Source organism: Rhodococcus sp. P-2, from assembly GCF_016598535.1.
Lineage (GTDB): Bacteria > Actinomycetota > Actinomycetes > Mycobacteriales > Mycobacteriaceae > Rhodococcus_F > Rhodococcus_F baikonurensis.
Window position 1 is genome coordinate 173,014 of record NZ_CP066779.1, and the last position, 115,343, is coordinate 288,356.

Genomic DNA, 115,343 nt, shown 5'->3' on the forward strand with positions numbered 1-115,343 from the left:
TACCACCTTCCGCACGTTGCGACGGTTTCTCGGAGCGTTGACGGGATCGACGCCGAGGAGCGCCGTACTCTTCACGAGCATTCTCGCCGTGGTCACCGTCGTCGAAGCTCATGACTGAACTCAGAAGTCGGCGGGAGCTTCGTCGGTTGCAGTGACGTCAGCACCGATACCGAGCTTTTCCTTGATCTTCTTCTCGATCTCGTCGCGGATATCGGTGTTCTCCAGCAAGAACTTACGAGCATTTTCCTTGCCCTGACCCAACTGGTCACCTTCGTAGGTGTACCAGGAGCCGGACTTGCGGATGAACCCGTGCTCGACACCCATGTCGATGAGCGAGCCTTCCTTACTGATGCCCTGGCCGTAGAGAATATCGAACTCGGCCTGCTTGAACGGCGGAGCGACCTTGTTCTTGACGACCTTGACGCGAGTGCGGTTACCGACTGCGTCGGTACCGTCCTTGAGGGTCTCGATGCGACGGATGTCGAGGCGGACCGAAGCGTAGAACTTCAGTGCCTTACCACCGGTGGTGGTTTCGGGAGAACCGAACATCACGCCGATCTTCTCGCGAAGCTGGTTGATGAAGATGACGGTGGTGCCCGAGTTGTTCATGGCACCGGTGATCTTGCGCAGCGCCTGGCTCATCAGTCGAGCCTGCAGGCCGACGTGGCTGTCACCCATTTCGCCTTCGATCTCGGCGCGAGGAACAAGAGCGGCCACGGAGTCGATCACGACGATGTCGAGGGCGCCCGAACGGATCAGCATGTCTGTGATCTCGAGAGCCTGCTCACCCGTATCGGGCTGCGAGACCAGAAGCGCGTCGGTATCGACACCCAGCTTGGCTGCGTAGTCGGGATCGAGTGCGTGCTCCGCGTCGATGAACGCCGCGATGCCGCCGTTGGCCTGAGCATTGGCAACTGCGTGCAGTGCCACGGTGGTCTTACCCGAGGACTCCGGGCCGTAGATCTCGATGACGCGGCCACGCGGCAGTCCGCCGATACCCAGCGCGACGTCAAGCGCGATGGAACCGGTGGGAATGACGGCGATGGGCTGGCGGACACCCTCACCCAGGCGCATCACCGAACCCTTGCCGAAGTTCTTGTCGATCTGCGCCAACGCGAGGTCGAGTGCCTTGTCCCGATCAGGTGCCTGTGGTGCCATCGTGATCCCCATCCTTGTTTCAGTCTTCAGTGCCTGCCTGAGCAGACTCCGTCTCTTCAGCGCCTGCCTGAGCCGACCCTGTTGGTGTGTTGCGATCAGAGTAGATCCGGCCACCGACAGACTTTTCGATCTTGCTTTCGCGCTTGCCGATCACCGCGTTCGTGAAACACCGCATTCGTGAAACACCGCATTTGTAGAACACCGCATTTGTAGAACACCGAAAGTTCGCAGTTACGAAAAGAGCGTCACCACCGAACAGGTTCAGCATAGACGAACACGTGTTCGAACAGAAGACGAGAGACGTTCGACACGCCGAAGAATCAGCGGCGGGCGGGGGGTACGTCGAACTCCACGCAGAGTGCGCGCCACACTTCGCGAGGCTCCCAGCCTGCTTCGACAGCCTCCGCGGCAGTCATTCCGTCGAGACTCTGGAGTACATGGTCGATCAGCATCGAGTCGCCTCGTACCTGCCCGAACTCTTCGCGCACCATTTCATGAAATTCGGTCAACCGCACAGCCGCCACCGTAGTCCACAGAGCGGTGCACCTGCATTCAGGCGCACCATGCTCACGCCGTCACACCACCGTTGACCACCTGTCGGCACACCGCCACCGGATCGGTGACCTGCGACGCAGTCGCGGCAGCAGACTTCGCAGCTTCCGCGAATCGTCTGTCGGAGAGCACCTGCAGTACGGCATCGCGAATCGACTGGGCATCTGCGGGCCGCACGATCACCGACGTCCCTGCCCGGGCAGCGCGATTGGCCAACTCCCACTGGTCCCCGCCCCCGGGAACGACGACCGTCGGCACGCCGGCCAGCAAGGCTTTCGCCAACATGCCGTGCCCGCCGCCGCACACCAATACCGACGCGTCGCGCAGCATCGCGTCCTGGCGTCCGAGACCTGCACGAACCCAATCGGGATGCTCGCCTTCTGCTCCGTCGAGCATCGACGCGATCAGCCTGACACCGGCGCCGCCGAGTCCTTCGACCGTGCCCTCGAACATTCCCACTGCCCCGGTGTGCGCCGTGGACGGCGCCACCATGACCAGCGGCTCGTCACCTGGCGGTGGATCCAGAATGACCTCGGTCGGCTCCCAGAGAAGCGGGCCGACGACGTGTGCGTGCTCCGGCCAGTCGGGGCGAGGCACTTCCAGTGCCGGAAGTGTTGCGATCAGCCGGGCTTGCGGACCGGGATCGAGAGCGGGCAACCCGACACCGACGCGAGCCTGGGAGCGCTGGGCCAACCCTTGCTTGATCGAACGTCCGGTCGCTGCGCGCATCAGGGTATCGCGGAGTCGACCACGAATTCCGACGCCTGGCGCGAGCCCGCTGCCGATCGGCGGCAGACCGCGCGAGGGTGAGTACAGCGGGTGAGGCGAGAGTTCCACCCACGGGATGCCGAGTCGTTCGGCGGCCAATCCGCCTCCGGCAGTGAGGATGTCGGAGACGACGAGATCCGGGGAGACGGATTTCAGGTCGGGAAGCAGTTCGGTGGAAATATAGGCGGCGCGCGAATGAATCCGAGCGCCTGCATCAAGATCGTCGTCTCCCGGCCGCGGAGCCAAGCCCTTGAGCGGCTCGGCTTCCACGCCGGCAGCTCGCGCTGCCTCGACCCACCGGGTCCCTGTGTACAGGATCGGTTCGTCGCCGGCCTGGATCAACGCCAGCGACAACGCTATTGCGGGAAAAGCATGACCCGGGTCCGGCCCGGCAACAACGGCTACACGCACCGGATCAGAGTGTCACACCGAGTGAAAGGCCTGTTCCGCCGCACCCAGTGCGCGTTCGCGATCCGAAGCCACCAATCCGATCCTCGTCCTGCGATCAAGGACGTCGTCGACATCGAGGGCGCCTTCATGCGATACCGCGAAATCGAACTCTGCACCGCAGATCTCCAAGTCCGCAACCGACCGGAGTCGATCGCTGCTCGCCGCGGCCACGACCTCAGCCTCGGTGCCGTATCGCGCCACCAATGACGCGGGTGCCTTGATCTTTTTCAATTCAGCCGGTGATGCAGCGCCTACCAGCGGCAACGCGCGTGTCCGACACGCTCCGGCGCTCAGCGACCCGACCTCGACCGCGGCGTCGACGGCGTCTTCGGCCATCTTGCGGTACGTCGTGAGTTTTCCGCCCACTACCGTGACCAAGCCCGAGTCCGAACGGACTACAGCGTGATTGCGAGAGAGGTCGGCCGTCGAGCTTTCACCGGTGTCCAACAGCGGACGCAGACCCGCAAAGGTCCCCAGGACGTCCTCACGGGTCAGAGGAACTTCCAACGCCGTGTTCACGGTGTCGAGAAGGAAGTCGATCTCGTCCTCGGACGCCGTCGGCACGTCTGGCACCGGTCCCGGCGCTGCTTCGTCGGTCAACCCGAGGTAGATCCGGCCGAGCTGCGCGGGCAGGGCGAAGACGAAGCGGTTGGTCTCGCCGGGAATCGGCACGGTCAGTGCTGCCGTGGGGTTCCCCAATCGCGCGGCATCGAGCACCAGGTGCGTCCCGCGGCTGGGGCGCAGGGTGATGCTGGAGTCGACCTGATCAGCCCAGACACCGGTCGCATTGACCACGACGCGGGCACGCATCAAGAACTCGGACCCGGTCAACTCGTCGCGCAAGGTGGCCGACGTTCCGGATACGTCGTATGCACCGACGCGGGTCAGGATTCGCGCGCCGTATGACGCTGCGGTTCGGGCGATGCCGACGACGAGGCGGGCGTCGTCGATGAGCTGCCCGTCGAACGCGGTCAAGGCGCCACGTAAGTTCTCCCGCTTGACCGCGGGAGCTAATTCGCGCGCTCGAGCAGCGCTGACCGTCCGTGATCGGGGTAGAACCGACGCTGGGGTTCGCGCCGACATGCGCAGAGCGTCACCAGCCAGGAAACCGGTACGCACCAGGGCCTTCCCGAAAAACGATGTTTCGGGCAACAGCGGTACGAGTTGAGGCATGGCGCGAACGAGATGCGGCGCGGTGCGCGTCATGAGAATGCCGCGCTCGACCGCACTTTCACGCGCTATACCGACATTGCCGGAGGCGAGGTACCGAAGGCCGCCGTGTGCCAGTTTCGAACTCCAGCGGCTGGTGCCGAATGCGAGGTCGTGCTTTTCGACCAGCGCAACACTGAGCCCTCGAGTCACGGCGTCGAGAGCGACACCGACACCGGTGATTCCGCCGCCGATAACCAGGACGTCAACCGAATCGCCGTTCGCGAACTGCTCGAGTTCACGAGTACGCCGCTGTGCGTTGAGAGCTGAATCGCCGCCTGCCGAATCCCGAAGGTCCACAGCTATTCTCCCGAATTCTTTGCAGGTGCCAGATACGCAGCGACCGCATGTCGAAGTTGCTCGACCGACGCGTCGGCCGAAAGTTCCGGCTCGAGAGTCGGTGCGGAGATGACGACGGACTGAGCCATCAGTAGAACCATCGCCGCAATCTCGTTGACGCTTCCCTCGCGAATCGAACCGTCTTGTTGACCGGCAGCCACGACGGAAGTGATCAGTTCGAGAATCGACTTCTGGCTCGCGCCGAGTCGGTCCACGATGTAGGTGGTGAGCAACTCTTGATCGGCGTGGCGAATCTTCACGAAGAGCGGATGATCGCGAATCTGGCCGACGACGTCACCGATAGCTTCCACGAGCAATGTGCCCGCAGACCCGGTGAACGCCACCTCTGGCAGCACTGATCGAATCTCCCGGGTGAGCAGATCCGCGACGACGGCTCGTGTGTCCGGCCATCGCCGGTAGACCGTCGGTCGGCTCACGCCGGCTCGACGGGAGATCTCCGCAAGTGTGGTTCGTTGCATTCCGAAATCGAGGACACACGACCTTGCTGCGTCGAGAATCACGTCGTCGATCTCGCGGCTGGGGATGCGCTGACCATCTGCCTTGCGAGGGGCAAGTGAGTCATCTGCGTTACGGATTACCATCGTGTGTAACACAATACCGGACAAGTCACCGGTAATCCCGTCGGGACTTGCGAGTTCTCTCGCTCAGCGATCATCAGAAATAGTACAACTCGAAACCAACTGCGCGCTCTGCGTCGAAACCGGGCTTCGGTCCGCTGACCATGTCGATCTGTGCGCGCGCCTGTTCCCGGATCGGCGTGGAACTCAACGCCGCCAGATATCGCGCATGTTCTGCGAGCGAATCCACGGCGCGATCGACCGTCGACGTCACGTCGACGCAGTGTGTGGGAGTCATCGTGTTGACCGCAACCCACCGCACACCGGACCACGGCGCCAGTCCCTGAGCCGTCAATGACGGAAAGATCCATTCGTTCGCCGCATCAGCGGTCGCGTCCAGGACGCCGATCCCGAGTGCTCGGTGATCCGCGCTGTTGAGGTAGCCAGGTCCCCAGGTGTGGGAGAAGTTCATCGTCACCACCAATTCCGGGCGGTGGCGACGAATTGCCGCGGCGAGAGTCGAGCGCAACTCCAAGCCTTCCACGAGACGACCGTCGGGTAGATCGAGGAACTCCACCTCACTGACACCGACGATCGCGGCCGAGCGACGCTCTTCTTCCTCGCGGACCGGGCCGGACTCCTCGGGCGACAGACCGGCGATTCCGGCCTCACCGCGCGTGGCCAGGACGTATCGCACGTCTTTACCGCGATCGGTCCACTGCGCCACTGCTGCGGCTGCGCCGTATTCGATGTCGTCGGGATGCGCCACGATGACAATCGCGCGCTGCCAGTCCTCGGGGAAGTTTTCCATAGGGCAGATCTTGCCCGTCAGAACCGCGAAGCGTGGGAATTGTCGTCACTTCCCGACATCGCCTTCACCAGGAAGTAGATTCCGAAACCGACAGCGCCGACCACCAGGACCCAGAAAAGCCCCTTGATCAGCGCACCGACCACCGCAAGTGCGACCCACACCAGTACGACGGCCAAAACGATCTTCCAAAACATGCTTACCTCCAACGTGCCGTTGAATAATCAGTCGAATCGGACAGGTGCTGCGTCGTCCGTAGAACCAGCCTGACAGGTCTGGCGTGACAAAGCAGCAGCTCAGCGGCAAGTTCAGGTAAAGATCAGGGTTCACCCCGAGACCGGCCCTCACGCAGGTCAGGTGTCCAACCCATCGGAGCTTGCTCCTGGCGTAAACTCGCGAAGTTCCATCCCGTACGCCGAAGGAGCACGTCCGCAGTGTCTACGACCCGTTTCCCCGCTCGCGATCTCGCGCATGTAGCCGTCTTCGCCGCACTCATCATCGCGCTGGGCCTTCCCGGGTCGATCAACATCGGTATCTCCGGTGTACCCATCACGCTTCAGTCCATGGGCGTCATGATGGCCGGCGCTCTGCTCGGACCGCGCAAGGGTGTTCTCGCAGTCTTGACGGTCATCGCCCTGGGATTGGTCGGATTGCCCGTCCTTGCCGGCGGTCGCACCGCACTCGTGTCTCTCTCGAGCCCGACGGCCGGATTCCTCATCGGTTGGATCCCGACGGCGTTCGTCATCGGATGGCTGACTGCCAAGATGCTGCCCAAGTACCGGATCATCGCAGGCATCGGCATCAACCTTCTCGGCGGCGTCGTCGTTCTCTACGCGTTCGGCATCGTCGGAATGATGGTCCGCGGACACATGAGCTTCGTCGCCGCCTGGTCTGCCAACGCCGCCTTCATCCCGCTCGACGCCGCCAAAGCGGTCGTCACTGCGTTGGTCGCGTCCCAGGTTCATCGGGCATACCCGGCACTACTGCGCGACTCGGTGATCTCGTCGAACAAGACCGTGGTGGCGAACTAATCTCCGATGAGTGAGATCGTCTTCGAGAACGTCGGACACCGCTTCGGTGAGCGAACGGTCCTGCAGCAGATAAATCTGCGTCTGAGCGAGCAGCGAATCGGGATCGTGGGTGCAAACGGAAGCGGCAAGTCGACCCTCGCTCGCATGATCAACGGACTGGTCGTTCCGACGGAAGGACACGTCCACGTCAACGGCTTGGACACGGCGAAGAAGGGCCGCGACGTACGCAAGCAGGTCGGATTCGTCTTCACCGATCCCAACCACCAGATCGTGATGCCGACGGTTGCCGAGGACATCGAATTCTCGCTCCGCCGTAGCGGATCGGGCAAAACCGAGCGCGCCGCAAAGGTGGCCTCGGTGCTCGAACGCTACGGCCTCGCCGGGCACGCCGACCATCCCACCCACCAGCTTTCGGGCGGGCAGAAACAGCTTCTCGCGCTCGCGGCCGTCATGGTGACGGAACCGACCGTACTGGTCGCCGACGAACCCACCACGCTCCTCGACCTTCGCAACTCTCGGCTGATCAGCTCGGTATTCGAGTCTCTCGATCAGCAACTGATCGTCGTGACCCACCAACTCGATCTCCTCGAATCCTTCGAACGGGTGTTGGTTGTCGACCAAGGCCGCATCGTCGCGGACGGCTCCCCCGCCGACTCCATCGATCACTACCGGTCGTTGGTCTCGTGACCACCCTCGGCGTCTACCGCCCGGGCACGTCACTGCTGCACCGGATGCCGACGGGGATCAAGCTCGTCGCCTTGATCGCGGCGATCCTCGCAGTCTCGATCTTCGTGCGTGAGCCCTGGCAGCTGGCAGCTCCTGCGATCGTCGTTGTTGCGCTGTACGTGATTGCGCGCATTCCTCCGATGACGGCACTCCGGCAACTGCGTCCGGCACTGTGGATGTTGCTCTTCATCGGGGCATTCCAGCTGGTGGTCGCGGGATGGCAGCGAGCGGCCGTCGTTTGCGGCGTTCTGATCATTTCGATCGCCTTCGCGGCGATCATGGGTCTGACCACACGGATCTCCGAGATGCTCGACGCGATCACCAGATTCCTGACGCCCTTGCGACGCTTCGGCGTCAATCCCGAACGGATCGCCCTGCTCCTCGCAATGACGATCCGGTGCATCCCGCTCATGTTCGAAGTCATCACGCAGGTGTCCGAGGCACGCAAGGCGCGTGGACTCGGCTTCTCGCTACGTTCTTTCGCCGTGCCGGTCATCGTCGGCACGCTGATGACCGCGGATGCGATGGGTGAGGCGTTGGCAGCCCGCGGCGCCGACGACTGAGCGCCGATCAGACCGAGAACTGTCAGTTGTACTTGCGGGTGATGTCGTCCACCTCGCCGATGGCGTCGGCAAGCGCCGAGAGTCGCTCGGCGGCTGCGTGCAACGCCGAGAGTTCTCGATTGAACCCCACCAGTGCCGAAGGGCTGTGGGGCGCGGTCAATGCGGCGGCCGAGGTCACCAGATCCTCGTACTGATCCAACCCCGACTGCAATTCACGTACGGCGCTGTCGATAGTGGGATCGAGAGGTTCGGTCACCTTGGGTGTTGCGGCAACCGCGCGTTCCATCGCGACCACGTCCGCGGACACCGCGAACATCGCTCTCAATGCCGAATCAGCGGTGACGGTGATTTCGTCCAACTCGCCGGGGTCGATGGTGTCGGCACGCCTGAGCACACTCAAGATCTCGAACAGCGAAGTCTCGGCGCCGATCAGGCGAGACATCGGGATGAACGCGCGAGACGACGACGGTGGCAACCGCCGGCGAATCGGCGCGGACGGCGGTGGGCCGGAACTCATCGAACGGTAACGGCCGACCGCGATGACGGCGGGAACCGCGAACAGTGCCGCTCCCCCGCCTGCCACGACCACCGACCACTCTGGAGCGGACGCTACTGCGAGGCCGGCAGTGCCGACCACGGATCCGCCTGACATGAAACCCCAACGCTGCGCTCGTCGACGCGCTCGGGCACGCTTGCGCTCGAATTTGGCGCGCGGGTCCTGCCACCGCCGTGCTGCATCCGCCGCAGACAGACCGACCTCGCGCAATGTGTCCGCGGTGCGTCCCAATGCTCCGAAAGCGCCGGATACGGAAACGGGAACGGCCGACCGGGGCTCACGCCCAGATCGACCGTCTCGTGAAGAAAACATCAGAGCATCACTGCCGACATCGAGGATTCGGCTACTGCCCGGTCTGACCGGCAGCCGGGGGCTGCTTCTCGACGGACGGAGTCGCGGGAGTGGCCGCTGCGCCGCCGGACGGCAGTGCCTCGCCCTTCATGGATGCACGAATCTGTTCGAGGCGACTGTGCCCTGCCATCTGGACCGAGGCCTGCTGGACCTCCATCATGCGGCCTTGAACGGAGTTCTGGGCGAGCTCGGCAGAGCCGAGTGCGTCGGCATAGCGACGTTCGATCTTGTCGCGCACAGCATCGAGGCTGGGTGTGTTGCCCGGAGCCGACAGCGTGCTGTCCATGGAACGAAGCGACTCGCTCACGCGCTCCTGCATCTTGGCCTGCTCGAGCTGGCTGAGCAGCTTGGTGCGCTCGGCAACCTTTGCCTGCAGAGTCATCGCGTTCTGCTCGACGGCCTTCTTGGCCTGAGCGGCCGCCTGCAAGGACTGGTCGTGCAGTGCCTTCAGGTCCTCGACGCCCTGCTCGGCCGTCACCAGCTGAGCCGCGAAAGCCTCAGCGGCGTTGGTGTACTGGATCGCCTTGTCGTTGTCGCCGGCAGCAGCGGCCTGATCGGCGAGGTTGACGGCCTGGCGCGCGTTGGCGTTGAGCTTCTCGACCTCGTCGAGCTGACGGCTGAGCTTCATCTCGAGTTGACGCTGATTACCGATCACCGACGCAGCCTGCTGGGACAACGCCTGATGCTGGCGTTGCGCGTCCTCGATCGCCTGCTGAATCTGAACCTTTGGATCTGCCTTCTCATCGATCTTCGAATTGAAGAGCGCCATCAGGTACTTCCAGCCCTTGACGAAAGGATTAGCCATTGGTTTGATCCTGCCTCCATCTGATGCGCCGCGCCGAACGCGACCCGGAGCGCGACCGTCGCGCACCGAAACAAGGGCTGCGCCCTATCTGCTCTGACCCCACCTGCTGGAAACCGGCGGTTACGTACAAAATCTATCGGTTACGGCCGGTAGTGGCTACGCCGCCGCCAACCTTCGAGCGTTCGGTGCCGGAATCACGACGCGGGTATCGCGTGCGATAGTCGGCGAACCGGATGCCGACACGGCAGGTTCGGTGACCTGTCGACTCGCTACCGGAGCGCTCTTCTTCGTGGCCAGGGTCTCGCTCACGTCGACCAGCACGTCGGACAGTGGGACTGCGAGCGCATCACAGATCGCTGCCAACAGTTCGCTCGATGCTTCCTTACGTCCACGTTCCACTTCGGACAGATAGCCCAAGCTCACACGCGCGCTGTTCGACACCTCACGTAGCGTGCGGCTCTGCGAAACGCGCGTACGCCGGAGACTGTCACCGATTGCCTCACGCAATAGCAGCGCCATCTCGCTCCTCCTTCATCCGTGACCTCATCGTGCATGGTCGTACGTCTTCACAATCGTCAACGTCCGAACACATCCGATTGGTTCCCGAGCCTATCGTGCCGCGCGCTCTGCGACACGATCACGTAACCGCGACACGGCAGTCGCGACTGCGGTTGTTCGAATCTCCCACCGTTCGCCGCCGAGCGCGAGCGGTACGCATTCGGTTCCGTCCGGGCCGGCGATACCGAGAAACACCGTTCCGACCGGGTGTCCGTCCTGCTCACTCGGACCGGCGACCCCCGTCAGACCGACACCCCAGTCGGCGCCGCACCTCGAGCGGGCACCGAGTGCCAAAGCCACCGCGGTGCTCTCGGACACGGGACCGTCTGTTGCCAGGCGATCGGGGTCCACGCCAGCCAGCGTCGCCTTCAGGTCGGTCGCGTACACGACCAGCCCTCCGCGCAGCACAGCGCTCGATCCCGGCACCGACGCAACCGCTGCAGTGAACAATCCGGCCGTCAGAGATTCGGCGGCGGCGACAGTCTGCCCCGCGGCACCGAGGACCTCGACCAGTTCGGCCACTCCGAGTCCGAGCAGCGGATCGGTCATGACTCGACTGCGCGAACTCCGGCGCGAAGCCTGATCGCCTGCACGATGTATTCGATTCCGGTCGCCACCGTCAGCACGACGGCAGCAGCCATCAGCAACCCGCTGACGATGTCCCAACTGCTCGGCAGTGGGCACAGGAAGAAGCCGATCGCGACGGCCTGCACGAGGGTCTTGAGCTTGCCGCCCTTGCCCGCCGGGATGACCGCGTGCCGCAGAACCGCGAACCGCAGCAGCGTGATTCCGAGTTCTCGGGCGATGATCACTCCGGTCACCCACCATGACAAATCACCCAGAACCGAGAGCCCGATGAGCGCGGCTCCGATCAGCGCCTTGTCCGCGATCGGGTCCATGAGTTTCCCGAAATCCGTGACCAGACCGTATTTCCGAGCCAATTGGCCGTCGATCCGATCCGTGATCGCGGCCACGATGAACACGCCCATCGCCCCGAGACGCCACCACGTCGAGTGTCCGCCGTCGACGAAGAGAACAACGAGAAACACGGGAACGAGAACCATTCGAACCATCGTGAGAATGTTCGCGATGTTCAGCAATGGAACCGGGTTGTCCGCGACAGGTGTGCCGTCGGACGGGCCGACGGCAGCGCGATGGGCGTCGGTCTGATCGCGCGGGGTACTCATCGGATCACCGCACGAGCGGTGAGCCGAACCCGGGATACAGCCGAGCGGCGCGGGAATTGCGTGGGGCGGACAGGCACGCGACTTAGAATATCGGTAGGGGCATTGACTAATGTGCACCACATGACTTCGACCGCGCCGACCTATACCGAGAGCCAGTTGATCGTGCGTCGCGCGCGAACGTCGGACATCCCCGAAATCAAGCGCCTCATCGACATCTACGCCGGCAAGATCCTGCTCGAGAAGAATCTCGTGACGCTGTACGAGGCCGTCCAGGAGTTCTGGGTCGCCGAGCGCGGTAATCAGGTAATCGCCTGCGGCGCTTTGCATGTGTTGTGGGCAGACCTGGGTGAGATCCGCACCGTCGCAGTCGATCCGACAGCCAAGGGGCAAGGTGCAGGTTTCCATGTCGTCGACAAACTCATCGAGGTCGCCAAGGAATTGGAGTTGGAACGGTTGTTCGTTCTGACGTTCGAGACCGAGTTCTTCCACCGTCACGGATTCGCGGAGATCGACGGCACTCCCGTCACCGCCGAGGTCTACGCCGAGATGTGTCGTTCGTACGACGCCGGTGTCGCCGAGTTCCTCGACCTGAGCTATGTGAAACCCAACACACTCGGCAACACTCGCATGCTCCTGACTCTCTGAACCGTTCAGACTCTTCTCACACCCTGCTCTTCACACACACCTGTCTCGATCACCAGTCCCCGAAAGCGGTCACGATGTCGTTGTTTCTCGTCGAATACACCTACGCTCCCGAGAAGAACCCTCAGCGCGACGAAGTCCGTGGCGATCACCGCGCGTGGCTCGCGGATCTGGTCTCCCGCTCGATCGTTCTGTCATCCGGCCCGTTTGCAGATGGAAACGGCGCGCTGATCATCGTCGACGCCGCGGACGCCGACACCGTTTCGCTCCTCTTCACCCACGATCCGTTCGCGATCGCCGATTTGATCGAGAACGTCCGCATCACCGAGTGGGTCCCGGTATTGGGTCAGTTCAGCGCCTGAGAGCCTCGGCCCCGGCTTACTCCCCCGCCCGGTCGCGAGTCTTCAACAGGCTCGCGACCGTCGTCACCGCCAGTACTCCGATGATCACTCCGAGTGAGAGTGCCGTGGAGATTTCCGGCACGGAGACGTGTTCACCTCCGTTGACGAACGAGAGAGTGTTCTCGTGCAACGCGTGCAGTACCAATTTCACGCCGATGAACGCCAGGATTATCGAGAGCCCGTACGAGAGATAGACCAGCCGTTCGAGCAATCCGCCGATCAGGAAGTACAGCTGCCGTAGGCCCATCAGCGCGAAGGCGTTGGCGGTGAACACCAGATACGGTTCCTGGGTCAGACCGTAGATCGCCGGAATCGAATCGAGCGCGAAGAGCACGTCGGCAAACCCGATTGCAATGAGCGCCAACAACAACGGCGTCACGACGCGCTTGCCGTCGATCCGGGTGATCAGTTTGTCCCCGTCGTATTCCTCGGTTGTCGGCAGCACCCGTTTCACGAGCGAGATAATGCGACTGTCGCGCTTCTCCTCTGCCTCCTTCTCATGCCCGTGATCGCGGATCAGGGTGTACGCGGTGTAGATCAGGAACGCACCGAAGAGGTAGAACACCCAGCTGTACGCGTTGATGGCGGCGGCACCGACACCGATGAAGATTCCGCGCATCACCAACGCGAGGACGATACCGATCAGCAGGACTTTCTGCTGGAACTCTCGTGGTACCGCGAAGGTCGACATGATGATCACGAAGACGAACAGATTGTCGACCGAGAGCGCCTTTTCCGTGACGTAGCCGGCGAAGTACTCACCGCCGTACGTGGTGCCCCAGATCCACATCACGACGAGACCGAAGACGACGGCGATCGAGATGTAGACCGTCGACCAGAATGCGGACTCCCGGAACGTCGGCGCGTGCGGAGTGCGGACGTGAGCGAAGAAGTCGAAGACGAACAGACCGAGGATCACCACGATCGTGATTCCCCAAGCCAACGGCGTCACATGCACGGGTTCCTCCGGTCGTCTGTCGACGGTTTGTCCGCCGAGGTGTCCCTACTCGTCTGCGGGTGCCTCGTCCGGGTCGCCGCCGCGAATCGACCACAGCAGACCGTCGAGTTCCTCGGGCTTCATGAGTACCTCGCGAGCCTTCGAGCCCTCGCTGGGTCCGACGACGCCGCGGTTTTCCATGAGGTCCATGAGTCGACCGGCCTTGGCGAACCCGACGCGCAGTTTGCGCTGCAGCATCGACGTCGAGCCGAACTGGCTGGTGATCACCAATTCCACGGCCTGCAGGAGGACGTCCATGTCGTCCCCGATGTCAGGATCGACGTCTTTCTTCTCCCCGGCCTTCTGCGCGGTGACACCTTCGGTGTACTCGGGTTCCGCCTGGTTCTTCGCGAAGTCGACAACCGCCGAGATTTCTTCGTCGGTGATGAACGCGCCCTGCATACGGGTCGGCTTACCCGCACCCATGGGCAGGAAGAGGCCGTCACCCATACCGATGAGCTTCTCGGCGCCGGGCTGATCGAGGATGACTCGCGAGTCCGTCAGTGAAGACGTCGCGAACGCCAGACGCGAAGGCACGTTGGTCTTGATCAGGCCGGTGACGACGTCGACGGACGGGCGCTGTGTTGCCAGCACCAGGTGGATACCGGCAGCACGGGCTTTCTGGGTGATGCGGACGATTGCTTCTTCGACGTCGCGCGGCGCGGTCATCATGAGGTCTGCGAGCTCGTCCACGATTGCCAGGATGTAGGGGTACGGACGGTAGACGCGCTCGCTGCCCAGCGGGGCGGTGATTTCGCCGGACTTGACCTTGGAGTTGAAGTCGTCGATATGACGCACCCGGTTGGCCTGCATGTCCTGGTAGCGCTGTTCCATCTCCTCTACCAGCCAAGCCAGCGCTGCCGCTGCCTTCTTCGGCTGAGTGATGATCGGCGTGATCAGGTGCGGGATACCTTCGTACGGCGTGAGCTCGACCATTTTCGGGTCGATGAGGATCATCCGTACTTCTTCCGGCGTTGCTCGGGTGAGCAACGAGACGAGCATCGAGTTCACGAAGCTCGACTTACCCGAGCCGGTCGAACCTGCCACCAGAAGGTGGGGCATCTTCGCGAGGTTGGCACTGACGAAGTCGCCTTCGATGTCCTTGCCCAGACCGATCACCAGCGGATGGTGATCGCGTCGGGTGCTCGGCGCGTTCAGCACGTCGGCGAGGCGAACCATTTCACGATCGGAGTTCGGTACCTCGATGCCCACCGCGGACTTGCCCGGAATGGGGGCGAGGAGGCGAACGTTGTCGGTTGCCACCGCATAGGCGATGTTGCGAGCGAGCGCGGTGATTTTCTCGACCTTCACGCCTGGGCCGAGTTCGACCTCGTAACGCGTCACTGTCGGGCCGCGGGTGAATCCGGTAACGGCGGCATCGATCTTGAACTGTTCGAGGACCTCGCTGATCGCCTCGATCATCGCGTCGTTCGCAGAACTGCGGAGCTTGGGCGGGTCGCCCTCGATCAGCAACGTCGTCGGTGGGAGGTTGTAGTCGCCGTCGGTGACCCGATCGGTGACGAAGTGTTCCTTCTCCTCCGGCTCGGGTTCGGGTTTCGGCACCGGCTTCGCGATGGGGACCGAGCGAGCCGGCACCTTGGGACGCGGCGCCGGAGTCTCCACGACGGGCGCTGCCGCAGCCACGACGGGCTCGTCGGGTACCGCGGTTTCGTCGGCGTTCCACAGACCGAGTACTTCGGTCTTCTTGTCGCCGGATTCGAACTCGTCCGTCGGGTAGTTGTCGATCGGTGCGCGTCGGCTGGTCCGCTTGGCGGGCTTGAGCGGTGGCTCGGCGTAGGTGTCGACCGGGTAGCCGTCGGCATCGAACAGTGAAGGATCGTAAGCAGATTCGCCGTAGTGGTGCTCGCCGTCCTCGTCGAATTCGGATCCGTAGTCGCCGTATTCGTCCGAGCGATACGAGGCACCGAAGAAGGACTGGAACTTGCTCGGCACCTCACGCAGAGTAGTTCCGGTCAGAAGGAGGATTCCGAATCCGGCAGCGATGACCAGCAGCGGCGCAGACAGCCAGACGGTGAGCCCGTTGGTGAGCGGGCCGCCCACGACGTACCCGACGAACCCTGCGCCGTTGGAGCGACCGGTGGAGTCTGTCGGTGAACCCGAGATGATGTGCCAGAGGCCGAGCGCCGGCAGACCGACCAGCAATGATCCCATGATCAGTCGGGGCCGGATCTCAGGTTTCGGTTCGGTGCGCATGAGCAGAATCGCAAGGCCGACGCCGACGATGGGGAGCACGGCCGAGGCCGCGCCGAAGATCGCGCGCACGAGGGTGTCGATGCCGCCGCCGATCGGACCACCGGCCTTGAACCAGACGCCGCCGGCGATGACGACGCTGAATGCGATCAGGCCGAGCGCTATTCCGTCGCGGCGGTGGCCGGCTTCGATCTCGCCGACCTTACTGACGGTGCGTGTGGTGGCGCCGACGCCGCGGGCAGCCAGGGACCACCCGGCTCCGATTCCCTTCCCGACAGCCGCCAACGGACTGGCCCGCTGAGACGTTTTCGATACCGGGCGACGCGCGGCCGACGACGTACCGGACGCCTTCTTGGGCGTTGGCTTGGAGCCCTTGCCCGAGGCCGGACGCCCACCAGCCCTGGCCGAAGTCGTGACGTTCCGAGGAGTCGACACGGTCCGTGTGGTGCGCGACGTACGAGGTTTTGCGGTCGCTCGGGCGCTCGGAGTAGAGGCTGACGACCTGGTCGATGCCCTGGACGTGGACGTGCTTGTACTGGATCCCCGGGCGCTCGACTTACCTGCCATGGAGTTCAGGCTAGTCTGTGCGACCCCATCTGGACCATCCGCAACACCAGCAACACTGGTCGCGAGTGCGAAACGTGATCTTCACAACCCGTCGGTCGAGCTCCACTCAGGTGGAAAAAGGCAATCAGAAACTGCGATCGAGCGCCATCACAGATTGAACGTCGGCCAGTTCACCTTTGGCTTCGATCTGCACTTCGTTGCGACCGAAAGCGTGCAGTAGCAACTCGGCGGGTTCACCTTGTAGAACAACACTGCGAGAGCCGGATTTGTGGACGACCGCACTCTCGCCGGAGGGAAGTTCGAAAATTACCTCGACAGCGGCCTTGCGGTAGCCCATCTTGCCGACCTGTCGTGCGTACTTCCACAGCTGAGCCTGCCGACCCTCCGACAACGGACGCGGCGCCCAGTTCAGGTGTGCGCGTCGTACATCTTCGTGGTGGACGAACATCTCCGTGGTGTTCACCTGCGCGTCGAGCCAGTACATCGGCGACCACCGCGGCGGCCCACTCCGAACGTCGTCGAGGATTTCCTCCCACGGACGCGCCGCTGCGGACTTTCGCACGCTCTCGGTGTGTCCGGCAAGAGGGCTCAACATGATTCCGGGAGCGGCGTCGAGACGCCGCTCCCGGACGATCAAGTGTGCTGCCAGGTCGCGATTGGTCCACTCCCCACACAGTGTCGGAGCATCGGGGCCGAATTCGACCATGCTGTCCACCAGGGCGAGTCGTTCGTCATGAGCGAAGGTCACCTTCGCCAAAGTACTCGAACCGGACCGGGTTCGAGCGTAAGCGACCTGCTGTGCCGAATCTACGGAACCGCGATGACCGTCGGGATGATCATCGGACGGCGACGGTACTTGTCCGCAACCCAACGTCCGACGACGCGGCGCACGGACTGAGCGATGCGATGAGCGTCGATGACGCCTTCGCTCGCCAGGCGTGCCAGGTCCGATTCCACGAGATCCGCGGCGTCCTTGAGTGCCGTCGGATCGTCGGAGAACCCGCGACCGGACACCTCGGGCGTACTGACCGCGCGGCCCGTCGACTCGTTGATGACGATGGTGATGGCGATGAAGCCGCCCTCACCGAGCACGAGGCGATCGGACAGCGTCGGCTCACCGACGTCACCGACGGAGAGACCGTCGACGTAGACGTGTCCGACCGGTACGCGTCCGACGATCTCGGCGAGGCCGTCGACCATGTCGACCACCACGCCGTCCTCGGCCAGCACGATGCGCTCTTCCGGAACGCCGGTTGCCTTGGCGAGCGCTGCGTTCGCACGCAGGTGACGCCATTCGCCGTGAACAGGCATGGCGTTGGTGGGCCGAACCGCGTTGTAGAGGTACAGCAGCTCACCGGCGGACGCGTGGCCCGAGACGTGAACCTTGGCGCTCTGCTGAGTCACGACGGTGGCACCACGCTTGGCCAGACCGTTGACCACGGCGAAAACGGAGTTCTCGTTGCCCGGGATCAGCGACGACGCGAGAACGACCAGGTCGTTGGCGCGGATGTTGATCTGGCGATGTTCGCCGCGAGCCATCCGCGAGAGCGCTGCCAACGGCTCACCCTGCGAACCCGTGGAGATGAGAACGAGGCGATCGTCGGGAAGGGTGGCGGCGGTGTCGATGTCGACGACCAGGCCGTCGGGCACCGTGAGGTAGCCGAGATCCTGTGCGATCTGCATGTTGCGGACCATCGAGCGGCCGACGAAGACGATGCGGCGGTTGTACCGAGCAGCAACGTCGACGACCTGCTGGATGCGGTGCACGTGGCTGGCGAACGACGCCACGATGACACGCTGCTTCGCCTTGCCGATGACGTTGTCGAGCACTCCCCCGATTTCGCGCTCGGGGGTGACGAATCCCGGAACCTCGGCGTTGGTCGAGTCGACGAGGAACAGGTCGACGCCCTCGTCGCCCAGGCGGGAGAATCCGGCGAGGTCGGTCAGGCGGCCGTCGAGAGGCAGCTGATCGAGCTTGATGTCACCGGTGTGAAGGACAACGCCGGCGTCGGTGCGAATCGCGATCGCGAGAGCGTCGGGAATCGAGTGGTTGACCGCGAAGTACTCGCAGTCGAACGGGCCGTGGGTGGTCGTGTTTCCCTCGACGACCTCGACGAGGTTCGGACGCAGGCGATGCTCGCGGCACTTGGCGGCAACCAGGGCGAGAGTGAACTTCGCGCCGATGACCGGAATGTCCGCACGCAGGCGCAGCAAGAACGGCAGAGCACCGATGTGGTCCTCGTGTCCGTGAGTCAAGATGACGGCTTCGACGTCGTCCATACGGTCTTCGATGTAGCGGAAGTCCGGGAGGATCAGGTCGACGCCGGGCTGCTGGTCCTCGGGGAACAGCACACCGCAGTCGACGATCAGCAGCTTGCCGCGGTGCTCGAACACCGTCATGTTGCGACCGATTTCGCCGATGCCACCCAGAGCGACGATGCGCAGACCCGATGCCGGTGCCTTCGGGGGTGTTCCGAGGCGACCCGTCGGATCGACGGCCGGACGGTTCTCGGGGCGCTTGTTTCCGCGTCCGTTGCCCGTCTTCGACGCTGCCGGACGGTTACCGCCGGAAGATTTGCGGGGCGACCTGTCTTCGGCCGACTTCTTCGGCGCAGCAGATTTGGAGGCTGCGGACTTGGCTGGTGCAGACTTGCTTGCTGCGGCCTTCTTGGGCGGGGCGGCTGCGGCGGGGGCCGCTTCTGCCGCCGGCGCAGATGGTGCCTCTACCGGCGCGGCCTTCGCGGCCGTTTCGGGAGCCGGAGGCGAAGGCGGACCGGCTTGACGACTGGCACTACGACGTCGGGGGGGACGGGTCATTTACAAAACTCCTGCCGCATGCAGATCGGCGGCAAGACCGTCGATCTGCTCTTTAGTGGGTGCAACCTGCGGAAGGCGTGGTTCTCCGACATCGATTCCGATGAGTCGCAGACCCGCCTTCGAAGCGCTGACACCGCCGAGGCGGGCAACGGAACGAATCACAGGGATCAAACTGAGGTTTATCTCGCGTGCGCGGGCGATGTCGCCGGACACGAACGCGGTGTGAAGGTCACGGAGGCGACCCGGAACAAGGTGGCCGATGACACTGACGAAGCCGGTAGCACCGACAGCGAGCCACGGCAGGTTCAGGGGGTCGTCACCGGAGAAGAACTGAAGCTCGGTGGTGCCGATCAACTCTGCGCCGGCGTTGAGGTCTCCCTTGGCATCCTTGACGGCCTTGATTCGCGGGTGCTCGGCGAGTCGGCGGATCGTCTCGGTCTCGATGGGAACGACGGAGCGGGGCGGAATGTCGTACAACATGACGGGCAGGTCGGTCGCGTTGGCGACGGCAGTGAAGTGCGCAAAGAGTCCGGCTTGGGGCGGACGCGAGTAGTACGGGGTGACGACGAGCAGACCGTGCGCTCCGGCGCGGGCCGCATCCCGGGCGAGTTCGACGCTGTGCGCGGTGTCGTTACTGCCGGCGCCTGCAACGATCTTGGCGCGGTTGCCGACGGCGTCGATCACAGCGCGGAGCAGGTCGAGCTTCTCGGACTCGGTGGTGGTGGGAGACTCACCGGTGGTACCGGCAAGAACGAGGCCGTCGCAGCCGTTGTCGACGAGATGGGCTGCGAGGCGCACTCCCGCGTCGACGTCCAACTTCCCGTCGGCAGTGAACGGGGTCACCATCGCAACGGAAATGGTGCCGAACGGACGCTCGACAAGAGAAGCGGAATCACCGTAGGTCATGGTCAGAAGGTTACCCGGTTCAGCTCTTACTTCTGCACACGAGTCACGACTCGGCCGCAAATGCGCTGACGGCGATTTCCGATCCGTCGCTTCCGCGGAGAATCTCGTAGTCCCCGAACACATTTGGCGCGACGTCGCGAAGCTGACGTAGGCACTCGACCGCGACTCGCCGGATCTCGACGTCGGCATGTTCGGTGGCGCGCATCTCGACGAAGTGCCGCCATGCCCGATAGTTCCCCGTCACGACCAAGCGCGTCTCGGTTGCGTTGGGCAGCACCGAGCGCGCGGCTTGCCTGGCTTGCTTCCCCCGCATCGGGGCACCGGGCACTGATTGCAATTTCCCCTCGAGGGCGGTCAGCAGCTCGCCGTACGCTCGACGGCTCTCGTCGGTGGCAGACAGAAACAGTGCTTCGAGCTCGGGATCACCTTCGACGGCGGGAGGCACAACGACGTTCGCATCATTCTCGCGGACGAATCGCTGCGAGAGTTGCGAGTACGAGAAGTGCCGGTGACGAATCAATTCGTGAGTGCACGAGCGCGAGATACCGGTGATGTAGAAGCTCACGGTTGCATGCTCGAGCACCGAGACGTGCCCGACCTCGAGCAGATGCCGTAAGTATCCGGCGTTCGTTGCCGTTCGCGGATTCGGTTTGGACCAACTCTGGTAGCAGGCTCGGCCGGAGAACTCGACGAGTGCTTCGCCGCCATCCGCGTCCGTCTCCCACGGAATGTCCTCGGGCGGGAAGAACTCGGACTTCGCTACCAACTGCACTTTCAGCGACACCGTGTTCGGCACAACCCACTCCTCGCAAGCACAAACCGACAAGCACAAAACCTGGGCGCCGTTCGCCTCAGGTGCTGGGCAACTCTATAGCGGTCGCCCACCCCCGAGATCGAGTGACGTCACCACGTCCTTGACTGACGTCACTTTTGACGTCAATCTGGTGTCATGGACATTTCGGAGTACACCGCAAAGCTGCAGAATGACCTCGTCACCGCAGCCGAACTCGGCGACGACCACACGCGCCGGATTGCGGCGTCGTTGTCCGCCGCCATCGAACCCTCGGTCCGCCTGGTCTTGTTGGCCGCAGCGACGGAGTTGGCCAAGGAGATCGGGACCAAACTCGACGGCCGCGAGGTCAGAGTCAATCTCGACGGCAACGAGATCGTGACCGACGTCGTCCGCCCGACGAATCCGATCGACGGCGAGGGCGCAGACGAAAAAGCAGGCGACGAGAAGAAGGACTCCCCCTACTCGTTCGACGACGTCAGCGGAGATATCAGCCGAGTGACGTTGAGGATGATGGAGCAGATCAAAGCCCGCGCCGAGGAGGCAGCCAACCAGAACGGAGTTTCCCTCAACTCGTGGGTTTCACAAGCCGTTCAGGGTGCGTTGCGGGACCAGATGCGCAAGAACGGCATGGACTAGTTCGACGCCACCCCGATCGCCGAATGATCTAATTGCGCAACTGCAGTAATCACGAACCGTTGCCGCAAGGCGAGAAGGAGCACGTTCATGGCCGTTTCGGGCGTCAAGGAATTCGAGATCAAGGCCGATCCGGCGACGGTGATGCAGGCCGTCGCCGCGGTCGATCGACTGCCGGAGTGGTCGTCTGCGCACAAGAAGATCACCATCGAGAGCACCCACGACGACGGACGCCCGCATCGCGTTCGCATGGCCGTGTCCATTCTCGGAATCAACGACGAGCAGGTAGTCGACTACACCTTCGAGGGCGACGAGAAGGTGACCTGGACCCTTGTCGAGAGCGGCCAGCAGAACCAGCAGGACGGCTCGTACGTCTTGACGCCCACCGACAGTGGAACCAAGGTCACCTTCGAACTGACCATCGATCCCAAGATTCCGCTGCCCGGTTTCCTGGTGAAGAAAGCGCAGAAGACGGCCCTGGAAACGGCAAGCAAGGGTCTGACGAAGTTCGTCGAAAACTTCTGAGCACACACGTAATTCAGGCGGCCCTTACTTCGGCGTTCATCGCCGGGTAGGGGCCGTTCGCTGTGAAGCCGAGCTGCGATTTCTCGGAAGTTCTTGCCGATGTCGAACATTCGCCGGTAGCCGGTGACCGCCCGGAGTAACGTCGGCCGCGTGTCCGCCGAGACCGCAGAGCCCAACTCCATGGCACCCGTGCGCATCCTCGTCTACAGCGACGACGCACACACGCGCGAGCAAGTTCGGCTCGCTCTCGGAGAGCGCCCACATCCTTCGATGCCCACCATCGACTACGTCGAGGTCGCGACGGCGCCGATCGTCGTCGACAAGCTTGATGCCGGCGGAATCGATCTCGCCATCCTCGACGGTGAGGCGAGTCCGGCGGGCGGCATGGGCGTCGCGAAACAACTCAAGGACGAGATCGTCGACTGTCCACCGATCCTCGTACTGACCGGTCGACCCGACGACGCGTGGCTGGCGTCGTGGTCCAGAGCGGAAGCCTCAGTGCCGCAGCCGATAGATCCGATTGAACTCTCTTCCGCCGTCATCGCGCTTCTGCGTCGGCAACTGAGCCGGTGAGCACCCGTTGCAGCGGTGATTCGTTGCGGCGCCGACTACTTCGGGCTTTCGCGAGCGAAACTCGGCACCTCGAAAATCAACCCAATGCCGGAGGCCTCCCCTAGTGTGGGTGTCGCAGGTCACATAAGTGGTGAATTGCTGGCAGTATCGAATTCGAACGGCACCTTCGGGTTAACGGCACCTTCGGGTTAACGGCACCTTCGGGCTAGGCGGACATCCGCACAGCGGAGAGGAGTTCGGGTGACATGAACGCTTACATCCCCATTCTCGTTCTCGGGGTCATCGCGATGGCCTTCGCCGTGGTGTCGGTTGTTCTCGCGTCCGTGGTCGGCCCGAAGCGGTACAACAGGGCAAAGCTCGAAGCGTACGAATGCGGAATCGAACCGGCACCCCGCACCGCTGGTGGCGGACGGTTTCCCGTCAAGTTCTATCTGACGGCGATGCTGTTCATCATTTTCGACATCGAGATCGTCTTCCTCTATCCGTGGGCCGTGCATTTCGATTCGCTCGGCTTGTTCGGTCTAGCGGCCATGGGCCTTTTCATAGTCAACGTTTCGGTCGCATACGCATACGAATGGCGACGAGGCGGTCTCGGTTGGGACTAGCTGGACGAGTAGACGATCAACACAAAGAAGTCAGACAAAACCGGTCACACCGAAGCTGTTACGACTGAAAAGAGTCGGATATGGGTCTCGAAGAAAAGCTCCCCAGCGGATTTCTACTGACCACGGTCGAGGGCCTTGCAGGTTACGTCCGCAAAGGTTCACTGTGGCCTGCCACCTTCGGGCTCGCGTGCTGCGCCATCGAGATGATGGCAACCACATCCGGCCGCTTCGACCTGGCGCGGTTCGGCATGGAGGCCTTCCGCGCGTCGCCGCGACAGGCAGATCTTCTGATCGTGGCCGGGCGGGTCAGTCAAAAGATGGGCCCGGTACTTCGTCAGGTCTACGACCAGATGGCCGAGCCGAAATGGGTTCTGGCCATGGGTGTGTGCGCGTCGTCCGGCGGAATGTTCAACAACTATGCAGTGGTCCAGGGCGTCGATCACATCGTGCCGGTCGACATCTACCTGCCCGGCTGTCCGCCGCGGCCGGAGATGCTCCTGAACGCGATCATCGAACTGCACCGAAAGATCCAGGAGATGCCCCTCGGCGTGAACCGGGAAGAGGCACGTGCGGCAGCCGAGCGCGCCGCACTGGCATCCACCCCCACCATCGATATGAAGGGGCTTCTGCGATGACCTCGGGTAACACCGGCGCGAGAGGGATGTTCGGAGTCCGCGGAACTGGCGACACCTCGGGCTACAGCAGGCTCGCCCCTCCGATCTCTCTGGAGGACAAGGCTTCTCGACCTTTCGGCGGATATTTCGATGCAGTCGCGGATTCCTTGGACGCGGCATTGAGCAACGCGGGTGGCACTTTCACCGATGCAGTCGAGCGAGTAGTGATCTTTCGAGACGAGATGACGCTGCACGTCGAACGCTCCCACCTGCCGCAGGTTGCGCGCAGACTGCGCGACGAACCGGATCTTCGCTTCGAGCTCTGCCTGGGTGTCGACGGAGTGCACTACCCGCAGGACACCGGTCGTGAACTGCACGCCGTGTATCCACTTGCCTCTATTACACACAACCGCCGAATCAGGCTGGAAGTATCTGTGCCGGATTCCGATCCGCATATTCCGTCGATCGTCGGGATCTACCCGACCAATGACTGGCATGAACGCGAGACGTACGACTTCTTCGGGATCGTCTTCGACGGTCATCCGGCCCTGACCCGCATCGAGATGCCAGACGACTGGAAGGGGCACCCACAGAGGAAGGATTATCCGCTCGGCGGTATCCCGGTCGAGTACAAGGGCGCCCAGACTCCGCCACCCGACGAGCGTAGGTCGTACAACTGATGAACGAGACGACAGGAACCAACTCCGGTGCCGCGACGGAAACCGTCGTCACAGCATCGGGACAGGACTGGGACGACATAGTCACCGCGGCCGCCCGCCAGCGAACCGGCGAGGCCGAACGGATCGTGGTCAACATGGGTCCGCAGCATCCGTCCACTCACGGGGTCTTGCGCCTCATTCTCGAAATCGAGGGTGAGACGGTCGTGGAAGCTCGATGTGGAATCGGATACCTGCACACCGGAATCGAGAAGAATCTCGAATTCCGGAACTGGACGCAGGGCGTCACTTTCGTTACTCGAATGGACTACCTGTCACCGTTCTTCAACGAAACCGCGTACTGCCTCGGGGTCGAGAAACTTCTCGATATCACCGACGACATTCCGGAGCGAGCCACCGTCATTCGCGTGATGATGATGGAACTCAATCGAATCTCGTCACATCTTGTCGCCCTGGCGACCGGCGGGATGGAACTGGGCGCCGTGACGGCGATGCTGTTCGGATTCCGCGAACGCGAATTGATTCTGGACGTGTTCGAGACGATAACCGGACTGCGGATGAATCACGCCTACATCAGGCCGGGCGGTCTCGCTCAAGATCTACCCGACGGGTCTGTCGCGAAGATACGACACCTGTTGAAAGTCCTACCGAAGCGGTTGCGTGACGTCGAACTGATGCTCAGCGACAACTCCATCTGGAAGGCCCGCACTCAGGGAATCGGATATCTCGATCTCACCGGGTGCATGGCCCTCGGAGTGACAGGACCGGTCCTGCGCGCCACGGGGCTCCCCCACGATCAGCGTCGAGCGCAGCCCTACTGCGGCTACGAGAACTACGAGTTCGACGTCGTGACGCACGACGGATCGGATTGTTACGGAAGATACGTCATCCGCGTCGAGGAGATGAAGGAGTCCCTCAAGATCGTCGAGCAGTGCCTCGACAAGCTGCAACCCGGGCCGGTCATGGTGGAAGACAGGAAGATCGCCTGGCCTGCCGATCTCGCCGTCGGACCGGATGGCCTCGGCAACTCGCAGAAGCACATCGCCAAGATCATGGAATCCTCCATGGAAGGTCTCATTCACCATTTCAAACTGGTCACCGAGGGTATCCGTGTGCCGCCCGGTCAGGTGTACGTCGCCGTCGAGTCTCCACGTGGCGAGCTGGGGGTGCACATGGTCAGCGACGGGGGAACCCGGCCGTACCGCGTCCATTTCCGGGACCCGTCATTCACCAACCTTCAAGCGGTGGCGGCGATGTGTGAGGGAGGCATGGTGTCCGACGTGATCGCCTCGGTTGCCAGTATCGATCCCGTCATGGGCGGAGTGGACCGATGACCGGCCCGAACGGCTCGTCACGGGTGTTCATCGAACTCGGGCCGCGTCCGGAGGAGCCCACGCAACTGGTACGTCCTGGCGCACGATCGAGCTATCCACCCGACGTCCTCGCCCGACTCGACGCCGACGCCGAAACCCTGGTCGCTCGTTACCGTGAGCCTGACGCCGCCGCGACCACCAGTCGATCCGCCCTCCTGCCACTCCTTCATCTCGTGCAGTCCGAGGACGGTTACATCACCCCGGCCGGGATCGATTTCTGCAGTGCCAAGCTGGGTTTGACGGGCGCCGAGGTCGCCGCCGTTTCCACCTTCTACTCCATGTATCGCCGGGGGCCGACGGGTGAGTATCTGGTCGGAGTCTGCACCAACACGCTGTGCGCGATCATGGGCGGAGACGACATCCTCGCGGCACTCGAAGAGCACCTGGGCTCGACAGGTTCCAGAGACGAAGGCGGACACTCCATCTCGACGTCCGACGGCAAGATCACCCTCGAACACATCGAGTGCAATGCGGCGTGCGACTACGCCCCCGTCGTGATGATCAACTGGGAGTTCTTCGACAACCAGACTCCGGAATCGGCGCGCTCACTTGTCGATGCGCTCCGCGCCGGAGAACGCGTGACTCCCAGTCGCGGTGCCACACTGTGTTCGTTCCGACAGACCGCGCGCACCTTGGCCGGTTTCCCGGATACGAGAATCGAAGCAGCCGAAGCACAAACCATCGGCGGGGCAACTCTTGCCGGACTACGTATCAGCCGATCTCACGACGACAACCCACCCGGCTCGGCCTCCGCGGCCGACACTCCCGGCGAAGGGAAGTGACATGACACTCGCCCCCGTCCTGAGTCGCTATTGGGATCAACCGAATTCATGGACCCTCGACAGCTACCTTCGCCGCGACGGCTACCAGGCGCTGCGCAAAGCGCTGGCCACGCCCCCCGACGCCGTGATCGAAACCGTCAAGGACGCGGGCCTGCGCGGACGTGGCGGCGCGGGCTTCCCGACAGGCCTCAAGTGGAGCTTCATCCCCCAGGTCTCCGAAGACAAGCCAGGAGACGGCAAGCCTCACTACCTCGTCGTCAATGCCGACGAGTCCGAACCGGGCACATGCAAGGACATGCCGTTGATGATGGCGACCCCACACACGTTGGTGGAGGGAGTGATCATCGCGGCGCACGCAATTCGAGCAGCGAAGGCGTTCATCTACGTCAGAGGCGAGGTTGTCCCGGTTCTGCGACGCCTGCAGACCGCCGTCGCCGAGGCTTACGCGGCCGGATATCTGGGCCGCAACATTCTCGGTTCGGGTTTCGATCTGGATCTCGTCGTCCATGCCGGAGCCGGCGCCTATATCTGTGGGGAAGAGACGGCCCTTCTCGATTCGTTGGAGGGACGACGCGGTCAGCCTCGACTGCGGCCGCCGTTCCCCGCTGTCGCCGGTCTCTATGCCTGCCCGACCGTGGTCAACAACGTCGAGTCCATCGCGAGTGTTCCGTCGATCGTCCTGGGCGGCCCGGAGTGGTTCCGGTCGATGGGATCTGAGAAGTCACCGGGATTCACGCTGTATTCGCTCTCGGGTCATGTCACCACGCCCGGCCAGTACGAGGCTGAACTCGGGATCACTCTGCGCGAGCTGCTCGAATACGCAGGCGGGGTTCGCGCTGGACACACACTCAAATTCTGGACTCCCGGAGGATCGTCGACGCCGATCTTCACCGAGGAACATCTCGACGTACCACTCGACTACGAGGGCGTCGGCGCCGCGGGATCGATGCTGGGCACCAAGGCACTGCAGATATTCGACGACACAACCTGCATCGTGCGCGCAGTGTTGCGATGGACCGAGTTCTACGCCCACGAATCCTGCGGCAAGTGCACGCCGTGCCGCGAAGGTACGTACTGGCTGGTGCAGATCCTGCGGCGACTCGAAGGTGGAACAGGAACCGAAGCCGATCTCACCAAACTTCTCGACATCTCCGACACGATCCTCGGAAAGTCCTTCTGTGCGTTGGGTGACGGAGCGACCAGCCCGATCATGTCTTCCCTGAAGTACTTCCGTGAGGAATACGTAGCGCATTTCGACGGCAACGGATGCCCGTTCGATCCTCGCCGGTCCGTACTCGCGACAGGAGCGTTCGTCTCATGACTGCAGCCGACGCCACCACGAATGCCACCACCGGAGCCGATGCGGCACCGCCGACCGATCTCGTCACTCTCACCGTCGACGGCCGCGAACTCCAGGTACCCAAGGGCACGTTGATCATTCGCGCTGCGGAAATGATCGGCACCCAGATTCCGCGGTTCTGCGATCATCCCCTTCTGGATCCGGTCGGTGCTTGCCGTCAGTGCATCGTGGAAGTCGAAGGTCAGCGCAAGCCGGTGGCGTCCTGCACGACACCGGTTGCGGACGGAATGGTGGTCACCACACAGCTCACGTCGCCTGTGGCCGAGAAGGCCCAACGCGGGGTGATGGAACTCCTGCTCATCAACCACCCTCTGGACTGCCCCGTGTGCGACAAGGGCGGCGAGTGTCCGCTCCAGAACCAGGCGATGTCGACCGGTCGCACCGAATCCCGGTTCGGCGAGGAGAAAAGAACCTACCCCAAGCCCATCCCCCTCTCGTCCGAGATCCTCCTCGACCGCGAGCGTTGTGTCCTGTGCGCCAGATGCACGCGATTCTCGAGTCAGATCGCCGGCGACCCGTTCATCGAGCTCCTCGAGCGCGGCGCGCTTCAACAGGTCGGGATCTACGCCAACGAGCCCTTCGAGTCCTACTTCTCGGGCAACACCATCCAGGTTTGCCCGGTCGGTGCGCTCACCAGTACGGCATACCGATTCCGGGCGCGACCGTTCGATCTGGTGTCCAGCCCCAGCGTGTGTGAACACTGCGCCGACGGATGTGCCCAGCGCACCGACCACCGTCGCGGCAAGGTTCTTCGTCGCCTCGCCGGCGACGACCCCGACGTCAACGAGGAGTGGAACTGCGACAAGGGCCGTTTCGCTTTCACGTACACGACCCAAGGTGACCGGATCACCACTCCCCTCATCCGCAACGCTGACGGCGAATTGATTCCGGCGTCGTGGCCCATGGCACTCGACCTCGTTGCGCGATCCTTCGCGCAGGCCCGCGGTGACGCAGGCGTACTCGTCGGTGGGCGCTCGACCCGGGAGGACGCCTACGCCTACAGCAAGTTCGCGCGAGTTGCTCTCACTACCAACAACATCGACTTCCGAATCCGTTCTCATTCGGCCGAAGAGAGCGGTTTCCTCTCAGCTCACCTCGCGGGCCGCACGCTCGAAGAGTCGGTGACGTACCAGGATCTCGAATCTGCCCCGACTGCATTGCTGGTAGCTCTCGAGCCCGAGGAGGAGTCACCGATCATCTTTCTGCGGCTACGCAAAGCCGCTCGTTTCGGCAAGACAACCGTGCTCTCCTGCGCGCCATTCGCTACTCGGGGCCTGCAGAAGATGGGCGGCACTTTGCTTCGGACCGTTCCCGGAAGTGAAGCAGCTCTGATGGATTCGTTGGCCCGCCTGGAAAGTGCGGAGGGTCAGCTTCTCCGACGGCCCGGTGCGGTGATCCTGTTGGGCGAACGACTCAGTGAGGTGGCGGGCGGCTTCTCGGCCGCGGTCCGTCTCGCCGAAGCGACGGGAGCTTCTCTTGCTTGGGTCCCACGCCGCGCTGGTGATCGCGGCGCCGTCGAGGCCGGCGCCCTACCGGGACTGCTTCCCGGTGGACGCCTCGTTGCGGACGCGATGGCACGTCGAGAGGTGGAATCGGTGTGGGACGCCCCCATCCCGACGTCCGACGGTCGCGATACCACGAGCCTCCTGGATTCGGGGCCGACGACTGCTGCGCTACTGATCGGCGGCGTCGAGTTGAGTGACCTACCGAACCCCGCGAAGGCACGCGCCGCGATCGAAGCCGCCGGATTCGTGGTGAGCTTGGAAATCCGTCACAGCGAAGTCACCGAACTCGCCGACGTCGTCTTCCCGGTGGCACCGGTCGCCGAGAAGCCCGGAACCTTCCTCGACTGGGAAGGCCGCGAGCGTGTGTTCGACACCGCATTGAGAACCACAGGCGTAATGCCCGATCAGCGCGTTCTCCACGCGATCGCAGCCGAGATGGGTATCGATCTTGGCCTGCCCGACGCAGCTTCCGCGCGCGCGGAGATACACCGCCTCGGAGCATGGTCCGGATCGCGCCCCACCCCACCCCAGGTACTGGCAGCAACCGTGCCGTCACCGGCGCAAGGCGAAGCGGTGTTGTCGAGTTGGCGGATGTTGCTCGACAATGGTCGTTTGCAGGACGGCGAACCCAACCTGGCCGGTACTGCTCGATCCCCCGTCGTGCGTTTGTCGGCCGAGACCGCCGCCGAGATCGAAGCCGATAACGGTGATCAGGTTGCCGTGTCGACTGACTCCGGCACCGTCACTTTGCCGTTGGAAATCACCGAACTACCACCTCGAACTGTCTGGTTGCCGCTCAATTCACCGCGTAGCACCGTCTACGAAACACTCTGCGCCACCGCGGGATCTGTCGTGAAGATCGCGAAGGCGGGAACGCAATGACCGCCCACGAGTACGAGAGCGTCGCTGCTCCGGTCGACCTGTCGGCGTTCGGGCACGACCCATGGTGGTTGGTGATCGGCAAGGCGCTCGCCATCTTCGTGTTCCTCGTACTCACCCCGCTGGTGGCGATTTACGCGGAACGAAAAGTGATGGCGCGCATGCAGATGCGTGTCGGACCGAACCGCGTCGGCCCCCGCGGAATGCTCCAGAGTCTCGCTGACGGAATCAAGCTCGCCCTCAAGGAAGGCATCACGCCGACCGGCGCCGACAAGCCGATTTATCTGCTCGCGCCCGTGATCGCGGTCGTCCCGGCGTTCATGGCGTTTGCCGTCATTCCGTTCGGTCCGCAGGTGTCGATCTTCGGAACCCGGTCACCTCTGCAACTGACCGATCTGCCGGTCGGCGTTCTCTACATCCTGGCCGTGACCTCGATCGGTGTGTACGGCATCGTGCTTGCCGGCTGGTCTTCGGGATCGACGTATCCACTACTGGGCGCACTTCGATCGACCGCGCAGGTCATCTCCTACGAGGTGGCGATGGGGTTGTCCTTTGCCGCCGTCTTCCTCTACGCCGGAACGATGTCCACGTCCGGCATCGTCAGCGCCCAACAGGGTGCCTGGTACATCTTTCTTCTGCTGCCCTCATTCCTGATCTACGTGACAGCGATGGTCGGCGAAACCAACCGAGCCCCTTTCGACCTTCCCGAGGCCGAAGGTGAGCTGGTTGGCGGCTTCCACACCGAGTACTCCTCACTCAAATTCGCGATGTTCATGCTGGCCGAGTACGTGAACATGGTGACGGTGTCCGCTCTGGCCACGACGCTGTTTCTGGGCGGGTGGCACGCACCGTTCCCGTTCAACCTGTGGGACGGCGCAAATTCCGGTTGGTGGCCCGTGCTGTGGTTCGTCGCCAAAGTGTGGGGCTTCCTCTTCGTCTTCATCTGGTTGCGCAGCACCCTTCCGCGGTTGCGCTACGACCAGTTCATGAATCTCGGCTGGAAGATTCTGATCCCCGCAGCCTTGGTGTGGGTGATGGTGATCGCGACCGTTCGTGCGTTCCGCAACGAGGGCTACAACACGTGGCTCGTACTCCTCTGCGTCGCACTGGTTCTCGGAGCTGGACTTTTGGCGGTGTTGGCCGGGACTTACCGCGGCCGACGCCGAACTGCCTCGTCGGTGCCCGATTCGGAGCTCCTGCCTTTCGATGGTCTGTCGGGTGGCTTCCCGGTTCCACCGCTCCCAGGTCAATCACTGCCGGCCCGAAAACTGCCGGGTCAGAACGTGCCACCGCCGCGGCGCACAGATGTTTCCGACACATCGGAGGACTCCCATGCCTGATTTCCTCGGACCTATCGCGGGTTTCGGAGTGACGCTCTCGACCATGTTCAAGAAACCCGAGACCGAGTTCTATCCGGAGGAGAAGCGCCCCACCGCGCCCGGATACCACGGTCGCCATCAACTCAACCGGTATGCGGACGGACTCGAGAAGTGCATCGGTTGCGAGCTGTGTGCCTGGGCCTGCCCCGCCGATGCGATCTACGTCGAGGGCGCTGACAACACCGAAGAAGAACGGTTCTCCCCCGGTGAGCGCTACGGGCAGGTGTATCAGATCAACTACCTGCGGTGCATCGGCTGCGGCCTCTGCGTCGAGGCCTGCCCCACTCGGGCCCTCACGATGACCAACGAATACGAAATGGCCGACGATAACCGAGCTGGGTTGATCTACGAGAAAGACCAACTGCTCGCGCCCCTGAAACCCGACATGGCAGCGCCACCACACGCGCTGCGTCCCGGCACAACTCAGGACGACTACTACCGCGGCGACATCGCAGCAGCACCCGAACGAGCGGCACCCGAGCAAGAGACGAACCCGGAGACCGAGAAATGATCGGGGCGGTCACGACCACGGTCCTGGCGGAGGGAACGATGACATCGACCTCCACCGGCGAGGCGGTGCAATTCTGGATCCTCGGAACCCTTGCGGTGATCAGCGCTTTGGGTGTCGTCGCCGCTCCCAAGGCCGTCTACTCTGCGCTCTTCCTTGCGATGACGATGATCATCCTGGCCGTGTTCTACATCGTGCAGGGCGCACTGTTCCTGGGTGTCGTCCAGATCGTCGTCTACACCGGCGCGGTGATGATGTTGTTCTTGTTCGTCCTGATGCTCGTGGGCGTCGATTCTTCGGACTCCTTGGTCGAAACACTACGGGGACAACGAGTCAGCGCGATCGTGATCGGCGTCGGCTTCGGGTTGCTGCTCATCGGCGGACTCGGAAATGCATCGATCTCGGGCTTCACCGGTTTCACCGGACTCGACCAGGGCAACATCGACGCTCTCGCCGATCTCATCTTCATCCGCTACGTCTGGGCCTTCGAACTGACCGGAGCTCTACTGATCACGGCGACACTGGGCGCCATGATGCTCGCGCACCGGGAGAAGATCGGAGCCACGCTCAGCCAACGCGAACTCTCGCAGCAACGGTTCACGTACCTGGGCAGTGATGAGAGCAATCCCGAAAAGGGCTCCGCCACTCCACTCCCGAGTCCCGGTGTGTACGCACGTCACAACGCGGTGGACATGCCGGCCTTGTTGCCGGACGGATCGTTCTCGACCCTCTCTGTCAGCAGCGCGCTCACTCCGCGATCCCCGGATCCGAGTGCCGGTGAGGAGTCTCAGCGATGAATCCCGAGAACTACCTGTATCTGTCCGTCCTGTTGTTCACCATCGGGGCCGCGGGAGTCCTCTTGCGCCGCAACGCCATCGTGGTGTTCATGTGTATCGAATTGATGCTCAACGCCGCCAACCTGGCGTTCGTGACCTTCGCGCGCATGCACGGCAATCTGGACGGCCAGATCTTCGCCTTCTTCACGATGGTGGTCGCTGCGGCCGAAGTAGTCGTCGGTCTGGCAATCATCATGATCATCTTCCGATCTCGGCGTTCTGTATCCGTCGACGACGCAGACCTGCTGAAGTACTGACATGTCAGGAGGAATCACGTCCGCCATCTGGTTGCTCCCCGCTCTGCCGCTGTGCGGCGCCGCTGTCCTTTTGCTGGCCGGTCGTCGCACGAACGCGTGGGGTCACCTACTCGCCTGCGTCATGGCTCTCGCGTCGTTTGTCGTCGCAGTGGTGTTTTTCATCGCCATGCTCGGCCGCGACACCGCCGACCGCACCGTCACCGAGCACCTGTTCAATTGGGTCCCGGTCGACAGTCTTCAGGTCGAGTTCGGACTGCAGCTGGACCAACTGTCGATGTGTTTCGTTCTGCTCATCACCGGTGTAGGTTCACTGATCCACATCTACTCGGTCGGCTACATGGCGCACGACCCCGAGCGTCGTAAGTTCTTCGCGTACCTCAATCTTTTCCTCGCTGCGATGCTGCTCCTCGTGCTCGCCGACAACTTCCTCGGACTCTACGTCGGCTGGGAAGGCGTCGGTTTGGCGTCATACCTGCTCATCGGATTCTGGCAGCACAAGCCGTCGGCGGCGACGGCGGCCAAAAAGGCTTTTGTCGTCAATCGGGTGGGCGACATCGGATTGATGATCGCAATGATGTTGATGTTCAGCACCTTCGGCTCGCTCGCGTTCAGCAACGTCTTCGCCGACGCGTCCGGCGCAAGCGAAGGTGTCCTGACGGCGATCGGTCTCATGCTCCTCCTCGCTGCGTGCGCGAAGTCCGCCCAGGTGCCGCTGCAGTCGTGGCTCGGCGACGCAATGGAGGGCCCCACCCCCGTATCGGCCCTTATTCATGCTGCCACGATGGTCACTGCCGGTGTGTACCTGATCGTGCGCTCCAATCCGATCTTCGATCTCGCACCCGGCGCTCAGCTCGTGGTTGTCATCGTCGGTGCGGTGACGCTCTTGTTCGGCGCAGTCATCGGCTGCGCGAAGGACGACATCAAGAAGGCCCTCGCGGCGTCGACCATGAGTCAGATCGGTTACATGGTCCTGGCCGCGGGACTCGGACCAGCCGGATACGCCTTCGCAATCCTTCATCTGATCACCCACGGATTCTTCAAGGCAGGCCTGTTCCTCGGCGCAGGCTCCGTGATGCACGCGATGAACGACGAAACCGACATGCGGCGCTACGGCGGACTCCGAGCGTTCATGCCACTGACTTTTGTCACGTTCGGGCTCGGTTACCTTGCCATCATCGGTGTTCCGCCGTTTGCCGGGTTCTTCTCCAAGGACAAGATCATCGAGGTTGCAATCGGCGAGGGCGGTGTCAAGGGTGTGGTGCTGGGCATCGTCACGCTCTTGGGTGCGGCGCTCACTGCCTTCTACATGACCCGCGTGATGCTGATGACCTTCTTCGGGAAGGCCCGCTGGGAGAACCAGAAACCTCACGAATCTCCGGCGGTGATGACGTCACCGATGATCATCTTGGCGGTGGGGTCCGTCGGCGCCGGCCTGCTCCTGACCATCGGGTCCAGCTTGCAGAACTGGCTCGAACCGGTTGTCGGCTCCCATCACGTCGAACCGCCGATACCCGCATGGTCGATCACCGCGCTGGCACTGCTCGCAGTTGCCGCCGGCATCGCGATTGCTTATCGCGAGTACGCCACCCGGGAGATTCCACTGGTGGCACCGACTCCGGTTTCACCGTTGACCGTTGCGGCTCGCCACGATCTGTACGGTGACGCCTTCAACGAGACGGTGTTCATGAAGCCGGGACAACAACTCACCAAGTCGTTGGAAGTGGTCGACACCAAGGGAATCGGCGGCGTCGTAGGCAGCTTTGCGGTGGTCGTCACCGGGTTGTCCGCGCTCACGCGGAGATTGCAGACCGGGTTCGTTCGTTCGTACGCGCTGGTGATGTTTGTCGGAGCAACACTCGTGGTCGCGACAATGATGGCGGTGACACTGTGGTGATCGAAACTGTGGTGATCGAAGCAGCGGTGAGCGACTCTGTGACCAATGCCGGCTTCCCCGCCTTGACGGTGCTCTGGCTGCTTCCGCTCATCGGAGCTGGTGTTGTCCTCGCTCTGCCGGCACGGTCGTACCAATTTGCGAAGTCTCTCGCGTTCTCTGTCTCCGTGGTGGTTCTGGTGGTCGCCGCCGGGCTCGGAGTTGCGTTCGACCGCGGCGGCGAGCAGTTTCAGTTCGTCGAAAGTCACAGCTGGATACCGGCATTCGGTACGACCTACACACTCGGACTCGACGGCATCGCCCTCGTTCTGGTTCTCCTGACCGCCGTGCTGGTCCCACTGCTTCTGATCGCCGGCTGGAACGACGTCCCTGCAGACCCGGCATCACCCAAACGGATGCCGCACACCTATTTCGCTCTGATCCTTGTTGTCGAGTCCATGGTGATGATTTCGTTCAGCGCCTTGGACATTCTCCTGTTCTACATCTTTTTCGAGGCGATGCTGATACCGATGTATTTCCTCATCGGCGGGTTCGGTGGAGTGGGTAGATCTCGCGCTGCGGTGAAGTTTCTGCTCTACAACCTCCTCGGCGGCCTGGTCATGCTCGCTGCGGTCATCGGCCTGTACGTGGTCACCACCCGCGACGAGAGTCCCTTCACCAGCGGCACTTTCGATTTCCGGGCGATCGCCTCAGCGGCAAACAGCGGTGAACTCGGTGTGGGACCCGGGGTGCTCAACGCACTGTTCCTCGGATTCATGTTCGCGTTCGCGGTGAAAGCACCGCTCTGGCCGCTACACAGTTGGTTGCCGGACTCCGCGGTGGAATCGACTCCGTCGACAGCGGTGTTGATGATGGCGGTCGTGGACAAGGTGGGCACGTTCGCGATGATTCGCTACTGCCTGCAACTGTTCCCGGAGTCGTCGTCGACTTTTGCACCGTGGATCATCACGCTAGCTGTGATCGGTATCGTCTACGGCGCGATACTGGCTATCGCGCAGACAGACGTCATGCGCCTGATCGCCTACACGTCGATTTCACACTTCGGCTTCATCATTCTCGGTATCTTCGCGATGACCAGCCAGAGCCAGGCCGGTTCCGCGCTGTACATGGTCAACCACGGTGTCTCGACGGCGGCACTGTTCTTGATCGCGGGATTCCTGGTCTCACAGCGGGGTACGCGATCGATCGCAGCCTACGGCGGCGTTCAGAAAGTCGCACCCGTCCTGGCCGGGACCTTCCTCGTTGCGGGCCTGGCAACGCTGTCGCTGCCGGGTCTGGCTCCGTTCATCAGTGAATTCCTGGTGCTCGTCGGAACGTACTCGCGCTATCACGTCGCTGCCATCGCGGCGACTGCTGCGCTCGTGCTGTCCGCGATCTACATACTCTGGCTCTATCAGCGAATGATGGGCGGACCAGTGAAGGAAGGGCAGGGAACGATCCGCGACCTCGCGCGACGTGAACTCGTGGTGGTCGCCCCTCTGATCGCTCTCCTGCTGCTACTCGGCATCTACCCCAAGCCTGCCTTGGACGTCATCACTCCTGCAGTGAGCCACACGGTCTTCGACGAGGCGCCGACACCGCTTGTCGCCGACCACGAAGGAGGTGCCCACAAATGAGTTCCTTCACCGACGTGACCGTTCTCGGTTCAGCCGGTACGGCGTCACCCAGTATCGAATACAGCCTGCTCTCGCCGATGTTGATCGTGTTCGGCGCGGCGGTGCTCGGGGTACTCATCGAAGCGTTCGCGCCCAGGCGTATTCGATACCCCGTGCAACTCGTCCTCGGTGTCGCAGGTTTGGCGGCCGCATTCGTGGCAGTGCTTCTGCTGGCCGGTACGCGGTCGACGGCGATGATGGGTTCGGTAGCGGTCGACGGTCCGACGCTCTTCCTGCAGGCGACCATCCTTCTCGTGTCGATCCCCGCAGTACTGCTGATCGCCGAACGTGGATCGGGCAACACCGCCGAGGTGATCGCGCAACACGACGCGCTCGGCAGTTTCACTCCTCAAGCGTCGAGCGTCCCGGGAAGCGTTGCGGAACAAGAAGCAGTCAAGGTCGGTATCGCCCAGACCGAAGTCTTTCCGCTCACCCTCTTCGCGGTCGGCGGCATGCTCCTTTTTCCCGCGTCGAACGATCTGCTGACGATGTTCGTTGCGCTCGAGGTGTTCTCACTGCCTCTCTACCTCCTGTGCGGGCTGGCACGTCGACGTCGCCTACTCTCCCAGGAAGCTGCGCTCAAGTACTTTCTGCTCGGGGCATTTTCGTCGGCGTTCTTCGTTTTCGGAATCGCGTTGCTGTACGGCTATGCCGGGACGGTCACTCTCTCCGGTATCGCCGACGCAGCACGCATCGGGTCGGGGACCGATGCCTTCCTGTGGCTCGGGACAGCACTCGTGGCGGTGGGATTGCTGTTCAAAGTCGGTGCAGTGCCATTCCATTCGTGGATTCCCGACGTCTATCAAGGGGCGCCGACGCCGATCACCAGTTTCATGGCGACGGCGACCAAGATCGCCGCATTCGGCGCCATCCTTCGTGTCTTCTACGTAGCCCTGCCCAACGAATACGTGAACTGGCGTCCGCTGATGTGGGCGGTCGCGATTCTCACGATGGTTGTCGGATCGATCGTCGCCGTGACGCAGACCGATATGAAGCGGATGCTGGCGTATTCGGCCATCGCACACACCGGATTCATTCTGACCGCAGTGGTTGCGGATTCGGACGCCGGCCTCGCGTCGGCGATGTTCTATCTTCTGGCTTACGGATTCAGCACAGTGGGCGCGTTCGCCGTCGTGAGTCTGGTTCGGGACGCAGACGGTGAGGTCGCGACGCTGACGCGCTGGGCCGGATTGGGCCGGCGCTCACCACTGGTCGGGGTCGTGTTTGCGCTGTTCCTGTTGGCTTTCGCCGGGATTCCGTTGACCAGTGGGTTCATCGGAAAGTTCGCGGTGTTCAGCGCGGCTGCCGAGGGTGGCGCCGCACCTCTGGTGATCGTCGGCGTCCTGTGCAGCGCAATCGCCGCGTACTTCTACGTGCGAGTGATCGTGTTGATGTTCTTCACCGAATCGGCCGCGGACGCTCCGACCGTCGTGGTGCCGAGTGCGCTGACCAGCAGTGTGATCGGCCTCGGCGCCGGTGTCACGCTCATCCTCGGCATACTCCCCCAGCCGGCGCTCGACCTCGCCGAGCGTGCAGCGGACTTCGTACACTGAGGCGATGCGTGAATCCGATCGTTCTGCCGGACTGACCAGCATCATCCGGTCGCCCTGGTTCGTAGGGTTTTCCGCGGTAGCGATTATTCATCTGATCCTGAATGCCGCTGATGCTGAGCCCTGGGACGGGATCACCAAGGTCATGCTCGCGCCGATTCTGGCTGCCTGGGTTGTCGGTCATCGTGGACCGAGAATTGTTGCTGCTGCCTTGATTGCCTGCGCTTTCGGAGACCTGTTCCTGATCTGGGACTCCACATTCGTCATCGGGATGGCAGCCTTCGCGATCGGTCACCTCTGTTTCATCCGATTCTTTCTCTCGCACGGCGCTTTTCGGGAGATGCGAAGGCGGCCATGGTTTCTGTGCTCCTACACCGTCGCCGGGATCGCTCTTGTGTCGTATGCCTGGACCGGGCTCGAACCGGCACTTCGAATTGCCGTCCCCGTGTACGCCGCAATCCTGGTGGGAACCGCATCTACCGCACTGGCGTACAACACGATCACCGGTATCGGCGGCGCACTGTTCCTCGCCTCTGACGCCCTCATCCTGCTCGGTCAGGCGAACAAATGGCAGCCTGCCGCTGCCGGCATCTGGATCATGACGCTGTACATCCTGGCGTTGTTGCTTCTGACAGTCGGAATCCTCGGACGGAGTAGCACGGCAAACCGTCTACTGACGCCCACGCTGTAAGGATCAGCGACCAGCCGGACATCTCTTCACATGACGCCGAAAACCGAGGACAGGCCGCCACCGAGCGACGAAGAGCGTTTCACCGCCTTGTGGGACGACTACGCCGGTCGGGTGTTCGCGTATACCTGCCGCCACGTCGATCATCACAGCGCACAGGAAGTTGTCTCCGAGACGTTCCTCGTTGCCTGGCGACGCTTGGACGAAGTGCCCGAGCAGGCTCTGCCCTGGCTGTTGGTGGTAGCTCGAAACACCGTGAACAACAGCCGTCGAAGCGTTCGACGCAATGATGCGCTCACCGAGAAGATGCGACGAATCGAGCAGATTGCGGCATCGACGCCGGGCGCCGACGTCACTGTCACCGACCGCACGGAACTTCTCGAAGCACTGGCAACACTCACCGTCATCGAGCGTGAAGCTCTACTCCTGACTGCCTGGGACGGATTGACCGCCACCGAAGCAGCGCGGGTCGCCGGGTGTTCGGTGCCAGCCATGCACGTTCGTCTCTTTCGCGCTCGGCGTCGATTGAGCAGCGGTTTGACACCAGAATCCGTCACCGCGATCCCGATCAACGTCACTCGACCTTGCGCTGCCGCCGAACACGGGAGTACCCCATGAGCAAAGATCTTCTGACCACGCTCGAGATGCTGCGGCCGACCGATGCGGTTACCACAGAATTCTGGCCCGAGAAGGTCCAGGATGCCGCACGCACCCGAATCATGGCTACCGAAAACAACATTGGAGCAACCAAAACTCCACGCCGCCAAGTCGGTGCCCTCGTTCTCGTCGCGGCGATCTGCGCAGCAGTGGTGGTGGGCTGCGCCGCTGCCACGGCGATGATGCCGAAACCGTTTACCGACATGTACTCCGGTTGGCAGACGATGCCGGGAACCAACGGCGGAATAGATCCGTCCACCGCCGAGCGGGTCGGGTCCATTCCCGGACCTGACGGATCCCTGTTCAGCGTCTTCGTCGCCCACGGCGAGGACGGATGGAGGTGCGTCGCCCCGGTTTTCGAGCCGTCAGCCGACGTCGACAAGATTGGACCGTCGAAATTCACCAGCCTCGGACACGGCTGCAGATCGAACGACGACTTGTACGGCGCAGATTCATTCGGGGGCGGAGCCGGTTACGAAGCTGGCCCGCACGAGGCGACCTACGACGCAGGCGCGGGGGGCGCCGTTCGGGCCGAACTTCACACCGCTGATGGCAATATCTATCCCACAATTCTTGCCGAAGACCGCTTCTACGGGTGGATTCCATTATCGCTCACATTCCCGCGTCCAACCCTCGTCGGATACGCCGCAGACGGGACGGTAGTCGGCACCCGGTGAGCTGTCGGTACCCTCGAAGAATGACTGCACAGGCCCCGAACGAGCGCGTCCCCAGCCAGTGGGAAGAGATCACTGCAGCCGACTCGACGCATTCCACACGGTATGTGGAGCGATTCCGTTCGATGAGAGCGGACGGCAAGGACATTGTCGGGGAAGCACGTTTGATCGACGCGATGCTCGGACGCAGTGGCCGGGTTCTCGATGCCGGGTGCGGGCCGGGCCGACTCGGCGGTTATCTGCACGACGTCGGTCATGTGGTTGTCGGAGTAGACGTCGACCCGGTTCTCATTGCTGCCGCGGAGGAGGACCACCCGGGCCCGACGTGGCTTGTCGGCGACCTCGCCGAGCTCGATCTACCCGCCCGCGGGGTCGAGGCGGATTTCGACGTCATCGTGTCGGCAGGCAATGTGATGGCATTTCTCGCCCCGTCCACCAGGCAGGCAGTGTTGGCAGGATTTGCTCGTCATCTCGCTCCGAGCGGCCGAGTGGTCATCGGATTCGGGGCCGGACGTGGCTACGAGTTCCCCGAGTTTCTCGCCGACGCGACCACGAGTGGTCTCGAGGTTGATCTGCTGCTCTCCACGTGGGATCTTCGCCCGTTCAAGGACAATTCCGAATTCCTGGTCGCGGTGTTCTCGCGCTCCTAGCCCGGCAGTTCACTGCTATACCAAGGGCCTGGCACACAGCGATCAACTCACTCTGATCACAATCATGGCGATTGTTGTTCACTACGAACATAATTGGATCAATGCGGGTGTGGCCGAGCGGCAAGGCAGCGGTCTGCAAAACCGTCCACGCAGGTTCGACTCCTGCCATCCGCTCCGCTTGCCAACCAACGATTCATGCCGCAACCCGCCCCCTACAAATGACATTCGGTGCACGCAGCCTGCATGACTCCGCAAGGTCTCCGTACAGAGCACTCGGGACAGTTACCCTCGATCGATGCACCCTCTGCACGCGACAGGACAGTTGCCTCCCGGACCGATGGCCTTACAGGTGGAACACCTCTGCATGGCGTTCGGCGCGAAAGTTGCTGTGAACGACCTTTCCCTCGCGGTGCCCCCAGGTTCGTTGTTCGGCCTGGTGGGGCCGAACGGTGCGGGAAAAACGACCACACTGTCGATGGCAGTCGGATTGCTTCGCCCGCACTACGGCCGCAGCCTGGTGTACGGCTACGACGTGTGGAACGACCCAGTGGCAGCGAAGAGTCTGCTCGGCGTTCTACCCGACGGTTTGGCGCTGCCCGCCCAGTTCTCCGGTCACGAACTGCTCACCTATTTCGGGCGTCTGCGCGGCATGCCCGAGGACGTCATTGCATCACGACGCGACGAACTGTTGGCCGCGCTCGATCTTGCCGATGCAGGTGGAACGGTCATCGCCGACTATTCAGCGGGCATGACGAAGAAGATCGGGTTGGCCTCGGCGCTGTTGCACGGCCCTCGCTTACTGGTGCTGGATGAGCCGTTCGAAGCTGTCGACCCTATTTCTTCGGCCGGAATTCGGAGCATTCTGCTCTCGTTCGTCCACTCAGGGGGCTCGGTCATTCTTTCCAGTCACGTGATGGCCCTTGTCGAACAACTGTGTACTCACATCGGAGTCATCGCAGACGGTCGCGTCGTGGCTTCAGGAACGGTCGACGAGGTGCGCGCAGGCAACACACTCGACGAGGCATTCGTTCGCCTTGTCGGCAGCCGCAGTCCCAATCCCGACGGACTGTCATGGATGCGCGCATGAGCATTACGAGCTTGCCGACGACGCGCAGCGCCCCAACCTCACTGTGGCGCACTGTTCTCCGCATGCGCGTGACCCTCTACAAACGTCAATTCACCGGCGGCAGAGCCGTCATCAAAGTCGTGGCAGCACTCTTCGGCGTTCTGGGGGCAGCTCTGCTGTGCCTGCAAGCCTCGGGGACGAGCGCGAGCTCTTCCGAACTCGTCAGCGGCACAACCAGTCTCGCACTGTCGGCTATCGGCGTGATGTGGATCTTGATGCCGATCATGTCTGGTCTGTCAGATGACAATCTTCACCCCAGACATTTCCAACTACTCCCCCTGGAACCCGTCCGACTCGCCAGAGCACTGTTCTCGACGTCGCTGGTCGGTATGACCGTCCCGATCACCGCGTTGGCTGCCGCAGCGATACCGATCTATGCAGCAACCCACCATGCTGCCGCGTTGCCTCTGGCGATCGTTGCGTGGCCCACAACGGTCCTGCTGATTGTCGGCACCTCACGGGTCGCGATGCTGGCGATGTCGCAGCTCCTGCGGAGTCGTCGCAGCCGCGAACTGGGACTGTTGGCATTCAGCACGTTCTTCGGCGGGCTGTATCTGCTGCAATTTCCGCTGCAGAGTCGCCTCGGCACGGTCGTGGACGGCGACGTCACGTGGCCGCTCACGGTCGCGCATTCGATCCCGTTCGCGTGGGGAATCGCCAGTGTCGACGCAGCAGCAGGAGGCGCCTGGCTCCTCGCCGCCGGAGCAGTCCTCGCCCTGGTGCTGGTCGATCTCGCACTGCTGTGGTCATGGCAACGCCTGGTCGTTCGCTACTTCAACGGGAAGGTCGCAGAATCAGCGGGCGCCACTTCCGTGCAATTGAAGAACCAGGGCCGCGACATTCGAACCGGTTGGCGCGCATCCCGACTGGGCACCGTCATCTCTCGCGAGCTTTCGCTCTGGCACGGCGACATGCGCCGACGAACACAACTGCTCTCCGTTGCCATCATGACCTTGGTCTCTGGCTTCGGACCGCTGATCTCGTCATCGATCCCCTTCTCCGCCGCATGGGGTGCCTGGTTCCTGATCTACCTGGCAATGGCAGCCGGATCGAATCTGTACGGATTCGACGGCGCATCGATCTGGCATCTGGTGATGATCCCCGAAGCCGCTGCCGCTGACGTCCGGGGCCGACAAATCGCGTGGGCAATCGTGATGACACCCTTCGTGGTCGTCGCAACAGCTGCTGTACGGATCTTCGGGGACCTCGGGACCGACCGACTGGCCGTGCCGATCGCCGTCGGCATTTCGATGATGGGAGTCGGTGCAGGATTGGTAGTGGCGATATCCGCCAAAGCGCCCTACCCGGTTCCGGAGATGAAGAAGACGTTCTCCTTCAACACCCGCGGGTCCTTCAACGGCTCGTCCTTCGGACTGATCATCCTCGCCATCGTCATCTTCGCCGCGACAACGGCGCCCGGCGTTCTACTCGGGGCGCTGCTACCGAACCCGGTGAACTATTTCGCCATCCCTGTCGCTGTTGCGATTGGTGCACTGGGTGCTTGGATCGGGGGCCGCGTCGCGATCACCCGTATGCAACGCGAGCCGGATCGGATTCTGTTCGCAGTTACCACCACATGATCGTTGCCCAGATAGTCCGAGAATTTCTGGGCGTCAGCGCAGTAGCCGCAGCTTGCACCAAAAAAACTCAGTCTGGGCAATCGGCTTATCAGGGAGCCAGGTAGCCAGGTAGCGCAGCCTCAACGCGTTCGGTCCTCGCATATCGCCGCCGGCGCTTTCGTGACATAGCTTCCGCTCGAGCCGAACCGTTGCCCTGGAATCATCGCACCACCAAGATGTTTGGCATGCCCCCGGAGCACCACGGTTCCGTACGTGTCGCCGAACGTCCCGGCCGATGCGGGAACTGCGCGCACCCGGCCCCTTCGCTCGAGCGCGGCTGGATCGAGCGCTGCCTCAGGTTCGCACCCCAACCCGCTCGGTGCGCAGAAATCCTGGTGATGGACCACTACACCGGAGCGATGGAATTCTGCCGGTGCCGACATCCGTTCCACGGGTCCTGATCGCGCCGGATCCTCGAGATCCGCTGCCGAGCCGAGTCCCTCGGCGCCCCGGCTCGACAGCGGAATAACACTTGAATCAGCTCAGCGAGCTCAGCAGCGGCTCGAGAAGCTTGTAGAGCTCGAAGATTCCGATGATCGTTGAAATAGAACCCATGATGATCCTCCGTGATTCGTGAACTTTCCGTGACGTCGCGTCACAGGCAGAAAGCTAACAAACCCGGCATTCAAACGGGGACCTTGAATGTGTCCGGCAGATGAACTCCCTGCTCGCAGAATCCTTTTGGTGATCAGCGTCATGTTCGACGAGAAATAGGCCCAACCGTCACATCACCTGACATTGACCGACGGCTGCAGCGAAAGTCTGCCCGTTGCGGTCTGGCGATACTTGGCACCATTTCCGCCCCCTCCAACTCTTGCTTTGTCTGACGAATCCGATTAGATTCCTCCACAATAACGGTACGCGTAACGAAATATCAAGGCTCGCTACTGCGCCAACCGATATACGCAGTGCCACAACCCTTCCAGACTCCTGGCGGGGTGACGCATCGTCGCGTCGAGAAGCTCCTCACTCCCCGATCGAAAGAGAGCACGATGACCACTGAGAGCATCACCGGACATCAGCAGCGACCGGTTGCAACAATTGCCAGCCTGACACTTCTGATCGCTGCAGTCGCCGCTCTCGAAAGCATCATCGTCCCCGCACTCCCCCTGATACAGCGAGACTTCGGAGTGACGGCCGACGTCGGAGCGCTCGCCTCCGTCGCTCTGACATTGAGCACCGTTCTCGTCACGCCGATGGCCGGGCGAATAGCCGACGTGTACGGCGCCCGTCCCACATTGCTCGCGATCACGACCATCGTCGTGCTCGGCGGCAGCGTGTCCGCTCTCGCAACGATCTTCCCGCTGTTCGTCCTCGGTCAGTTTCTCCAGGGATTCGGGCTCGGGTTGTTGCCCGTGAGCTTCGTGGTCCTAAGACGCACTTTGTCCTCGGAACAACTGAAGACGGCCACCGGATTGCTCGGTGCCGTCGTCGTGGCGGGCGGCGCTCTGGGAGTCGTGCTGGCCGGGCCAGTCGCCGAAAACGTCTCCCGCACCGCAATGTATGCAGTTCCGACCGCGTTCGTTTTGCTCGGCGCAATTGCTTTTGCCGTGAGCACACCACGAGATCGCATGTCGAACGTCGGCAGCCGGCTCGATTGGCCGGGAGCGGGTGGATTGGCCCTGGGATTGTTGACGCTGACCGCGTGGCTTGCGAGCGCGTCGAGCAACGGGTGGGGCGCACCGACGTCGATGCTGCTGGTTCTCGCCTCTGCGTCTGTGTTCACGATCTGGGCGAGGTATCAGAGCCGGACAAACGAGCCGATGGTCGACCTGACGATGATGCGGCATCGTTCGATGTGGAGCGCAGTGGTCGTCGGCGTGGTTTTCGGGTTCACCTACGGCGCTGTTGTCTATCTACTTCCGCAGCAACTCGCCGCGCCCGCGGCGAGCGGATTCGGCCGCGGTGCATCGACAAGTGCCATCGGAATCCTGCTGTGCATCGGCTACGGCGCAGCGGTGATCGCGTCGGTGATCTCCGGAAAGCTCGCACAACGGGTCGGCACGAAAGCCATTGCGGTAGCGGGAGTTGCCCTCCTCGGCCTGAGCGGCGCCGTCGGAGTCTTTGCAACCACGATGTGGCAGATCGTTGTGGTGCTGATCCTGGCGGGTACCGGCGTTGCGGCCGCGTCGACGGCAGTGTTCGTCATCTCCGCCGACAGCGCACCGGCAGACCGCGTAGGTGTCACGACGGCAATAGTCACAATCGCCAGATCGCTGGGTTCTGCCGTCGGCACCCAAATTGCCGCCGGGATCATCGCGAGCGCGACTTCATCCGGCGGCCTTCCCCGACACTCGGCATTCGCCACGGCCTTCGGGGTAGCGGCAATCGTTGCGATTGTCGGACTCGTTGTCGCGGTGACGATGCCGAGGGCTGGGGCCGGGGCAACCAATGTTCAGTGGTCGTCGTCGTCCTCGTCGAAGTCCGCGACTCCGCGCTTCCAGTAGCCGGTGATCAGGTGGTCGCCCGAACTCAATCCAAGTTCGTCGCGCACGAATCTGCGAATCGGCTTGAGGCTGGTGGCCTCACCGGAGATCCAGGCGTAGACGCGCTCGCCCTCGGGCACCGTGACCGTTCGGACGGCCTGCTCGAGTAGATCGGAGTGACCGGCCGGCACGTCGCCGCGGTACAGCCATCGCACCTCGACGCCTTCCGGAACGGTGAGTTCGATTTCCTGTGAAGGATCGGTGATCTCGACGAACACCCACCCGGCAGCAGCAGCAGGCATCATCTCGAGCCAACGAGCAATGGCAGGAAGGGCGGTGATGTCACCGGCAAGCAGATAGCGGTCGTACGTCCACGGAACCACGACGCCACCGGGCGGACCTGCCACGTGCACCCGAGTGCCGATGGTGGCCGCCTGAGCCCAATCAGAGGCGTACCCACCGTCGTGGAGTGCGAAGTCGAGGTCCAACTCCCCCGCCTCGGCGTCGTATCGACGGACGGTGTACTCACGCGAAATCGGCAGAGGACGAGGCCACTTCAGGCTGAATCCGTCTCGTTCGGGCAGTCTCAGAGATCCGTCGGCATCCGGGTAGACGAGGCGGACATGCTCGTCGGGAGCGTGCGATTCGAAGCCCGCCAACTCAGGTCCTCCCAAAGTCAGACGCAGCAGTCCGGATCCGACCATTTCGCTGCGAACGACTTCGAGTTCGCGAATGCCGATGGGGTACGGCACTTTTGCGCCGGTGGTTCCCGCCAGAACTTCGGCGATGGTCGCGAGGTGGTCTCCTCGGTTCATGAACTACCTTCCTTTTCCGGCGGAGCATTCCCCACCGGCACGGTGATGTCGGAGTGATCGACTTCGGCTGTCTCCGAAGTTACCCGGCGCACCGAACCCAACATTGCCAGGAGCACCAGGCCCAATGTCAGACCGGCGAGACCCAAGGCCAGCAGCGCAGCACCAGGCTCGAGCCACTGCCCGAGGAACCCGGCTGCCATCGAACCGATCGCCGTACCCGTGACAGCCTGCACCATCCACAGACTGGAGACGCGACCGCGCAGTTCGTCCGGCGTGTTCTGTTGCAGAACGGCAAATCTCAGAATGTCGTTGAGGGCGCGTCCGAGGCCGAATCCGGCGAGACCGAGGAAAGCGACGAGTGCTGCTCCCGACGCACCCAGTACCACCAGGCCGAGAGGCATCAGCGCAACAGAGATCAACATCGCGGCGCCGTTGCGGTGGACTCGTCCTGTCCAACCGCTGGTGAGCGAACCGATCACGGCGCCGACGGCCGGTGCGCCGTAGAGCAGACCGAGCATGGTGGGTCCACCGCCGAGAACCTGGTCGACGAATGCCGGCAGCAACACCATCGGGCCGCTGACGAACATGACCAACAGTCCGCTGATCAAAATGCCGCGAATGACTGTGTGCGTGCCGGCGAATTTCACGCCGGTCACCAGCGCGCGCATCGGGCTTTCGTGATTCGTTCCCGGTGCAGGCGAAGGTCCGATGGCTTGGAACAACGTGACCGTTGCTGCGGTGGCCACCGCAGCGACAAAGTATGTCGCGGGGATGCCACCGGAGGCGATGATCACGCCGGCGATTGCCGGCGAGATCATCGTCCCGATGTCGGTGGTCAGAGCTACCAATGCGCCGGCCGCTGCCATCTTGTTGCGCGGCAACAGTGTCGGCATCAAAGCCATCAGGGCCGAGCTGCTGACACCCCCGGCCAAGCCGTCGACAGCTGCCGCGACGTAGATGACCCACATCGACGGGTGTGGCAAGAGCGCATTGCAGCCGAGAATGACGAAGCCGAGGCCCGCAGCACTGCGGGCCAACTGGATGGTGCGTCGCCGGTCGTAGCGATCAGCGAGCACGCCGCCGAACAGGCTGCCGAAGAACATGGCGATGGCCATCGCCGTGGACACTCCGGCAACCTGCAAGGTCGACCCGGTGAGCTGGTATGTCTGCGCGGGAACGGCTACGACGAGCAGTCCGATCCCGAGCAGCGAGATCAATCGCGCCGAGAAGGCATACCGGAATGGACGGCTGGTCCGCAGCGGTGAAACATCGATCACCAGCCCACCGAATCGAGTCATGCGAAGGTCTGGCCGATCAGGTCGAGCGTAGCCATTGCGCCGTCGTAGTCAGGACGGTAGCTGCTGGCGGGGAGCTCGAACGTCGTGCCGGCCTTGAACGACGGCAACTGCGAGTAGAGCGGATCGGTGGCAAGCTCGGCCATCGGGCGACCGGACACCGGAAGGACAAAGGCGACAGGCGCATCGGCGACCTGCGAGAGCAGCTCCGGGCTGACCTCGAACGAGTCACCCGAGCCGAAGAGCTGCGGGTTGCCGGCCTTGGCCATGACGTCGTCGGCCTTGAAACCGAGCTCGGCGAGCATCGCGGGCAGCGCGGCCGTCGGCGGAACGAGGTACGGCTTGTTGCTCGAGACCGAGAGGAAGTAGACGACGTTGCCCTCGGGAACCTTGATCTTGCCCTTGACCTCTTTGACCTTGTCCTCGTATGCGCTCAACAGTGCCGGAACCTGGTCGGAACGGCCCGCGGCGTCGGCGACGATTTCAAGCTGCTTGTCCCAGTTGGCAACCGTCTTGGGGACCAACACGGTGGGTGCGATAGCGGTCAGCTGGTCGTAGAGTTCCTCGGCCTGAACCGAGGTGATGCCCTGGCCACCGCCGATGATCAGGTCGGGTTCAGCCGCCGCGACGGCCTCGATATTGAGCTGCTCGCCGGCCGGCAATTCCTTGGTGCCCTGCGCCTTTGCGGCGTCCGACCATGCCGGCGGGAATCCACCGTCGAGGTTCGTGACACCGAGGACGCGGGTATCGGTGGCAACCACCGGTGCGTCCAGGGCGTACAGGTATCCGGCGAGACCGCCACTCAGAACCACGATGCGCTCCGCCGACGCGGGCACGGTGACCGAGCCCTTTTCGGTCTCGATCACGCGCGTCGTGGGCTCTGCAGCCTTGGTCGGTTCGTCGTTCGAATCGCTGCTGCAACCGATCATCGCCACGAGTGCGACGATCAGCAACCCTGCGATGGCGACGAAACGTCGCCAACTCCGTATCGCGAGGGGCGGTGTGGACTTCATCATTGAGCTCCCATTGTGTTTCAACTGTGTGGTTTTCGAACTATGTGGCCGTGCGTTTCGACAGATGGCTGTCGAGCAGCGGGGCAATCGCCGCCCACCCGGCTGGGGTCACCAATCCGGCGTGGTCGTACGGCAGATGGTGTACTGCCATGTCCCGGTCCCGGCGGACTCCGCGCCAGCGATCAGCCAGCAGCTGTCCGGACGCCTCGGCGTCGGCGGTGATCAGAGTAACCGGTCCGTCGTAGGTTGTGTCCGTCGAGCGGGCCACGAGCAAACGAGTGGCATCAAAACCCGCCAGAACAGCCTCGACCAGTCCCGGTGCCTGAGTGAGGATCTCGGGTGGCAGGGCGGCGGCCAGATCTCGGTCGTCTGCATCGTCGCGACCGCGATCGTCACGATCTCCCAGTGGATGAGTATCGATCAGACCGACGAACTCCACCGTCTCGCCGATATCGACCAGCTGAGCCGCCATCGCGGCAACGACGTTGCCACCGAACGAGTAGCCGAGCAGGTGGTACGGCCCGCTCGGTTGCACGCCGCGAATCGTGTCGACGTACATCGCTGCCAATTGGTCCACGTTCGTCGGTTCGAGTGGTTTCCCGGCGACTGTGGGCAATTGGAGGCCGAACAGTGGACGGTCGGCCTCGAGGACGCCGGTCAAAGGTGCGAAGGGCCAAGCGAATCCACCCGCCGGATGCACGCAGAACAGTGGTTCACCGCTGCCTTCGGCCCGAAGCATCAGCAGGTGATCGCGACTCAGATCGATGTCGGACGCCGGCTCGTCAAGGTGTGCTGCGAGCTCGGCAACTGTCGGACGGGTCATCAGCGTTCCTACACCGACGCTCAACGACAGGTCGTGCTCCATCTCCCCCACGAGCCGCATCGCTCGAAGCGAGTCGCCGCCGAGATCGAAGAAACTCTCTTCGGGATCCACCGCATCAACGCCGAGTACCCGCGCAAAGACCTGGCACAGGCGCCTTTCCATCTCGGTTCGCGGTGCTCTGGCCGCCGCTCGGGCAGGGGGCGCCGGCAACGCACCCCGGTCCAGTTTTCCGTTGGGCGTCAGCGGTATGGAATCCACGACGACGATGTCCGATGGAACCAGGTGTGCCGGTACGCGCTCCCTCAATTCGGCTCGCAGATCGGTTGCATCGGCGCCGGGTTCTTCGATGACGTAACCGACCAGTCGCGGCGGCGCGCCGCCTTCGCTTCGGACTGACGCTGCCGCTCGCAACACTCCCGGCAACGACGCCAACGCGGATTCCACTTCACCCAATTCGATTCGAATGCCTCGGATCTTGACCTGATGGTCCGCGCGGCCCAGGTATTCGAGTTCACCGTCGCGGCGACGCAGTACGACATCACCCGTGCGGTACATGCGCCTGCCGACGGAGTAGGGGTCTGCAACGAACACAGCGGAGGTCAGGGCGGTCCGGTGGAGGTAACCCATCGCCGTTCCGTCACCGGACATGTACAACTCGCCCGCCGCTCCGATCGGAACCTCCCGCAGCCCCGAATCGAGTACCCGCGCAGACGCGTTCAGAATCGGACGACCCAAGCACGGTGTCTCGCTCCCCTGAACCGGGGATCCCATCGCATTGATCGTGAACTCGGTCGGTCCGTAAAGGTCGTACCCGTCGACACCGTCCTGATCGCGCAGTCGCGACCACAGTTCGGCAGGCACAGCTTCTCCGCCGAGCATCACCAACACAGGCGTCCGCTCACCGTCGAGGAGACCGGCGGCCATCAGTTCCCGTGCATACGAGGGGGTTACGTTCACGACGTCGATCCCGACTTCGCGGTAGTGCTTCACCAGAGACACGGGGTCCAGTCGCGCCTGCTCGTCGATCACGTGAACTTCATGCCCGGCGAGCAACCAGAACAGTTCTTCCCACGACATGTCGAACGAGAACGAGACTGTGTGCGCGATGCGCAAACGTCGACCACCAGCGCTGTTCTCCGTCGGAGTGAAGATCTCGGCCTTGTGATTGTGATACATCGTCGTCAACCCGCGATGACCGACGACGACGCCCTTGGGTTTTCCGGTACTGCCCGAGGTGTAGATGACGTAGGCAGGCTGATCCGGTGAAGTCGGCCCGCATACCGCGGCCTCGTCGACGACTGGTGCCGGAGCCTGCCCGTCGAGTACCCCGGTTACGTCCGGGTCGTCGAGGACCAGACACGCCTGTCCATCGGGAACAACGAGGTCACGCATCTGAGTCGTGGTGACCACCAGCGCAGCATCGCTGTCGAGGATCAGTTCGCGCAGGCGTGCCGGCGGGTGAGCCAGATCCAAGGGAAGATATGCCGCTCCGGTCCTCATGACGGCGAAGATCGCTACGACGTGATCGGCGGTACGCGGAAGTGCGAGCGCCACAACACGGGTCGGACCCCCGCCTGGCGCCGACTGCCCCAGCACCGAGGCGAGTAGCCGTGCCAGTCTGTCCACCCGAGAGTTCATCTCGGCCGCGCTCAGCGTGACGTCACCGAAGACCAGTGCAGTGTCGTCGGGTGTGGCCACCGCCCTTTCGCGGAGCAAGGCGTCCACGCTGCCGCCCGCCTGGTCCGGCCGCGGCATCACGACGTGCTGTGAAGCGAATTCCGCGGGAGTGCTCGAAAGCGGAATCGTCGTGTCCGCCACCGTAGCCGTGTCGGATGTCGCCATCACTTCGAGAATCGTGATGGTGCGTGACAGGACGTCCTCAGCCACGTCGTGCGGAATCAGGTCGGGGCGGTTTTCGAGTGTGAGCGCCATCGCCGCATCCCCGACACCCGGGTCCACATCGAGCGTGAGCGCATAGTGAGTGCCGTCCACCGCATCGAACCCGACGATTCCGCTGCGCCCGAACGTGTCTCGACGTGCCTGTTCGTCGCGCGGGGTGTTGCGGAAAACGTAGAGCGTGTCGAAGAGCGTGGCGAACCCTGCGCTTCGCTGTACGTCACCGAGCCCCAGAAAGTGATGCTCGAGCAGCGAACCCTGCTCGCGGAACAGGCGACCGAGCAGCGCCGGGATCTCCTCACCTGGCCGTACGCGGACACGCACCGGAATGGTGTTGAGCGCCAGGCCCACCATTCGGTCGGCGCCCTCGACCTCGGGCGAACGTCCCGAGACCGTGGATCCGAAGACGACGTCGTCTCGGCCCGTCACAGCACGCAAGGCCAGGCCCCACGCCGCAGAGACGACGGTGGACAGGGTCACGCCGCTACGTCTGGCCAGCTCGCGAACTGCCTCGGTGACGCTCTGCTCGAGCTGAACGCGGGTGAACACCGGCAACGGAGCCCGCCCACCTGATCCCGTACCACCCACGAGTGTGGGCTGCTCGAGATCCGCGAGGTAGTCCTTCCACGACGAGAGGGCGTCCGTGCGATCCGATTCGGCGATCCATCGCAGGTGATCACGGAAGTCCGCAGGCTTGTCGAGCGCGCCGTCGAGTCCAACCGGGTCCGTGCCGTGAGTGCGAGCAAACTCGTAGAGCGCAAACAACTCCGCGTACATCAAGGTCTGCGACCAACCGTCGGTCAGCAGGTGGTGCTGAGTGAAGACGAGGTGCGCTCCCCCACCTGGCAACCAGACCAACACCATTCGAATGAGTGGCGGCGCACTCAAGTCGAACAGCCTGCCGAATTCGGCCTCGTCGACTGCGCGGACCTCGATATCCAAGTCCTCGGGTGCGACAGCGCTCAGATCGATCTCACGGAAAGGCATTTCGGCTTCCCTGGGCACGAACTGCACCGGAGCATCGAACCCGGCGTGTGTGAATCCGGCCCGCAAGTTCGGATAGCGCCGCAAGAGCGCATCCCCCGCTGCGCGGAGTGAGCGAACGTCGACGGCGGCATCGGCGGAGAACTCGAATCGCGGCTGCATGTGATAAACATCCGTACCGCCGGCACCGTCCAGAACCGACTGGAAGTACATGCCTTCCTGCAAGGGACCGAGCGGTAGCACATCCTGCCAGCCCGGGCTCAGCGACTCGAGCCGTGCCCGTCGATCCGTATCGACGGCTACGAGAGGGCTCGGCACACGATCCGGCGCGGTGTCGGGCAATGCCTTGCGGTCTACCTTCCCGTTGAGGGTGAGCGGTAGTGCCTCGAGAACCGTGATGGTCTGCGGCACCATGTGTTCGGGTAGGAGCCGCGCAATCTCCTTGCGCACCAGTACCGAATCGAGCGCGGTTGCACCTTCGGGAACCACGTATCCGTGCAGACTTCCGGTACCCGCCGCATCGACGCGGACGGTGGCTGCCGCGCGGAACACACCGGCTACCGATCCGAGTGCGCCTTCGACCTCGCCGAGCTCGATGCGGAAACCGCGGACCTTCACCTGATCGTCCGCACGGCGCAGGAAGTGCAAAACCCCTCGCCTGCGTCGGACCAGATCTCCGGTGCGGTAGAGGCGTGCCCCCGGCAGAGAAGGATCGGCGACGAACCGAGCGACGGTCAGATCGGGGCGGTTCAGGTATCCGCGAACCACCTGCGCACCGCCCAGGTACAGCTCGCCCGCAACGCCTTCCGGAACCTCGCGCAGGTCGTCGTCGAGGATTCGTACGTGCACATCGGTCCAGGGTCGACCGATCGTGACTGGGTCACCGGTCGTGATGACCGAAGATGTCGCCCACACCGTGGCCTCGGTGGGTCCGTAGACATTCCGGACCGAAGCAGCGTTGGCCACCAGATCGTCGGCAAGATCCTGTGGGAGTGCTTCCCCTCCCACCAAGGCGCGCACCGCGGCGAGGCGGGGCGCATCCTCATGTTCGGTGACCACTCGCCACAGTGCCGGCGTCGCCTGCATCACTGTCGCATCACTCGCGATGATCAACGCCAACAACGCATCCGGGTCGCGAACCGTCCGGCGGTCCGCGATGACGACCGTGGCGCCCGCTGCGAGCGGGCACAGCAACTCGAGTGCCGCGATGTCGAACGACACCGTTGTCACCGCCACGATGCGATCGCCCGGCCTGATCCAGCGATCCTCGACTACCGTGTCCGCGAAGGCCGCGAGGTTGCCCGTCGAGACCATCACGCCCTTGGGGCGACCCGTCGAACCGGAGGTGTGGATCATGTAGGCGAGGTGATCACCCGCCGCAGGCGCCGGAGGAAGCACGACGCCCGAGTTGGTGAACTCACCGTCCACGAAGACGCTCGTGGCGACCGTCGACGGAAGTTGACCTGCGCTGTCGATACTGGTCAGGACACACACCGGCGACGCGTCCTCGATCATGAACTCGAGCCGCTCAGTCGGGTAGTCGACGTCGAGTGGCAGGTACGCCGCGCCGATGCGCAGTACCGCGAGCAGTCCGGCCACCAGATCCGCATCTCGATCGAGCGCGACGGCGACTACCTTCTCAGGCCCTGCGCCGGCCGCGAGCAGTTCGCGAGCCAACTCGTCGACCCGCGCCGACAGTTCCCCGTAGGTAATTCCGACCTCACCGAAGACTACCGCGACGTCGTCGGGGTGACGGCTGACCTGTCGGGCGAACAACTGCGAAATTCCGGCAGGCGACGTCGCGCGTCGGTCCGGGTCACGGTCCGACTTGCTCTCCGGCAGCCGGAGATCCGCGACGACGGTGCTGTTTTCGTGGCTCAGAACCGCGATCACACCGTCGAGCAGTGCGTCTGCGGTGGCGGCGTCGAACAGCCCGGCATCAACCGTCAATCGAAGTTCTGTTGCAGTTCGGACGAACTCGAGGTCGACGCTCTTACCGGGCGAGTGACCGACGCGGGCAGCGAAGAGGCTGCTGGTAGGACGTCCGAGTAGATCGGCGATTCGGTCGAGGCTGACATCGGAATGCGCGCGTGCCTCGGACACTGCGTCTTCGACTCGTCGAACAACATCGGCAATGTGCGGCCGGCCGGACAGGTCGATCCGAATCAGGGTGTCCGTCTCGTCCGAGGACAGCCCGACCGCAAGGTCCCGACCACCGCCGAAGCCGTTCAGCGTCGCCGCCACGGCGGCCAACAGCACCGCGTCGAATCTTGATCCGTCACCGAACCGAGCATCGCGTAACTGACGAACGTAGGTGTGCGGGCGGTACTCTTCGCCGCGCGAGCGATCGTAGGGAAGGTCCGTTTCGAGGGGCAGGCCCGCAAGCGTGCGAACCCAGTACCGCTCGTGATCAGGATTTCCAGCCGCTGCCGGGGAGCGGAACGTCGCCGCGTTCACTGTAGGTCGATCAACGACAGCGACCGAATCCGGCGAGAACTTCTTCTGATCGACGCGGGCGGCCGCGGCAAGACCGAGGGGGGTCGGGGTGTCGAACACATCCGAGACGACGACGCGGATGCCCAGCTTCCGCAGACTGCCCACCAACCTCATCGCAGTGAGCGAGTGACCACCGAGAGTGAAGAAATTGTCTCCTGGATCGACGTCGGAAAGCTCCAATACCGTTGCAACACAGGCACACACCGCATCGACGACCGCGGGATCGGCGTCGATCGCCTGACGTTGCTCGTCGGCCCTCTTCGTGGCGGCCGTTGCATCGGCAACGCGGCGTGTCTGTCGGACAACCGTCAGCACCGCGGATGCGGGAGCTGTCGGTTCGGTCAACAAACCACGCAGGATCTCGGCGAGCCGAGCGACCGTTCGCTGCGCCGTGGCTTCGGAGACAACCGCCGGATCGTGGTACAGGACCAGATCCAGACCGGTGCTCGGCGGTGCCATCAACGTCATCGGATAGTGCGTGACTCCGCGGTTGGTGAATCCCTCGACCCGAAGTGTGTGCGACGCAGGCTGTCCCGCACCGGAGTTCGGGAAGTTCTCGAATACCAGGAGCGTGTCGAACAGTTGACCGATCCCGGCGATGCGTTCGATCTCGGCCAAACTGGTGTGCTCGACGTCCACGATGTCGAATTGCGCGTTCTGCAGCCCCACGAACTGTTCCAGCAAAGGCTCGTTCGCGGCGATGTCGAGGCGGGCCGGAATCGTGTTGCTGAACAACCCGACCATCCCCTCCACTCCGGCGAGTTCGGCAGGTCGACCTGACACGGTGGCCCCGAACACGACGTCCCACTGTCCCGTCGCCTCGGCGAGCGTTGCCGCCCACGCGCCCTGGACCAGCGTGTTGATCGTCAGCGCTCGCGCACGGCCGAGTTCGATCAACGCATCGGCGTCCGATGCCGCAAGTGGAACTTCGAGCGCGACGGGCACACTTCGCGGCGCCCCTATGTCGGCAACGAGAGTCGGCGCGGCGAGCCCACGTAAACGCTCGCTCCACACTGCACGGGCAGAGTCCTGATCCCGGCCGGAGATCCACGCCAAGTAGTCGCGATACGGAGTCGGCGACGGGAGGTGCGCATCGCCGTCATGGTAGACGTTCATCAACTCGCGCAGGACGATCGGCGTCGACCACCCGTCCGTGAGCAGATGATGCGCGTTGAGAACGAGTCTGTGCACCCCACCGGGCAGCCGGATCAGTAGAGCGCGCAGAAGTGGCGGCGAACTGACGTCGAAGACATGCTCGGCGGCCTCGTCCTCGAGCTGAGCTGCAGAGCGGAATGCGGTGGCAGCTGGAACGGAGGTCAGGTCGACCGAACGCCACTCGACTCCTGCACCGCGCGGAATGACTTGAACGGGACGTTCGAACTGCTCGTAGTGGAAAGCGGCGCGCAAGTTCGGGTGCCTGTCGATCACCGTCTCGAACGCGTCGGCCAGCTTTCCTTCGTCCAAGGGGCCGGAAAGGTCGAAGCGTGCAGTAAGCGTGTAAACATCTGCCGCGCCGTCGCGGACCGCGTGGAACAGGAGACCTTCTTGAAGCGGCGACAACGGAAGTACGTCGGCAAGCGGTCCGTGGACGGCTTCGAGTTCGTCGATCCCTGCCTGATCGACCAGCGCGCCCTGGCCGAAGATCGTCGCCGAGCAATCGGAAGGCGTCAAACCACCCTCGAAGAGCGCGGCATGCGCGGTCAGGGCAGCGAGCGCACGTTCCCAATGCTCTTGCAGCTCGACGATCGTCGCGTCGTCAAGCACTGAACCCGCCGCAGTCCATTCGACTGCCAGCGTCGTCTCGCCATCCTCGCGGACGAATGCGTTGAGCGCCAGCACTTCCGACATAGCCTTGGTCGCCGGTTCGATAACCGCGAATGCATCCTGTTCCGGCAATCGCCATCCGGTTCCGGGCAGGGACGGGAAGCGGCCGAGATAGTTGAGCAGCAGTTCGGGAGTAGCGCACGCGGAAAGATCAGGTGCGGTTTCGGGATCCAGGTGCCGCAGAACTCCGTAGCCGACGCCACCTCCAGGCACGGCGCGTTTTGCCTCCTTCACCGCCCGAAGCAGATGCCCGGCAGCTGCTCCGCCGCTGAGCGCGTCGGAAAGATCGTCGGCGGTCAGCAGTGCTTCGGTGGGAACCCGAACCGGGAATTCGCTGGTGAACCACCCGATGGTTCCGGCGAAGTCGGTGTCGCTGGTGAGCGCGTCGCGGCCGTGGCCTTCGACGGTGACGGTCTGCGCGGGCAACCCGGTCAGGCCGCGACCGTGCTGCCACGAGCGCACTGCAAGCATCAAACCAGCAAGAAGCACTTCGTCGGTCTTGGCTCGATACGCCGCCGGAAGCGTGGTCAACAGCGCGTCGGTGACCGCCGGGGGCGCAACAGTTGTCGTGCGGGAAGCTGTTGCGGTCACGTCGATGTCCGGGTCGAGACGACGGCTGCCGATCGGCTCGTCGTCCGCCTGCACCGATGCGGACTTCCAGTGCTCCAGCTCTGATGCCCTGCTGCCCGAGGTCCCGAATTCTGCGAGCAACCCCGCGTATCGACGCCACGAAGTGCCGCCGGCAGCCAACCGGGCGGACCTGCGCTCGCGTGCAGCATCGGTGGCTTCGTGGAGATCGGGAAGCAGAATTCGCCAGGACACACCGTCGACGATCAAATGGTGAGCCACCACGATCAATTGATCGGGCCGACCGGCCTCAGTCCTCACCAGCACAACGTGCAAGAGTTCACCGGCGCGTGGATCGAGACTCGCTGCCGCCGCCTCTGCGAGCTCTCTGATCCGGAGCGGTTCGGGGCTGTCGGACACCTCGCGAACGAGCCCTTCGCTACGCACCGCGCCCGCGTCGCGGACGATCAATTCAGCAGTGCCGCTGTCGTTGTCACGCCGCAGGAGCAGACGGAGAGCGTCGTGGTGATCGAGGACCGTCTGTACGCCGGACTGCAGGTCATCCAGCGAGAGGTCGTCGTCGATGCGCACCGCAGTCCACTGCGCGTAGCCCGCGATTGCCTCGTCTGTCGGATTCTTGTCGATCAGTGCCCGAACGATCGGCGGAGCGATCACCGTGCCGGTCGCCACGTCCGCGACCGTAGCTGCGACGTCGGCGTCATCGGCAATCTTGCGCGCTGCAGCGGCAATTGTTCCCAGATCTCGCTGTGCAAGAAGCTCTTTGGGAGCCACGACCAGCCCGCGCACCCGCAGGCGACTGCTGACGCTGATTGCCGTGATGCTGTCACCACCGAGGCCGAAGAAGTCCTCGTCCACGCCGACGCGTTCGCGGCCGAGCACCTCGGCCACCACGTCACAGAGAATTTCTTCGTGCGGTGTGGACGCAGCGCGACCTTCCGACTCGGTAGCCGGGGCGGGTAGTGCCGCACGATCGAGCTTTCCGTTCACCGTGACGGGTAGTTCGTCGAGAACGACGATTGCGGCCGGAACCAGATGGTCCGGTACACGACCGGCGAGGTCTCGGCGTAGCTCTTCCTGCGGCGGAAGCGTCGCGCCGACAGCGGCGACAACGTAGCCGACCAGGCTGGGCCGTCCTCCGTCCGTACGGATCAGCGCGGCAGCCGCGCCGATTCCGGGCACCGATCCGAGAACAGCTTCGACCTCGCTCAACTCGACACGATGTCCGCGGATCTTCACCTGCTTGTCGCTACGACCGATGAAGTCGTAGCCCCGCCCCGGTACCCAGCGCGCGACGTCCCCAGCGCGGTACATCAGATCTCCCGGAGCACCGAAAGGATCGGCGACGAAACGCTCGGAGGTTGCGGCGGCGCGGCCGAGGTATCCCCTGGCCAATTGCGGTCCGGCCAGATAGAGCTCACCTCGTTCACCGTCGGCGACCGGCTCGAGCGCGCTGTCGAGCAGGTACGCACGGGTACCCGCAAGGGGGTACCCGATACGCGGTCCGGCGCCTTCGACCGTGGTCGCGATCGCATCGACCGTCGTTTCGGTGGGACCGTACAGGTTTCGAGCCGGAACACCGGATTCGATGATCGCGTCCCACAGTGCGGGCGGTGCCGCTTCGCCGCCCACGACAAGCAGTTGCAGCCGCTGCGTGCGCAGCAATCCGTTGTCCACCATCGCTGCCGCCATCGACGGCGTCGTGTCGACCACGTCGACGCGATCTCGCTCGAACGCCGCGACCAGGGCAACAGCGTCCTTCTGGAGTTCTTCGTCGTACACATGAACCCGATGACCACACAGCAGCCACAACAGCTGATCGAGAGACGCGTCGAAGGCGAACGACGCCGTGTGCGCGGTGTGCAGTTGCCGGTTTCCGACTCGCTCGGCAGTTTCCCGGTACATAGTGGCGCGGTGGTGGTGAAGCAGATGCGCCAATCCACCACTTCTGACCAACACACCCTTTGGCTTGCCGGTCGATCCAGAGGTGTAGATGACGTACGCCAGGTGATCACCATGCCGCGGTGTCGCCAGTTCACCGAGTTCGAGTGGAAGCTCGGAATTGGCACGGAGTTCTTCTCGCGCGGCATCGGAATCGAGTGCGAGCGGGACGGGCCGCGAATCTCCGACGAGTTTCCCGGCCAGTGTGGAAGTGGTGAGCACCACCTTCGGTTGCGCGTCGTCGACCAAGTCCCGCAATCGCTCAGCCGGGTGCTGCGGATCCAAGGCCACGTACGCTGCGCCCGCGCTCAATGTCGCGAGCAGCGCGACGACCATCTCGGACGTTCGCGGAAGTGCAAGTCCGACAATGTCGTCCGGGCCGACGTCGCGAGCGCGAAGCAGCCGCGCAAGCCGGTGGACGCGGCCACCGAGTTCTGCGCCTGTCAAACGTTCCTCACCGCACACGAGGACCGTGTCATCCGCATGATCGGCGACGATGCGGTCGAAGACGTCGGGGACGAGCTCGACGGAGCCAGGCACAGGTTCGGTCTCACGGCCGGCAAGGATCCGCGCAGCCTCGGGTGCCGGCATCATCTGCACCTGTCCGACGGCAGGATCTTGCTCCCCCACCATCGCGTTCACGATGCTCACGAAACCGGCGAGGCGTCGCTGAACCGAATCCCGAGTATTGGTACGCGCGTCCACTTCGAATCCGAGTAGGACTTCGCCGTCCGCTATGGGGGTGACCGTCAAACCCAGGTCCTCCGGCGGACCTCCGGCGACGTTACGCAGTACGCCCACAGCGCCGGCGAAGTCGAGGGCGAAGTCGAAAGCCTTGAGATTGATTCCGATCCCGTGAAGGAGTGCGCCGGTGCCCGCGACGCCCAGGTCCCGAGCAAGATTCTCACCGCGGTAGCGCTGGTGCGCGCGCAGGCTTTTCATCGTGGCGGCTACCTGCTTGCTCAGGTAACCGAGACGATCGTGGCTGCGAATTGTCAACCGGAGAGGCAGAACGTTGACTGCCATGGCCGGGGTCTTGAGTGCCGTGCGCCCAACGCGCGCCATGAGTGGCATCGCGATGACAACATCCGTCTCACCCAGCAATCGGTGGAGAAACGCGCCGTAGCAGGCGATCAACGCCTCGGCCCACGTTGTTCCCGTCGCGTCTGCCACCTCTTTGAGGCGGCCGAGGGCGTCGGCACTGATGACCTCACGAACCTGGATCGTTCGTTCCGCCGGACCGGCGACCTGCTGGCCGCGCCCGTCCAACGCGGGCAACGGCGTCAGGACATCACGCCAGTAGTCACGATCTTCCGCGAACTGCTCGCCCGCCCGGTACGCCTCGTCCTCGCTGACCAGATCGGTCATAGAACCGAATCGCGTTGGCGCGACCTCGGTTCCCTTCTTCGCGGCCGTGTAGTGCGCAGCGACACGGCGCGAAATCATGGCTGCGCTGTATCCGTCGACGATCAGGTGGTGATAGAGCTGGATGCACCAGATTTCGCGATCGGAGAGCCTGATCAGCGAGTACGTGTACAGCGGACGCTCCACCATCAAGCGGCAGTACTCGGACGCCCGGCTACGCTCGGCGTCGACCAATGCGTGTGCCACGGCTACGGGATCGCGCTCGTCACGGACATCGGTGACGGGGATGGCGCCCACCGGTTCGTCGGAGATGTACTGACGCGGGCCGTCGACTGTCTCCACCATCCGCAGCCGCATGGTTTCGGCTTCACCGATCGTCGCCGTGATTGCGGCCGTCAGAAGGTCGGTGTCGATCGGTTCGTCGCCCGAGATTTCGAGCACCTCACCGACGAGGTAGCTCCGAGATTCGGGATCAAGCCTCTGCGCGTTCCAAATCCCGAGTTGAGCTCCTGTGAGAGCAAACGTAGCTTCGTTTGCCGCTCCGGAGTTCGAACCTGGAAGAACGCTCACACTGATCCCCTCGTCTGTGGACACACGTCACCCAAGGGTGACCTAACGTCGTTTTGGGTAGCCTAAACTAAATGGCGAGGAATCGGGGAATCCGCCTCGCCGGTGACCCGAATTCCGATGGCTCCCGACGCGTTCACAAGAGAACGCACGCTGCTACAACCGCTTGCAGGACAATCTCTTTCGTGAACCGAAACGAGAAAAGTGAAGGCTAGTCCATCAGCGTTGCTGCTACAGTTCCGCCCAGTTCATAACAACCATCGCGGACGGATTTGTCCACGCTCACAGTCACTTCGAGCGGATCCGCCACCGCGACCAATCCGAGCCCGGTGGCGAGCTTGCGCACCGACGACACGGCACCGGCAGTGTCGTTGTTGCCGTGAACCCACAGGCCGTACGGCCGATCCGACACCGCGCCGAGGCATTGGTAGTACGTGGTGTCGAAGAAGTATTTCAGCGCACCCGACATGTAACCGAAGTTTGCGGTGGTACCGAAAAGATAGCCGTCAGCAGCGAGTACGTCGGGCACCGTCGCCGCCAACGCCGGCACTACCTTCACCTCCACACCCTCGATCTCGGGATCGCGAGCGCCCGCGAGGACTGCATCCAACAATTCGTGGGTTGTCGGCGAGGGCGAGTGGTGAACCACCAACAAAGTCTTCACACACCTGACAATACGGCGACGGGTGGCGCACCCGTCGCCGTTCACTCCTACGCCGAAACCGTTTCCGCGCTCATCGCCTTGACCAGGTCGTCGGTTCGGGTGACCGAGGCGCAGCGCCCGGCCGCGTACTCGAGTGCACCGACATGCTCGTCGAGGGAGAAGTCGGCCACCGCGTCACCCACGAAGAAGATCTGCACGTCTTGCATGAACCCGTCCAAAGCGGTAGTCAGGCAGCCGATGTGGGCATAGATTCCGGTGATGATCAGCTGGTCACGACCACCCTCACGCAGCCGTTCACGCAGGTCCGTCTTGATGAAGGCGCTGTAGCGCCATTTTGTGAGCATCACGTCGTCCGGATGCGGAGCCAACTCGGCGATCACGTCGGTGTGAGCGGGATCTGCCTTTAGTCCCGGTCCCCAGAAATCCGACAGCAACGCGCGCTCCTCGGGATCCTGATCTCCGGGTTGCGCGGTGTAGACGATCGGGATTCCGGCAGCTCGCGCCGACGAGCGAAGGCGATCGATATTCGGAACCACGGTTCGGAGCGGGTCGACGCTTCGGTCGTACGCGTTCACGAAATACTCCTGCATGTCGTGCAGAAGCAATACCGCGCGGGAAGGATCGAGAGTCCAGTCGACCCGATTCTGCGGAAACTCGGTGGGCATCTCGTATCGGACTGCGGTGGGTAGCGCCATGAAGAATCTCCTCCAAGAAGTGGGGTGAGAACCGATCAACTCGACAGCGTCTGTGCCGCAATCGATTCACTGAGAACACGGCGCAGGGCCGCCTTACTGGTCTTTCCGACGCCGGTGACGGGGAACTCGGTCACGAACTCCACTCGATCCGGCACTTTGTATGCCGCAACGCCTCGGCCTCGTATGTATCGCTTGATCTCGCCGACGGTCGGCGCTTCTCCGGCGACCACCAGGACAGCACACGTTCGCTCGCCCAGGTACTCGTCGGGGACGGCGACGACGGCCGCATCGTGGACGGCAGGGTGCGAGAGCAGGTGGTTCTCGATCTCCTCGGCGGCCACTTTCTCACCGCCGCGGTTGATCTGGTCTTTTGCGCGCCCCTCGACTATCAGGTGTCCCGTATCGGTGACGCTGACCAGATCGCCGGTGCGATAGAACCCTTCGGCGTCGAAGACCTCGGCATTGTGCGCATCTGCCCGGTAATAGCCACGGATCGTGTACGGCCCCCGAGTCAGTAAGTGCCCCGTGGTTCCGGGCTCGACGGGCGCGCCCTCGTCGTCGACCACACGAACCTCGTCGTCCGGCGAAATAGGCCGGCCCTGCGTACTGACGATCAATTCTTGCGTGTCGTCGAGGCGGGTGTAGTTGACCAGCCCTTCGGCCATCCCGAACACCTGCTGGAGGGTGCAGCCCAGCTCCTCGGGTACGCGCGCAGCAGCTTCGGCGCTGAACTTTGCTCCCCCGACGCCGAGAACCCGCAAGCTCGACAGATCGTGATCTGCCTTGCTGGGGGCAGCCATCCAGGCCAACGCGATCGGTGGAACCAAAGAAGCGTGCGTGACTCGCTCTGATTCGATCAGACCGAAAGCTGTGGACGGCATGGTGTCCGGCGCCAGAACCACGGTGCCACCCGCGTGGAAAACACCCAGGATGCCTGGCGAACTCATCGGAAAATTATGCGCTGCAGGAAGAACCACCAACATGCGCGTCGAGTCGTCGACGCCGCAGATCGGGTTCGATGCCCGCACCGAGTAGAGGTAGTCGGCGTGCGTTCGCGGAATCAGCTTCGGAACACCGGTCGTGCCACCGGAAAGCTGAAGAAAGGCGACCGACAACGGATCGACGTCGGCAAGAACGGGAATCTCGTATCCGCGCAGCGAATCGAAACCGACAAACTCTTCGGGGTCACCGGCCACGATCACAACAGGCGGAGTCTCGAGGCCCTCGTTCACCTCACGCGCCAGTGCGCGGTAGTCGAACCCGCCATGACGGTCGGCGACGATATAGGCAGCGACATCAGCGAACTGGCAGAAGTAGCCGATTTCGGTTCGGCGATGCGCCGGCAACCCGAATACCGGCAGGGCGCCGAGCTTCAACACACCGAACAATGCTTCGACGTATTCCACGATGTTCGGTAGCTGCAGAAGCACCCGGTCACCGGGGCGAACACCCAACCCGGACAGGCCTCCGGCCACGGCCGAGCTGCGACGATCGAGCTCGGAATACGTCAGCCGTGTCTGTGTGCCGGCGGCATCGCTGCCGACCACCGCTTCGTTGTCGGGATACCGTGCGGCCGCGGCCGTGATGAATCCGGCCAGCGTCTCGTCAGTCCAATAGCCTCGCTCCCGATACTGCGTCACCAATTCGGGTGGATACTGTGCGACGGGTGCCAAGGGCTCGCGAGCGATCCTCGAGGTCATGCAAGTGACTCCTGTTCGAAAGTACTGTCAGCAACTACGTCTCACGCTTTGAGCGTCGCTCCACCGTCGACGTACAGCGCCTGCATGGTGATGTGGGCCGCCCGGTCGGACAGCAGGAAGTGCACCGAGTCCGCGATATCGTCTGCGGTGGCCAGTTTTCCGAGCGGAATACCCAGGCGATAGCTCGCCAGATTGCCTTCGATGACGGCGTCGGCACCCGAATCGTCGGAAGGGTCCGACCACAATGACCGCTGCATCGCTGTGTCGGTGGATCCCGGAGCGACCACGTTGACACGAATCCCGTCTGCGGCCAACTCCAGTCCCGCGGTTCGAACCAACATGGTGGCGGCAGCTTTCGACGAACCGTAAGCACCCATCCCCATACGTGGGACACCGGCCGCATTCGACGAGACCACCACGATCGCCCCGGCCCGACGGCGACGCATTTCCCGTCCCACACTTTGCAGCACGTTCAGCAATCCGAAGACGTTGACGCCGAATATCTTCTGCCACTGATCTGGATCGGAGTCCAGCACCGACCCGGTGTCGAGAATTCCGGCGACGTGCGCGAGAGCATCGATCCGGCCGAACGTGTCCATCGTGGAGGTCACTGCCGCGTCGACTGCCTGCCGATCGGTCACGTCCACGACGTGACTCGCGACATCGGCGCCGTCGACGATGGTTTCTGCCAATTCCGCAGTTACCCGCTTCAATTCGACGTCGTCACGATCGAGAAGCGCCAGCGAATACCCGTCACGGGCAAGAGTCCGGGCCACTGCGGCGCCGATCCCCGCCCCCGCACCGGTGACCACGGCGATTCTGCGCTCACTCACTGCGGGCACAGGACCTGAACCCAGGCATTGATCGTGGGCTCTTCTGCCAACTCCGCGAAGTCGGCATCCGCGCCCGCTCCCCGCCACCGTTCGACGAGCGTCATCAGGCGAACCGAGTCCAGGCCTTCGTCACCCAGGTCCGCGTCGTCGCCGAGTTGTTCTGCCCTCATCGACAGAACCTCGGCGACGTCGCGCACGATCTGGTCACGGTCCACGGTGTTGCTCATCGGTCTCCTCGGGTAGTGGTCGACGCGCTCAGATCGAGCCAACCCATCCTCGTGTCGACCCCGTCCGCACGCCTGACTTTAGGCCAGCCTAACCATAACGGTACGGAAGTACACAACCCGGACGGCCACGGCACAAATTCACCCGAACTAAGGCTAGCCTCAACATAGCAAGTAATCCTGTCGAACTGGAAGGGTGTCCATGTCAGCACTCGCCGAAGTCTCCGAATTCCCGTTGCGCAACAACCGGACTGACGATGAAACGGACTCCGTTTTCCTGCTCTCACGTAGGCAAACGTCGATCCGCACTTCGGGAGTGGTCGAAGAATTCGACTCCGCCTTCGATGCCGCCGAAGCCCTCAAAACCGGGCGGATCGACTCGGTCGTCGGCGCTCTGCCGTTCTCCCCGGAGACGCCGTCCGCCCTCACTGCGCCACTGAGTTTCACTCGGGTCCACGGTGATCTATATCACTCGAACATTCCGACACTCCCCACTTCGCGGGTCGCGGAATTCGAACCGAGCCCGCAGATCCACACCGACAGGGTCCGCGGCGCCGTCACCCGCCTTCGAGCAGGCGAACTCGACAAAGTTGTCCTCGCACGCTCCCTGACCATCGAAGCCGAGTCCACGATCTCCCCCTCCGCCTTGGCAGAGAAGCTGATCGCACTCGACCACGCGCACAACGGCTTCTGCGTCGACCTGTCCCCCGCCGGAGGGAAATACCGCGGGCGTTCGCTGGTCGGCTCGACGCCCGAGGTTCTGATCGAACGGCGAGGCGACGTCGTCACCTGCCACCCGTTGGCGGGCTCGATTGCACGCCACCCGAATTCGGATCAGGACGAGGCGAATGCCGAGCAACTCCGCGCTTCGACCAAAGATCTCGCCGAACACGCGTTTGTCGTCGACTCCATCAGTGCGATACTCGGACCGCTCTGCACATCGTTCACCGCACCCGGTGCGCCGGAACTACTTCGGACACCGCAACTGTGGCACCTCGGGACCAAGATCGAAGGTGTTCTGATCGACCCGAGCGTGACCTCGCTCGAACTGGCGATGGCGCTGCATCCGACTCCTGCCGTCTGTGGAACACCGACGGTCGCCGCACGCGAGCACATCACCGCAACCGAAGCCGATCGTGGGTTCTATGCGGGTGCCGTGGGCTGGTGCGACCGGACCGGAGACGGCGAGTGGATGGTCGCTATTCGTTGCGCCGAGATCGCAGCAGACGGCCTCTCGGCGCGGGCCTACGCCGGCGGCGGCATCGTCGCTACTTCCGATCCGGAAATCGAATTGAGAGAGACCAGTACGAAATTCCGCACGCTACTCAGTGCGTTCGACCTCGCTGAACATCAGCTCTGACAGGGCGTCACTTCTTCGAGGTGTTCAGGGCAATCGCGGCGTGAACGAGTGCCTTGAACGCCTTTTCGTCGACGGCTTCACCCTCGTGGAAATCGATCGCCCGCCGCGTATTGCCCTCGAGGCTGGAGTTGAAGAGACCTGAAGCGTCGTCGAGTGATGCGCCTTTGGCAAAAGTCACCTTCACTGCGCTCTTGTAAGTCTCACCGGTACAGATCATTCCGGCGTGGTACCACACCGGAACGCCTCGCCACTTCCATTCCTCCACCACATCCGGATCCACCTCTTTGATCAGAGTTCGTATCCGGGAGAGCATCTCGCCCCGCCAGTCTCCGAGTTCCTCGATTCGCTGGTCGATCAACTGAGACGGGGAATCTGCATCTTGCTTGTCGGACTCACTCTTCGCCATCGCTTCGTCACTTCCTGCTCGTTGTCGCCGATCTCCAGTGAGTCGAGTATCCCCTCCTGCACCTGCATTCACTCGGCGAATCACTGACGCATCACGTCGTCTCGGCATCGGCCGTTTCTTGCAAACTCGGACGAAGTCAGACGGACGTCCAGTATTCTCCGGGTACTAAGTCCCGATTCTTCGGCCCGGAGGTCTGCATCGTGATGTGGAATCGCCCGCTTGCCCATTCAGTCGCTGCGGCTGCCGGCTCGGTTGTTCTCGCCGCCGCGGTCGTGGGCATTCACACTGTTCCAGCGTCGGCGCAACAGACCCCGCGTGTCTTCGACGTACTGTGCACGCCCACTGATGCAGGCCTTTCCGAGCTGTCCGGACTCACGGTCACAACAACCGGGATGTACGCAATCGGCGACAGCGGCTCCGACGACCGGGTCGCCGAACTCGATTCGAACTGCCACGTTCAGCGCTGGATCGACGTGGGCACCCCTCGCGTCGATGTCGAGGATCTCTCGTCGACTCCCGACGGCCACCTGTGGCTGGCAGACATCGGCGACAACAACGCGGTACGAACGTCGATCGGGCTGATCGAACTCGATCCGGCTTCGGGTGCCACCACCTCCTACCCCCTGGCTTATCCGGACGGGGCCCATGACGCCGAGGCAGTGCTGATCCAGAGCGACGGGCTTCCCGTGATCGTCACCAAGGACTACCTAGGCGCAAGCGCGGTCTATACAACCGCTGAGCGACAGCACGTTCAGGATCTGAGTACGGCGCCGCCGACCATGTTGGCCAAGGTAGGTCAGCTCAGATTCACTCCCACCCTCACTTCCGGTGGACCGATCCCCCACGCCGGAACCATGGCTGTCACGGGCGGCGCCGTGAGCAAAGACGGCACGGTGGTAGCACTGCGCACGTACACCGACGTCTATCTCTACGCAGCTCCCGACGGTGATGTCGTGAAAGCCTTGACCACCAAGCCGATTCGGGTGCCCCTTCCGGACGAGCCACAAGGTGAGGCGATCGCGTTCGACGCGGCCGGTGATCTGATCAGTGGCTCCGAGGCGTACCAAGGGTCGCTGCCTCCGCTCCGAATTCTCCGAAGCGCCAGTGACATCGCGCTCTCGGGCGGGACGACAAGCTCTCTCGGGTCGTAGTCGATTCACGTCCCGGGAAAGCGGACAGGCGCCGCTATCATGGCCGAGTGAACAAACAACTTCGAGCGACAGTGGCGATCTCGGCAGTTCTCGCGCTGGCTTCGTGCGCGACTTCCCTCGAAGGAACACCTCAACCGGATGCGTTTGTTCCGAGCGTCGACAATCCGGATCCGTCCCGAGCCATCGACGGAGTTGTCACGGTCGACTACCCAGCAGCCCAACACGTACGGCCGAACGAACGTGTGGCGTACACACATTCACCGCCCTTCGGCGGTCGCCATGACTCGGTCTGGGCAAACTGCACCGGAGTTGTCTATCCGCAAGCCATTCGAACCGAAAATGCGGTCCATTCCCTCGAGCACGGGGCCGTGTGGATCACGTACAACCCCGACCTCGTCTCGAGCGAGGATCAGGCTCGTTTGGCGCAGCGAGTCGAAGGTATGAGCTACACGTTGATGTCGCCGTATCCCACCCTGGATTCGCCGATCTCACTGCAGTCTTGGGGCCGTCAACTCAAGCTCGACAACGCCGCGGACGCTCGCATCGACCAATTCGTCTCGGCTTTGCGGGTCAACCCGAACACGTATCCCGAAGTGGGCGCGACGTGTTCGGTGCCGGTGACGAGTTTCGACCCGAACAATCCGCCACCATTCGACCCCACCGCTCCGGATCCGTCTTCTCCCACAACGGTTCCCGAGCGGTAGCGTCTCAGCGGCCCCTCGCCGCAGCAGAGATACCTACTTGCCTCGAGAACGGCGTTCCAGTTCCACTGCCCGGCGCATGGTTTCCCGAGCCCGGCTTCTGTCACCGGCGTAGTCGTAGGCGCGAGCGAGTCGGAAGTTCTGCTTCCAGTTGTCCGGGTCCGCTTCCCAGTCGACCTTGATCTGGGCGAACAACTCGTCGGCCGCCGCTCGCTCGATCCGGCCCGAAGGCAGTTTCGGAAGCGCAGACGCGTCGACGGCGAGGCCCTCGTCGTGAATCTGCTGCGCGAGACGCTGGTGCGTGAAGCCGGCACGGAGCGTGGCGATGACGAGCCACAGCCCGAGGAAAGGCAGGATCAGCACTCCGATCCCGAGACCGATTGCGGCGCCACCGCCGTCCTGGATGAGCTGGATTCCGCGCTGACCGAGCAGCACGAAGTACACCGCTAGCGCGATACAGATCGCAACGATCAGCGCGAGAGTGCGGGTGGTCTTGTTCATAGATCGAGGAAGGAATCGATACCGACCGTCAGGCCCGGACGCGAACCGATCTGGCGGACTCCGAGCAGAACGCCCGGCGCGAACGAATTCCGGTCGATCGAGTCGTGGCGAATGGTGAGCGTCTCGCCCTGCGTTCCGAGAATCACTTCCTGATGCGCAACCAGTCCGGCCATCCGCACAGAGTGAACCCGGACGCCGTCGACGTCAGCTCCACGTGCGCCCTCGAGCTCGGTCGTGGTGGCGTCCGGACTGCGTCCGACGCCCGCTTCGGCGCGAGCCTCGGCGATCATGGCGGCCGTTCGGTACGCGGTACCCGAGGGGGCATCGGCCTTGTTGGGATGGTGAAGTTCGATGACCTCGACAGAATCGAAGAAGCGTGCCGCAGCAGCGGAGAAGCGCATCAACAACACGGCACCGATAGCGAAGTTGGGCGCGATGAGAACACCCGTTGCCGGCTGGGCGTCGAGCCAGGACTGCACCGTCGCAAGCCTGGACTCGTCGAAACCGGTGGTGCCGATCACGGCGTGAATTCCGTTGGCCACGAGGAATTCCAGATTTCCCATGACGACGTCGGGGTGGGTGAAATCGACCACTACCTGAGTGCGGGTGTCGACAAACGTCTCGATGCGATCACCGGTGTCGACCTGAGCGACAAGTTCCAGATCGGGAGCAGCTTCCACTGCCTCGCAGATCGCTCGACCGACCTTGCCCTTGGCTCCCAGAACCCCGACCCTGATGGGTGCTGCACTCACGTCTTCCACGCTCCGTCCGATCCATTGTTTGAGGTGAAGCCTACGCAATCGCGCAGATGCGCTCACCATCAGTCGGGCAGGAGTTATGTCACCACTGGCACACTGGACGTAGTGAGCAACCGTCCGCAAGTCCGCGAAACCGGCAACCTTCGACCACTCGAGTTGGCAACGGGTGCCGTCATGGCCGGATTCACGGTCGCGTTGTCCGTCATTGCCACGGTCATCCCCATGGCCAGCGCCCTCAACCTCGTGGCAGCGGTTCCGATGGGAATTGTCGCCCAGCGCTTCCGAGTCCGCGCAGTGATGACGGCCGGTGTCTCGGCTACTGCGGTCGCCTTCGTCGCGGCGGGTTCAGGATCTGCGGCGGCGGTCGCGCTGAGCGCTCTCCTCGGCGGAATCATCGGTACCGTCAAGCGGCGCGGTCTCGGCTTCGTCTCCGCGTTGCTCTCGTCATGTGTCATCGGGCCCGCGCTGGCGTTGTTCTCCATAGTCCTGTTGCTTGTTCTCGCGCCCCTGCGCACCTTGTTGCTGACCTCGCTCGAGAACACCGCGCTGGGTGTGGCCGCAATCTTGAAGCGCGCCCCCACGCTGGTCGGGGCAGCCGAATGGATCGAGAACAGCATCGGCTCGATCATCGACTACTGGTGGTTGTGGATCGGCGTGTCCATCATCTCCGGAATCGTCCTCAGTACCGTCGTCTCCTATTTCGTCCTCGGTGCCGTCCTCGACCGATTGGCGGCGCTCCCCTCGTCCGATCCACTCGAGACGACACCCGACGACCGTCCGATCGATCCGTTACCGGTCAGTTTCGATCACGTGGGCTTCACCTATCCGGGTGCATCGACGCCGGCCCTCGTCGACGTCAACTTCACGGTGCGACGAGGAGAGTTCGTCACCGTCGTCGGCCACAACGGCTCGGGCAAGTCCACACTCACTCGGTTGCTCGCCGGTCGCGCGCCGACTGTCGGGACCCTGACGAGACCCGGTTCCGCCGGTCTGGGCCGACACGGCGGAACCGCCGTTGTCCTCCAACGTCCCGAGAGCCAGATCCTCGGAACCCGGGTCGCCGATGACGTCGTCTGGGGGCTTCCCCCCGAGTCACATCCCGACGTCGATGCGCTGCTGGCCGAAGTGGGACTCGCCGGAATGGGCATGCGCGAGACGTCGGGGCTGTCCGGCGGCGAGATGCAACGCCTGGCGGTTGCCGCGGCTCTGGCCCGGCGCCCCGCGCTGCTGATCGCCGACGAAGCCACCGCGATGGTCGATCAGGCGGGCAGGGAGGAATTGGTCGCGCTCCTCGCCGAACTGCCACGCCGCCATCCCATGGCCGTGGTACTCGTCACCCACCACCACGCCGATACGCGTGCCGCAGATCGGGTGATCCAACTCCAGCGTGGAAGGCAGATCGATCACCAACCCGGCTGGATGACGTCGACGTTCGCGGGTCCTCCATCTGCACCGTGGCCGACCAGCACACGTGCTGTACTCCAACTCACCGATGTCACCCACACGTACAACGACCGGACTCCGTGGTCGCGACGCGCACTGTCGGACGTGAATCTGACCATCGGCGACGGGGAGGGACTCCTGGTCCTGGGCGGCAACGGTTCCGGTAAGTCGACTCTGGCCTGGATCATGGCGGGCTTGATCACGCCGAGCAAGGGAACCGCAGTCTTCGACGGCAAACCCGTCTCACGCCAACTCGGCACCGTCGGCCTCACGTTCCAACATTCGCGGTTGCAGTTGCAGCGTCGAACCGTCGCCGAAGACATCGAGGCAGCCGGCGGTCCGGAGATCGGATCCGTACAAGTCTCGTGGGCACTCGACGCCGTCGGACTCGATCGTCACATCGCAGGTCGGAGCATCGACGAGTTGAGCGGCGGACAGATGCGACGCGTCGTGCTGGCCGGTCTCCTCGTCCGCCAACCCCGCGTACTCATCCTCGACGAACCCCTGGCCGGTCTCGATCCACCCGGCCGACACGAAATCCTGAACGTGCTCAGGTGGATTCGTCGGAACGGAACCGCAGTAGTCGTCATCTCGCATGACGTCGACGGCATGGACGCCGTGTGCAGCAGAACAATTCGACTGTCGCAGGGTCGCATCCTCGACCCTGCCGCCAGCAGCACTTTGGAAGGATCGACGACGTGACAACACTTCTGCGCGAAGTCCCGACTTCATCGCCGATCCACCGATTGTGGGCCGGAACGAAGATCGTTGCGGTGGTTCTCGTCAGCATCGTGGTCGTCGCCGCCCCGTCCTGGCCGGCGATCGGCGTCGTACTCGGATTGTTGTTGCTGACCGCGGTAATCGGACGCATCCCCCCGACTGCAGTTCCTCGACCTCCGTGGTGGTTGTGGGCGCTGATCCTGCTCGGCGCGTTGATCAACCTTCCGATCGGCCTCGACGCAGTGTTCCTCTACCTGCAAGCTGTGACGTTCGGTCTCGTATTGCTCTGCGTCTCACTGATGTTGGCGTGGACGACGTCGATGAGCGATGTGGCCCCCGCCTTGGCGACGCTGGGCCGACCACTTCGTTTCTTCAAGATTCCCGTGGATGAGTGGGCAATCGCGACGGCACTGTGTATTCGTTCGCTTCCGCTGTTGATCGACGAGATGCTCACCCTCGTTGCGGCGCGGCGACTGCGCCCGAAAGCTGTGGTGAACAGCGCGGCCGACAATTCGATAGTCGACCTGATCACCACAACCATGTCGGTGGCAATTCGGCGATCTGCCGAAATGGGCGAAGCAATCTCCGCTCGCGGGGGCACCGGGTTGATCGCGGCATACCCCAAGCGCCCTCAGCTGGCCGACCTGTTCGCCCTGGTCGTCGTCATCGCAGCGTGCGCGAGCGCGGTCGCTTTGACGATAATTCTCCGCTGACCGGGCCACCTGTCACCGAACGGGCTGGGCGATGATCGCCGAACCCATCCAGCGTCTCAGGTATCGCCGCAGTTCCTCGTCGCTCCGCTTCGGGTCGCCGGGCGCGAGGAAAAACGACTGCATCGTCCGCAGGACGTATTCGACCAGTTCCTGAAGTGACGCGTCGTCGTAGCCGTAACGCACCCAGTCCACGTCGAAACGGGTGATCATCGCCATTCCGAAGGCTTGCGCCTCCTGAGAGGTCAGACCTTCCGGGTGCACACTCGAATTCGTGCTCGTGAGCAGAATGCCGAGATGCGGTGTTCGGTGGACCTGGGTCAGTGTGTAGACAACACCCTCGGTCATCGCCTCGACGGGATCTTCGATGCCGCTCACGTGTGTGGCGAGTCGATCGAGGTAGCCGTCGACCGACGCGATCGCAGCTGCCCGCATCAGAGCGTCGGCGCTGGGGAAGTATCGGTACACGGTCTGCCGAATCACGCCGAGTGACTCCGCGACGTCGCCGATACTGATTTCCGAACTCGTTCGTCCGATCAGCTCGACAGCGGCCTCGACAATTCGACGAGACGCATCTTCGTCACTGTCCGGTGGATTGCCGCCCCACCCACGCCTTCGTGCCACTGCCCACTTCCTCGCTCGAACGAGGCTCGAACCATGTCTTTGCGCTCGAAGTCCAAGAGCCACAGGCTAACACAAGCAGGTTTTGCATCTGCGTCCCTCGAATGCACTCTCGTCGTCGAAAGTGAACATACAACTGCACATCAATATGTATGATCACTGCCACACGTGGCTTTCAGTGCCAGAGCGGCCACCTGACCAGCCCCTCCGAAAGACGAGGTTCGACAAGTGACCAACCTTCAGCCCCGAAAGATGGATTTCGGATTCGAGGATCATGACGTTCCCTTCCTGTGGAACCCGGAGAATCCGGCTTGGTCGAGCATGTCCAACGCGGTCTCGTTCCTGGCCATCGGTTTCGAGAAGATGATCGTGAAGATGATCATGCAGACCAAGTCGCGGATCAGCGATCCGGAGGTCGCCGAGGAAGCCGTGGCATTCATGCGTCAAGAAGGCCACCACTCGACCGCCCACCGCCAACATGTGAAGGCTCTGATCAGGCGTTACCCCGGACTGCAGAACACGCTCGACGCCGTGATCGGTGAATTCGATCTGCTGACCGAGGCGACCTCGCTGAACTACCGGCTCGCGTACACCGCTGATCTGGAGGCGACTTTCACACCGGTGTTCAAGCTGATGCTCGACAACGAGGCGACCTTGTTCCGTCCAGGAGACGACCGCGTCGCGTCGCTGTTCATCTGGCACTTCGTCGAGGAGGTCGAGCATCGCAGCTCGGCACTGATCATCTTCAATTCCGTTGTCGGAAGCGAGCTTTACCGAATGCGGATGGCGCCGTCGATCTTCGCGCACGTGATGAAGGTGATTCGCATCGCCTGTGCAGGGTTCAACCAGCACGTTCCGCTCTCCGAACGGCAAGTCGACTCACTGTCGATGTTCGCCATGCACCGCACCAAGCAGAAGATTCTGACGTCATTTGCGCCCTACCTGACCAAGGGGACCATGCCCCGCGCCTTCGATCACCTGCAACTCGGCGAACAACTCGTCGCACTCGGCGGTGTCTTCCGCAGCCAGATGCCCAATCACAACCCGGACCACGAGAAGCTCCCCGCATTGGCCGACCAGTGGTTCAAGCGTTACGACGACGGCTACGACTGCACACGCTGGTACACCGCCGAATCTCAGGCACAGGCCGAGTCGATCACGTCAGGGGCCAACTGATGGCAGAGCACTGCTCCCCCACATTCGCCCAGCTCGCAACAGAACTCGGTTTCTCCTGCCAGGAAGCAGGTGGACTCGTCGAGTTCCGTAACCCGGCGGCGCTCGAGAACTGGACCCTGCCCGTCCTCGAATGGACGATCATCGTCGGTTCGGTGCTCGCACTGGTGTTGGCGATCGTGCGACTGCGCCGCAACGGTGACCCCACCAACTTGGTTCTCTGGTTCGGCGCCACCGCCTACCTGTTCATCATCGAGCCTCCGCTGTACTTCCCGGCGGCATTCGGCATCGAAGAACAAGTGGACACGATGTTCGCGCACAACGTGTTCACCGTCGACTTCATGTGGGGTCGACTGCCGCTGTACATCATTGCCATCTACCCGCTCATGGCGACACTGGCCTTCGAAATAGTCAGAATGCTCGGCGTTTTCCGCAAGTACGGTCCACTACTGGGCGCAGTCTGCGTCGGCTTCGTCCACCATGCGTTCTACGAAATCTTCGACCACCTGGGACCCCAGCTGCGATGGTGGGAGTGGTCGACGTCGAACCCGATCAACCAACCCATGTTCGACGCGGTTCCGCTTCCCAGCGTGGTCGTCTTCGCCGCGCTGTGGCCCATGTCGTTGGCATTCTGCGTCCAGTACTTCGTCGGACGGCACGTCGATGCCGGCAAGCACTTCTCCGGGCTTCAGTTGGTGTGGCGCACCATCGTGATCGGCCTGCTGGCCTCGCTGGGTACGTTCATTCTCCCGCTCCCGGCGACGGTCTTCGGGATGGGCAGTGACACCGTTCGCGGGTTCCTCTATGCGGCGGAACTCGTCGTCCTCACAGTGGTCGCGATCGTGGTTCTCGTCCGGCAATGGCGAGACTTGCGCTCGGCTGAATCGAACACTCCTGCACACACCAACAGATTCGTACAGGTCTACAGCGTGGTGTACCTGGTTGTCATGGCCGTACTGTGGGCGAGTGCGCTTCCCGACTTCTTCGACGCGGTCGACGGTTCCACCAGCGCTGGGGATCCCATCGGAAATCTCTGGTACACACTGGCGTGCTTCGTCATCGCAATCCTGTGTGTGAGCGCAACTTTCACAATTCCGAAGAGGAACTCCTTCGTCGACGACGCTGAACTTCTCGGGGCACACTCAACGACCCCGGCTACCTAGGTCGACCGGGACGAGACCCCTCGGGTCTCGTCCCGATTTCTCGGTTTCTCGGTGTCCCAGGGTCACGGCGTCCCAGGGTCACGGTGTCCCAGGGTCACGGGACGCGGTGAGTCCACGCTTCGGTGCTGAACTTCGTCTCCACCAGCTTGCGCGCCTGCTCCAACTCCGAGTCCGTGTAATCGCTGTCACGGGTGTCGTATTGGCCTCGGAAGTGCTGCGCAAACGACTCCAGGATGGCCGCGCGTGTCATTCCGGTCTGCGAACGCAACGGATCGACACGTTTGGCCGCACTCTTGGTTCCCTTGTCCGACATCTTCTCTCGTCCGATTCGCAGCACCTGCGTCATTTTCTCCGCGTCGATGTCGTAGGCCATGGTCACGTGATGGAGCACAGTGCCGGACGCGAATCGCTTCTGAGCAGCGCCGGCGATCTTGCCCTTGTCCGAGGCGATGTCGTTGAGCGGCACGTAGCGAGCGTTGATACCGACCTCGGCAAGCGCTCCCATCACCCACTGATCGAGAAATGCGTAGGACTGCTCGAAACTCAAACCTTCGACCAACGACGCCGGTACGGCCAACGAGTACGTGATGCAGTTGCCCGGTTCCATGAACATCGCGCCGCCACCGGAGATTCGGCGCACCACGCCGATGCCGTGCCGCGCTGCCGCCTCGGAGTCGACCTCGTTACGCACCGACTGGAACGATCCGATCACGACCAGGGGCGAGTCCCAGTCCCAGAATCGCAGCGTCGGCGGACGCTCACCCGATGCCACCTCACGCGCGATGACCTCGTCCAGCGCGACGTGCATCGCGGGATCGAGAACCACCGGCGGGATGAGGTCGAACGTGTGATCCGCCCAACTCGTGGCGTGACCGAGTGCGCGCCGGATCGCAATGCCGACCGACTGGGGCGTGAAGCCGATCATCGAGACGGACTCGTCGAGCGCAGCGGAGATGGCTTGCGCCAACTGTTCTGCATCCGAGTCGGCGGGCATTCCGCGCAACGCTGCGTTGATGTCGTCGAGCGCGCTGTCTGGCTCGAGGAAGAAGTCCCCCGAGACTGCGACGTCGGCCAGTCGACCATCCGCCACCTCGACGTCGACCGCGACCAGTTTTCCACCAGGAACCTTGTACTCTCCACGCATTCGTCCAGCCTATCCCTGCGGGATTCTTTGCGGTGAGCGCCGTCGAAGATCACACCGCGTGCGCAATGCGCATCTCTTCGGCCGGCAAGGTGATCAGGCTCTCACCGCTGTAAGTCACTGTGGGGCTGCACAATCGCGGCTACGGGACTGCACGCGTCAGACCCCGGCCATATGGTCGAGCAACGGCCATACTTCTGCCGACAGGCGAGATGATCTCTGGGGTGGGAGGATTGCCGCAACGAGCCAACTCGCTGGCGAGTCACAACGGAGGTAGACATGAAGGTCCCGGCGTTCCACTCGACGGTTCCTTCGGATCTCGACGTCTATCACGACAACGAAAGCTGTATCTTGGCCGCTCGCATCGCAGTGGCCCATCGAGCCCCCGGGGTCGACGGCCGACCGTGGTGCACTGCCTGCGCATCGTTGGATTGACGAGCGACTTCCAGCTCACTCACACCCACGTCGCCGATTCGGGGACAACTCCATTGGCCAGAGCGTTCGCATCGATGACGGCGTGGATCCACGCAGCCAGACCGGTCTCGACCTGGTCGAAGAACTCGGAGAAGCCCGGATCGGCAACGTACATCCGCCCCAGGCACACGTGCATCGAAAGTGTGCAGTCGAAGTAGACGCCGATAGACGCTCGATGCCGTTCTGCCAGCGAATTCGCCTCGTCGCTTCCCGGTTCGACGCCGGAGCGGCACGCCGACGCCAGATCGTCGTTGAGCGTCTCGACGCCGTCGGCGATCTTCTGCCAATCCTCAGCGGTCCTACCCGCCGACCGTTCCGCGTGCTGCGCCCACTGCGCGCTGTCGCCCCAACGCTCGTGCGCCTCGGTTCCCCATGACGGCTGCCAGTGCCGGCCGAAGATCGAGACCTGTTCGTCTGCCGGCAACAGCACACCCGACTTCCTGGCATCGATGATGCGATCCAAGGACTCGCCCAGCGCCTCCAAGTCGGCGATCCGTTGCCGCAATTCGGCGCGCTGCCCACGCAGCGTCTCGTCCACGTGGAGTGCGGGCGCTTCGAGCAATACCCCGATCTCGTCGAGCGACAAGCCCACGTCACGGTAGACAAGCACCCGGCCGATGCGGCCGAGGTCCGCGTCGGTGTACTGCCGGTAGCCTCCGTCGCTGCGACCGGACGGGCACACCAAACCGATTGCGTCCCAATGATGAAGGGTACGTACGGTTACGCCCAGTCGTGATGCGGCTGCACCGACAGTCAGAGCACTGTCTGCGTCGTCTCCGAAGAGTTGGTCCGTCACGGCATCCAGTTTGACAGACGCGGTGCGGGAGGCCACGGCGTCAGACCGCCGCTCAGTCGCCTGGTCCGTCAATTCCCATACCTCGCAGATACTCTGCCTCGGCACTGTTCGGGTCGTACGGACGAGCGGCAGTCATGATCACACGTGCATTCTCCGGTGTCACAATTTCCAACTCGAGGGAATTCCACGGCTTCACGTGCGGTCCGCTGGTGCATCCGGCCCGCAATTCCTCGCACGCATTTGCTATCTGGCCGATCTGGCTCAGCACACACGCACAGCTCACGCTGACGGACGGTGGCGAATCTGCTCGCTCACCGGGTACGAGCAAGACGTCCTGAAATGCCCAGCGTCGCAGGTGCGTCAGTCGATCAGGCACCGAAAAGAGGTCGAAGAAGCCGAGTCCGCGGATCCAGAAGTCGACCGATTCGGCCAGATCCGAAGTAGGAATCGAGACGAACATCGGCATTCCGTAGAGACCTCGGAACTGTTCCGGAGGCACAGCATCGGTTGTAGGAACAGGGACGGGGCTGATGTCGAATGCTGGGTAGGTGTCGGTCATGAAGTCATCGTGAGCCCTCACGCTACGTCAGGGTCAAATCGTATGAACTCGGATCGAACCAGACTGCGCGATTACACCTGTCCGGCGAATACACCGCCGTCTGCGAATGCACGTTGGGCAAAGCGTTCACCGATGAGACGATGCGTTGCAGCGTCCGGATGGAGCTGATCGGGAAGCGGCAGCTCCGCATTCTCGGCCGCACCGTAGAGATCGCACCCGTCGACGTAATGCAGATTGGGATCATCGACCGATCGCTGGGCTACGATGCGCGCCAACTCTTCCCGAATCGAGCGCAGCGTCAGCTTCCCGGATGCACGCTCGGCGGGATCTCCGGTGGCAACGAACCGCATTTCGCCTCTGGCAAGTGCATCGAAATCGAAAGCACCAGGTCCCGGCGTGTCTTCGTGAATCGGGCAATAGACCGGCGAAACGACCAGCAGCGGAGCCACTGGATGACCGTCGCGAACCGTGTCGAGGAAGCCGTGCATTGCCGATGTGAAGGCCCGCAGACGCATCACGTCGGAGTTGACCAGATTGATACCCATCTTGATGCTGATCAGGTCAGCAGAAGTGTCTCGCATCGCGCGGGCGATGTACTGGTCCAGCAGAGCGCTGCCACTGAACCCGAGGTTGATCAGATCCACTCCGCCGACGGAGGCTGCAAGAGCAGGCCAAGTGCCGGAGGGACTTTCAGCGCCGGACCCTTGACTGATCGAGCTTCCGTGATGGAGCCACACGCGGCGCTTCGTGTCGTCCGCGGGTTCGAGTGGGGCGTCGGTTCGAAGTGCGACAAGTTCGGTGGTCTCGTTGTGCGGCAACCAGATCTCGACATCCTTCGATCGCGTGGGCAGGTCCGCGAAACGAATGGTGCTGACGGGCCCGGACTGCTTCTGAGCGGCGCCGGTCGCCATGTCGATCGTCACCGAATTGCCGCCCGTGGCGCTTGCTTGCCCGGCCAGTTCGCCGTCGACGAGCAGGTCGTACACCCCTTGTGGTCTCGGCGGGGCGCCGGTGTAGATCATTTTCGTGGGCAGAGTATCGAGTTCGATGCTCGTAGCGCTGGTTCGGAACACAAGCCGCACTCCGGAGGGTTGTGATTGCGCCATGGCCATCTGCCCGTCAGCGAAGAGTGCGCGAGCCCTGGCAGGTAGACGGTGCGTCAGCACACCGCATTCGGTCCGTTCGATTTCGAGGGCTCCGCGCACGATGTCCTCGGAAATTTCGGTAGTAATCCAGCTTCTCTGGCTGTGCATGTCATTCACCTGTAGATAGCTTGCGTATAGTTCAACTACAGCACACAGTAATTTGCCTATACTATTTAGGCAAATTGGTTTCACTTTTCGACGAACAGGACCAGCAGACATGCCTCGCGCAGGACTCACCCCCGAACGCCTCGCCATGGCGGGTGCCGAATTGGCCGACGAGGTCGGCTTCGAGCAGGTGACCGTATCGGCAGTCGCCAGACAGTTCGACGTCAAGGTCGCGAGCCTGTACTCCCATGTGAAGAGTTCGAACGACCTCAAAACCAGAATCGCATTACTCGCCCTGGAAGAGATGGCCGACCAGGCTGCCGACGCCGTGGCCGGTCGGTCCGGCCGCGACGCCTTGACCGCCTTCGCGAACGTCTATCGCAACTACGCGAAGGCACACCCCGGCCGGTACGCCGCGTCGCAGATGCGCCTCACCCCGGAGGCCGCAGCGGCGAGCGCTGGCTTCAGACACTCGCAGATGATGCGATCGATTCTGCGCGGGTACAACCTCACGGACCTCGACCAGACTCACGCAGTTCGGTTGCTGGGCAGCGTTTTCCATGGCTACGCCAGCCTCGAGTTGGGTGGATCGTTCAGCCACAGTGCACCTGACAGCGCGGAAAGCTGGTCCAGGATCCTCGAGGCACTCGATTCGATGCTGACCAATTGGCCAGCGTCGAGTCCATGATCAGACGCGATCTTTCGAGTAAAGTTCTTGCGCCACTTGGCAATCGCATACGACCGAGAAACACTGGGGGGGTGGACGGTTCCCGAACTCTCCGACCCGGGTTTCGTCCGCTTTGGGACAGCAGAGGTTCTGAGTGCGCAAGAAGCCGAGGTGTGGGACTGCGCCTAGACGAGAAGCTTGGCGCGCAGAGAGTCGATAGTGCCCTGGTCGACGCCGAGGCCCTCCCGTACGTAGGTGTCCATGCCGCCGTAGAGCCGGTTCACCTGGGCGTACGCCGCATCGAGCCACGACAGGTCCACCGCGTCGTCGCGGCCCAGGTAGGTGTTCGACGCCATGAAATCGGCACTGATGACCTCACGCGGGACACCGAGGATGGTCAGTAGGATCGCGGTGCCCCAACCGGTGCGGTCCTTCCCTGCACTGCAGTGGTAGACGGTTGCGCCGTTGGAGTTGTTCGCGATCGCAGTCAGCAGGTCACGGAAGGCGACATCAGAGCCTCGGTAGTTGACCATGAAGGGGTAGCCGATGCTCTGGCCGATGTTCGAGGTTCCGTTGACTGCGCCGTCGATCAACGCGCGACCGAGAGTCAGGGGAACGAATTCGTGGAACGCGATGCCGTGTTCGATACTGACGACGTCGGCGACCTGGTAGGTGACCCCGGCAGGGATCTGATCGGGATCCTCCGCGCGTTCGGAGGTGTTGCGCAGGTCGACGTCGAGGGTCAGGTTCGCGGCGGTGAGTTTGGCCAGATCAGACTCACTGAGCGAGCTGAGCTTGTTGGAACGGAACACCATTCCTGTCCGGACGGTCCTGCCGTCGGTAGTCCGGTAGCCGCCGACGTCGCGGAAGTTCCGCGCCTCGTCGAGCCTGATCGCGGCCGCGGACGGCGGTGGGATCTCTGGCAGCGGCGGGTGCTCGCCGGACGATCCGAACTGGCTCGAACCCGATTGCAGGTCGCTGCTCGAAGCGGAGGCGAATGTGGGACCGGTCAGGGCCGCAACCACGGCAAAGAGCGCAGCGAGGGCGAACCCGAAAGGGCGCGCCCCTCGGCGGCGCGTGTAAGCAGTCGTCATCGTCGTCCTCTCACTCACTGTGCGTGACGACCCCGCGCCCCCGCAAACTCACGTGCGAGATTACAAGGGTGACGCGCTCCTCGTCCCGACTTTGCTCCAGAAACCGGACAAGTGTTCAGGTGCCCGGATTGTCGCCGTCGTGCGGGAAGAAACTCGTGCCCGTCACCGCAACGCCATCGACCACGCCGGACCCGCTCGAACTACAGACCGCGGCCGCAGCCGCTCCGACATTCCTGGGCGTCTGTAGCCGAAGGGATGGGATCCGCCAACCCTCGACGGCCTGATGAAATCTGCGGTGAGCCTCGAGTTGTTCCATCGTCAAGCACTCGACCAATATCTGACACCGAACACACGCCGCGTGTCCTCGGCACACTGAACCGCGCCCGCGCTTGTCACGCCGACTCGTCGTCGAGACGGCGCCGAAGCCAGGCACCTATATCGAGCGCAGCGCGGCGGGCAACAGGCGTTGGATGGTTTGTAAATCCGTGCGGGACATCAGGATAGAGGCGCAAGTCGACGTCGTTGCCTGCCGCCGACAGCCTTGCCACCATGGCGAGATTCTCGGCCAGGACCACGTCGTCGGATCCGATGACAACGAGGGTCGGGGGCAGGCTGCTCAGGTCTCCGAAGGTCGGAGAAATATCCGGGACAGTGCGATCACCGACATGGCCGACGTAGGCTTCGATGAAGTATTCGTCGCCGATGGTGCGGCCGGCGGGAGTCTGAGCACTGACGTCGTACGTGCCGGCTTCCAACACGGCACCCGAGAACGACATGGCCAGACCTCGATCACGAAGCCGTAGCAATGTTGTCATCACCAAGGTTGCTCCCGCCGACATGCCACCGACGGCGAGCTTGGTTGTCCCGAATCGTTCGGCCGCGACATCGAGCAGCCACAAAGCGACTGCCTCACAGTCGTCCGGCGCTGCCGGCCAAGGGAACTCCGGTGCAAGCCGGTAATCGACGGTAACCACTGCGACCCCGACTTCGTCGGCAAGTCTCGCACTTCGGGCGTCAGCGCTTGCCGCCGAACTCATGTAGAAGCCACCGCCCGGAAGATACAGATAGACCCCGTTGACCACGCCATCTTTCGGTGTGACCACACGGACCGATATGGCTCGGCCGTCGACGTCGAGTATGTGCTCGACAGCTCGGGTCGGCGGCGCGGGATCAACCACTCTGGAAGCGCGCACCGCGAGCAGTTCCTGCAGAGAACTCGGACCGGTGCCAGCGGTCCGTGACTCGTAGAACGCACGCGTGATCGCCAACTCGTCGCCGGGTAGTCGTTCGACCAGTTCAGTCAGTGCAAGTTTCACAAATGCTCCCTCGGGTCGCGACGTGTCGACAATTCTCGCACCTCGAGTAGCAACTTCGAGTCGGCGTGCCCAGCAATGTAGTCGTGACGGGTATGTGCGAATTGCGCCGCAACAAGGACGTTCTCCCGCTAGCCTCAACTCGGAATTGGACGTTTGTCTAGAAAGGTCGACGGATGCGTGCGCTGTTGCTTGCCACCCTTGCAATCCTGGCTGTCCAGCTTGCAGCCCCGGCGGCAAACGCTGCACCTCCGGAATCGGGCTGGACACTCCCCCGATTGACCGTCGCAGATCGAACGATCAAGGACGTCGACGGACGAACGGTGTTGCTCCGCGGCGTGAACGCCAACGGCCTCAATGACTACGCAACCAACGGCACCGGTCTACCCACCGTCACGCCGCTGGGAAGAACGGACTTCGCGCAGATGGCCGCGCTGGGCTTCAACGTCGTCCGACTCAACGTCGCGTGGTCCCTCCTCGAACCGACTCGCGGTGCATTCGACACTGCGTATGTCGACCGGATTCGAGGCGCAGTCCAGAACGCGAAAGATCACGGCATCTACACCGTTCTCGACATGCATCAGGACGCATGGGGCCCGTATGTCGGCACCCCGAGCGACCAGTCGTGCCCGTCATTCATGCGGCCGGGAGTCGGCTGGGACGGCGCACCCGAATGGGCAACCCTGACCGGCGGATGGACAACCTGCAACATCGGTGGACTCCGGGAGGCTGCACCGGCGATCGGCCACGCCTTCCAGGCGTTCTACGACGACGAGCAAGGAATCCAGAGTCGCCTCGTGGCGACGTGGGCGAGGTTGGCCGCCGAGTTCAAAGGCGAACCAGCGGTAGCCGGATACGACCTGTTGAACGAACCGAATCCCGGCCTGCGCGACCCATTCACGGCAGCTGATCAGATCGGGCAGTTCTACAAGCGAGCCACCGACGCCATCAGACAGGCCGAAGTAGGCGGATTTCCGCACCTCGTGTTCTTCGAGCCCAGTGCGATCTGGTCGGCTTTCGGCTTCGACGCGCTGCCCCCACGCCAGTACCTGACCGATCCTCTGGTGGTCTTCTCGCCCCATCTTTACAGCGAATCGATAACAGTCAGTAGCGAATTCCCCGCAATCGAGGACGGATTCAAGATCGCCGACCGCGCTGCCGCCTGGTACGACGCACCGTTGTGGACGGGCGAATGGGGCTGGTTCGGGGACGCCGACGAGCAGGGGGCAGACGTCGACCGCTTCGTCGACGCCACCGACCAGTACCGGATGGGCGGCGCCTGGTGGTCGTGGACGCAAGCGTGCGGTGACCCCCATCCGGTTCGAGACGGCAATACCCACCAGCCGCAAGGAAATCTGAATCGCATCGACTGCCCGTCCGGCGAATCACTCGGACTTGTAGAGGGATTCGCGGTTCCACTCTCGCGTGCTTATCCGCGAGCAGCGCCCGGCACGCTGACGAAGGTATCGCGTGACGGGTTTGCCGGGAGCGGCACGGGGCGGGTCGAGGCCTGGTACCCGGGCACCGGACGGCCACAACTCGAGACCACGAATCTCACCGACGTCCGCCTGGACCCGATCGAAGGCGGTTGGCAACTGATCGGCCACGCCGACGGCGAATACGCGGTGAAAGCGACCTGATCGGACACTCACCCGGCTGTCCCACGTCCACACCACGTGAAAGCGCGGTGTCAGAAGATTCCGCCGATTCCCTTGCCGATCAGTACAACTCCGACGACCAAGATCAACACGCTCATCACCGTGGTGTTGTTGTCCTGGAGCCAGACCTTGAGCTTGGCCAACGGCTCGCGCAGGCGGTCAGCAGCCACCACGTATCCGACGACAGGTATCGCCACCGTTGAACTGGCGATGATCGTGAAGACGAGGACGGAGGCGATCACTCCACTGGTTGCCAGCGACGCCGAACCGATCGACACTCCTGCCGCGATGCACATCAGCAGGTTCTTCGGGTTGATCGCGGCGAGGGCGAATCCTAGGCCCAACCCCTTGACCGCGGTCATCTCGTCGATGGCGTGCATCCACTTCGGCGTTTCGTGTTCACCGCTGCGCCCTCGCCATTGCTTGACTCCGACCACCAACAGGAGGACGCCCAGCGCCAGTTTGATCCACGAAGCAGTGGTGGACGGTCCATCGTCCGAGGTGCTCAGTGCGCTGGAAAGAAGGACGAAAAGAAATGTGGCAATGAAGATTCCGAGTAGCCAGCCCACCGCGAAACCGATGCTCGTGCTACCGGCGCGCTTGGAGAGCAACATCAAGATCGTCGCGATGACGGCCACCGGGGAGACGGCGACACCGACGGCTATGGGGAGGAGATCTCCGATAACGGATCCCATGTCAACACTCGTTTCTCATCGGGACGCAGTCGATACCGCTGCGCGACAATGCTGACACTGTGAGCGCCTGCGTAATTCATGCCTCGTTCGAAAGGGATGAGTGCCCGGACCGCCGTACCTCTCACTCGCCCCGAGTCAGTTCGTCTGTGCCTGTTGGAACGCAGCGGCAACGCCCCCGACGTCGCCCCCGACTTGGAAGACTCCACGAGGCAGATCGGGAAATACTGCATCGCTGACGGCTACGACGAACAGAAGTCGGCGATCATCGGGGGTGATCATGTAACCGGACAGCGCCTGAAGGGTCACTATCAACCGGCCTGTGTCGGGTTCGACGTCGGCAGACGTTCCCGTCTTACCGATGATCTTCCCCTTCGCGGGACTGTCGGCCCCGACGCCGGACAACGAACCGCGCTCACCGAGTACCGGTTGACCGGCCCAGAACGTGTCGGCCCAGGGCTGCTGGTCCACCCAGTCGAGCCAGTCGACGACTGCCGCGGGTGTCGCTTGTGACGGATCTCCGCCTTGACCGTCCATCACCACAAGATCAGACGCTGCAATACCTGCCTTCTCGGCGAGTGCCCTGACGGTCGGTAAGCCGTCGCCGCACGACGACGATCCTTCCGCTACCGCCAACAGACACAGGAAGGTGTTCGCGCCGGTGTTGTAGCTGGTCGCGAGGATCATCCCTCCCGACTCCGAAAGTGGTGCCGATCGAAGGCTCGCAACCTGACGACTGCCGGTATACGTCCGATCGGCAGGCAGAGCAGCTGCGTCGTTGGTCCGAGATACCGTTTCAACCTCGATTCCGTTGCGACGCAATGCCTCTACGAACAGCTGCCGGGCCCACGACGGTGCATCGGTGATGCGGTGGACAGTCAGCGACGTCTTTCCAGCCGGTACCGACCCGGTCACGTTGATCTGGGTGGGATCGGTCGGGTCCGCTGCTGCCTTCAGTGTCGAGTCGCTACCTTCTTCACCGGTGGTGACCTGCGCATCGACGCGGAACAGGCTGTTCCCGGGAAGCATGTCGATGGTGGCGGGCTCACCTACCGCACCCGGCCGGGCCTGGATATCGACGAGATTGTCGTTGACGAAGATCGACGGAACGAGGCCTTCGACCGTCGCGTAGGTGTCCCACAGACGAGGGTCGACGAGGACGTCGCCTTTGACACGAGTGATGCCGGCGCCGGCTACTTGTCGGGCGAGATCATTCAGTCCCGCAAGGGGATCGCCGGGCGCGAGAACGGCTCCGGGTAGGGCGTCGGCGTACACGTGGTCGATTCCGTCGGTGGCGAAGTCGAATCGACCCTGCGCCGCATTGCGCCCACCGAGCGCAAGGTCGCCGGAGCCGACGAGCACGAGATCTCCGGCGAGAGTGCCGTCGACGGGAACGGAGGTGGCATATACGGGGGTCGAGACGGTGTGGTCAACGCCGAGGGTGTCGTAGGTGGTGCCGACGGTGAAATGTTTGGTCTGCGAGGCCAGAAACATCGAGTTGTCCGCGTTGTTGCTGTAGATCACCTCGTCTGTGTCGGGGTCGACCACGAGATACGACCAGTTAGCCATGGAGTAGGGATCGGTGGTCATGATGCGGGTTGCCTCGTCCGGAATCTGGAGCATCGGAGTCGATGTGACACCGGAATTCGACGGCTGCGCCGAACATGCGGTGAGGACTACGCCGACGCTGACCAAAGCAACAACGGCGCGAACTGATGTGGTGGACGACATGGACACTCCTGAGGATTCATGACTGATTTGACGTAATTTACTGCAAAGTGCAGCATGCAATGTGCAGTATCACTTAAAGTCTTTTCATGAACTCTTACGGGAAGTCGACAGCACGACACGACGCCAAGGTTCGCAAAGTGGCCGTCGCCGGCATCGCCACGGCGTTGTTTCTCTCAGCCTGTTCGTCCGCAACCGATTCCGCGTCCCCCTCCTCGTCTGCGCCGACCTCCGCCGGGTCGACTGGCAGCGCCGTCTTGTCTTTCGACAGCGCTGCAATGGATTCCGTCGTCTCCGAGAAGGCGGAGGGATTCCGCGAGATCGCGATGGTGGTCATGATCACGACACCGACACAGAAGTACGTCAACACATGGGGTTCGGTCCGAGAAGGCGTCAACGAGCCTCCCACTCTGGACACCAAGGTTCGCGTGGGCTCGAACACCAAGACCTGGACCGGCACGGCAATCCTGCAGTTGGTCGACGAGGGCAAGCTGGCGGTAACCGATCCGGTCAGCAAGTTCCGCCCCGATGTCCCCAACGGCGACAACATCACGATCGGCGACCTACTCGACATGCGTAGCGGCCTGTACAACTACACCGAAACCCTCGAACTCAACCAGGCGCTCGACGAGCAACCGGAGCGAGTGTGGACACCCGAGGAGCTGCTGGCGATGGGGCTGAGCCAGCCGCCGTATTTCGCGCCAGACACCGGCTATCACTACTCCAACACCAATACCGTTCTCCTCGGCTTGATCGCCGAGCAGCTGGACGGCAAGCCGATTCAGCAGATCTTCGCGGACCGGTTCTTCGGGCCACTCGCACTCGCCGGGACATCGTTTCCTGCGAACACCGACACCAGCATCCCGACGCCCTATGCAAACGGGTACACCTACAGCGGGAACGTCGAAACGCTCGGCGAAGGCAAACAAGCGCTCCCACAATCTCGCCTCGACGCGATCGCCGCAGGCACCGAAAGGCCGACCGACACCACGACGCACAATCCTTCGTGGACATGGTCCGCAGGTCAGGGAATCTCTACTGCGAACGACATGGCGACATGGGTCAAAGCTCTAGGCACCGGTTCGCTCCTGAGTCCGGCCACCCAGGAATTGCGTGTGAACAGTGTGCAACCCACAGATGGCGAGGGATCTGCGGGATACGGATACGGCATCGCTCAAATGGGTCCGATGTACGGCCATATCGGCGAACTTCCCGGCTACAACTCGTTCATGGGGTACGACCCGGTCAACGATGTGACCATGGTGGTGTGGGGAAATCTGGCACCAACCGCTGACGGTTTCGCACCGGCGTCTGCCGTCGCCGGCGCGCTCGTCCCCTTCATCTACGGCAAACCTGCGCAGGACGCATCCGACGACATCGCCGACACCGAGGATGCGAACGGCGAAGGGAAGTGACACTTGTAGGCTTGGATGCCAACCGCGGAGCGAAGGGAGCCATGTGGCTCAGCGTGATCTCACACCCACCTCGTACATGATCCTGGGACTGCTGACAGCCAAGGACTGGTCCGCATACGAAATCGCCGAGCAGGTCGGACGCGGGGTCGCCGAGTTGTGGCCCAGCGCGGACCGCCAGCGATACAACGCGCCCAAGATATTGCTCGAACGCGGCCTGGTCACGGCGACCACGGTCACCAAAGGCACTCAGCGCTCACGCACTGTCTACTCCATCACCGACGAAGGCCGAACAGCACTGAGCGACTGGCTCGCGACCCAGACCACGCCCCCCGCCTTGCAGTTCGAAGGCATGATCCGCGTGATCTTCGCCCACCAAGGCACGATCGACGACCTGCGGTCCACCCTGACTACCACGCGCGAACAAGCTGCTCGATCCCGAAGTCTGTTCGTCTCACACGCACAACGAATTTCGGCCCCCGAAGCCGGCACACTCCCCCAACAAAATCACCTGATGGCACTGGCCAACCGATTCATGATCGGCCACTTCAACCACATCGCAGAATGGGCCGACTGGGCGTTGGAAGAAACTGCCGACTGGCCCGACACGGTGCAACCCGCAACAACCCACCGAGAGCGCACCATGTCCACCCTCGCCCGTGCGATAGACGACGGAAGTAGCTAGCTTCCGCAGCGAAGACCGAAGTGGGCCGGTTCGACGGTATCGAGCTACTTCGCGCAGCCGCTGCCCTCGAACGCAAGCTTGGATGTATATTGACCGTCCGGCAGATACTGTCCCATCACTGCTTTCTCGTCACCGGGCGTCCGAGTATCGTGCGCGGCGTGACCGAAGTCCTTGGCCGGCAGCATGTTCCGCATGATCAGAAGCGAATCGTCGAGATGGCCTGCGCCGTCACCGGCCGGTGAGAGCGACAACCACGACACCCCACATTCCTTCGTAGCGTTTGCAGGTCGGTCTTCAGGCAGCGACGCGACAATCGTGTAGCGCCCCGCTGCATCGGTGGCCACCTGCTCGTCGAAAAGACACGTGGCTACCTTCGTCGTCGCCAGCGATTCATTGCTGCACATCGACCAGAACCGCATGTCGACTGCACTGTCGAGATTCTTTGCGCCGGTTGTCGTCTCAGGAGTCCTCGGCAACTCTCCCCGAAGTACCAGAACTTCACCGAACCCGCGATTGACTTCGGCCGTGACGTAGCTGTTGTCGATGTTGGAGTACTGCCCGCCAACACGCTGAGGTGTGCCATCGCATTTGCCGAGATAGGTACACCCGAGCGTGAACTCGGCGCTGTAGTAAGCCCGCCAGACAGGCGTCTGCTCGGAAGGGAAGGTCGAAGGCTTGCCCGGTTGGTCACGCAATGCCTTGTACGTGTCCAGCGGCAGCGACGCCGGCTTCAAGATTCCATTGTCCGCACCGACCGCCGAACACAGATCCTCCCCACGCAACACCCGACCATCGGAAAGGCGCAACTCTGGCTCCGGCAGTCCGACTCCACCAGTGAGATCACGCCCATTGTCGGGAAGGTAGATGCGATAAAGCAGGCTTATCCGGTCCTGGCCCGGCACACCGGCATACAAGGTGTTGGGTTTCGGTTCTGCAGGCGATGCCTCGTTGCGGACCGACGCCGTATACGACCTGGCACCGTCATTCGATCGATCGGCACCGGGAAGATAGGTGTTGTGTGAGCCTGCGTCCGGGGCCGTCGAAATGTCATTGAGAACGGCGGTGGGCATAGCGGTTGCTGCGTTGTACGAGTTCAAGGACTGATAGCGCGCATGCGCATATTGCCCTCGAACAACCAACTCGGCATCCTCGGGGATTGTGAACTGCGCAGCCCAATAGATGGCCGCGGTGTCGGGAAAGGCGTAGTTGAGTTGCGGGTCCGCGCGCTCGGGATTGATCGGCACCGACCAGAAGCAGGTCGACACCGGATGCTCGACATCAGGACCGCCGGATCCGAAATCGACAGAGCCGAATCCTGATCCGCTCGACGAACCGGTTTCGGACCCGGTCGACGAACCGAAATCGACAGAGCCGATCGCCGGCGCGGCAACCGCGGACCCCGCCCCGGCAAACACAGTGATCGCGCTCAGCGCCACCGCAGCTACGAGTGTTCTTGACGAATGCATAGCGCTCCTTGTGAGATAGCTGAAAAACAGGGATTGAACGATCACGAGCGAGTGCTCCCGCTCGAACGACGAGGGACCGTCACGAGGTCGGCGGTCCGCACTACTACTTGGTGGGTTGGAAGTTGTTCGTCAGAGCGGCGTGAATTGCGTCGGTGTCCGACTGAGACCAGTCCTCAGGGTGCAATATCTGTGCCCACATGTCCGCTGCCTCGGCACCGTAGTTGTGTCCGTGACCAGGGGGCACGTCAGCCGAGAAGACCATGTCCAGTGTCACCTGCCAGAACGTCACGAACGGTATCCACGTCATTCCCGGATCGACATCCCTGCCCAGAGGTTCAGCAAGCCAGTCCGGTTGGTTCAGGAGTAGGTCGAAAGACCACCAGACAATCGGATCGCTGGCGTGCTGCCAGTACACGACGCGGGAGTCGTTCCACGGCGCATCGAGTTCGAGGTCTTCCGGGTAAGCGGCGAAACGGATCGACTGCCCGTCGTCGATCACCGGCACCGCTTCCCGTGAGCCTGAGTCACGACCGCTGGTGATCTCCTGCCATTGAGCAGTGAAATTCGGGGTTCCCGACCACAGCGCCCCATCGACACGCGTCGCCATGTCCTGCGCTCCCGCGAACGCCGCCTGTCCCCCGTACGATCCCAGGCTCTCGCCGAAAACGACCAGCTTAGGGCGTTTGTCGAGCGGCAGCTCGATCCATTTCGCGTAGACAGAGTTGAACAGCGCCCGGCCGGCGGCCATCGGGGTTTCTCGGTCGGCGATGAATGCCAACGGGCTGGGAAGGAACGAGTACTGCATCGCCGCGATGGCAGTGTCGCCGCCCTGAACGTATTCGAAGGAGGACGCCACGTCGTCGTTGACCCAGCCGCGGCCGGTGGTGGTCACCACTGCCAGGACGGCGCGGTCGAATCCACCGGTGCGCTCGAGTTCAGCGACGACCCGCCCTGCGACGCCGTCGACGGAATCGGACGACTCGCGGCCGGCGTACACGCGGATGGGTTGCTTCGCGTCCCGGCCGGTCAGCGCGGCGATCTGCTCCGCGGACGGCCCGCTACCCATGAAGGTGCGCCCTTCCTTACCCAGCGAATCCCACGCCTCGGCAGACATGGGCGAACCACTGCGCTCGGCGATCAGAGGCTGGTCGATACCATCCGGTGTGTCGTTGTCCGCGCCGGAGAAACTCCAGTTCGCAAACGCGATGAGCCCGTTGTAGAGGGCACCGTTGACGACGAAGATCGCCAACGCGAAGACGACGACCAAGCTCGCGACTTTCGCCGCCTCTTTGGGCACAAACCGCAGAGCGACGGCAGCGATGCTTCTGGTGAGATACCGCAAACCGCGACCCGCCTCGAGCAAGATCAACCACACCGCGACCGAAATCAGCAGCACCAGAAGATAGTTCGCCCGGTTGACGCGCGGTGCCTCGACCAGATCACGGACGATCTGCTGCCACCACGAACCCAAGATCAGAAAGAGAGGCACCAATATCACCGCCAGGACAGTGAGTACAGTCCAGCCGATCTTCTTGGTCCGATCCGACCACGTCGGTTCGACTCCGCATTTGCGGATCATCCACGCCACGCTGACACCGATGCCGTACCCCGTGGCGACGGAAATACCGGTCGCCACGCCCTGCAGGTACCACGCCCGCGGCAAGAGGGACGGGCTCATCGAGAGGACGAAAAACACCAAGCCGAACGACAACCCAGCCGAGTGCAGCGTCTTGCCGTAGCGCCGCACACCTTCCCACACACGTTTCATGCCGGAATCGTAAGCGCGGCAGAGAGATGGAATGAGCCTCTCATCCCTTTCGAATGAGGCGCGAACTACGTCGACAAAAAGTGTCCGATGTTCCGGGTCGTACACCAATAAGCCTCGCCCCAAAGGCAACTACGGGCGAACACCGGTGGTGCGATGGCAGATTTCACGCACGCGAATCCGCGTACACTGTGTGGGGTCAATCCACTCAGCACGTACAAATTCGGCGCGATTCTCATGGCGGCAAAACGAGGAAACCTACCGATCGAACTGAGCAGTTTCGTCGGTCGTCGGTCCGAAGCCAAAGAAGTCCGACGCCTGCTGTCGGACTACCGCCTCGTGACCCTTACGGGCCTGGGTGGGGTCGGCAAAACCCGCTTGGCGCTCCGTGCCGCCGATGATTCCTCCCGTGCGTTCCCCGGGGGCGTCTGGTTCGTCGACTTCAGTGAACTGCGGGAGCCGGCACTTCTCGATCAGACGATTCTTGCCGCACTCGGAGTACAAGACCGATCTGCGCGGTCACCGCGATCGGTACTGATCGGCCGTCTCGTCGACGAACGTGTCCTGATTGTTCTGGACAATTGCGAACACCTCATCGGCTGGGTGGCCGACACCGTCGTCGAACTACTCCGGTGCTGTGCCCGATTGGCACTTCTGGCGACCAGCCGAGAACCGCTCGACATTCCCGGCGAGATGGTATTACGGGTGCCGCCAATGCGAATTCCCACCGAGGCGCCGTCGCCAACCGACACCCGTGATGGTGATGCGATGATGCTGTTCGAGCAGCGGGCACGTTCCTCCGTGACGGACTTCCGCATCACCAGCGAGAACAGTGCGGCTGTGGAGAAGATCGTCCGCCGGTTGGAGGGACTACCGCTGCCGATCGAGCTGGCGGCCGCCCGACTGAGGGCGATGTCGGTCGATCAGATCCTGCAAAAACTCGACGACCGCTTCCAACTGCTGACGCGGGGCAGCCGGAACGCTCCAGCGCGTCAACAAACGCTTGCACAGAGTATCGACTGGAGCTTCGATCTGTGTACGCCGCCGGAGAAGTCGTTGTGGGCGAACTCGAGCGTATTTGCGGGTAGCTTCGATCTCGGGTCCGTCGAAGGAATTCTCGCCGACGAAGCACAGAACGACGACTTGGGCGATCTCGTGATGTCCCTTGTCGACAAGTCGATCCTCATCCGTGAACAAAACGGCTCGTACGTTCGCTACCGCCTACTCGAGACTCTTCGCGACTACGGGCGCGAACTGGTGTCAGTCGACGAGTGGGCCTCACTGCAGCGCAGGCACAGTGAGTGGTTCAGGCAACTCGTCTTCCGCTCCGGAGTCGACTGGCCGGGGCCGCACCAAATCGACTGGATGACGCGGATCGACCGCGACCTACCCAACGTGCGCACCGCGTTGGAATTCGGTTTGACCGAACCCGACTCGGTCGAAGCCACATTGCGTACCGCAAGTGCTCTGCATGATTACTGGCTTGCACGTGGTCGATTCAACGAAGGTCGCTACTGGTTGGGTCGCGCCCTGGCCGAGGTGCCCGCACTGACCGAGGGCCCTCTCGGTGACGCGGTAGTCGAGGCCGCCGCGACAGGCGCACTGCTGGCAGCCCTCCAACGAGACATCGCTTCGGCGACAAGCATTGCCGAAGAGGCTCGGCGACAGGCCGAGATGCAGCGGAACGACGACGGACGCATACTGGCGCGGTACACGCTCGGATTCGTCGCGGTCGCCGACGGCGATCTCGTGCGCGGTGCCGAGTACCTGGAGCAGGCTGTCGCAGCATTCCGGGCAAACGACAACATCGCCCGTCTGGTACCCGCGCTCTACTGGTTCGCCTTCGTCGTCGACGCCCTCGGTGAAGCCGACCGGGCTGCAAGCATTTACGAGGAGGAATTGGCCCTCACCGAATCGCGCGGCGAAATCTTGTGGCGGTCGATGGCGATGTCGGACTACGGATCCGCCCTGTGGCGTCATGGCAACCACGCTCGCGGCATCGAGCTACTCGAAGATTCTCTCCGATTGCTACGAGGGCTGGGTAACCAGTTCGGATGCGCATGGTGCCTCGAGGAAATCGCGTGGACGCTTGTCGACCGGGACGCGAAGCTGGCAGCCACACTGATGGGAGCTGCCGACACGCTGTTCACCGCCACGGGCAGCCCGATGGACACCTTCAGGAGCATGGTCCAGTACCACGAAAACAGCGTAACCAAAGCTCGTAACCGGCTCGGAGACCGGGTTTTTCAAACAGCATTCGATCATGGACGAGCTCTGACTCTCGACGACGCAGCGGCCCGCGCGCTGAGAGAGCAACCGCTCGGTGGATCACCGAAATCGGCGGCCGACGAAGTGCTGACTCCGCGGGAGCAGCAGGTGGCCGAACTCGTCGCACAGGGCCTGACCAACCGAGCAATCGCGGACAAGCTGGTCATTTCCCAGCGCACTGTCGACGGCCACGTCGATCACATTCTGAACAAACTCGGGTACAGCTCGCGCACCAGGATTGCGGCCTGGGTGCTCCAGCGCACAAACGACCCCGACAACCCTTCGACCTCTTGACGGACGATGTCTTCGATCGCCCGCCGCGCAGGGGATGCTCCCGCCGAGGTTTGTCGAAAGAGGCCGACCGAGGAAAGCTGTTCTCAGCCTTCGCGATCAGTGAGCGTCCAGTGTCCCGCACCGCGCAGTTCGAGTTGTCGATTGTGAAAAACGTCGAGTGTGCTGCGATGGCCGACGCTGACGATGATGCTGTCGGGCAGTTCATGGCGAAGTATGTCGTAGAGCGTGTACTCGAGACCTTCGTCGATTCCGGATGTCGCCTCGTCGAGAAATGCGGTTCGCGGGCGGATCAGGAGGACTCGGGCGAACGCCAGCCGTTGTTGCTCCCCCGGCGACAGAATTCGAGTCCAATCCGCAGCCTCGTCGAGTCGGCCGACCAAATGCGCAAGATGCACGTGGGCCAACGCGTCGCGAAACCTGTCGTCGTCGAAGTTCGCACGCCCTGTGTTCGGCTGCCCCGAGGGCAACTGATCCGGATATGCCAGACCTGCGCGCAGCGAACCCAACGGCAAGTACGGACGTTGCGAGAGAAAGAGCACGGATCCGACAGGAGTGGTCACGGAACCGTCTGTGTACGGCCACAACTGCGCGATGCTGCGGAGCAGCGTGGTTTTGCCGCTTCCCGACGGGCCCTTCACCAGCAGAGCATCACCGGGCACCAGTGACATGTCGAGTTCGGAGATCAATGCCTCACCAACAGGCGTGCGCACATCGAGTCCACGAACAATCAAGTGCTTACCCGAGGAAAAAGCGTCGAGCACCGGGAGTGCGCGGGCACGTCGATCCGCATCTGCGAGCCCTGTCAAACGAATCAGTGTGGCCCGGAAACTGGCAAAATCAGCATAGGACTCGCGAAGAAGGACAGTGAATTGTGCACCTGGCCGAACGCTTGAGCAGTTTGCATCACGTCGCCGAAAGTTATTTGCCCGCTGAATAATCGAGATCCCTGGACGAGGAACGGAAACACCACCGCGGTCTGATTCACTGCCAGATTGAAGCCACTGAACTTGAGCGTCCGGAAAACGATCGCCCACATATTGCGGATCACCGCAGCAAAACGTAGTCCGAGGGTGCGTCGTTCGACGTTCTCTCCGCGATAGAAGGCGATGCTCTCGCCGTACTCCCGCAGTCGAACCAGTGCGTACCGGAAGGTGGCGCCGAGTTTCTCGTTCAAGAAGTTCAGCATGATCAAAGGCCGCCCGATCCAGAAAGCCAGTGCCGTCGTCACCAACACGTAGATGTAGACAAGGAAGATCATCGCTCGCGGAATCTCGGCACCGAAAACAGTCAACGGCCCGGACAGATCCCACAGGATCTTGGTGAAGCTGACGATCGACACCATTGCCGTGACGGCGCCCATGGACAACGTGCGGGACGACGTCACGAATGTGGTGATGTCTGCCTGAATACGTTGGTCCGGATTGTCGACCGGGTTCTCCAGGAAGTTTCCGCGATAGTAGGCGCGGCCGTCGAGCCAATCGTCGGTCAGTGTGTCATTGAGCCAGCTGCGCCAGTTGATATCGAGGGTTTGACCTACCAGGTAGACGACAAGTGAGCTCGCGACGTGGACTGCGGCCAATATCGCGAACACTCGCAGGTAGTGCCAGAAGGCGGTTTCGTCGAGGTTCTGGATAGCGTCGTAGAAATCCTTGTACCAGTACGAGAACAACACAGTCACGCGGACACCGAATATCGTGAGCAGCAACAGTGACGCGAGAATCGACAGTGGAAGGACGGTGCGCCGGGGATCGAAGTAGGGCCAAGCCATTCGCCGAAATTGGTTGCCCCAGCGAGTGTACCGAGCAAGGAGCAGCGCGGTGATCACGAGAACCACTACCGTAATCGCGTATGCCTCTGCCAACCACAGTGCGCTGTCCGGTACCGCGCTACCCCAATTCACCGGAGCCTCCGTCCTGGAGGGGAACTGACGATCACATATCGGTCGACAACATCTGGTTCGCGATCCGCAGTGCGGAGTCCTCCGCGGCATCCAAGGCCAGTGCCTGCTCTGCAGTGATGCTGTCGCACAGCCAATCCCAGTGCATCGTCACCACGGCGCCCGGAACGGGCGGCGGCGCGAGTGAGCGGCCGCCGACGCTCCATCTCACTCGCTGCGACACCGGCGTCCCGCGTGCGAGTTGCTGACCGTCGAACTCGAGCGGGGACGAAACCACCGACGCGTGCTCCTGGCTCACGTCCTCGACCACTCCGCATCTGATCCGACAGTTCTGGAGAACGGACAGTGGGACCGCACCGCGCTTGCGAAGAAGCTTGACCCACGGATACACCAGAAAAACGTGGAAACTGTGGTGTGCGAGCGCGCGGTCCCGATCCTCGAGAGCGGTGAGAAACCCGGTGTTCTCGCGTTCACCGAATGCCGTCCTCAAGTGCTGCAACAACGTCGCCGAATCGAGCGAGTCGAGGAGATCACTCCCTACCCAATAGGCTTCGATCACCCGCGGATCGAGAGGATCCTCGATGCCGGCACCTACGGCCAATGCCTCGAGGTACGGCCACGCACCGTCGAATTGACGAGCGCGATCACGGTCGCCGCTGCCCGAGCCACCAAGGGCCTGGCGGAGCAGCGTTGAAGGATCGTCGGGTCCGCAGTAACCCAACTCGTTCGGCGGATATGCGTAACGAGCAAACAACGCCGGCCCGTTGATACCGACGGCAGTCATCAGCAGATCCGCGGAAGTTGTTCACCTGCAGGCAAATCCACTACCCGATTGCCTCCCAATGCCGTGCGCGCCACCACCATTCCGCGATGTTCGGCCACGCACTCCCCGATCACGGCGGCTCCCACACTCAGTGAATTGCCGCGCATCGCTTCCAGAATTCGGTCGGCATCGTCTCGCGGAACGAAGGCGATCAACTTGCCCTCGTTGGCAACGTACAACGGATCCAAACCGAGTAGCCCACAGGCGTCGCGCACGTCAGCGGGAATCGGCAGATCTCGTTCCACCAGTGCAACCCCGATGTTCGACGCCTGAGCGATCTCGTTCAGGGTCGCGGCGACTCCACCCCGCGTAGGGTCGCGCAGGACGTGGATGTCGACGCCGGTGGCAATCATGTCGGCAACCACGCCGTTCAGGGCCGCACAATCACTGCGCACTTCGGTCCCGAATTCGAGACCTTCGCGACAACTCATCACGGCCACTCCGTGAACGCCGATGTCGCCGCTGACGATCACGACGTCACCCACTTGTGCGCGAGTGGGGTTGATGTTCACCCCATCGGCGACAATCCCGATTCCCGCGGTGTTGATGAAGACTCCGTCGCCGTGACCGGCATCGACGACCTTCGTGTCACCCGTCACCAGCCGAACGCCGGCAACGTGCGCGGCCTCACCGAGCGCTTTCGCGATTCCCGCGATGTCGGTCAGGGCGGTCCCTTCTTCGAGAATGAAGGCTGTCGACATCACCAGAGGTTGTGCTCCCGCCATCGCCAGGTCGTTCACCGTTCCGTTGACAGCAAGATCGCCGATCGTTCCGCCGGGAAACACCATGGGTTTCACGACGTACGAGTCCGTCGAGAAGGCGAGCCGCACCCCGCCGACGTCGAATACGGCCGAGTCTCCGAGTTCTGCATCGGCGGCGCTTCCGAACGAGGGCAGGAACAGATGCTCGATCAGCTCGGCGGACATCGCTCCCCCACCACCGTGCCCCATGACGATGTTCGGCGAATCACGCAGCGGCAGTGGACAGACCCATGCCGACAGGTCCACGACAGCGGTCTCCTCAGCCGGCATGACCCGCCTCCTGAAGTTCCAGGCGCCGGTACAGGTAGTACGCAGCGCACGCCCCCTCGGACGAGACCATCGTGGCACCGAGCGGATTCCGCGGAGTGCATTCCTTCCCGAAGGCGCTGCACTCGTGTGGCTTGATCAAGCCTTGCAACACTTCTCCGGAACGGCACACGCTCGACTCGTCGGTATGGATATCGGTCACCGAAAAGCGCTCTTCGGCATCGAAATACGCATACTTCGGCGCCAGCTGCCAACCGCTGTCCGGAATCGATCCGATGCCGCGCCATGTCCGATCCGACACCGCGAACACGTCCTCGAGCATCGCCTTCGCTGCGGTGTTGCCCTCGGCCGTGACCGCACGGGCGTAGGCATTTTCGACCTCGTATCGACCCGATTCCAATTGCAGCACAGTCTTTCTGATTCCCTCCAGCAAATCCAGCGGCTCGAATCCGGTGACGACGATCGGGACCTTGTACTTCTCGGCGAGCGCCGGGTACTCCGACGTACCCATCACACTGCACACATGCCCGGCCGCCAGAAATGCCTGCACGCGGCACTCTGGCGAGTCCATGATCGCGGCCATCGCCGGTGGGACGAGAACGTGCGAGACGAGTAGCGAGAAGTTCTCGATGCCCAGGCGATTGGCCTGATAGACGGTCATGGCGTTGGCCGGCGCGGTGGTCTCGAATCCGATCCCGAAGAACACCACTTGCCGGTCCGGGTTCTCCTTGGCAATGGTCAGCGCATCCAACGGTGAGTACACGACGCGCACGTCGCCGCCGGCACTCTTGATCCGGAACAGATCCGAAGAACTCCCCGGGACTCGCAACATGTCCCCGAAGGAGCAGAAAATGACATCGGGTCTTGCCGCGATTTCGAGAGCTTTGTCGATGATCTCGAGCGGGGTGACACAGACTGGGCATCCTGGTCCGTGAATCATCTCGATCTGTTGCGGAAGTAGTTGATCGATGCCGTGTCTGATGATCGAATGTGTCTGACCACCACACACTTCCATGATCGCCCATCGCCGTGTGGCCAGCGCGCGGATCTGATCCAGCAGTTTGCCGGCCAGTTCCGGATCGGAGAACTCGTCCAGATACTTCATGATTCCGTCTCCTTCGGTTCGATCCCCGCGGCCCGGGCAGCCCTTTCGAACCCGTCACCGAATTCCTCGTCGAGTACGCCGAGGTGCTCGAATTCCGCCAGCGTGCTGCGAGCGGATTCCTCGTCGAGTCGCTGGATGGCGAATCCGACGTGTACCACGACGTACTCGCCGACTCGGGCGCCAGGAATGTACTCGAGGCACACCTCTTTTCGGACGCCACCGAAGTTCACCACCGACATCGTCGTTCCGTCGCGTTCCTCCAAGGACTCGATACGTCCTGGTACGGCTAGGCACATGACACAACTCCTGACCTCATGACGAACTCCCGACCAGCACTTGGCCGTAGGCGAGACCGCCGTCGTTCGGTGGTAACTCCAGTCCTGTCAACGGCGTGAATCCCGCTTCTCCGAGCAGGGCACACACCCGGACGAGCAGGAGAGGGTTCTGGAAGACACCTCCGGTGAGTACTACCTCGTCCACTCCCGCCATTTCCCGACCACGAATTGCCCACTCGAGCACCAGGTGCGCTACTGATTCGTGAAAACGGGCGCCGATCACGTCGGCGGGCACCTTCGCCCGGAGATCGCCGACGACAGTCCGAATGACCGACCGCGGATCGGCTGTCCACGAATCGTCGTCCGACTGCATCCAGTCGAAGGTGTACCGCGAACCGGCGCTGTCGACTCCCCTCGAAATCCCCTCCAGCTCGATTGCGGCCTGCGCTTCGTAGTCGACACACTGTCGAACCCCGGCCAGCGATGAGACTGCGTCGAACAACCGCCCCATGCTGGAGGTGTCCACACACCCGAAACCGGTTTCCAACTGGTGAAGTAGAACCGACCGCTCTCGGGGCGGACAGGCCGCAACCGGCGCGAGGTCGACGTCCCAATCCAACCCGGCGTGCCACAGGTGAGCGAGCGCCATTCGGTACGGTCGTTCCACTCCGGCATCACCACCGGGCAGCGGTACGTATTCCAGATGGGCAAGCCTGCGACAGCCCTTGTACGTCGCCAGCAGCAATTCCCCTCCCCACACTGCGCCGTCCGCCCCGTAGCCGGTGCCGTCGAACGCCATTCCGAGTACGGGTTCGCTCCCGTCCCGGCCGTTCTCCCCCATCACGGAAGCCACATGTGCATGGTGATGCCCGACGACGCGCACCGGTCGGTCGCCGCTACGCCTTCGAGCCCACGAGGACGAGCGATACCGCGGATGTTCGTCACAGGCGATCTGCTGAGGCACTACTCCCGTGATCGATTCGAAGTGACGCTCCGAGGCAGCAAAACTGTCGATGACTGCGAGGTCGCCCATGTCTCCGATGTGCTGGCTCGGCCACACACAGGCACCCTCGGCGAGACAGAAGGTGTTCTTCAGGTCGGCCCCGACCGCCAAGGTGGGCGGTAAGTCGAACGGCGCGGCGACGGGCAGCGGTGCGTATCCGCGCGAGCGACGAAGCAACTGCCGTCCACTGTCCACTATTCGCATCACCGAGTCGTCACACGGCATCAAGATCGGACGGTTGTGGGTCAATACCCCGTCGGCCAGACAATCCAGTCGTGCGAGATCGCTGTCGGAGAACAGAATAGGCTCTCCACCGATGTTCGCCGACGTCATCACCAACACCGCCGGGCCTGCAGCGTCCCCGGGCAAGCCGAGAAGCAGATGCTGAATCGGATTGTAGGCCAGCATGATTCCGATGTCCGGGATTCCTGGGGCAACCGAGGGCGAAAGCGCGAATCCAGACGCTTTGGCCACCAGCACTATCGGGCGTTCGCGTGAGGACATGGCACCGGCCTCGGCATCGCAGACAAGACCCTGCGCTCTGGCTTCGCGCATGTCGCGCACCATCACCGCCAACGGCTTGCTTGCTCGACGCTTGCGCTCACGCAACTGGTGAACCGCGTGATCGTCGCGGGCATCACAAGCCAGATGGAATCCACCAATTCCCTTGACAGCAAGAATCTTTCCGTCTCGTAGCAGCGATCGGGCGGCCAGGAGTGCAGCCTCGCCGGTCACCGCAGGCATATCCTCTTTCACGAACGAGAGCGTCGGGCCGCACTCCGGACAGGCAATCGGTTGCGCGTGAAATCGGCGGTCGGAGGGATCCGCGTACTCCACCGCACAGTGTGCGCATAACGGGAATCGCTTCATCGTCGTGGCGGCCCGGTCGTAGGGCAGCGACTCGATGATCGTGAATCGTGGACCACAATTGGTGCAGGTGATGAAGGGATGACGAAATCGCCGATCGCTCGGATCAGTCAGTTCGCGGAGGCAGTCGTCGCAGATTCCAACGTCAGCCGGCGCCACGGTTCGCCCGACCGACCCCGCATCCGTCTCGATTATGCAGAACCCCTGACGACCTACCGGCGGCAAGTCCTCACGCTCGATCGACTCCACTCGTGCCAGCGGTGGGGGGCTGTGTCGCATTCGAACGACAAATGCATCGATTGCCTCTCCGTCGCCTTCGACCTCGATCACGACACCGAGAGCAGAATTTCCCACCGAACCCGACAGTCCCAGTTCGGTGGCAGTCGCATGAACGAACGGCCGGAATCCCACCCCCTGGACTACGCCACGAACGATGACACGGCAGGCGATCATCATGTCCCGACCTCGCCAGTACGAGTATCGGAGTCGTCGATATCACTGGCTTGACCTCGGCCCATCAGTTCGAGGCCGGTCCGGGCACGGTGCGCTCCCTGTTCGTCGACCTTTTCCACTGCGAAGCCCATGTGGATCACCACCCAGTCCCCTGCGGTGACGGCGCCTTCGTCGAGCATCCCGATGTTGACTTTGCGCGGAGCACCTTCCACGTCGACGAGGGCGAGTTGACCGCCGTACCCGTCCAGTAGTTCGCGGACTCGTCCCGGGATTCCCAGACACATGACTCACACCTCCGGTCCCAATGTGGTGACATCGCAATCCACGTCGATCGACCTCACGAGTGCCATCACCGCGGATGCGGCTTGCCCGACCGAACCGCTCATCTCCGCACTCAATCCGATCCCGTCACCAATCGATTTCGCGTGCGCCCCCACCACGAACGTCCGCGGAAGTGTTCCGCCGAGGGCCTGCAAGCTGGCGAACACCGAACTCGGATGCATCGAGTGGGCGTCGAAACCACCATGCGGGCCTTCACTTTCGGGGTCCACCTCGATGATCGAGAGCTTCCCCGGGACCCCGGTGGCCGGTAGGGCGTCGATCAACACCAGTGCGTCCCACGGCTCCAACAAGTCGTACGCCAGATGCACGCCGCGAATCCCGTAGTCGACCAGGCGGGTTCCCGACGGGAGATCCTCGTGCTGCAGCGCCCGAACGACTTCGGGACCGAATCCGTCGTCTTCGAGAAATATGTTTCCGACGCCTGCAATCAGCACGCGCACAGCGCTTTACATCTTTCGCATTCTCAGATACCGCTGGATGTCCGGCATCGACACCACCAGGACGATCGCGGCTGCGATCGCGGTGGCGCCGAGAAGTGCCGTCGACAGCAATCCCATGCTCCTCATGGCGAGTTCTCCTCTCGATAGCTGTGAAGTCCGATAGCTGTGAAGTACGTCAACTCCCGCTGTCTCGCGGCATCGGTTCTATCTCCTCCGGCGCGAAGTACAGATAGCGGCCGTACCAGTTGTGCAGATCGGCGGCCGGATCGTCCAAGAGTGTCACCCCAACATGAATGTCGCCGTCCACGTCTTCATGAATGGTGGCGACGTGGGCGATCCGGCCGTCGAAGAACAGGTCCTGAGCATCAGCGCGACGCGAGGGGTGAAGCCGAACTGTACTTCCACCACAAACGCGGACGCCGTTGATCAAAACTGCGTCGGTGCGCGGTTGAACACTGGTGTCGGCTTCCGGGGTCCACCAGTCCACGCCGTCAGGGACCTCGGGTACGAGATCAGAACCGGCATGCGGATCTCGCAGCACACCGTGCAAGCCGGCCAGATCGTCGTCCGTCAAGCGCTCACACCGGTCGATGATGTCGGCAGCTTTGGAATCGGTAGCCCGCGCCACCGCTTTTTCCTCGTCGGTCATGGCAAGGATTCTCAGGGTGAGTATTTCGTCGATCTCGGTCGAGTCGAACAGAGATCCTTCGCTCTGCGGCGCAATCTCGGGGAAGTCGTACAGGATGATCGGTGACACCAGAACGGTGGCCGAAGTGCCAGGGTGAGTGGAGTCCGCTATGCCCGCAAGCACGGGATAACAGCGATTTTGCCGCAGCGGCTCCGAATGATCGGGTTCTTCGAACAACGACAGGAATCTCGAGCCTGTGGAGTTCAGAATGACGTGAGTGCCGAGCATCGACTGCGCCGTGGCGGTGCCCTTGTCCCTCGCGTCGATGCTCGTGGTGTTCATGACCTTCACGGACATCACCGTGCGTCCACCTCCGGGTGAGGCGCTCACTGCCACGCGACCATTCACCGGAAGCCGTGTCCGGACGATCCGTCCGACCACTCTGCCCCGAGAGTCCGAGAGAGTCTCGCCGTCGACAACTCCCGCCGCACAGAAGGTTTCTTCGACGCCGGCTTCGAGTTCGTCCAGACCCCACGGGCCCAATGCCGACTCGGATTCGGTCGCTTCGTCCCACGAGATCGACTCGCACCCGTCGACTACCAACCGATCGACCGGAATCCACGCGCCGCCGGCGCCGAGTCGTTCAACCGTCCGCGACTGGTGGTGCAGAAACCTCACAGTCGCAGTCACTTCGACGCCGCTCCGCTCGAATTCGCCGAGCAGACATTGCGCGGACATCGACGGTTCCTCCCCGACTCCGACCTCGGCGGCGCCGGGCGGTCCGAGAACGCCGAACTGCCAACGGGATTGATTCTTCGCCGAACCGGCCCGGTAAGGATAGAGAAGGTAGCCCTCGTAGAGGACAGCGTCGGCCACGGCCCGAACGTCGTGATCGATCTCCGCTCGAGTCATCGCTGCACCTGGCTCGCCGTCAGCAACTGCCGCACGGCTGAATCGAGGTCCGTGAGGCCGTGGGCAGCCTTGAATCGCACGAGATCGGCAATCGTCTCATGGTCGAGGCGTACCCAGCCGGAGGCCGGATAATGCGTGGCCATCAGCAGTTTCCACACGTCGACCGGCAATTCGTAGGCAGCAGATCTGTCCCACGGGATCTGCTGCACCGAGAAACCACGCGGTCCGTCAGTGAATACCGTGCCGCTCAGCAAAAGCACGATCGGAATGATTCCGTCACGGAGGCCATGCATGTACTTCGACGCCGTCACCGAGAAGTCGTACGTACACGCCATGGGTAAGGCCGCGACCGTTGCTCCCGTGAATCCTTGAACGACCGTGGAACACTCCATCCACAAGAAGGTGCGCAGCGTGCTCGACCAACGCTCCCGCGGACCGAAGAGATCGTGCAGGGCTTCGCCTTCCGCATCGGAGTACGGCCGGCGGTGCGGTTCGATTCGAACTTGTGCGCGCAGGGCCACCGCACGAACGGTCACGCCGGTCGTCTCCGACATCCTCAATCTCACCGTCAGATTCGGCGTGACCGCGTACGGTTCCACCTCCACGTTGTCGACCGAGAAGTCGAGAGAAGTCATGCCGACCTGCTTCGTGCCTCGACGCGAGCAAAGAATTCGTCCACTGCGCGTGCGGCATCCTGGCCACCGTCGAATCCGCGCCACACGGTGCGCAGCCGTCCCACCAGTTCGTAACAGGCGTCGACGGGAACCACGAAGCATCGCGGCGATTGTCCTGACGTGGGCACGGAGACGATCAACGCCTCGACGTCGGCCCGCATCTGCGAGAGCCCCGGATTCTCGTCGAGCACTGTCTCGAAGGAGTCGATCGGCAGCTCGGATTCGGTAGCTCCGGCAGGTCCCGGATAGAAGACTATGTACTTGTCGAGGAGCGAGTTTCGAAAGAAGAATGCGAGGCCGACGGGGATTTCCAAAGACTCCCAACGGCCCGGCGCCAGCTCGAAGTCCGGAAATTCGAGATACCGATCGGGAACCGCTTTGTATCGAAGGTCCGCGTCGACCGGCGAAAAGAGCAGATAGCAGGGACGGCACACGCACATCAGGCTCCGAACCTGTACGTCCACGACGTGTTGGTGTTCGTCCCCTATGCCCGCCGCGCACATCTCACACAGCGGCCCGGTCGGCATGACGCGCGCCGAGGCGATTCGTGTGAGTACTTCTCCCACAGTAGTTTTCATGACAGGGTGACTTTCATGACCGGTCTTCGTTCACGGCTAGGTCACCGGCAACACGGAATCGTCGGCGAGCGCGACCGAGAGAACTCCGTCGCGGATCAACACCGGCAGCGGCGCCAGGTGCTCCGAACCACCACCAACCCTCGCTCCCGCTCCGTACACGCTGAAGTGGGCAGAGCACGTCGGACAGGTAAGAACGGCGGCGTCTCGGGCAGGAACGCCCATCATGCGTTCGAGCACAGACCCCGCCATCGAGTGGTCGCAGACGGGACAACGGTCGCGATACGCGTACAGATCGTCACCGGAGCGGCAGACCAACAGTTCGGTACCCGATACCCGGAAGCCCGCGACCTCACCCGCGTCGACTTCGGCGAATTCGGGGACCTCCACCCAGTGCGCACCTCCCCCGTCGGCGTGTACGTGCGAGAACAGGGACTCGACCGAGATCACACCCGACTTCAGCTCGTGCGGGTCCGGTGTTTCGACGTCGATTCCGGTGGTCTCGGGTGCCGCAGCCTGCACCGCGTCCTGGACCGCGGTTTCGAGAGTCACCGACGACGAAGGACAACTGTTGCAGCTTCCGAGCAGACGTAGCCGCACGACTCCGTTCGCCACCTCGATCAGTTCGACGTCGCCGCCGTGCGAGCCGAGGTACGGACGCACGCTGTCGAGCGCAGCGCGTACGCGGGTCTCGACGTCGTGCGGGTGAAGTCCGTGCACGAGTAGCAGGCTCGACACCAGATCGTCGCGAACCATCGCATCCATCGTGGCCGGATCCGCCAGCGCGACGGTGCGTTCGAGCGCTGCGCCGTACAACTGCACGACCTCACGCACCAGTTGCTCGGCGCGATCGCGAGCCACCGGTCCCGCACCAGCACTGGCCTGCAACAACGTCTCGATGCGCTCACCTGCTCCGCGCCAGTAGTCGGCCGTTTGCTCCATCGATCACTCCCCGGTCACGGACTGCGTCGGCGAGTGCAGCTTCTCCAGGGTCTTGCCCCCGCCGAGATACATGTGAACCCCGCACGGCAGGCAGGGATCGAAACTACGCACCGTCCGCATGATGTCGATGCCCTTGAAGTGGTCTCGATCGTTCTCCTCGAAGATCGGCTGACCCTGCACAGCGTCCTCGTACGGACCGGGAGTTCCGTAACTGTCGCGCGGGCTCGCGTTCCACGGAGTCGGCGGGTACGGGTGATAGTTCGCGATCTTCCCGTCACGTATCACCATGTGATGAGAGAGAACTCCGCGGACGGCTTCGGTGAATCCGCAACCGATACCCTCGTCCGGGACCTCGAACGACTCCCACGTCTTGGTCCGGCCGGCCCGGATCTCGACAAGCGCCTTCTCGGCGAAATGAAGGGCAGCCGCGGCTGCGTACGCCTGGAAATAGGTTCGCGCACGGTTCCTTTCGAGAGTATTGCTGCCGTGTTCCGGTATCTTCCACTCGAGCGAGACCGGACCTTTCAACGCTGTTTTCGGAAGATTGATCTTCACGCTGTGTCCAGTCGACTCGAGGTACCCGATGTCGACCAGGCCGGCAAGAGCGGTGCTCCACAGACGAGCCAACGCTCCCCCGCCGGTGTCCAGAGCGAGGTTGTCTTTTCCGTCGAACCATCGCGGTGACATCACCCAGCTGTACTTGTCCTCGAGGTTCCGCTTCTGCGGATGTGGGTTGGTGTGTTGATTCCACGGGTGCCGGCGATCGACCGGATTACCCAGCGGATCGGTTTCGACGAACATCTCCTGATCACTCCAGTCCTCGTAATACGAGGAGCCCAGCATGATTCGGATACCGAGATTGATGTCCACCAGGTCTGTGGTGACCAACTTCCCGTCGACGACGACGCCCGGAGTGACAAACATCTTCCGGCCCCAGTCGGTCATGTCCTTGTACGAGAAATTGCAGTACTCGGGGTCTTGGAACGATCCCCAACAACCCAGCAGGGTCCGTCGCAGACCGACCTTTTCGTAACCAGGCAGCGCCTCGTAGAAGAAGTCGAACAGGTCGTCGTGCATCGGCACGACCTTCTTCATGAATTCGACGTACCGCATCAGCCGCGACAGGTAGTCCGTCATCAGTTCGATCGTCGCGACCGTGCCCACGCCACCGGGATAGAGCGTCGACGGGTGGACGTGCCTGCCCTCCATCAGGCAGAACATTTCACGGGTCGAACGCGAGACTTGCAACGCCTCCCGATAGAACTCGCCCGTGAACGGATTGAGAGTCCGCATGATGTCGGCGATCGTGCGATAACCATGCTGGTCCTCGTGCGGACAGCGCGTGTTCTCTGCCTGCGCCAGCACCCCTGGATTCGTCTCGGAGACCATCTTCTCGCAGTAGTCGACCGCGACCAGATTCTCTTGAAAAATGTTGTGGTCGAACATGTACTCGGCCGCTTCGCCGAGATTGACGATCCACTCTCCCAGATGCGGCGGCTTGACACCGTACGCCATGTTCTGTGCGTAGCACGAGCATGTGGCGTGGTTGTCACCGCAGATGCCGCAGATACGACTGGTGATGAAATGCGCGTCGCGCGGGTCCTTCCCCTTCATGAACAGGGAATACCCACGAAAGATCGACGACGTGCTGTGGCACTCCACCACTTCGCGATTGGCGAAGTCGATCTTGGTGTAGATACCCAGACTGCCGACGATTCGGGTGATGGGGTCCCACGCCATCTCGACAAGACCGTCGCGGTCCGCAGTCGAGGTGGGTTCGGGAACGATGGCCGTCATTGCAGTGCCTCCCAGAGACGTTGCTCACGAACTGATTTGAATGTATCCGGTCGGTCACCACGTACGTGTCGCACCGGTGAGCAACTTCGACCCGCGCTCGCGCCAGTGCGGTTCCTTGTCCAACGTGTGACCGGTGATCCGGCGCAGACTGTGGATCACGGACCCGTACATTCCCACCGCATTGGTGGAGAGTTTGCCGCCAGGTGGTTCATCCATGAACGGCATGAATTTGTCCGGGAATCCCGGCATCGTGCAACCGATACAGATCCCGCCGACATTAGGACATCCGCCGACTCCGTTGATCCAACCGCGTTTGGGGACATTGCATTTCACGACCGGTCCCCAACACCCCAGCTTGACGATGCACTTCGGTGACCCGTACTCCGTCGCGAACTCGCCCTGCTCGTAGTACCCGCCACGGTCACAGCCCTCGTGAACGGTGGCACCGAAAAGCCACTGCGGGCGCAGGGATTCGTCCAAGGGAATCATCGGCGCCTGATCAGTGGCCATGTACAGAAGGTAAGTCAGGGTCTCGGAGAGGTTGTCCGGCTGGATGGGACACCCGGGAACGCACACGATCGGGATGCCCGCCTTCGATTTCCAGGTCCACCCGAGATAGTCCGGCACTCCCATAGCACCGGTCGGATTGCCGGCCATCGCATGTATGCCGCCGTAGGTTGCGCACGTGCCGACCGCGACTACCGCAGTGGCTTTCGGTGCCAGCTTGTCGAGCCACTCGCTCGTGGTGACCGGTTGGCCGGTTTCGCGATTGTTCCCGAAGCCACACCAGTACCCTTCGTCGTGGAGTTTCTCGTTCGGTATAGATCCTTCGACGACGAGAACGAAGGGTTCCAATTCTCCCCGGTCAGCTTTCCAGAACCATTCCAGGAAATCGTCGGCTCCACCCTGCGGTCCGCATTCGAAGTCGATGAGCGGCCAATGGACCGCTACCTGAGGCAGGCCAGGCAACGCACCGAGTGCGATCTCCTCGATACTGGGTTGCGTAGCGGCAGTCAGTGCCACCGAATCACCGTCGCAACTGAGACCGGCATTGATCCACAGCACGTGAATCAGAGTTTCTTCCGCTTTGGCTGCTGCGCTTTGGGGGGCTACAGCGGAGGCAGGTTCCGCCGTAGTGCCAGCAGTCGATTTTTGTGTGTCCATGTCAGCCGCTTTCACGGGTGCACTTGCGCCTGATTCTCGGCGCCGCCACCGGCCTGACACGCTAGGGCCTCAAAACTCTGTGGCCTCGCTGTGGTCTCGAAACACCGCGGCACCGAAACGCTGACGCCACCGGAGTCGAACCTCGGCCCACTTGCGTGGCACCCACTCATTTCATTAACTACCCGAGCAGATCAGTTGTCAACGGCCACCGGAGAAATCGCCGAACGACTACCGATCCACTCGTACCACTCGTCCATGCCCTCACCTGTCGTGGCGGACAGAACAACTACGCGCACAGCAGGATTGAGGATTCTTGCTTGCGCGATGCAGGCATCGACGTCGAACTCGACGTACGGGAGCAAGTCGATCTTGTTGATCACCACGAGATCCGCGACGGCAAAGATGTGGGGGTACTTTTTCGGCTTGTCGACCCCCTCCGGCGTCGAAATTAGGACAACCTTGCCTTCCTCGCCCAGGTCGAAGAGCGCGGGGCACACCAGGTTTCCGACGTTTTCGATCAGAAGCAGCGAGCCGTCTGGCGGATCCAAAGCCCGTAGTGCGTGATCGATCATCTCGGCATCGAGATGACATCCGGCCCCGGTGTTCACCTGGACCACCGACGCACCGGTCTCGTGAATCCGCTCGGCGTCGAGCCGGGTTTCCTGGTCACCTTCGATCACTGCGATAGGTCGTTCCCGTGTCAGTTCCCGGATCGTTCGTGCCAGCAACGTCGTCTTACCCGCGCCGGGCGAACTCATGATGTTGAGTGCTGTGATTCCGCGGACCCGCATCCACTCACGATTGTGCAGTGCGATGCCGTCGTTCTTGGCAAGCACCTGCTGCTCGAGAAGCACAGTGTGCTCCGAGTGACCGTGCTGATGGTCATGCCCGTGCCCGTGACCGTGTTCCTGCTCGTGACCGTCTACCTGCTCGTGCTGTCCCTCTTCGACCACCGACACCCGCGGTCCCGCGGTGTCCCCGCACCCACACGTCGCGCACATATCTCAGCTCACTTCCATCGAGAGGATCCGCAGCTCTCGGCCGGCAAGCACCTCGACATCAGCACTGCCGCACCCGCACAACAAGAACATGTCGGGCGGCGAGAACGTCACGCCACAGCTTTTGCATCGCGCGCTGGTTGCGATCTGATCGATGTGCAAGCTGGCACCTTCGGCGTGAGTACCCGCAGTGACGACGTCGAAGCAGAACAACAGAGAGTGTGGAACCACCGCGCAGAGTTGTCCGACTTCCAGCCGCACGCTCGATACTCGTCGCTCGCCGGCACGCTCACACACGGCTTCGACCACACTCTGCGCAATAGACAGCTCGTGCACGGTGAAACCCACGATTCGTGATCCGGAAACCTTCCTTCCACGATAAGCACCACCAGTCGCCGTACGGAACCCGTACACCAAAACAGGCTGCGATCCGCAACTGATTGCGGATCGCAGCCTGTGACAGCGTTATTCGTGTGACGAACGCCGGCGTGAAGGATTACGGGTTCGAAACCGGCGCCTTCGTGGTCGTCGTGGTCGTCGACGTCGCTGTGGTAGTCGGGGCTGCCGTCGTCGCCTCCGTGCCTGCTGCCGGTGAAGTCGGAACGGTCGACGTCGGCGTCACTGCCGCCGAACCCGTCGGAGTGGCTGCCGCGCCCGAAGTGGCCGACGCCGACCCGGCCGCAGGCACCTGCGACGTGGGTGCGGGCGCTCCAGCAGATCCCGTCGAGCCGGTGGTTCCCGCCGGTGCCTGACCCGTCTCGGTGCCGTCGGCGACTGCGGCGCCGCCTTCGGTATTGCCATCAGCCATGTACGCATCGACGGCAGCGGTGATCTGTTCAGGCGTCGGCTTCGCCGTAGCGTCGACGGGCTTTCCTTCCTTCGCCTGCTGGGCGAGGTAGGTGAGCCAGGCCGCTGCGTACTGAGCTGAAGTCAACGGCTTGCCGTTGGCCGCATCCGCATCACGCCAGTAGTCGAAGTGGTGTCCGACATCCGGAGCCAGTGTCTGCTGGTAGGGGTCGCTCAAGATCACGGGAATCGTGTTCTGGTTGGTAGCGATCAGACCGACGATCTCCTTGAAGAGCTTCTGCGGCAGATATGCCAGCGGAGACACCTTGTCGGTGGACACCGTCTCGCCATCGGCAACCGGTGCCGGCGCGGGTGTTTTACCGGGCTTGTACCCCGGATCCGACACCTTGAGCATCACCTGAAGGAATGTCTCGTCACTCTGCATCCAGTTGGGGTTGGACGAAATGTCCGCGAACGCCTCGAAGACGATCTGACCGAACACCACCGCGACGTCCTGGCCGGTGGCCGGGTTCAGCCCCTGCGATTCGAGTTGGTCGATGTTCAACTGCCGGCCGACATTTGCCGCCAGGATCAACAGGGAGATGTTGCTGGGAGCCGAGCAGGTGAAGTCGCCGTCCGAGCAGAAGGACGCGACCTTGCCGTTCAGTTTGCCGAAACCGCCGGCGGTATCAGGGAGAACCCCCTCGCCGGGCGTCGCGGAGGTCCCGTTCTGGTACTTCGTATTGAAGTTGTCCGGGTTCGTGAACGGATTCTTGGCGCCGAGGAACGTGCCGTCGCCTGCTTCACGGCCGGCGTCGGCCAGCATGACCACACCGACAACCTTGTCCGGGTCGACCCCGAACTCGTTGTTCTCCTGCGTACCGATGTCCATCGCCACGCGGCGCACCACATCGGCGCCTTCGCTGTACCCGACGATCGAGAACTGAGTCTTCGGGCATTCCTTGGCGATGGCACTCATCACGGACTGCGTGTTTGCAGCGCCGGCAGCGACTGCGTCCTCGTAGGACGCCATGTTAGCCGGGTACGCGATGTACACCGCCGCGTAGGAGCCGGGCTTGTTCGCGTTGACGGAGCCCGCCGGGTTGATCACCTGGTCGACTCGTTCACTCTTGTAGTCACCGGACAGGGCGGCCGGAAGGGGCTTCCCGTCGGCTCCCAGCAACATCTTCACCGTCGAAGCGTCCGGTGTGTCGTGGCGTCCGGCAACTGCGATGCTCACCATGTCGTGACACTCGGTGACCGAAGACGTCAATTGTGTCTCGATCGTCCGTGACTCCGGAGAGTCCACAGCAACTGCGACCGCCACCAACGCGGCCACGCCGAGCGCTGCGGGCGCTACAGCACCCGCCAGTATTCGATGTCGCGAAAAGAACCCACGAACCGGCATATCTTCTCCCCAATCAACTTTTGGAAAACGTACGACCGACCCCCGGGGCGTCACGCAACGTCATTCGAGTAGTCGTCCAGTACGAGAGGAGCGTTACAAGGGGTAACGATTTTCCGCGGCGACTCGGGAGGCTATCGGGGACGCAAACCTCTCATTTCCGCTGCATAACAGCAACGTGCGCCTGCTCCGCGTCGAAGATAATGACCTGTCGGATTGCTTTTCCGTCGGCGAGTTCGTCCATGCCGGAATTGATGTCGGCCAGTTCGATTCGCGAGGAGATGAGCTTCTCGACCGGAAGCTTCCCGTCCCGCCACAATTGCGCGTAGATCGGGATGTCGCGGGCCGGGACCGCGGATCCGAGGTAGCTGCCGATGATCGTCCGCGCTTCGGCAACCAACCCGAGAGGCGAGATCGACGAACGCGCATCAGGTGCAGGCAACCCCACTGTGACCGTCGTGCCGCCCGGCGCCGTCGCCGCCACCGCAGTCTCGAAGGCCCGAGCATTTCCGGCGGCCTCGACGACGATGTCCGCACGGACGCCACTCTCGGACAGTCCGGACGGTGTGAAGACCTCGGTCGCGCCCAGTTCCAGGGCCTGGGCCAACTTCGACTCCAGTGCGTCGACGCCGATGACGGTCTCGACCCCGAGTGCGCGCGCCGTCAGGATTGCAGCCATCCCGACTCCGCCCAAGCCGACCACCATCACCGTGTCGGCAGGGCGAGGCTTGGCCGCGTTGAGCAGCGCTCCCCCTCCGGTCAACACCGCGCAACCGAGTACGGCTGCGATCTCGGCCGGGATGTCGTCGTCGACGGCAACAACCGACTTGGCGTTGACCACCGCATGCGTCGCGAAACCTGAAACACCGAGATGATGTTTGACGTTCTCGCCGGAGCGTCGCAGTCGTTGCGCGCCACCGAGCAAACTGCCCTCGTTGTTGGCGGCACTACCCACCGTGCACGGCATCCGGCCGTCGGCGGCGCATCCCGCGCACTCACCACACCGCGGAAGGAACGTCATCACGACGCGGGTACCGACCGACAGCGAATCGACTCCTTCGCCGAGTTCGAGGATCCGACCAGCTGCCTCGTGCCCCAACAACATCGGTACGGGTCGTACACGAT

The 115,343-nt window shown here is 62.7% G+C and carries 104 protein-coding genes, 1 tRNA gene and 1 pseudogene (2 of these 106 only partly in view); 43 read left to right on the forward strand and 63 right to left on the reverse strand.

Going from position 1 to position 115,343, the window contains the following annotated elements; genetic code table 11:
* The 8 genes from recX to I7X09_RS00865 form a co-directional block, all read right to left on the reverse strand.
* On the reverse strand, nt 1–112 hold the 5' end (the start) of the coding sequence (gene recX, locus I7X09_RS00830; RefSeq protein ID WP_095970569.1) for a recombination regulator RecX. 464 nt of this gene lie to the left of the window's left edge; 112 of the gene's 576 nt are visible here — the first part of the coding sequence; it begins with the start codon at nt 110–112; the stop codon falls past the left edge of the window.
* Between the two features lie 8 nt (nt 113–120).
* Complete coding sequence (gene recA, locus I7X09_RS00835) at nt 121–1,158, reverse strand: recombinase RecA (RefSeq protein WP_007735170.1); 1,038 nt, start codon at nt 1,156–1,158, stop codon at nt 121–123.
* A gap of 320 nt (nt 1,159–1,478) precedes the next feature.
* Entirely contained in the window at nt 1,479–1,673 is a 195-nt protein-coding gene (locus tag I7X09_RS00840; protein WP_003942185.1) for a DUF3046 domain-containing protein, read from the reverse strand.
* Between the two features lie 52 nt (nt 1,674–1,725).
* A complete protein-coding gene (locus I7X09_RS00845; RefSeq protein WP_200315104.1) occupies nt 1,726–2,889 on the reverse strand; it encodes a glycosyltransferase in 1,164 nt (387 codons plus the stop codon).
* A gap of 12 nt (nt 2,890–2,901) precedes the next feature.
* Nucleotides 2,902–4,437 carry a glycerol-3-phosphate dehydrogenase/oxidase gene (locus I7X09_RS00850; protein ID WP_200315106.1) on the reverse strand — a complete coding sequence of 512 codons (1,536 nt, stop codon included), beginning with the start codon at nt 4,435–4,437 and terminating at the stop codon, nt 2,902–2,904.
* Nucleotides 4,438–4,439: 2 nt separating this feature from the next.
* Nucleotides 4,440–5,078, reverse strand: a complete 639-nt coding sequence (locus I7X09_RS00855; protein WP_095970573.1) for a TetR/AcrR family transcriptional regulator — start codon at nt 5,076–5,078, stop codon at nt 4,440–4,442.
* 73 nt (nt 5,079–5,151) lie between these two features.
* Complete coding sequence (locus tag I7X09_RS00860) at nt 5,152–5,865, reverse strand: PIG-L deacetylase family protein (RefSeq protein ID WP_200315108.1); 714 nt, start codon at nt 5,863–5,865, stop codon at nt 5,152–5,154.
* Between the two features lie 17 nt (nt 5,866–5,882).
* Nucleotides 5,883–6,059 (reverse strand): hypothetical protein, encoded by a 177-nt coding sequence (locus I7X09_RS00865; RefSeq protein WP_166809567.1) that lies wholly within the window; start codon nt 6,057–6,059, stop codon nt 5,883–5,885.
* A 237-nt stretch (nt 6,060–6,296) separates the two neighbouring features.
* Between I7X09_RS00865 and I7X09_RS00870 the strand changes: the two genes are divergently transcribed.
* The 3 genes from I7X09_RS00870 to I7X09_RS00880 are packed head-to-tail and all read left to right on the forward strand — an operon-like array spanning nt 6,297 to nt 8,182.
* On the forward strand, nt 6,297–6,893 hold the full coding sequence (locus tag I7X09_RS00870; RefSeq protein WP_007735162.1) for a biotin transporter BioY: 597 nt from the start codon (nt 6,297–6,299) through the stop codon (nt 6,891–6,893).
* A gap of 6 nt (nt 6,894–6,899) precedes the next feature.
* Nucleotides 6,900–7,580 (forward strand): energy-coupling factor ABC transporter ATP-binding protein, encoded by a 681-nt coding sequence (locus I7X09_RS00875; protein ID WP_200315110.1) that lies wholly within the window; start codon nt 6,900–6,902, stop codon nt 7,578–7,580.
* Complete coding sequence (locus I7X09_RS00880; RefSeq protein WP_200315112.1) at nt 7,577–8,182, forward strand: energy-coupling factor transporter transmembrane component T family protein; 606 nt, start codon at nt 7,577–7,579, stop codon at nt 8,180–8,182. The genes I7X09_RS00875 and I7X09_RS00880 overlap by 4 nt, the downstream gene beginning before the upstream one ends.
* 22 nt (nt 8,183–8,204) lie before the next feature.
* Here the strand turns inward: I7X09_RS00880 and pspM are convergent, their stop codons facing one another.
* From pspM to pgsA, 5 genes are all read right to left on the reverse strand, one after another.
* Nucleotides 8,205–9,050, reverse strand: a complete 846-nt coding sequence (pspM, locus tag I7X09_RS00885) for a phage shock envelope stress response protein PspM (protein WP_234036762.1) — start codon at nt 9,048–9,050, stop codon at nt 8,205–8,207.
* 31 nt (nt 9,051–9,081) lie between these two features.
* Entirely contained in the window at nt 9,082–9,894 is an 813-nt protein-coding gene (gene pspA, locus I7X09_RS00890) for a phage shock protein PspA (protein ID WP_003942098.1), read from the reverse strand.
* Between the two features lie 156 nt (nt 9,895–10,050).
* Complete coding sequence (locus tag I7X09_RS00895) at nt 10,051–10,413, reverse strand: helix-turn-helix domain-containing protein (protein WP_200315114.1); 363 nt, start codon at nt 10,411–10,413, stop codon at nt 10,051–10,053.
* 90 nt (nt 10,414–10,503) lie between these two features.
* Nucleotides 10,504–11,001 (reverse strand): CinA family protein, encoded by a 498-nt coding sequence (locus I7X09_RS00900; RefSeq protein ID WP_124569763.1) that lies wholly within the window; start codon nt 10,999–11,001, stop codon nt 10,504–10,506.
* Nucleotides 10,998–11,639, reverse strand: a complete 642-nt coding sequence (pgsA, locus tag I7X09_RS00905) for a CDP-diacylglycerol--glycerol-3-phosphate 3-phosphatidyltransferase (protein WP_200315116.1) — start codon at nt 11,637–11,639, stop codon at nt 10,998–11,000. The genes I7X09_RS00900 and pgsA overlap by 4 nt, the downstream gene beginning before the upstream one ends.
* A 120-nt stretch (nt 11,640–11,759) precedes the next feature.
* On the opposite strand from pgsA, the gene I7X09_RS00910 reads away from it, so the two are divergent.
* Both I7X09_RS00910 and I7X09_RS00915 read left to right on the forward strand, forming a co-directional pair.
* A complete protein-coding gene (locus I7X09_RS00910) occupies nt 11,760–12,284 on the forward strand; it encodes an amino-acid N-acetyltransferase (protein ID WP_095970579.1) in 525 nt (174 codons plus the stop codon).
* Nucleotides 12,285–12,358: 74 nt separating this feature from the next.
* Entirely contained in the window at nt 12,359–12,643 is a 285-nt protein-coding gene (locus I7X09_RS00915; protein ID WP_095970580.1) for a YciI family protein, read from the forward strand.
* 16 nt (nt 12,644–12,659) lie between these two features.
* Here the strand turns inward: I7X09_RS00915 and I7X09_RS00920 are convergent, their stop codons facing one another.
* The 6 genes from I7X09_RS00920 to thyX form a co-directional block, all read right to left on the reverse strand.
* Nucleotides 12,660–13,640 (reverse strand): TerC family protein, encoded by a 981-nt coding sequence (locus I7X09_RS00920; RefSeq protein ID WP_069146046.1) that lies wholly within the window; start codon nt 13,638–13,640, stop codon nt 12,660–12,662.
* 45 nt (nt 13,641–13,685) lie between these two features.
* Nucleotides 13,686–16,457 (reverse strand): DNA translocase FtsK, encoded by a 2,772-nt coding sequence (locus tag I7X09_RS00925; protein WP_200315118.1) that lies wholly within the window; start codon nt 16,455–16,457, stop codon nt 13,686–13,688.
* Nucleotides 16,458–16,581: 124 nt separating this feature from the next.
* A complete protein-coding gene (locus I7X09_RS00930) occupies nt 16,582–17,205 on the reverse strand; it encodes a TIGR03085 family metal-binding protein (RefSeq protein ID WP_095970582.1) in 624 nt (207 codons plus the stop codon).
* 59 nt (nt 17,206–17,264) lie between these two features.
* The gene (locus I7X09_RS00935) at nt 17,265–19,274 is read right to left on the reverse strand and encodes a ribonuclease J (protein WP_234036763.1); all 2,010 of its coding nucleotides are present in this window, start codon (nt 19,272–19,274) and stop codon (nt 17,265–17,267) included.
* Nucleotides 19,275–20,180, reverse strand: a complete 906-nt coding sequence (dapA, locus tag I7X09_RS00940; protein ID WP_003942142.1) for a 4-hydroxy-tetrahydrodipicolinate synthase — start codon at nt 20,178–20,180, stop codon at nt 19,275–19,277.
* A 43-nt stretch (nt 20,181–20,223) separates the two neighbouring features.
* Entirely contained in the window at nt 20,224–20,976 is a 753-nt protein-coding gene (thyX, locus tag I7X09_RS00945; RefSeq protein ID WP_095970584.1) for an FAD-dependent thymidylate synthase, read from the reverse strand.
* A gap of 153 nt (nt 20,977–21,129) precedes the next feature.
* Between thyX and I7X09_RS00950 the strand changes: the two genes are divergently transcribed.
* The 24 genes from I7X09_RS00950 to I7X09_RS01065 all read left to right on the forward strand — a co-directional run bounded on the left by I7X09_RS00950 (nt 21,130) and on the right by I7X09_RS01065 (nt 43,950).
* Nucleotides 21,130–21,609 (forward strand): toxin-antitoxin system HicB family antitoxin, encoded by a 480-nt coding sequence (locus tag I7X09_RS00950; protein WP_095970585.1) that lies wholly within the window; start codon nt 21,130–21,132, stop codon nt 21,607–21,609.
* Between the two features lie 87 nt (nt 21,610–21,696).
* Entirely contained in the window at nt 21,697–22,131 is a 435-nt protein-coding gene (locus I7X09_RS00955) for an SRPBCC family protein (RefSeq protein WP_095970586.1), read from the forward strand.
* 180 nt (nt 22,132–22,311) lie between these two features.
* Complete coding sequence (locus I7X09_RS00960) at nt 22,312–22,704, forward strand: Rv3143 family two-component system response regulator (RefSeq protein WP_095970743.1); 393 nt, start codon at nt 22,312–22,314, stop codon at nt 22,702–22,704.
* Nucleotides 22,705–22,949: 245 nt separating this feature from the next.
* The gene (locus I7X09_RS00965) at nt 22,950–23,309 is read left to right on the forward strand and encodes an NADH-quinone oxidoreductase subunit A (protein ID WP_003942165.1); all 360 of its coding nucleotides are present in this window, start codon (nt 22,950–22,952) and stop codon (nt 23,307–23,309) included.
* Between the two features lie 80 nt (nt 23,310–23,389).
* On the forward strand, nt 23,390–23,944 hold the full coding sequence (locus I7X09_RS00970) for a NuoB/complex I 20 kDa subunit family protein (RefSeq protein ID WP_095970587.1): 555 nt from the start codon (nt 23,390–23,392) through the stop codon (nt 23,942–23,944).
* Nucleotides 23,941–24,603, forward strand: a complete 663-nt coding sequence (locus I7X09_RS00975) for an NADH-quinone oxidoreductase subunit C (RefSeq protein WP_200315120.1) — start codon at nt 23,941–23,943, stop codon at nt 24,601–24,603. Before I7X09_RS00970 ends, I7X09_RS00975 begins: the two co-directional genes overlap by 4 nt.
* Nucleotides 24,603–25,934, forward strand: a complete 1,332-nt coding sequence (gene nuoD, locus I7X09_RS00980) for an NADH dehydrogenase (quinone) subunit D (protein WP_095970589.1) — start codon at nt 24,603–24,605, stop codon at nt 25,932–25,934. The genes I7X09_RS00975 and nuoD overlap by 1 nt, the downstream gene beginning before the upstream one ends.
* A complete protein-coding gene (gene nuoE, locus I7X09_RS00985) occupies nt 25,931–26,755 on the forward strand; it encodes an NADH-quinone oxidoreductase subunit NuoE (RefSeq protein WP_200315122.1) in 825 nt (274 codons plus the stop codon). The genes nuoD and nuoE overlap by 4 nt, the downstream gene beginning before the upstream one ends.
* 1 nt (nt 26,756) lies before the next feature.
* Nucleotides 26,757–28,076, forward strand: a complete 1,320-nt coding sequence (nuoF, locus tag I7X09_RS00990; protein WP_200315124.1) for an NADH-quinone oxidoreductase subunit NuoF — start codon at nt 26,757–26,759, stop codon at nt 28,074–28,076.
* Nucleotides 28,073–30,502 carry an NADH-quinone oxidoreductase subunit G gene (locus I7X09_RS00995; protein WP_200315126.1) on the forward strand — a complete coding sequence of 810 codons (2,430 nt, stop codon included), beginning with the start codon at nt 28,073–28,075 and terminating at the stop codon, nt 30,500–30,502. Before nuoF ends, I7X09_RS00995 begins: the two co-directional genes overlap by 4 nt.
* Nucleotides 30,499–31,839, forward strand: a complete 1,341-nt coding sequence (nuoH, locus tag I7X09_RS01000) for an NADH-quinone oxidoreductase subunit NuoH (RefSeq protein WP_095970593.1) — start codon at nt 30,499–30,501, stop codon at nt 31,837–31,839. Before I7X09_RS00995 ends, nuoH begins: the two co-directional genes overlap by 4 nt.
* Entirely contained in the window at nt 31,832–32,389 is a 558-nt protein-coding gene (gene nuoI / locus I7X09_RS01005; protein WP_095970594.1) for an NADH-quinone oxidoreductase subunit NuoI, read from the forward strand. The genes nuoH and nuoI overlap by 8 nt, the downstream gene beginning before the upstream one ends.
* Nucleotides 32,386–33,183: an NADH-quinone oxidoreductase subunit J gene (locus I7X09_RS01010; RefSeq protein ID WP_200315128.1), complete on the forward strand. Its 798-nt coding sequence runs from the start codon at nt 32,386–32,388 to the stop codon at nt 33,181–33,183. Before nuoI ends, I7X09_RS01010 begins: the two co-directional genes overlap by 4 nt.
* Nucleotides 33,180–33,479, forward strand: a complete 300-nt coding sequence (nuoK, locus tag I7X09_RS01015; RefSeq protein WP_003942238.1) for an NADH-quinone oxidoreductase subunit NuoK — start codon at nt 33,180–33,182, stop codon at nt 33,477–33,479. Before I7X09_RS01010 ends, nuoK begins: the two co-directional genes overlap by 4 nt.
* 1 nt (nt 33,480) lies before the next feature.
* Nucleotides 33,481–35,373, forward strand: a complete 1,893-nt coding sequence (gene nuoL / locus I7X09_RS01020) for an NADH-quinone oxidoreductase subunit L (protein ID WP_200315130.1) — start codon at nt 33,481–33,483, stop codon at nt 35,371–35,373.
* A gap of 8 nt (nt 35,374–35,381) precedes the next feature.
* A complete protein-coding gene (locus I7X09_RS01025; RefSeq protein WP_200317607.1) occupies nt 35,382–36,986 on the forward strand; it encodes an NADH-quinone oxidoreductase subunit M in 1,605 nt (534 codons plus the stop codon).
* Nucleotides 36,983–38,578 (forward strand): NADH-quinone oxidoreductase subunit NuoN, encoded by a 1,596-nt coding sequence (gene nuoN / locus I7X09_RS01030; RefSeq protein ID WP_200315132.1) that lies wholly within the window; start codon nt 36,983–36,985, stop codon nt 38,576–38,578. The genes I7X09_RS01025 and nuoN overlap by 4 nt, the downstream gene beginning before the upstream one ends.
* A gap of 4 nt (nt 38,579–38,582) precedes the next feature.
* A complete protein-coding gene (locus I7X09_RS01035) occupies nt 38,583–39,266 on the forward strand; it encodes a lysoplasmalogenase (protein ID WP_095970598.1) in 684 nt (227 codons plus the stop codon).
* 30 nt (nt 39,267–39,296) lie between these two features.
* Nucleotides 39,297–39,881, forward strand: a complete 585-nt coding sequence (locus tag I7X09_RS01040; RefSeq protein WP_124569772.1) for an RNA polymerase sigma factor — start codon at nt 39,297–39,299, stop codon at nt 39,879–39,881.
* Complete coding sequence (locus I7X09_RS01045; protein WP_124569773.1) at nt 39,878–40,597, forward strand: hypothetical protein; 720 nt, start codon at nt 39,878–39,880, stop codon at nt 40,595–40,597. The genes I7X09_RS01040 and I7X09_RS01045 overlap by 4 nt, the downstream gene beginning before the upstream one ends.
* A gap of 20 nt (nt 40,598–40,617) precedes the next feature.
* Nucleotides 40,618–41,244, forward strand: coding sequence for a class I SAM-dependent methyltransferase (locus I7X09_RS01050; protein WP_095970601.1), 627 nt, complete (start codon nt 40,618–40,620; stop codon nt 41,242–41,244).
* A gap of 103 nt (nt 41,245–41,347) precedes the next feature.
* Nucleotides 41,348–41,418, forward strand: a tRNA-Cys gene (locus I7X09_RS01055).
* Between the two features lie 121 nt (nt 41,419–41,539).
* Nucleotides 41,540–42,331, forward strand: a complete 792-nt coding sequence (locus tag I7X09_RS01060) for an ABC transporter ATP-binding protein (protein ID WP_095970602.1) — start codon at nt 41,540–41,542, stop codon at nt 42,329–42,331.
* The gene (locus I7X09_RS01065) at nt 42,328–43,950 is read left to right on the forward strand and encodes an ABC transporter permease (protein WP_234036764.1); all 1,623 of its coding nucleotides are present in this window, start codon (nt 42,328–42,330) and stop codon (nt 43,948–43,950) included. The genes I7X09_RS01060 and I7X09_RS01065 overlap by 4 nt, the downstream gene beginning before the upstream one ends.
* A 119-nt stretch (nt 43,951–44,069) precedes the next feature.
* Here the strand turns inward: I7X09_RS01065 and I7X09_RS01070 are convergent, their stop codons facing one another.
* Complete coding sequence (locus I7X09_RS01070) at nt 44,070–44,372, reverse strand: hypothetical protein (RefSeq protein WP_185564378.1); 303 nt, start codon at nt 44,370–44,372, stop codon at nt 44,070–44,072.
* A gap of 609 nt (nt 44,373–44,981) precedes the next feature.
* Between I7X09_RS01070 and I7X09_RS01075 the strand changes: the two genes are divergently transcribed.
* A complete protein-coding gene (locus tag I7X09_RS01075; RefSeq protein ID WP_200315136.1) occupies nt 44,982–46,436 on the forward strand; it encodes an MFS transporter in 1,455 nt (484 codons plus the stop codon).
* Here I7X09_RS01075 and I7X09_RS01080 read toward each other — a convergent pair.
* From I7X09_RS01080 to I7X09_RS01120, 9 genes are all read right to left on the reverse strand, one after another.
* On the reverse strand, nt 46,385–47,230 hold the full coding sequence (locus tag I7X09_RS01080) for a siderophore-interacting protein (RefSeq protein ID WP_095970605.1): 846 nt from the start codon (nt 47,228–47,230) through the stop codon (nt 46,385–46,387). The two genes, I7X09_RS01075 and I7X09_RS01080, sit on opposite strands and share 52 nt — an antisense overlap.
* Nucleotides 47,227–48,528, reverse strand: coding sequence for an enterobactin transporter EntS (gene entS, locus I7X09_RS01085; RefSeq protein WP_200315143.1), 1,302 nt, complete (start codon nt 48,526–48,528; stop codon nt 47,227–47,229). The genes I7X09_RS01080 and entS overlap by 4 nt, the downstream gene beginning before the upstream one ends.
* Nucleotides 48,525–49,538, reverse strand: coding sequence for a Fe2+-enterobactin ABC transporter substrate-binding protein (locus tag I7X09_RS01090; protein WP_095970745.1), 1,014 nt, complete (start codon nt 49,536–49,538; stop codon nt 48,525–48,527). Before I7X09_RS01090 ends, entS begins: the two co-directional genes overlap by 4 nt.
* A 40-nt stretch (nt 49,539–49,578) precedes the next feature.
* Complete coding sequence (locus I7X09_RS01095) at nt 49,579–62,046, reverse strand: non-ribosomal peptide synthetase (RefSeq protein WP_200315145.1); 12,468 nt, start codon at nt 62,044–62,046, stop codon at nt 49,579–49,581.
* A gap of 184 nt (nt 62,047–62,230) precedes the next feature.
* The gene (locus tag I7X09_RS01100) at nt 62,231–62,683 is read right to left on the reverse strand and encodes a flavodoxin family protein (RefSeq protein ID WP_019748153.1); all 453 of its coding nucleotides are present in this window, start codon (nt 62,681–62,683) and stop codon (nt 62,231–62,233) included.
* A 47-nt stretch (nt 62,684–62,730) separates the two neighbouring features.
* On the reverse strand, nt 62,731–63,378 hold the full coding sequence (locus I7X09_RS01105) for an isochorismatase family protein (RefSeq protein ID WP_200315147.1): 648 nt from the start codon (nt 63,376–63,378) through the stop codon (nt 62,731–62,733).
* A gap of 35 nt (nt 63,379–63,413) precedes the next feature.
* On the reverse strand, nt 63,414–65,078 hold the full coding sequence (locus I7X09_RS01110; protein WP_200315149.1) for a (2,3-dihydroxybenzoyl)adenylate synthase: 1,665 nt from the start codon (nt 65,076–65,078) through the stop codon (nt 63,414–63,416).
* A gap of 41 nt (nt 65,079–65,119) precedes the next feature.
* Nucleotides 65,120–65,920 (reverse strand): 2,3-dihydro-2,3-dihydroxybenzoate dehydrogenase, encoded by an 801-nt coding sequence (locus I7X09_RS01115; protein WP_200315151.1) that lies wholly within the window; start codon nt 65,918–65,920, stop codon nt 65,120–65,122.
* The gene (locus tag I7X09_RS01120; RefSeq protein ID WP_003942230.1) at nt 65,908–66,138 is read right to left on the reverse strand and encodes a phosphopantetheine-binding protein; all 231 of its coding nucleotides are present in this window, start codon (nt 66,136–66,138) and stop codon (nt 65,908–65,910) included. The genes I7X09_RS01115 and I7X09_RS01120 overlap by 13 nt, the downstream gene beginning before the upstream one ends.
* Nucleotides 66,139–66,337: 199 nt before the next feature.
* On the opposite strand from I7X09_RS01120, the gene I7X09_RS01125 reads away from it, so the two are divergent.
* A complete protein-coding gene (locus tag I7X09_RS01125; RefSeq protein ID WP_095970611.1) occupies nt 66,338–67,495 on the forward strand; it encodes an isochorismate synthase in 1,158 nt (385 codons plus the stop codon).
* A gap of 7 nt (nt 67,496–67,502) precedes the next feature.
* Here the strand turns inward: I7X09_RS01125 and I7X09_RS01130 are convergent, their stop codons facing one another.
* Nucleotides 67,503–67,901 carry a DUF1801 domain-containing protein gene (locus I7X09_RS01130; protein ID WP_124566210.1) on the reverse strand — a complete coding sequence of 133 codons (399 nt, stop codon included), beginning with the start codon at nt 67,899–67,901 and terminating at the stop codon, nt 67,503–67,505.
* 203 nt (nt 67,902–68,104) lie between these two features.
* On the opposite strand from I7X09_RS01130, the gene I7X09_RS01135 reads away from it, so the two are divergent.
* Together I7X09_RS01135 and I7X09_RS01140 are read left to right on the forward strand one after the other, a co-directional pair.
* Nucleotides 68,105–69,052: a hypothetical protein gene (locus I7X09_RS01135; RefSeq protein ID WP_234036989.1), complete on the forward strand. Its 948-nt coding sequence runs from the start codon at nt 68,105–68,107 to the stop codon at nt 69,050–69,052.
* A gap of 47 nt (nt 69,053–69,099) precedes the next feature.
* A complete protein-coding gene (locus I7X09_RS01140; protein ID WP_200315153.1) occupies nt 69,100–69,756 on the forward strand; it encodes a DUF3105 domain-containing protein in 657 nt (218 codons plus the stop codon).
* Nucleotides 69,757–69,789: 33 nt separating this feature from the next.
* Here the strand turns inward: I7X09_RS01140 and I7X09_RS01145 are convergent, their stop codons facing one another.
* On the reverse strand, nt 69,790–70,254 hold the full coding sequence (locus I7X09_RS01145; RefSeq protein WP_046378448.1) for a hypothetical protein: 465 nt from the start codon (nt 70,252–70,254) through the stop codon (nt 69,790–69,792).
* Nucleotides 70,251–71,015 (reverse strand): 4-hydroxy-tetrahydrodipicolinate reductase, encoded by a 765-nt coding sequence (gene dapB, locus I7X09_RS01150; RefSeq protein ID WP_003942179.1) that lies wholly within the window; start codon nt 71,013–71,015, stop codon nt 70,251–70,253. Before dapB ends, I7X09_RS01145 begins: the two co-directional genes overlap by 4 nt.
* A gap of 102 nt (nt 71,016–71,117) precedes the next feature.
* On the opposite strand from dapB, the gene I7X09_RS01155 reads away from it, so the two are divergent.
* Nucleotides 71,118–73,157 carry an ATP-binding cassette domain-containing protein gene (locus I7X09_RS01155; protein WP_200315160.1) on the forward strand — a complete coding sequence of 680 codons (2,040 nt, stop codon included), beginning with the start codon at nt 71,118–71,120 and terminating at the stop codon, nt 73,155–73,157.
* Entirely contained in the window at nt 73,154–73,888 is a 735-nt protein-coding gene (locus tag I7X09_RS01160; RefSeq protein ID WP_095970616.1) for an energy-coupling factor transporter transmembrane component T family protein, read from the forward strand. Before I7X09_RS01155 ends, I7X09_RS01160 begins: the two co-directional genes overlap by 4 nt.
* A gap of 12 nt (nt 73,889–73,900) precedes the next feature.
* On the opposite strand, the gene I7X09_RS01165 is transcribed toward I7X09_RS01160, so the two are convergent.
* Nucleotides 73,901–74,509 carry a TetR/AcrR family transcriptional regulator gene (locus tag I7X09_RS01165; RefSeq protein WP_095970617.1) on the reverse strand — a complete coding sequence of 203 codons (609 nt, stop codon included), beginning with the start codon at nt 74,507–74,509 and terminating at the stop codon, nt 73,901–73,903.
* Nucleotides 74,510–74,734: 225 nt separating this feature from the next.
* Here I7X09_RS01165 and I7X09_RS01170 point away from each other — a divergent pair, with 225 nt between their 5' ends.
* Both I7X09_RS01170 and I7X09_RS01175 read left to right on the forward strand, forming a co-directional pair.
* The gene (locus tag I7X09_RS01170) at nt 74,735–75,682 is read left to right on the forward strand and encodes a metal-dependent hydrolase (protein ID WP_095970618.1); all 948 of its coding nucleotides are present in this window, start codon (nt 74,735–74,737) and stop codon (nt 75,680–75,682) included.
* Nucleotides 75,682–76,842, forward strand: a complete 1,161-nt coding sequence (locus tag I7X09_RS01175; protein ID WP_200315162.1) for a DUF7802 domain-containing protein — start codon at nt 75,682–75,684, stop codon at nt 76,840–76,842. The genes I7X09_RS01170 and I7X09_RS01175 overlap by 1 nt, the downstream gene beginning before the upstream one ends.
* Nucleotides 76,843–76,936: 94 nt before the next feature.
* On the opposite strand, the gene I7X09_RS01180 is transcribed toward I7X09_RS01175, so the two are convergent.
* Nucleotides 76,937–77,986, reverse strand: coding sequence for a lipoate--protein ligase family protein (locus tag I7X09_RS01180; protein ID WP_200315164.1), 1,050 nt, complete (start codon nt 77,984–77,986; stop codon nt 76,937–76,939).
* A 276-nt stretch (nt 77,987–78,262) separates the two neighbouring features.
* Between I7X09_RS01180 and I7X09_RS01185 the strand changes: the two genes are divergently transcribed.
* Nucleotides 78,263–78,418 carry a hypothetical protein gene (locus I7X09_RS01185; RefSeq protein WP_172436565.1) on the forward strand — a complete coding sequence of 52 codons (156 nt, stop codon included), beginning with the start codon at nt 78,263–78,265 and terminating at the stop codon, nt 78,416–78,418.
* A gap of 19 nt (nt 78,419–78,437) precedes the next feature.
* Here the strand turns inward: I7X09_RS01185 and I7X09_RS01190 are convergent, their stop codons facing one another.
* The 3 genes from I7X09_RS01190 to I7X09_RS01200 form a co-directional block, all read right to left on the reverse strand.
* Nucleotides 78,438–79,253: a MerR family transcriptional regulator gene (locus I7X09_RS01190; protein ID WP_166809590.1), complete on the reverse strand. Its 816-nt coding sequence runs from the start codon at nt 79,251–79,253 to the stop codon at nt 78,438–78,440.
* Nucleotides 79,254–79,305: 52 nt separating this feature from the next.
* Entirely contained in the window at nt 79,306–79,812 is a 507-nt protein-coding gene (locus I7X09_RS01195) for a VOC family protein (protein ID WP_200315168.1), read from the reverse strand.
* 71 nt (nt 79,813–79,883) lie between these two features.
* Complete coding sequence (locus I7X09_RS01200) at nt 79,884–81,065, reverse strand: GDSL-type esterase/lipase family protein (RefSeq protein WP_200315169.1); 1,182 nt, start codon at nt 81,063–81,065, stop codon at nt 79,884–79,886.
* A gap of 109 nt (nt 81,066–81,174) precedes the next feature.
* Here I7X09_RS01200 and I7X09_RS01205 point away from each other — a divergent pair, with 109 nt between their 5' ends.
* Complete coding sequence (locus tag I7X09_RS01205) at nt 81,175–81,750, forward strand: TetR/AcrR family transcriptional regulator (RefSeq protein WP_200315171.1); 576 nt, start codon at nt 81,175–81,177, stop codon at nt 81,748–81,750.
* Between the two features lie 164 nt (nt 81,751–81,914).
* Here I7X09_RS01205 and I7X09_RS01210 read toward each other — a convergent pair whose 3' ends face one another.
* From I7X09_RS01210 to I7X09_RS01220, 3 genes are all read right to left on the reverse strand, one after another.
* Nucleotides 81,915–82,823, reverse strand: a complete 909-nt coding sequence (locus I7X09_RS01210) for a tyrosine-protein phosphatase (RefSeq protein ID WP_200315173.1) — start codon at nt 82,821–82,823, stop codon at nt 81,915–81,917.
* A 115-nt stretch (nt 82,824–82,938) separates the two neighbouring features.
* The gene (locus tag I7X09_RS01215; RefSeq protein ID WP_200315175.1) at nt 82,939–83,139 is read right to left on the reverse strand and encodes a hypothetical protein; all 201 of its coding nucleotides are present in this window, start codon (nt 83,137–83,139) and stop codon (nt 82,939–82,941) included.
* Between the two features lie 76 nt (nt 83,140–83,215).
* The gene (locus I7X09_RS01220) at nt 83,216–84,139 is read right to left on the reverse strand and encodes an alpha/beta hydrolase (RefSeq protein ID WP_200315177.1); all 924 of its coding nucleotides are present in this window, start codon (nt 84,137–84,139) and stop codon (nt 83,216–83,218) included.
* A gap of 173 nt (nt 84,140–84,312) precedes the next feature.
* On the opposite strand from I7X09_RS01220, the gene I7X09_RS01225 reads away from it, so the two are divergent.
* On the forward strand, nt 84,313–85,776 hold the full coding sequence (locus I7X09_RS01225) for a glycoside hydrolase family 5 protein (protein WP_200315179.1): 1,464 nt from the start codon (nt 84,313–84,315) through the stop codon (nt 85,774–85,776).
* Between the two features lie 50 nt (nt 85,777–85,826).
* Here the strand turns inward: I7X09_RS01225 and I7X09_RS01230 are convergent, their stop codons facing one another.
* Nucleotides 85,827–86,489: a GAP family protein gene (locus I7X09_RS01230; protein WP_166809597.1), complete on the reverse strand. Its 663-nt coding sequence runs from the start codon at nt 86,487–86,489 to the stop codon at nt 85,827–85,829.
* A 135-nt stretch (nt 86,490–86,624) separates the two neighbouring features.
* Entirely contained in the window at nt 86,625–88,217 is a 1,593-nt protein-coding gene (locus tag I7X09_RS01235; protein WP_200315181.1) for a D-alanyl-D-alanine carboxypeptidase/D-alanyl-D-alanine-endopeptidase, read from the reverse strand.
* An 86-nt stretch (nt 88,218–88,303) separates the two neighbouring features.
* Between I7X09_RS01235 and I7X09_RS01240 the strand changes: the two genes are divergently transcribed.
* On the forward strand, nt 88,304–89,629 hold the full coding sequence (locus tag I7X09_RS01240; protein WP_095970630.1) for a serine hydrolase domain-containing protein: 1,326 nt from the start codon (nt 88,304–88,306) through the stop codon (nt 89,627–89,629).
* Nucleotides 89,630–89,672: 43 nt separating this feature from the next.
* Nucleotides 89,673–90,311 carry a PadR family transcriptional regulator gene (locus I7X09_RS01245; RefSeq protein WP_124566228.1) on the forward strand — a complete coding sequence of 213 codons (639 nt, stop codon included), beginning with the start codon at nt 89,673–89,675 and terminating at the stop codon, nt 90,309–90,311.
* A gap of 44 nt (nt 90,312–90,355) precedes the next feature.
* On the opposite strand, the gene I7X09_RS01250 is transcribed toward I7X09_RS01245, so the two are convergent.
* Both I7X09_RS01250 and I7X09_RS01255 read right to left on the reverse strand, forming a co-directional pair.
* Nucleotides 90,356–91,777 carry a hypothetical protein gene (locus I7X09_RS01250; protein WP_166809599.1) on the reverse strand — a complete coding sequence of 474 codons (1,422 nt, stop codon included), beginning with the start codon at nt 91,775–91,777 and terminating at the stop codon, nt 90,356–90,358.
* 103 nt (nt 91,778–91,880) lie between these two features.
* Nucleotides 91,881–93,545 carry an alpha/beta hydrolase gene (locus I7X09_RS01255; protein ID WP_200315183.1) on the reverse strand — a complete coding sequence of 555 codons (1,665 nt, stop codon included), beginning with the start codon at nt 93,543–93,545 and terminating at the stop codon, nt 91,881–91,883.
* Between the two features lie 153 nt (nt 93,546–93,698).
* On the opposite strand from I7X09_RS01255, the gene I7X09_RS01260 reads away from it, so the two are divergent.
* The gene (locus I7X09_RS01260) at nt 93,699–96,104 is read left to right on the forward strand and encodes a LuxR C-terminal-related transcriptional regulator (protein WP_200315185.1); all 2,406 of its coding nucleotides are present in this window, start codon (nt 93,699–93,701) and stop codon (nt 96,102–96,104) included.
* A gap of 83 nt (nt 96,105–96,187) precedes the next feature.
* Here I7X09_RS01260 and I7X09_RS01265 read toward each other — a convergent pair.
* From I7X09_RS01265 to I7X09_RS01350, 19 genes and pseudogenes are all read right to left on the reverse strand, one after another.
* Nucleotides 96,188–98,004 (reverse strand): annotated as a pseudogene (locus I7X09_RS01265) (ABC transporter ATP-binding protein/permease).
* 31 nt (nt 98,005–98,035) lie between these two features.
* Nucleotides 98,036–98,785, reverse strand: a complete 750-nt coding sequence (locus I7X09_RS01270) for a DUF6390 family protein (RefSeq protein WP_200315187.1) — start codon at nt 98,783–98,785, stop codon at nt 98,036–98,038.
* Nucleotides 98,785–99,855, reverse strand: a complete 1,071-nt coding sequence (hypE, locus tag I7X09_RS01275; protein WP_095970635.1) for a hydrogenase expression/formation protein HypE — start codon at nt 99,853–99,855, stop codon at nt 98,785–98,787. Before hypE ends, I7X09_RS01270 begins: the two co-directional genes overlap by 1 nt.
* Nucleotides 99,845–100,957 (reverse strand): hydrogenase formation protein HypD, encoded by a 1,113-nt coding sequence (gene hypD / locus I7X09_RS01280; RefSeq protein WP_166809604.1) that lies wholly within the window; start codon nt 100,955–100,957, stop codon nt 99,845–99,847. Before hypD ends, hypE begins: the two co-directional genes overlap by 11 nt.
* Nucleotides 100,954–101,253, reverse strand: a complete 300-nt coding sequence (locus I7X09_RS01285; RefSeq protein ID WP_095970637.1) for a HypC/HybG/HupF family hydrogenase formation chaperone — start codon at nt 101,251–101,253, stop codon at nt 100,954–100,956. The genes hypD and I7X09_RS01285 overlap by 4 nt, the downstream gene beginning before the upstream one ends.
* A gap of 16 nt (nt 101,254–101,269) precedes the next feature.
* Entirely contained in the window at nt 101,270–103,558 is a 2,289-nt protein-coding gene (hypF, locus tag I7X09_RS01290) for a carbamoyltransferase HypF (RefSeq protein ID WP_200315189.1), read from the reverse strand.
* Complete coding sequence (locus I7X09_RS01295; protein WP_200315191.1) at nt 103,555–103,839, reverse strand: HypC/HybG/HupF family hydrogenase formation chaperone; 285 nt, start codon at nt 103,837–103,839, stop codon at nt 103,555–103,557. The genes hypF and I7X09_RS01295 overlap by 4 nt, the downstream gene beginning before the upstream one ends.
* Nucleotides 103,840–103,842: 3 nt before the next feature.
* Entirely contained in the window at nt 103,843–104,337 is a 495-nt protein-coding gene (locus I7X09_RS01300) for a hydrogenase maturation protease (RefSeq protein ID WP_095970640.1), read from the reverse strand.
* A gap of 6 nt (nt 104,338–104,343) precedes the next feature.
* Complete coding sequence (locus tag I7X09_RS29710) at nt 104,344–104,463, reverse strand: DUF6893 family small protein (protein ID WP_003942178.1); 120 nt, start codon at nt 104,461–104,463, stop codon at nt 104,344–104,346.
* Nucleotides 104,464–104,512: 49 nt separating this feature from the next.
* Complete coding sequence (locus I7X09_RS01305) at nt 104,513–105,877, reverse strand: hypothetical protein (protein WP_200315193.1); 1,365 nt, start codon at nt 105,875–105,877, stop codon at nt 104,513–104,515.
* Nucleotides 105,874–106,512, reverse strand: coding sequence for a DUF6084 family protein (locus tag I7X09_RS01310; protein WP_124566237.1), 639 nt, complete (start codon nt 106,510–106,512; stop codon nt 105,874–105,876). The genes I7X09_RS01305 and I7X09_RS01310 overlap by 4 nt, the downstream gene beginning before the upstream one ends.
* The gene (locus tag I7X09_RS01315) at nt 106,509–107,129 is read right to left on the reverse strand and encodes a DUF5947 family protein (protein WP_200315195.1); all 621 of its coding nucleotides are present in this window, start codon (nt 107,127–107,129) and stop codon (nt 106,509–106,511) included. Before I7X09_RS01315 ends, I7X09_RS01310 begins: the two co-directional genes overlap by 4 nt.
* Nucleotides 107,130–107,165: 36 nt before the next feature.
* Nucleotides 107,166–108,068 (reverse strand): NifU family protein, encoded by a 903-nt coding sequence (locus I7X09_RS01320; protein WP_200315197.1) that lies wholly within the window; start codon nt 108,066–108,068, stop codon nt 107,166–107,168.
* 3 nt (nt 108,069–108,071) lie between these two features.
* Complete coding sequence (locus tag I7X09_RS01325; RefSeq protein ID WP_124566238.1) at nt 108,072–109,865, reverse strand: nickel-dependent hydrogenase large subunit; 1,794 nt, start codon at nt 109,863–109,865, stop codon at nt 108,072–108,074.
* A 54-nt stretch (nt 109,866–109,919) separates the two neighbouring features.
* Nucleotides 109,920–111,029, reverse strand: coding sequence for a hydrogenase expression protein HypE (locus I7X09_RS01330; protein WP_234036766.1), 1,110 nt, complete (start codon nt 111,027–111,029; stop codon nt 109,920–109,922).
* Nucleotides 111,030–111,220: 191 nt separating this feature from the next.
* Complete coding sequence (hypB, locus tag I7X09_RS01335; RefSeq protein WP_200315199.1) at nt 111,221–112,030, reverse strand: hydrogenase nickel incorporation protein HypB; 810 nt, start codon at nt 112,028–112,030, stop codon at nt 111,221–111,223.
* 3 nt (nt 112,031–112,033) lie between these two features.
* A complete protein-coding gene (hypA, locus tag I7X09_RS01340) occupies nt 112,034–112,363 on the reverse strand; it encodes a hydrogenase maturation nickel metallochaperone HypA (RefSeq protein WP_095970748.1) in 330 nt (109 codons plus the stop codon).
* 160 nt (nt 112,364–112,523) lie between these two features.
* Nucleotides 112,524–114,221, reverse strand: coding sequence for a cutinase family protein (locus tag I7X09_RS01345; protein WP_200315201.1), 1,698 nt, complete (start codon nt 114,219–114,221; stop codon nt 112,524–112,526).
* A 151-nt stretch (nt 114,222–114,372) separates the two neighbouring features.
* A protein-coding gene (locus I7X09_RS01350) for an alcohol dehydrogenase catalytic domain-containing protein (RefSeq protein WP_200315203.1) crosses the window boundary here: on the reverse strand, nt 114,373–115,343 show its 3' portion. Its footprint extends 172 nt past the window's final position; only the last 971 of its 1,143 coding nucleotides appear in the window; the start codon falls outside the window, past its right edge; the stop codon is at nt 114,373–114,375.

Excerpts from the sequence above, each read along its gene's own strand:
- recA (WP_007735170.1), bottom strand. The coding sequence starts at position 1,158 with ATGGCACCACAGGCACCTGATCGGGACAAGGCACTCGACCTCGCGTTG.
- I7X09_RS00855 (WP_095970573.1), bottom strand. The coding sequence starts at position 5,078 with ATGGTAATCCGTAACGCAGATGACTCACTTGCCCCTCGCAAGGCAGAT.
- I7X09_RS00860 (WP_200315108.1), bottom strand. The coding sequence starts at position 5,865 with ATGGAAAACTTCCCCGAGGACTGGCAGCGCGCGATTGTCATCGTGGCG.
- I7X09_RS00865 (WP_166809567.1), bottom strand. The coding sequence starts at position 6,059 with ATGTTTTGGAAGATCGTTTTGGCCGTCGTACTGGTGTGGGTCGCACTT.
- I7X09_RS00875 (WP_200315110.1), top strand. The coding sequence starts at position 6,900 with ATGAGTGAGATCGTCTTCGAGAACGTCGGACACCGCTTCGGTGAGCGA.
- pspM (WP_234036762.1), bottom strand. The coding sequence starts at position 9,050 with ATGTTTTCTTCACGAGACGGTCGATCTGGGCGTGAGCCCCGGTCGGCC.
- pspA (WP_003942098.1), bottom strand. The coding sequence starts at position 9,894 with ATGGCTAATCCTTTCGTCAAGGGCTGGAAGTACCTGATGGCGCTCTTC.
- I7X09_RS00895 (WP_200315114.1), bottom strand. The coding sequence starts at position 10,413 with ATGGCGCTGCTATTGCGTGAGGCAATCGGTGACAGTCTCCGGCGTACG.
- I7X09_RS00900 (WP_124569763.1), bottom strand. The coding sequence starts at position 11,001 with ATGACCGATCCGCTGCTCGGACTCGGAGTGGCCGAACTGGTCGAGGTC.
- pgsA (WP_200315116.1), bottom strand. The coding sequence starts at position 11,639 with ATGAGTACCCCGCGCGATCAGACCGACGCCCATCGCGCTGCCGTCGGC.
- I7X09_RS00910 (WP_095970579.1), top strand. The coding sequence starts at position 11,760 with ATGACTTCGACCGCGCCGACCTATACCGAGAGCCAGTTGATCGTGCGT.
- I7X09_RS00915 (WP_095970580.1), top strand. The coding sequence starts at position 12,359 with ATGTCGTTGTTTCTCGTCGAATACACCTACGCTCCCGAGAAGAACCCT.
- I7X09_RS00925 (WP_200315118.1), bottom strand. The coding sequence starts at position 16,457 with ATGGCAGGTAAGTCGAGCGCCCGGGGATCCAGTACAAGCACGTCCACG.
- I7X09_RS00935 (WP_234036763.1), bottom strand. The coding sequence starts at position 19,274 with ATGACCCGTCCCCCCCGACGTCGTAGTGCCAGTCGTCAAGCCGGTCCG.
- dapA (WP_003942142.1), bottom strand. The coding sequence starts at position 20,180 with ATGACCTACGGTGATTCCGCTTCTCTTGTCGAGCGTCCGTTCGGCACC.
- I7X09_RS00950 (WP_095970585.1), top strand. The coding sequence starts at position 21,130 with ATGGACATTTCGGAGTACACCGCAAAGCTGCAGAATGACCTCGTCACC.
- I7X09_RS00955 (WP_095970586.1), top strand. The coding sequence starts at position 21,697 with ATGGCCGTTTCGGGCGTCAAGGAATTCGAGATCAAGGCCGATCCGGCG.
- I7X09_RS00960 (WP_095970743.1), top strand. The coding sequence starts at position 22,312 with ATGGCACCCGTGCGCATCCTCGTCTACAGCGACGACGCACACACGCGC.
- I7X09_RS00965 (WP_003942165.1), top strand. The coding sequence starts at position 22,950 with ATGAACGCTTACATCCCCATTCTCGTTCTCGGGGTCATCGCGATGGCC.
- I7X09_RS00970 (WP_095970587.1), top strand. The coding sequence starts at position 23,390 with ATGGGTCTCGAAGAAAAGCTCCCCAGCGGATTTCTACTGACCACGGTC.
- I7X09_RS00975 (WP_200315120.1), top strand. The coding sequence starts at position 23,941 with ATGACCTCGGGTAACACCGGCGCGAGAGGGATGTTCGGAGTCCGCGGA.
- nuoD (WP_095970589.1), top strand. The coding sequence starts at position 24,603 with ATGAACGAGACGACAGGAACCAACTCCGGTGCCGCGACGGAAACCGTC.
- nuoE (WP_200315122.1), top strand. The coding sequence starts at position 25,931 with ATGACCGGCCCGAACGGCTCGTCACGGGTGTTCATCGAACTCGGGCCG.
- nuoF (WP_200315124.1), top strand. The coding sequence starts at position 26,757 with ATGACACTCGCCCCCGTCCTGAGTCGCTATTGGGATCAACCGAATTCA.
- I7X09_RS00995 (WP_200315126.1), top strand. The coding sequence starts at position 28,073 with ATGACTGCAGCCGACGCCACCACGAATGCCACCACCGGAGCCGATGCG.
- nuoH (WP_095970593.1), top strand. The coding sequence starts at position 30,499 with ATGACCGCCCACGAGTACGAGAGCGTCGCTGCTCCGGTCGACCTGTCG.
- nuoI (WP_095970594.1), top strand. The coding sequence starts at position 31,832 with ATGCCTGATTTCCTCGGACCTATCGCGGGTTTCGGAGTGACGCTCTCG.
- I7X09_RS01010 (WP_200315128.1), top strand. The coding sequence starts at position 32,386 with ATGATCGGGGCGGTCACGACCACGGTCCTGGCGGAGGGAACGATGACA.
- nuoK (WP_003942238.1), top strand. The coding sequence starts at position 33,180 with ATGAATCCCGAGAACTACCTGTATCTGTCCGTCCTGTTGTTCACCATC.
- nuoL (WP_200315130.1), top strand. The coding sequence starts at position 33,481 with ATGTCAGGAGGAATCACGTCCGCCATCTGGTTGCTCCCCGCTCTGCCG.
- nuoN (WP_200315132.1), top strand. The coding sequence starts at position 36,983 with ATGAGTTCCTTCACCGACGTGACCGTTCTCGGTTCAGCCGGTACGGCG.
- I7X09_RS01035 (WP_095970598.1), top strand. The coding sequence starts at position 38,583 with ATGCGTGAATCCGATCGTTCTGCCGGACTGACCAGCATCATCCGGTCG.
- I7X09_RS01040 (WP_124569772.1), top strand. The coding sequence starts at position 39,297 with ATGACGCCGAAAACCGAGGACAGGCCGCCACCGAGCGACGAAGAGCGT.
- I7X09_RS01045 (WP_124569773.1), top strand. The coding sequence starts at position 39,878 with ATGAGCAAAGATCTTCTGACCACGCTCGAGATGCTGCGGCCGACCGAT.
- I7X09_RS01050 (WP_095970601.1), top strand. The coding sequence starts at position 40,618 with ATGACTGCACAGGCCCCGAACGAGCGCGTCCCCAGCCAGTGGGAAGAG.
- I7X09_RS01060 (WP_095970602.1), top strand. The coding sequence starts at position 41,540 with ATGCACCCTCTGCACGCGACAGGACAGTTGCCTCCCGGACCGATGGCC.
- I7X09_RS01065 (WP_234036764.1), top strand. The coding sequence starts at position 42,328 with ATGAGCATTACGAGCTTGCCGACGACGCGCAGCGCCCCAACCTCACTG.
- I7X09_RS01070 (WP_185564378.1), bottom strand. The coding sequence starts at position 44,372 with ATGTCGGCACCGGCAGAATTCCATCGCTCCGGTGTAGTGGTCCATCAC.
- I7X09_RS01075 (WP_200315136.1), top strand. The coding sequence starts at position 44,982 with ATGACCACTGAGAGCATCACCGGACATCAGCAGCGACCGGTTGCAACA.
- I7X09_RS01080 (WP_095970605.1), bottom strand. The coding sequence starts at position 47,230 with ATGAACCGAGGAGACCACCTCGCGACCATCGCCGAAGTTCTGGCGGGA.
- entS (WP_200315143.1), bottom strand. The coding sequence starts at position 48,528 with ATGACTCGATTCGGTGGGCTGGTGATCGATGTTTCACCGCTGCGGACC.
- I7X09_RS01090 (WP_095970745.1), bottom strand. The coding sequence starts at position 49,538 with ATGAAGTCCACACCGCCCCTCGCGATACGGAGTTGGCGACGTTTCGTC.
- I7X09_RS01105 (WP_200315147.1), bottom strand. The coding sequence starts at position 63,378 with ATGGCGCTACCCACCGCAGTCCGATACGAGATGCCCACCGAGTTTCCG.
- I7X09_RS01110 (WP_200315149.1), bottom strand. The coding sequence starts at position 65,078 with ATGACCTCGAGGATCGCTCGCGAGCCCTTGGCACCCGTCGCACAGTAT.
- I7X09_RS01120 (WP_003942230.1), bottom strand. The coding sequence starts at position 66,138 with ATGAGCAACACCGTGGACCGTGACCAGATCGTGCGCGACGTCGCCGAG.
- I7X09_RS01125 (WP_095970611.1), top strand. The coding sequence starts at position 66,338 with ATGTCAGCACTCGCCGAAGTCTCCGAATTCCCGTTGCGCAACAACCGG.
- I7X09_RS01130 (WP_124566210.1), bottom strand. The coding sequence starts at position 67,901 with ATGGCGAAGAGTGAGTCCGACAAGCAAGATGCAGATTCCCCGTCTCAG.
- I7X09_RS01135 (WP_234036989.1), top strand. The coding sequence starts at position 68,105 with ATGTGGAATCGCCCGCTTGCCCATTCAGTCGCTGCGGCTGCCGGCTCG.
- I7X09_RS01145 (WP_046378448.1), bottom strand. The coding sequence starts at position 70,254 with ATGAACAAGACCACCCGCACTCTCGCGCTGATCGTTGCGATCTGTATC.
- I7X09_RS01175 (WP_200315162.1), top strand. The coding sequence starts at position 75,682 with ATGGCAGAGCACTGCTCCCCCACATTCGCCCAGCTCGCAACAGAACTC.
- I7X09_RS01180 (WP_200315164.1), bottom strand. The coding sequence starts at position 77,986 with ATGCGTGGAGAGTACAAGGTTCCTGGTGGAAAACTGGTCGCGGTCGAC.
- I7X09_RS01185 (WP_172436565.1), top strand. The coding sequence starts at position 78,263 with ATGAAGGTCCCGGCGTTCCACTCGACGGTTCCTTCGGATCTCGACGTC.
- I7X09_RS01195 (WP_200315168.1), bottom strand. The coding sequence starts at position 79,812 with ATGACCGACACCTACCCAGCATTCGACATCAGCCCCGTCCCTGTTCCT.
- I7X09_RS01200 (WP_200315169.1), bottom strand. The coding sequence starts at position 81,065 with ATGCACAGCCAGAGAAGCTGGATTACTACCGAAATTTCCGAGGACATC.
- I7X09_RS01205 (WP_200315171.1), top strand. The coding sequence starts at position 81,175 with ATGCCTCGCGCAGGACTCACCCCCGAACGCCTCGCCATGGCGGGTGCC.
- I7X09_RS01210 (WP_200315173.1), bottom strand. The coding sequence starts at position 82,823 with ATGACGACTGCTTACACGCGCCGCCGAGGGGCGCGCCCTTTCGGGTTC.
- I7X09_RS01215 (WP_200315175.1), bottom strand. The coding sequence starts at position 83,139 with ATGGAACAACTCGAGGCTCACCGCAGATTTCATCAGGCCGTCGAGGGT.
- I7X09_RS01225 (WP_200315179.1), top strand. The coding sequence starts at position 84,313 with ATGCGTGCGCTGTTGCTTGCCACCCTTGCAATCCTGGCTGTCCAGCTT.
- I7X09_RS01230 (WP_166809597.1), bottom strand. The coding sequence starts at position 86,489 with ATGGGATCCGTTATCGGAGATCTCCTCCCCATAGCCGTCGGTGTCGCC.
- I7X09_RS01235 (WP_200315181.1), bottom strand. The coding sequence starts at position 88,217 with ATGTCGTCCACCACATCAGTTCGCGCCGTTGTTGCTTTGGTCAGCGTC.
- I7X09_RS01240 (WP_095970630.1), top strand. The coding sequence starts at position 88,304 with ATGAACTCTTACGGGAAGTCGACAGCACGACACGACGCCAAGGTTCGC.
- I7X09_RS01250 (WP_166809599.1), bottom strand. The coding sequence starts at position 91,777 with ATGCATTCGTCAAGAACACTCGTAGCTGCGGTGGCGCTGAGCGCGATC.
- I7X09_RS01255 (WP_200315183.1), bottom strand. The coding sequence starts at position 93,545 with ATGAAACGTGTGTGGGAAGGTGTGCGGCGCTACGGCAAGACGCTGCAC.
- I7X09_RS01260 (WP_200315185.1), top strand. The coding sequence starts at position 93,699 with ATGGCAGATTTCACGCACGCGAATCCGCGTACACTGTGTGGGGTCAAT.
- I7X09_RS01270 (WP_200315187.1), bottom strand. The coding sequence starts at position 98,785 with ATGACTGCCGTCGGTATCAACGGGCCGGCGTTGTTTGCTCGTTACGCA.
- hypE (WP_095970635.1), bottom strand. The coding sequence starts at position 99,855 with ATGCCGGCTGAGGAGACCGCTGTCGTGGACCTGTCGGCATGGGTCTGT.
- hypD (WP_166809604.1), bottom strand. The coding sequence starts at position 100,957 with ATGAAGTATCTGGACGAGTTCTCCGATCCGGAACTGGCCGGCAAACTG.
- I7X09_RS01285 (WP_095970637.1), bottom strand. The coding sequence starts at position 101,253 with ATGTGCCTAGCCGTACCAGGACGTATCGAGTCCTTGGAGGAACGCGAC.
- hypF (WP_200315189.1), bottom strand. The coding sequence starts at position 103,558 with ATGATGATCGCCTGCCGTGTCATCGTTCGTGGCGTAGTCCAGGGGGTG.
- I7X09_RS01295 (WP_200315191.1), bottom strand. The coding sequence starts at position 103,839 with ATGTGTCTGGGAATCCCGGGACGAGTCCGCGAACTACTGGACGGGTAC.
- I7X09_RS29710 (WP_003942178.1), bottom strand. The coding sequence starts at position 104,463 with ATGAGGAGCATGGGATTGCTGTCGACGGCACTTCTCGGCGCCACCGCG.
- I7X09_RS01305 (WP_200315193.1), bottom strand. The coding sequence starts at position 105,877 with ATGACTCGAGCGGAGATCGATCACGACGTTCGGGCCGTGGCCGACGCT.
- I7X09_RS01310 (WP_124566237.1), bottom strand. The coding sequence starts at position 106,512 with ATGACTTCTCTCGACTTCTCGGTCGACAACGTGGAGGTGGAACCGTAC.
- I7X09_RS01315 (WP_200315195.1), bottom strand. The coding sequence starts at position 107,129 with ATGAAAACTACTGTGGGAGAAGTACTCACACGAATCGCCTCGGCGCGC.
- I7X09_RS01320 (WP_200315197.1), bottom strand. The coding sequence starts at position 108,068 with ATGGAGCAAACGGCCGACTACTGGCGCGGAGCAGGTGAGCGCATCGAG.
- I7X09_RS01325 (WP_124566238.1), bottom strand. The coding sequence starts at position 109,865 with ATGACGGCCATCGTTCCCGAACCCACCTCGACTGCGGACCGCGACGGT.
- I7X09_RS01330 (WP_234036766.1), bottom strand. The coding sequence starts at position 111,029 with ATGGACACACAAAAATCGACTGCTGGCACTACGGCGGAACCTGCCTCC.
- hypB (WP_200315199.1), bottom strand. The coding sequence starts at position 112,030 with ATGTGCGCGACGTGTGGGTGCGGGGACACCGCGGGACCGCGGGTGTCG.
- I7X09_RS01345 (WP_200315201.1), bottom strand. The coding sequence starts at position 114,221 with ATGCCGGTTCGTGGGTTCTTTTCGCGACATCGAATACTGGCGGGTGCT.